The organism is Bacteroides caecimuris (genome assembly GCF_001688725.2).
In the GTDB taxonomy this organism is placed as follows: Bacteria; Bacteroidota; Bacteroidia; order Bacteroidales; family Bacteroidaceae; genus Bacteroides; species Bacteroides caecimuris.
On the sequence record NZ_CP015401.2, the window covers coordinates 1,903,156 to 2,018,498 of the forward strand.

Sequence of the window (115,343 nt, forward strand, 5' to 3'; positions counted from 1 at the left end):
ATCGGCGGTGCGGTCGGTTATGTGGGCTGGGAGAAGCTGACCACCGACAAAAGCGTGGTGCGTATCGTGAGCGATGCGGTCATCGGCGAACCGGCAACGAATACCCTCGCGGAGACGGCGGACGGAGTGCGTGAACTGACGGGCAAGGCCGGGGAAGCCGTCAGTTCGGTCAGCGGTGCGGTAACCGGCATCGACAACAAGCTGAACGGTGTGTCGAACTTTTTGCGCCAAGCCTCCGGTGGCGGAGGCCTTGATATGTTCGGCAACTTTTTCCGTAACCTCGGCAGCGGCAACGTGTCGGGGCTGAGTATTGCCGGGCTGGTTGCGGCGGCGTTCCTCATATTCGGACGCTTCGGCTGGCTGGGCAAGATTGCCGGCGCATTCCTCGGCATGATGCTCATCGGCAACAATGCGGGTGTCTTCCGAACGCCGGAGACAGAAAACGTGCAGCGCACCCGGACGCCCGAACTTCCGGCAGAGGAACAGACGCATGGCGGAGGGATGAGAAGATAGGGATATGAATCAATAGGTAAACAGCATGAAATATACAGAAGAAATGATCCTGCAATCCGATAGCGGTTATTGTATGCCTTTCGAGGAACAGCAGGGCAAAGACGTGGAGCTGTCGCTCGGCTACGGCGAACAGACCGACCCGGCGACGGGCGAGAAATTCTTTCATCACGGCATTGACTTCAACGTGCGGTGCTATATGCTTTCTGCCCTCGCCAGCGGCATTGTGTCGGGCGTGGGCAACGATTCCGGACACGGCATCTGCCAGACCATCCGCTACGGGGAGTATGAGGTGACATACGGAAATCTGTCCAATGTCTTCGCTCAATTCGGACAGCGTGTAAAGGCCGGACAGACGGTAGCTTTGAGCGGTGACAAACTGCACATGACCGTCCGCTTCAAGGGCGAGGAACTGAACCCGCTGGAGTTCCTGACGATGCTGTACGGGAACATACAGGCAATGCGTCAGGCCGGCGGACACGAGACAGACTATTTATCCGGCTTGGAGATGGAACTGAAAACCGATTATGAACGGGACAAAAGGGAGATAGAGGAACTGATGCTGCACTTCCTGCCGCACTATATGGAGGATTTGCGGCATGGAGCATACACCTTGCCCCGGAATACGGAGCAGTCGCTACGCCACATCTTCACGGTGGGCGCGATGAAGGAGTATTTCTACGAGAATATGCCGAGCATGGCCAATCCGCTCGGACTGGGACACAAGGCCATGCCGCTGGCCTGCAAGGTGCAGAACCTCCTTATTGCGGATTTCCTGCATTACCTCGCCCTGCGGCATGATGTGTACCTCTCCACTGCGAGCAGCGACATAAAAAAAAACTCCATGACGAAGCCCTGACCTATGGCGGCATCATAGACCCGTTGGCGGAACTGGACATCGACATACAGAGCTTCGACATACCGAGGCTTGTCACGGTCTATCCCGACCGGGCGGGTGTGCGCTGGTGGACCAAGGCATGGTTCAACAATCGGGAAGAGGGCGAGACATCCGTCGAAATCGAACGGGAGCAGGCGATACGGTTCATGCAGGACAACATCGAAAAGGACGCATGGCTGGAAGAGTTCTTTCCCCGGCAGATGGAGGTTTACCACAACGCCATCGAGCAGACGAAAGAACAGCTATTGAAACAGATAAATATATAATACACAACATGGATGGAATCAGACATAGCCGGCAATTCGCGGAAATAGAACGTCTTGTGAGCGATTATTTCCATTGCCATCTCGCTCCCGTCATGTCGAAAACGCAGGCTTTCCTCACGAAGAAGCAGGGCGAGGAAATGAGGGAGTATTCCACCTCATTGGGCGGCATACTCAGCGCAATGGCGTCTGCGGCACAGCCGATGGGCGACCCGTACCAGGTACTCAAGGTTACGGGCGAATGGAACTCGAAGACGACGGAGGACTACATCGGAATGTGCAAGGCGGAGATTACCGGCTCCAAGGAGATACAGCAAGACCTCGCATACATGGCCGGGCAATGGCGCGATACCGTCGTGCGGGAAATCGGGCGTGAACGGTACAACGAACTGTCGGAACAATTGGGCGGTGACCTTGCCTACGCCTATATGGACTACCGGGTAGAGGAACTGATGATCGACCGGCTGGTCAAGGAGCGAATGCCGAAATCGTCAGCCGACTACATCATCCGCAAAGCCGCAGAATCAAGCTTGCTCGGACTTTCGCAGACCTTGAACCGCTCGCCGCTTGCTGAGGAAATCGAGGCACGGGGCGAAGCGGCCTACCGTCCGAAAGGATGGGAAAAAGGTGCGGGTCGGGTATTGGGCGCAACGGCGGATGCCGTCATGATGGGTGGCGCAGGTTCGTGGGCGACATTGGCAAAGTTTGTCGGGGCGGACGTGGCTATCTCGGCAGTCGCCTCACGCTTCGAGCCTGAAAAGTCGCCCAAGCTCTCTGTGGAGCAATGTATCAGCAAAGGTGTGTTCGGTAGCGAACGGAACGTGTTTACGGACTTCCGTAAGGAGGCTGCAACAGTACAGACGGGTGATAGTGCGCTTATTGTGGCGGCCAACGAGCAGTTGAAGAAAAAAATACCTGTGATGAACTTTAATTTTTTGGAGTGGATGCAGACACCAAAGTTTACCCCTTTCCAAATGTCCGAAAAGCCCGGACACCCTGAAAAGAAAAATGAACGTGCCGAACGGTACAAGGATGTGCCGCTCATCGTCGCTCCCGGACAGGAAGAAGCCTATTTGAAGCATTTGGAGAAATATAAGAATGCAACGGCTGTAAAATCCACAAAGGAATCAACACAGCCGGAAATGGAACAGAGGGAAAAAGTGGAGAAAGAGGAACGGCAGGTGGTTATTCCACATGAGGAAGAAAAGCAAGAGAGAGAGGCTGTGCAGACCAACACGAACGGATGGAGCGGATTGCTCGGTACATTGGGATTAGAGGGATTGGGCGATATCACGGGCAACCTCGGATATGTCATGGCCATGCTGCCCGACATCCTGCTGGGAGCTTTTACCGGCAAGACGCAATCGTTGCGCTTTGGGGACAACCTGTTGCCGATAGCGAGTATTGTGGCCGGTCTGTTCGTGCGTAACCCGCTGCTGAAGATGCTCCTTGTCGGTCTGGGCGGCGCGAACTTGCTGAACAAGGCTGGACACGAGGCGTTGGGGCGTCCCATGCCGTCCGCCGACGTGCATACGGAAAACCAGTACCGCCGTTATCCCGACGAACCGCTCAATTCCCGTATCGTAAACCCTGTACTGCAAGGCAGCACGCTCATCGCCACGATAGACCGTGTGCCTTGTACCATCCAGCTCACGCCGACCGTCGCGGAGGCTTACCGTGCAGGGGCATTGCCGCTGAACACGCTGGCGAACGCCGTGCTTGCCAAGAGCGACCAGTTGCGCCATATTGCCTCGCAGAATTACGACGACGGACAGCGGGAGACGATTGTGCGCACACGGGGCATCCAATAAATCCATGAACAATAAAAGCATGATGATATGAAAGAAAAGTCGCAAATCGAAAAAAAAGCCGAAGAAAAGCAGACGGAACTGCTGTCTGCCGCACTGGGCGGGGCATCGAACGCCGGCGGCCATTGGCTCAACGTATCGGGCAAGGGATTTCCCCGGCTCTATCCGCAAGGGGTCTCGGCCAGCCCGTTCAATGCCCTCTTTATGGCCTTGCATTCGGACAATAACGGATGCAAGACCAACCTGTTCACGCTTTACAGTGAAACCAAGGCACGGGGGGCTGCGGTACGGGAGCATGAGCAGGGCGTACCGTTCCTGTTCTATAACTGGAACAAGTATGTCAACCGGAACAATCCGAATGAAACCATCGACCGTACCGCCTATCTCCAATTGGACGAAGAGCAGAAGGCACAGTTCAAGGGTGTCCACAACCGAGAAATCCGCACGCTTTTCAATATCGACCAGACGACGTTGCCCTACGTGGACAAGCCGGCTTACGAGGATGCGGTAAAGCAGGACGGCAGTGTTCAGGAAAGAGGATATGCCGAGGCGGACAACCGCAGGTTGCGCACTCGGTTCAACGACTTTCTATTGAAGATGCGGGACAACCTCGTTCCCGTGCGCTCGGACGGTAGCGGAGTTCCTCATTACGAGACGGACAAAGATGCGGTCTATATGCCGCGCCAAAAGGATTTTGAGCATTACCACGATTATGTGCAGGAAGCCTTGCGGCAGATCGTGAGTGCCACAGGACATCAACAACGACTTGCCCGTGAAGGCATGGTCATGAAGAATGGTGTGGCTCCGTCAGAGGATGCGGTAAAATATGAAAGGTTGGTTGTGGAACTGGCTTCGGGTATCAAGATGTTGGAACTGGGACTGCCCGCGCGTTTGTCCGATGCAAGCCTGAAGACGGTGGATTACTGGTGTCGGGAGTTCAAGGAAAACCCGTGTATAATGGACGCTCTCGAAAGCGACGTGAACAATGCGCTTGATGTTATCCGAAAAGCGGAACGGGGCGAGAAAATTGAGTACGCCACCCTGCGAAACAGACGGCAGACCACGACCATGCAGGAACAGATGCCCAAGCATTACTTTGTGGCGAATGAAATCCGCCAGCACCCGGACAAGGCGGCGAAAAGCATCGTCCTCGTCATCGACCGGGAGGCGAAATCGGCGGATGTCATTTTGCCGGCAGGAGCTTCGACCGAGGCGAACAACGAGATTCCCGGCATGAACAAGGGGCGTATCGAACGGGCATTGCAGAAAGAGGGTATCGAGCAGGTGCGTTTCTATAATACTGACGGTGCATTGGGTTACAGACCCGATGACAGCTATTTCAATGAAAAAATGGTGACACTGGCCCGGTTAAGGAACTACACGTTGGAAAAGCTCTCCACGCTGGACGTGTCGGAAGCTGTCAGACGGGCGAATGAGGTCGGGTTCGATGCCGTGCAGATGATTCAGGATGACAAGAACCGTTGGGCACTCTATATCAAGCCGGAAAACAAGGAGGGGTACAGCGTCTATCCCGACAAGGAGGATGTGAACCGTTTTTTCTCCACGCTCAAGCAGGCGATGGACAACATCGACAAGGTACGGATGGAGCTGGCGCACAAGTATTATGCACTGGCGGAGGTCAAACCCGACCTGAAAGTGGATTTGTTCGGCAGCGATACGCCGGAGATTGACCTGAACCGTATTCAGCGTGTTGCCATCTTCAAGACCAGGCAGGATGGAATCCAGTGTGTGGCAACCATCGACGGACAAAAGCTGCAGCCCCGCAGCGTCACTCCACAGCAGTGGCAACGGATGTGGGTGGCGGAAGACCGTGACGGCTACAAGCGGCATTTGGCGGCTACGCTGTTTGCCGATGTGCTGCAAAAGGGACAATCCGTCGGGGAACAGAAAGCGGAAGAGCAGGTACGGCAACAGAATGAGGTGGTGGCGGAAAATCGGTCGGAAGAGACGAATGATGAAAATATGTCTCCGAAACGGCAGTTTTGGGACAACCTCAAGGAAAAGCATCCCGATGCCCTGTATCTGATTCGTGCAGGAGAAGTCTATCGGCTTTATAATGAGGATGCGGCAAAGGGAGCTGATATATTGGGGATTACGATGAAGAAATATCCGGAACGTGGATTTTCGGCTTTCGCAGAGTTCCCAAGGACGCAACTGGACAGCTATCTGCCCAAACTTGTCCGTGCTGGTGAGCGTGTCGCCATCAGTGAGATAGAGCTACAGGATAAACGGCAGGACGAGCAGGAAACACATAGGGGTATTCATAGATAAGGAGTGACGATTATGACCAAGAATCAGGAATATGCACTGCAATACGCAGATTATGCGATGGCACAGATGCGAAGGTATGGCATCCCGGCTTCCGTCACATTGGCGCAAGGCATACTGGAAAGCAGCAACGGACAGAGCCGTCTGGCAAGGAACGAGAACAACCATTTCGGCATCAAGGCAACTTCCTCGTGGATTGCCGAAGGCGGCAAATACGGAATCTACACCGATGATAAGCCGAATGAAAAGTTCTGCAGCTATGACAGCGTGGGTGATTCATACGAGCATCATTCCCGCTTTTTGAAGGAGAACAGCCGCTATGCCGGTTGCTTCAAACTCTCCCCGGACGATTACAAGGGCTGGGCACAAAGCATTGAGAAAGCCGGTTACGCCACAGGCGGCAAGTATGCCGAGAACCTGCAGAAAATCATTGAGCAGAACGGCTTGCAGAAGTATGACAGACAGGTGATGCAGGAGATGACGGCACAAGGCCGGCAGTTCGGGGTGGAACACAATCCGCTCCAGACTTCCGAGAGTGCGGAACATGGAACGGGGTATTCGTTCCCGGTGGAACGGGAGGAATTTCTGTTCATTACCTCTCCGTTCGGAACACGGCAAGACCCGTTGGACAGCACAAAGCAACAGATGCACAAGGGCGTGGATATCCGTTGCAAAGCCGACGCGGTACTGGCTACGGAGAGCGGCGGCAAGGTCGTGGCGGTAAACCAGAACAAGAATACACCCGGCGGCAAGTCGCTGACGGTGGAATATGCTCGGACGGACGGCAGCAAGGTACAATGTACCTATATGCACCTCAAGGAGATTTCCGTCAAGGTCGGCGATACGGTACAGGCAGGCGGACGGCTTGGCACATCGGGCAATACGGGGACACGGACGACCGGGGAACATCTGCATTTCGGTGTGAAGAATATCTATGCCGACGGGACGAAACGGGATATAGACCCTGCGGCGTATCTGGCTGAAATCGCACAGAAAGGACATATCAAATTGCAAATGCTGCACAACGGAAATGACCTGCTCGTCAAATACAAGGCGGCGGAAGATACCGTGCCTGAAAAGAACCTTTCGCCAGACGGATGGATGAAAAAACTCCTTTCGTCGGAGGATAGCGGTGTGGGAATATCGGGATGCAACGACCCGATTGTGGAGATGGCGATGACCGCTTTCGCCTCCCTGATGCTTTTAGCCACACAGATTGATAACCGGGAGGAAGAGGAACAGAAGACGGCGATATCCGCCGCGATGGATCTTCGTACCATCGACCTGAAGCCGTTGTTGCCGAATATGAAGAACTGCGACCTGACTATCGGCGAGAACGGCAAGGCCATTCTGAAAGCGGACAACGGGGAACTGCATGTCTCGCGGGAGCTGACCGCTTCCGAGCTGAACCGGTTGTCTGCCACGTTGAACAACGGTACACTCACGGAAGAGGCCAAACAGATGCGTGTAACCGGTATGCTGAATACGGTTATCCTGTCGGAAGCGGCCTCACAGAATTTTGAGCAGGGGATGACCCGGCAACAGGGACAAACGGAAAACCTGCGAAGATAAAGGCATGGCGATATGATAAAATGCGTGATGATACAGCTATGCAAGTGTCTGGCGGGAGTTTCCCTCCTTGCGTTGCACCTCCGGTTCTGCTACCTGCTGTTGGGATGGATCGGGACGCTCGTTGTCGTGGGCGTGCAATTAGCCATCGCCGGATGGATGGTCTGGGCGATGATACGCGCACCCGACTGACCGCACTCTACAACAGTTCAACATCAATCAACCCATGTATCACTTGTCCGGATGATCCATGTATCATTAAAGACAAAAAACAGATGATTAAATGTAATGTTACGGTATGCGGCGTTATCGGCCGCGATGCGTCGGTTCGCAAGAATAAAGAAGAGAAAGAATTTCTGGTGTTTCCGCTCCGGGTACAGATTCCGGCGACGGGTGGCGGGCACACTATCGAGGTGGATGTCCGCAAGGAGGGCTGTCAGGAGGAAGCCGCCGGTTATCGGAACGGCTCCCGTGTAGAAGTGAGGGGTACGATGTATCTCAAACGCCGGGGCGACAAGCTATATTTCAACCTGTTCGCCGATGAAATCTGCAATGCCGCTACGGATGATGCGGATTGCGTCAAGGGCGAGCTGGTGTTTCGTGGTAAGGTCGGCCAGAACATCGAGGAAAAAAGGGATAAGAAAGACCAGCCTTATACGGTGTTCTCGGCGTTTAGCGCAGAGAAGGTCGATGACGGCTTCGAGTACCAGTGGGTGCGCTTCTTCTGTTTCGGTAAGGAGCGCGAAGCGTGGTTGCAGCCGGGTGTAAAGGTGGATGCCAAAGGTGAAATGAACCTGTCGGCACACAACGGGAAAATCAACCTTTCCTGCAAGATGGAGGAACTGACGCAATATGTGGCGGATTCGTCTAACTATAATCAATAAGGGTTATGGCCGGTTACAGAAAGAAGAATGCCGACGGACCGAACAGCGAGGACAAGGCTCTTGACCTGTTCGCCGAAATGATGATCGAGAAAATCGAGGGCATTCAAAAGGACTGGAAAAAGCCTTGGTTTACGGAGGGTACGCTACAGTGGCCCCGCAACCTTCACGGGCGCGAGTACAACGGGATGAATGCTTTTATGCTGCTTTTGCACTGCGAGAAAGAAGGGTACAAGATTCCCCGTTTCTGCACGTTCGATTGTGTTCAGAAGCTCAATAAGCCCGGAAAGGATGGAGAGGAACTGCCGCGTGTCTCCGTGCTTCGTGGTGAAAAATCCTTTCCGGTCATGCTCACCACGTTCACTTGTATCCATAAGGAGACTAAGGAGAAAATCAAGTATGACGATTACAAGAAACTCTCCGATGACGAAAAGGAACAATACAATGTCTATCCGAAGATGCAGGTGTTCCGGGTCTTCAATGTCGCGCAAACTAACTTGCAGGAAGCGAGACCGGAGCTGTGGCAAAAACTGGAGCGAGAAAATTCGCGTCCGGCAATCGAGGAGGGCGAGCATTTCAGTTTTGCCCCAGTCGATACGATGATAAGGGATAACCTGTGGATTTGTCCGATTACGCCGAAATATCAGAATGACGCCTACTATTCCATCACGAAGAACGAAATCATCGTACCCGAAAAGGAGCAGTTCAAATCGGGAGAATCGTTCTACGGGACACTGTTCCACGAGATGACGCACTCCACCGGAGCGGAAAACGTACTTGACAGGTTCAAGCCGACTACTTTCGGTTCTCCTGAATATGCCCGTGAGGAACTGGTGGCAGAGTTAGGCAGCGCACTGGTCGCACAGCGTTACGGCATGACCAAGCATATCAAGGAGGACAGTTGCGCGTATCTTAAAGGTTGGCTTGATGAGCTGAAGGAATCGCCACAGTTCATCAAGACAACGCTTCTGGACGTGAAAAGGGCAACCTCGATGATTACCCAGAAGGTGGATAAGATAGCGCAAGAACTGGAACAAAATGTCGGCGAGAAGCAGGAAAACGGAGCGGCAGCAAAGGAGAATACATTTTATTCTTCTGTTGCGTATCTCCAATTTTCGGATGACACGAGGCAGCTTGACGAACTTCGGGAGAAAGGCGATTACGAGGGATTGCTGACGCTTGCCAAGGAGTATTACGACGGCAATGGCATCAACGAACAGCATACTTATTTATCGGCCACGAACAACAAGGGTGACAGCCTTATTGCCGAGGATGAGAATTTCGCTGTCGTGTACAACGGGAGTGTCGGGGGAACCTACGAGGTGATGTTGAAATTCACGGAGCAGGAAATCCGAGACCATATCCGGCGTTACGGTGTCGATATCGCCGGAGATACAATAAAAGGGGTTGCCAGGGAGATGGCGGCGGAACAGTTCTCCGCTTTGGCGTATCAAAAGATTCCGGCCTTCGAGATGCCGAACGGTGAAGTGCTATATGTCGAATATAACAAGGAATCCGATACGCTTGATGTCGGGCAACCCACCAATGCCGGGCTGGTCGCGCAGCATCGTTTCCCTTACGACCACAATGTCGGGCTGGATGCCAATCTGCAAGCCGTGAACGAGAAGCTGAACGAGCTGGAAGAGTATCGGGCAGAACTACAAGAGGCAGAATACGGCAGCGGTATGCGCCGGTAAGGATGGAAAGAAAAAGATGCGGAACTGGTTGGCTCCGCATCTTTTTTGCAGTTTATTTCCCCAACAAACCGTCTATCATAGACTGTAAATTTGCTATGTCGCAATACTGGTTACATCCCCCTCGGTAGTCCTTTCCATTTTGAGCTGTCCGTATCAGAAACGAATCGAGTTCAATTCTTACGCCGCTGCCCATTCGTGACAGACCGGAAGAGTGGCTGATGTAAACGAACTTGCCGTTGCGCTCAATGAAGCAGGAGGTGTCATAATGCCCTTTTGAATTGGAAGCCACCTTTGCACCAACGGCTGCGGCATATTTGGAAATCTCACGCACCAATGCTGTCTGGAAACTGCGGTACTCTTTTGAAACATAGTCTCCTGCATCTGCAAGTATAGCGTCCTGCCATTTGGTATAAAAATTCTGTGCCATATTGATATTTATTATTATTCGTTCCGCAAATAACTTTTCCATTTCTCGCCGTCAATGGTCAGTTTGCCCATTTCCCAATCGTATTCCACTTCCGGTATATTGGTATAAGGGAAATGAACGGTGTAGCCTATCTGTCCGTAAGAGCAATGCAGAGGGGTAACGCAAATCTCCCAACCGAAGTAAGATTGCGGCGTGCAGTATTTTCGCCAGTTGAAACGACCTGCGGCAATATTGCCGCAAAGTCGTTTGAGTATGTCGTTTGTTGTCATTCTGTACCTCCTTTGCTGAGTATGGTGAGTTGTTCGGGACGGTCTGGAAACCAATAAGCATCACTGTCGATATATACGCATCTATAGCCATTCCAAGGTTTTCTGAAAGCTAATACTTCTTTGGGGCCAAATACCACCCCGTAGTCGTTTGTAAACGCCACCATATCGCCTACAGCCAAATCACTGTCTGTTTCCATGACTTCGGACAACCGGCTGAAAAACTCCATGCCCTCGGCTTCACGCTCTTTCTTCCAGCGCATAAACTCCTCTTTGTGGCTTCTTGATGAGCCAATAGGTAATAACTCCGATGCCAAAACCTCTGTCTCGGAAGAGCTTGTTGAGATTAAGATGATGCTGTCACTATCCACTTTTTCGGGAGTTGAGATAATTCGACATTCTATATCATTATCGGCAGTGTGCCAAAAAAGGAGGTTGCCTTGCTTGATGAAATCGTACTTGCTCATTGTCTTTTGATTTATTGTTTTTTTTATTTCCCTTTTCTTGAAGCCTTTTGACTTCGCCCAAAGGGGTTGTTTTCATGTGCGTCACAAACGGGGGGATGCAAGAACGATGAGCAAGGAACCTGCAACGAAATTTTATGAAATACCGTCATCTCCGATTACGGAAAGTTGTCGTCAAATTTTATTTCAGGTAGCGATAGCGGTACTTGGGCAATGTTCGTCCACCGTACCTTTGCACACGAAAACAGACCTGCGGCGTATGTCGGGGCTGTGAAGGGATTATACCCTTAAAACAGGAATATACCGGCTGTGAAACCGGTGGCGGAAGCTCTGCAGAGCATATTTATAAAAGTAACCGGGGAGCCTGTGCAAAAAAGAGAGCAACCACCCACTTTTGAGGCGGGTGGTTGCCAATGTTTCGGACAAACATCAGAAGTGGTAATCAACAACTCCTCCGATGTAGAGTATCGTTCCCGGTTCAAGCCTACAAACAAACTCCATAAACGTAAAGGACTGTTCGGCAAAAGACTGCAGCCATCGCCATCCAAATAGAAATGATAGGCGACATCCAACGGATTTTCCACTGCCTGTTTGAGATAATAGGTCGAACCCCATTCCAACATATTATCTGCCGTAAGAGCATTCGCTCTTTTTTTGATATTGGCGACATACTCCTCTTTCCATTGCTCTATTCCACCATTATAGCGCATGGTGTCATCGGATATAAGCTCGAACATTCCTTTGGGCAAGGCATGATTGACCAAATTGGCAATATCCTCTTTACGGTCTTCCTCGTCTATTTCTGAACAATAGTCATAGAAGCTCCCGTCTCCTTGCTGGAGTGTGTCCTCATTCAGATAGTTTTCTTTGTCTATCGGCTCCGTTGAAATTTGAAAAATCCTGCTGTGCATAATTGTAAATTTTAGATTGTCAAATATTTTCTTTTTTTCCTTTTCTTGAAACTCTTTTGGCTTCTCGTCGGGGAATGATTTTTATGCAGGACTGACAGCGGGAAAAGGACGGATAAGGCAAGTAAACAGTGTACGGGATGAAACGGAATACCCAACCGCCCAATGTAAGAGCACAGTCAGGCTCGTCCGACTATGCCCTGCAACGAGGTGGGGAGTGAAAGTCAATCTTCGATTTGTGGAAGGCTGCCGTGAAGAATATCCGGGAACCGTTAGTGAAAGCGATACTTGACGACCAGACGCACGCTGTACCTTTGCATATAAAATCTCTCCGAAGAGAATTGCCGACGTGAGATGAAAAGAGACCATAATTGAGAAACGCTATTATTCATAAGGGGAAAAGACTATTCGTGGTTGTTATAAATGCTTGATTAACATGAAAATACAATTCGCGCCATAAAATAATCCTTTCTTGAAATAAAAATCACAGAAAAAGAAACAAGATTAAAAAATAACCATTAACTTTGCACCAGTCAAGTTTCCAATCGAAGCGTCGAACGGAATTAAAAGGGAATCCCGGTGAAAATCCGGAGCTGTACTCGCAGCTGTAAGTCCTATTAAAGTTTATCGCACTCTTTGCCACTGGTGAAAGCTGGGAAGGCGCGATAAGCGGGATGAGCCAGAAGACCTGCTTGATGAGATAGATTTAGTGACCACGGGATAATTGGCATTAGATTAAAATGAACAGAGGCTCGTCCACAGGCACCTATATTCTTTTTGATAACCGATTTCTCATTCGTTGCAAATCTGTCGCAATAAAAACGAATGTGTGTTTAAACTTTTTGTTTAACTTTTAATAATTAAGTTATGAAAAAGAATTTTAGATTCTTGGCAATGGCTGTTGTAGCAATGGCCGCCGCAGTGTTCACGGGATGTTCATCCGACGATGACTTCCTTGCTCCGTATGAGGAGAGTGCGATTCAAACCCGCGCGATAAGTTCTACCAATGCGCTTATCGATTTTGATAACGTACCTTCCAGCGTAATGGCTTCTGACCAGTATGGAAACAATCTCTATTCTGCCACGGCCAACGGCAAGCAGGTAACGACCGGCTACATCACTCAAATCGGGCAAACCGGTACGTACATTCAGTTCCCGATTAACTATTTGGAACAAGAATGGGTAAGCGGACAGCCTTGGGAATATGAATTTTGGAATGGTGGTTTTGCCATCTCTAATTTCCATAATCTGACACAGGGGGATTATCAAAACCAATGTAGCGTGTACTGGCCCAACGGCGGTCATAGCGGTAAAAATTTTGCTGTAGCTTTCGGTTATAGCGATTCATACAATGATTCACAAGCAACCTATGACAAATGTGCGAAGATTTACCTGACCGATGCAACCGGCTACAGAGTCGTTACCACAAACACTCCTGTCAAGGGTACACCGAAATATGGTAAATTCAACAGCGTATGGGTTTGTAATACGACTTATACCTACTTAGTCATGAAGGATGGCAACTCGTTTACACAAGGCTCTTTGTCGGCACAAAAAGGATGGTTTAAGGTGGTATTTGTTGCGTTGGATGCGACGGGTAAACCTACAGGTAAGGAAGTAGAATACTATTTGGCAAACTTCGATTCCAGTAAAGATGCAGAATCAGGTTTGACCAATAAAATCCGTACCGGATGGAATCAAGTGGATTTAAGCGGTTTAGGTGACAGCGTATGTACTGTAGCTATCAATTTCGAAGGAAGCGATTCAAGCGCATACGGATTGAACACTCCTGCTTACGTTGCTATAGACGATATTGATGTAACCGTAAACGAATAACATGAATTTGGGGCAAATGCTTTTTAACGGCAAGTGCAAAGTATTTGCCCCTTTTTATTATATCCCAATGGAGATTGTAATCAAATACTTTCTTCAAGGGAATTTCAGCATTAAAATTATAAATATAATGAAGAAGTATTTGCTTTTATTCTCCTTGACGATATTTCTATTTGCATGCAACAAAGACGAAGAAATATCGCAGGACGTGATATTGCCTCCTGTCATTGAGTTGGATAGCGAGGACGGAATCTACGTTGTAAAGATAGGAAAAGAGGTCGTTATTGAGCCGACCTATCAGAATGTCGATTACGCCGTTTATTCATGGAAATGCAACGGTCGTATCATTTCCGACGAGCCTCAATTGAAATACATTTTCAACGAATGCGGTTCGTATTACGTTACCCTGCGTGTGGATACGAGGGATGCCAGCACAGAGGAAGAAATTCGTGTGGATGTCAATGAATTGGCTCCGCCCGTTATTTCATTGGTAACCCCCTCTATAGGGCTTAAAGTTGTCGCAGGACGCGAGTATATCCTTACACCCGACATTCAAAATGCAGAAGGAGCTACTTATTTGTGGACTCTTAACGGAAACGAAGTCGGAACGGAAAATACTTATACATTCAAGCAAGATGAGTTGGGAACTTATGAACTGACCTTAACCGTAACAAATGAAGACGGACAATCAAAGAAGACAGTTTCTATTGAGGTTGTCGATAAACTTCCGATTGAAATCGTAGTTCCGTCATCTTTATATTTTACCGAGAATAATACCAAATACGTAGAATTAGGACGTACTTTGTTTGTCCGCCCCTTTGTATCAATAAGTGCCGAGCCTTCTTATCAATGGAGTTTGGACGGGCAACCGATTGAGGGAGCCAATTCTTTGGTTTACGGTTTCAAACCCGCTAAAACCGGAGAACACACGCTTACCTTTACTGTGAAATACGACAATCAAGATACAAAAGCAGTGCTCACCCGTAATATTTCGGTCTCCGGTGTCGATGAAGTCAGTGTCAATATTCCGGTGAAATGTTGTGAAGCGGCCGGAAAAAGACCTTTTGCTGCCGGAAATTCCATTTACAGCAATAAAGTATATGAATTTGTTCCGGCTCCGGGACAATTTGTAAACGAAACGAATACAGCAGGTTTCAATGGGGAAAGCACGCACGAAGCAGCCTGTGCTTACGCACAAAAACGTCTTGATAATGAACAATATGTTTCTCTTGGAGGTTGGGGAGGATATATCGTAGTAGGATTCGACCACAGTATCGAAAACAAAGGCGGTTATGATTTTTCCATCAAAGGAAATGCCTTTGATTCGTCAAATGAACCGGGCATTGTATGGGTAATGCAAGATGTCAATGGAGACGGCTTGCCCAACGATGAATGGTATGAACTGAAGGGTTCTGAATATGGAAAACCCGAAACCATTCAGGACTATGCCGTAACTTATTTCCGTCCCGGTCCCAACATGGATACTCAATGGCAGGACAACAAGGGAAATAAAGGAGCGATTGACCGTCTCGGCAACTATCACCCGCAAGAGTTTTATTATCCTTTGTGGATTGAAGCGGATTCCTATACGTTATACGGCACATGCCTGAAAGCACGTACCGAACAAAGCCCGTCGACAGGCATGTGGTCCAATAATCCGTTCGGATGGGGATATGCCGATAATATTGGTGATGATATGCCCAATAAAGACAATCCTAACGCGGGAGCACTTGGAAACTATTTTAAGATTTCCGATGCAGTCAATATCGACGGTACACCTGCAAACCTTTCCCATATCGACTTTATCAAGGTGCAGACCGGAGTCAATGTAAAAGCCGGATGGTTAGGGGAAAATTCCACGGAAGTTTTCAAGTTCTGTGATGAAAACAACAATAACGACAAATAAAATTCATTATGAACAAAATATATCATTTCATCCTATTCTGTTTCGCTACGCTCTGCCTTGCTGCATGTAGTGATGACGACCCTGAAGTAAGCGGAATAGACGGCAAGGATCACTTCATCTCCGAGTTTGCTCTAACTGTAGATGGCATTACCTATCAAGCCATGATAGTCGGGGACAAGATTACAGTTGAGATACCTTATAATACCAGTCTGAAAGGGGCTACCGTAGAGTATGCCCTTTGCGAGGGAGCCTCTATTAACCCGAATCCATCAACCATAGAGGATTGGGAAAATGAATGGAAATTCGTAGTCACCTCCAGAATGCAGGAGAGCAAAGTATATTCCTATACTTATCAATATGCAGACATCGAACAGAGCGGCAGCGTGGTACTTGCCACGCAATCCGAGGTGGATAATTTTGCCAAGACAGGAATAAACAAAATCGAAGGCAGCCTGACCATCGGAACGGCAGACGGAGAAGAAATCACCAATCTGGACGGACTTGCCAACCTGAAACAAATCAGTAACTCTCTTGTTATCAATCCGTCTTACAAAGGAGCGGATTTGACGGGGTTGGATAATCTGGAACAACTCGGAAGTTTCAAATTAGGATCGACAACTTCTACCAGTAAAAACATAACGCTCAAAACGGTTAATCTGCCCTCTTTGCTTGGAGTGACCGGCGATTTTGTCGTTAACAGTTCTGTCATTGAAAAAATATCCATACCCAAAGTCGAGTTCATTGGTGAGGATATGTATATAACCTCCGATGCTTTGCTTGATTTGGATGCAAATGCCGTTGAATCTGTCGGAGCTTCCTTAATTGTCAAAGGTTCGGTAGCACAAAAAGAATCAGCGACAACCGAAGCCATTGTTTTCTCAGCGCTCAAACGGGTCGGGAATGAACTTACAGTCCAATATTTTCCCAAACTGCAAGGAATTTATCTACCGGCATTGGAAAGTGTGGCCGGTACTGCCTCATTCTCCGATATGTCCTCCATCGGAAGTCTTGCAATGACCGAATTACATTCGGTTGGAGGACTGACTATAAAAAATTGCAAAGAGATTTCCATTGTTGAACTTCCCGGTCTTATTTCCTGCGGAGAGACCAGTGTGGATGCGAATAAAGTCAATAAGTTTAATATATCTTCTTTGAAAGATGTACTCGGTGATATGACTTTAAGTAATCTGCTCATAGAAGAACTGGATTTGTCCCAGATAAATTTTAACGGGAATACACTTACCCTACAATGTAAGCAACTAAATAAAATCGTAGGTTCGGAAACATTTAACGGTAGCCTTCTTCTGCTTCCTAAAAATTGTCGATTGACCGAATTGACTCTTGAGGGAATCTCAAATATAGAGGGCGACTTCCAATGCAAAGATTATTTTTATGTAAAAGAATTTGTTATGCCATTTATTCGTGTGGCAGGAAATATGACTATTGCATTGAATTCGGGAAGTGTTGATACGGGTGCGGAAATTGAATTTCCTAAATTGCAGGAAATAGGAGGTACTTTAACATTAGAAAATAATACGAATGCAAATAATATTACCTTCCCGTCATTGAAAAAAATTCTCGGTTCATGTTCGGTTACGACTGATTTTCTTAAGAATGATATTGAGTTTACCAGTTTGGAAAGCATTGGGACGGATGGAGCAAATACACAAATTGAGTTTAAGATTGATGTTACTAATATTTTATGTCCCAAATTAAAAACGATAAACGGACTGTTTAATATTGTAACATCTACTGTTGTATGGGGTATGACGGCTGATGAGGTGTCTTATCCTACCGTTGAATCAATATCCGAAAATCTTTCAATAACATGCCCGTATTCTGATTTTGGTTCTAATGGTATTTTGTCCATTGATTTTTCAGGTCTCAAATCAGTAAAAGGGATTAGTATAAGCGGGCAAGGAGATGTTAGCGATTTCAGTTCTTTCAAATACCTGTTTGAAAACAATGTTCTAACAGGAGAATCTCAATGGTCTGTCAGAGAATGTGCTTATAACCCCACATACCAAGATATGAAAGACGGGAAGTACAAGCCTGCCGAATAGATAACCAAACAATAAGTTTTCTGCCAATCCTCGGTATGCTTACCGTAAGGTAAGACTACCGGGGATTAACTATAAAAATAACGGTATGACCTATCACCAATTGAAATATCTGCTATGGAGCGTAGTTGTCGGAGTGACACTATCCTTGACATCCTGCATGAAGTGGGACTACGGCGATGCCGTAGAAGACTTCAATGCCACGGGAGCCGGACTGTTCATCACCAACGAGGGCAACTTCCAGTACGGCAATGCTACCTTGTCCTATTACGACCCTGCGACCAAACAGGTACAGAACGAAATCTTCTTCCGTGCCAACGGCATGAAACTCGGCGACGTGGCGCAGTCGATGACCATCTACGACAACAAGGGCTGGGTCGTGGTGAACAACTCCCACGTGATTTTCGCCATCGACCTGAACACCTTCAAGGAGGTGGGACGCATCGAGAACCTGACCTCGCCGCGCTACATTCATTTCCTAAGCGACGAAAAAGCCTACGTCACCCAACTGTGGGACAACCGCATCTTCATCATCAACCCGAAGAAATATGAAATTACCGGCTACATTCAAGTGCCGGACATGACGATGGAAAGCGGCTCGACGGAGCAGATGGTGCAGTACGGCAAATACGTCTATTGCAACTGCTGGTCGTATCAGAACCGCATCATCAAAATCGACACCGAAACCGACCAAGTGGTCGATGAACTGAAGGTCGGCATACAACCGACATCGCTGGTCATGGACAAGTACAACAAGATGTGGACGGTGACCGACGGCGGTTACGAAGGCAGCCCCTACGGTTACGAAGCCCCGTCGCTCTACCGCATCGACGCCGAGACATTCACGGTGGAGAAGCAGTTCAAGTTCAAGTTGGGCGACTGGCCCTCGGAGGTACAGCTCAATGGCGACAGGGACAAACTCTACTGGATCAACAAGGCCATTTGGAGCATGGACGTGACAGCCAGCCATGTGCCGGTGCGTCCGTTCCTCGAATACAGCGGCACGATTTATTACGGACTGACGGTAAACCCCGCCAACGGGGAAGTATACATCGCCGATGCCATCGACTACCAGCAGCAGGGCATGATTTACCGCTACTCGCCCGAAGGGAAATTGATAGATGAATTTTATGTCGGGATTATCCCCGGTGCATTTTGTTGGAAATGAAGAATAAATTGCGGCATATATACCATATTATTTTCATCACGAAAAGACAGGAGATGACGATTCCAATGACAACCAAAGGAATGATTCTCGATCAGATGGTACAAATTTTCACAAGGAAAGGCTGTCATGTCTATGCCTGCAATGCTTTTCTCAATCATGTTCATATACTTGTAGAGATACCATCTCCCACGGACTTCGCAAAGATTATCAATAAAGTAAAAAGTTCTACAGGCGTTGTCTATCGAAAATATCCGGAATATGCGGATTTTTCAGGATGGGCAGCCGGATTTGATTCGTTTAGCGTGTCATTCAATGATCTGAATCGGGTAAAACACCACATTGAGAAACAAGAGACGGTTCATCAGGAACTTTCATTCGAGGACGAATACGACCAACTGCTTGAAGAAAACGGATTCAATGCCTATCAAGATTTTATGCGGGCATCATTCTCTGCATATGCTGCGGTAAATAACCATATTAAAAACAAAAGGAAATGACATATACAAAATATTTACTTTTCTCAATATTGGTTGTCTGTCCATCCGTGCTGTCTGCGCAGGGAATCACCCGGCGTATTCACCAGATAGACGAGGTGACCGTATGGGGCAAACGGCCGATGAAGGAAATCGGCGTGCAGAAGACGAAGTTCGATTCACTCGCACTGAAAGAAAATATCGCCCTCTCGATGGCGGACATCCTGACGTTCAACTCGTCCGTGTTTGTCAAGAGCTACGGCCGCGCCACGCTCTCGACCGTCGCCTTCCGAGGCACGTCGCCCAGCCATACGCAGGTGACGTGGAACGGGATGCGCATCAACAACCCCATGCTCGGCATGACCGACTTCTCCACCATTCCGTCCTACTTCATCGACCAGGCATCGCTGCTGCACGGTACTTCATCGGTGAACGAAACGGGCGGTGGACTGGGCGGTCTGGTCAAACTCGGCACGGCTCCTGAAGTCGCTGAAGGGTTCAACGCCCAGTACGTGCAGGGCATCGGCTCGTTCAAGACCTTCGATGAGTTCGCCCGCTTCACCTACGGAAGTGAGCGGTGGCACGTCTCCACCCGTGCGGTCTATTCTTCCTCGCCTAACGATTACAAGTACACCAACCACGACAAAAAGATAAACATCTACGACGAGGATAAGAACATCGTCGGACAGTATCACCCGAAAGAGCGCAACCGCTCCGGGGCGTTCAAGGACCTGCATTTGCTTCAGGAAGTGTATTACAATACCGGGAAAGGCGACCGTTTCGGGCTGAACGCCTGGTATATCAACTCCAACCGGGAACTTCCGATGTTGACGACCGACTATGGAGATGCAACCGACTTCGAGAACCGCCAGCGAGAACAGACGTTCCGCAGCGTCTTGTCCTGGGATCACATGAAAAGCAACTGGAAACTCGGCGTGAAAGGCGGTTACATACACACATGGATGGCCTACGACTACAAGCGTGAGGTCGCACCTGACAACTGGGCGTCGATGACCCGCTCCCGCAGCAAGGTAAACACGTTTTACGGTCAGGCGGAGGGAGAGTATTCTTTGGATAAAAAATGGTTTTTCACCGCCAATGTATCGGCACACCAGCATTTGGTACGGAGCGAGGACAAGAACATCATCTTGCAGGACGGTGGCAAGGCCATCGTGGGCTATGACAAGGGGCGCGTGGAACTCTCCGGCTCCGTATCCGCCAAGTGGCAGCCGATAGACCGCTTGGGTATGTCGGTGGTACTGCGGGAAGAGATGTATGGTTCCGATTGGATTCCACTCATTCCGGCTTTCTTCATTGACGGTATCATTTCCCCGAAAGGAAATGTGATGCTGAAAGCATCCATATCGCGTAACTACCGTTTCCCAACTCTGAACGACCTATACTTTTTGCCGGGAGGTAATCCCAACCTGAAAAACGAACAAGGTTTCAGTTATGATGCCGGGGTGAGTTTCGATGTCGGCAAGAAAGGCATTTACAAGTTGAGCGGCGGTGCGAACTGGTTCGACTCCTACATCGACGACTGGATTATCTGGCTGCCCACCACCAAGGGCTTCTTCTCGCCCCGCAACGTAAAGAAGGTCCACGCCTACGGCGTCGAGGTCAAAGCGAACTTCGCCGTGCAGCCGGCGAAAGATTGGCTCATCGACTTGAACGGGTCCTATTCGTGGACACCCTCCATCAATGAAGGTGAGAAGATGTCGCCTGCTGACCAGTCAGTGGGCAAGCAGTTACCCTACGTGCCGAAGCACTCCGCATCGCTGACCGGACGGTTGTCGTGGCGGACTTGGGCGTTCCTTTACAAATGGGCGTTCTACTCGGAACGTTACACCATGTCGAGCAACGACTATACGCTGACAGGACACCTGCCCGAATATTTCATGAGCAATGTCTCGTTGGAGAAAAACCTGTTTTTCAAACCGGTGGACATCCAGTTAAAATTCGCCGTCAACAACCTCTTCAACGAGGACTACCTTTCGGTACTCTCGCGCCCCATGCCCGGCATCAACTTCGAGTTCTTCATCGGCATTACCCCGAAGTTCGGGAAAAACAAGAAAAAGTCCGAAAATACAAATATGTAACGATATGAAAGCATTAAAGAATTTAAGCCTGCTGTTGCTACTTGTATTGGCATTCACAGGCTGCCACAATAAAAGTTCAAAACTCGCCGATTTCAACCGAACGGTCTATACACCTGAATACGCTTCGGGGTTTGACATAAAAGGTGCAGACGGCAAAAAGAGCGTATTGGTTACCGTCACGAACCCTTGGCAGGGCGCCGACAGCATCACTACGAACCTGTTCATTGCCCGTGATGACGAAGAGGTTCCGGCGGATTTCACCGGTCAGATGCTCAAGGGGGATGCCGAGCGCATCGTCTGCATGTCCTCGACCCATATCGCCATGCTCGACGCAATCGGCGAAACGGGACGCGTAGTCGGCGTGTCAGGCATCGACTACATCTCCAATCCCGACATTCAGGCACGGCGGGACAGCGTTGGAGATGTGGGCTACGAAGGGAACATCAATTACGAACTGCTGCTCTCGCTTGACCCCGACCTCGTGTTGCTTTACGGCGTGAACGGGGCAAGCTCGATGGAGGGTAAGCTCAAAGAGTTGGATATCCCGTTCATGTATGTCGGCGATTACCTCGAAGAGTCTCCGCTGGGCAAAGCCGAATGGCTGGTGGCACTTTCGGAGGTTATCGGAAAACGGGCGGAGGGCGAAAAAGTATTCGCGGAAATCCCCGTCAGATACAATGTCCTGAAAAAGAAAGTAGCGGACAATATCCTCGACGCTCCGTCAGTCATGCTCAACACGCCTTACGGCGACAGCTGGTTCATGCCCTCGACCGAAAGCTATGTCGCCCGGTTAATCAAAGATGCCGGAGGCGATTACATCTACAAGAAGAACACAGGAAACGCTTCCGCGCCCATCGACCTCGAAGAGGCGTATCTGCTGGCCTCGCAAGCCGATATGTGGCTGCATGTGGGGATGGCGAACACGCTTGATGAACTGAAAGCCGCATGCCCGAAGTTCATCGACACCCGCTGTTTCCGTGGTGGACAGGTCTATAACAACAACGCCCGCACCAATGCTGCTGGCGGCAACGACTACTATGAGTCGGCGGTCGTAAATCCCGACCTCGTGCTGCGAGACCTCGTGAAGATATTCCACCCCGAACTGGTCGAGGAAGATTTCGTCTATTACAAGCAACTGAAATAGATGCGCTCCCGTTCCGCCATATTGTTTGCCATGCTGGCCGCCCTCACCCTTTTCCTGTTTCTGCTGGATTTGGCGGTGGGGGCAGTCGCCGTACCGCTCGGCGATGTATGGGCGGCTTTGACGGGCGGCGACTGCCCGCGGGCGACGGCGAAAATTATACTGAATATCCGACTGATTAAGGCGGTGGTCGCGTTGCTGGCCGGAGCAGCTCTGTCGGTCAGCGGTCTTCAGATGCAAACCCTCTTCCGCAATCCTCTTGCCGGCCCCTACGTGCTCGGCATCAGTTCGGGCGCGAGCCTCGGCGTGGCACTCGTCGTGCTTGCAGGCTTCGGTTCGTCGATAGGCATTGCCGGGGCGGCTTGGCTCGGAGCGGCGCTCGTGCTGGTCGTCATCGCCGCCGTCGGCCACCGCATCAAGGACATCATGGTGATTCTGATTCTCGGCATGATGTTCTCGTCGGGAGTCGGCGCGATTGTACAGATATTGCAATATCTCAGCAAGGAAGAATCCCTGAAAGCCTTTGTCATTTGGACGATGGGGTCGCTCGGCGACGTGACCTTCGACCAGCTTGCGGTACTCGTCCCGTCGATTATCGCCGGACTGTTGTTGGCGGTGGTGACGATCAAGCCGCTCAACTTACTGCTGTTCGGCGAGGAGTATGCCGTGACGATGGGGCTGAACATCCGACGCTCGCGCGGGCTGCTGTTCCTCTCCACGACGCTGCTTGCTGGTACGGTGACCGCCTTTTGCGGTCCGATAGGCTTCATCGGACTGGCCATGCCCCACGTCACGAGAATGCTGTTCCGCAACAGCGACCATCGGGTACTCGTACCGGGAACCGTTCTTTCGGGTGCGGCGGTGCTGCTTCTTTGCGACCTCGTTTCTAAAATGTTCACCCTGCCGATCAACGCCATCACCGCATTGCTGGGAATCCCCATCGTGGTGTGGGTGGTCTTGCGCAATAAATCCGTCACCGCATGATAAAGTTACACGATTTTTCCATAGGCTACGGCGAGCGCACCTTGCTCTGCGAGGTGGAAACCACCATAGAAAAGGGCAGGCTGACTGCCCTTATCGGGCGCAACGGCACGGGCAAATCGACACTGCTTCGAGCCATCGCCGGACTGAACCGCCGTTATACCGGCCGAATCCTGCTCGACGGGCATAACGCCGCCGATATGCGAGCAGCAGAAATGGCCAGAACGCTGGCATTCGTCACGACCGAGCGCACACGCATCGCCAATCTCAAATGCAAGGATGTCGTGGCTATCGGCCGCGCACCCTATACCAACTGGATTGGAAAGATGCAGGAGGTCGACAAGGAGATCGTCATGCGGTCGCTCGCCTCGGTGGGCATGGAGGCTTATGCGGAGCGCACGATGGACAAGATGTCGGACGGCGAGTGCCAGCGCATCATGATCGCACGGGCGTTGGCGCAGGATACGCCGATTATCCTGCTCGACGAACCCACCTCGTTTCTCGATATGCCCAACCGCTACGAATTGTGTACACTGCTGGCACGGCTGGCGCATGAAGAAAACAAGTGCATCCTTTTTTCCACGCACGAGCTGGATATCGCCCTCTCGCTTGCCGATGCGATAGCCCTTATCGACCCACCCCAGTTGTCGTATATGCCGACCGAAGAGATGCGCCGGAGCGGCTGCATCGAGCGGCTGTTCCGAAATAATTGTGTGACGTTCGATGCCACGACAGGATTCATAAAAGTGGGACAATGACTAAGGAATATATCATAGAGAATTTCACAGCAAATATCAGCGTGGACGAATATATTTCACGCTTCCGGGACGAAAAACGTTTTGTCGAATTTTGCAAACAATGCCCCAACTACGGTAATAGTTGGGGATGCCCGCCGTTCGATTTCGATACCGGAGAATTTCTGCGCCAATATGAATATGCCCACCTGATGGCCACGAAAATAATTCCGGTCGAGAAAAATATTCCGATAGACAGAACGCAGGAATTGATTAAACCGGAACGGCTCAGGATAGAAAGGGAATTGCTGGAAATGGAGCACAGATACGGAGGTCGGGCATTCGCCTATGTAGGAAAATGCCTATACTGTCCCGATTCCGAATGCGCCCGCAAATGCAACCGTCCTTGCCTGCATCCGGACAAAGTACGTCCCTCGCTTGAAGCATTCGGGTTCGATATGACACGAACACTCTCGGAACTTTTCGGGATAGAGCTGCTTTGGGGAAAGGATGGTATTCTACCGGAATATCTTGTGATTGTAAGCGGATTATTTCATAATTCGGCAGAAAATATTATCAGTCATACGAAGCGTAATCAGGATTCAGGAAACCTATAATCTTATTACCCTCATTGATAACAAAAGTCCCTGCAATCCGAATTATAGATTGAGGGACTCGATGAAAGTGAATGTAAAAACTAAAAGAACAACTCTACTTTCGTATGCCTGTTGACTTCGACCGGTACATGGTCGGCTATGCCGCCTCTGCTTACCTTGACGATGCGTTCGATCGGTATGCCACGCTTTTTCAATTCTGCAACGATATAATCCGCTCTCGATGTACTTAATGAACCATTAAGCACAGGAGTTCCAGTCGAACTGTCGGCCGCACCGGTTACTCTCAAGGATAATCCGTATTTCTTGGCCACGCGAGCCAGTTCATCAAGGTTAAGCATTTGGGAAGCATCCGTCAGGTGCGCCGTATTGAGGTTAAAAAAGAAATAGACAGGCGACCCGATGCAATTCCCGGCTTGTATGAGTTCCGTCCTTTCAGAGACGATTATGCCCGGTTTCTCGGCATCATCTCCGTTGTTGCCATATCCAATACTTGCAGAATCAAGCGGCGAGATTCCATCCCAATGCCGGTTTTTCAATCTTGCCCGTAGTGAGTTCAATCCGCTGTAATTATTTCTGGGATAACCTTGACGGCGGTCGGTCTCATCGTCATTAACCAGATGACCGTACTTGTCAAGCAATCCTTCTATTTCCAGAATTTTCTTCAATTCTGCGACCGTCCGTCGGTTGCGGTCGTACCAGTCTTTATAACGCTTGTTTTCTCCGGATAAGATATTGGCATGATCCACGAGCCACTCATTCTGACGAATGTAAGATGTCGCATCAACCGCGCGTTTCCAACCGACCTTTCCGAGATGAAACGTGAAACCGGCGGTCAGCGATACCATGTGGTCGCCGAGGCGGTTCGGGCGTCCGTAACCATCGAAGTCCTGAAAGGTGGTCGTGCCGGAGAGTTCCAACATGGCACTTACTCGTTTGGAAATCCGATATTCTCCCTGTACGCCATACGAAACAGCAAAGGGATTATTCCCGTTAGAGGCATTGTGCAACAGGCCGACACCGGCAAAAGGAGCAAGATTCCAGCGTACCTGTTCTTGCCGGGCATATCTGCGGCCAAGGACATTCCACAGCAGATCCGCATGGATATGATGGTAGTCCTGATTGGACAATGTGCCATCTTTGAACTGCACACCGCTGTAATTGATACGTGCGCCGACGAACGGAGTGAACCATTTTCCGACTGCGAAACTGTACGAGGGTTTCAAGCGTCCGAAGAGGTCTTCGCAGCCGAGAGGTGTGCCGAGAAAGGCGGACGTACCCCCGGTAATGCTGACAAACCAGTTGCCAGTCCGAGTTGCCGGAAGTACCACTCCATCAAGATAGACGGGCTGTATCGGTTGTAGTTTCTCCGAGACATCATAGTACGGTGTATGTTGTACAGTATCCACCTGTATGGGTCGTACACTTGCCTGTGCCTGCAACGTGCAAAGCACGGCCAATATAAAAAAGATTTGTTTCGTCATATTCCAATGATATTATTCGTTATACTTTTTGATTTGTAGTAAGGCGTATGCCACTTACCGTTTAGGTTTTTTGCCAATGGCCGGACGCATCATGCGGCTCGCCATCCTCATGCAGCGGAGTGCCCATGCACGGTTGTCCTCGTCCTCGTCGCGCCCCCATTTCAGGTCGCTGCCGCCACCTCCGCCGCCACGAGTTTCGGCAAAAGTGGTGGCATCATCGACCATACCGAGAAACAGCATCGTCGCGCAGTGCATCACGTCTGTACCTTGTTCCGCTATGGACTGGACGAGCGAGCCGTCGAACAGTTGCCGTTCCGCCACGTCCATCTGTGCCGATACGTTCCTATACTCGCCGACCACATTTTCCAGCAGGACATCCTTGAGCAACGTGTCCACTTTGGAATGTATATCATGGGAGTATTTGTAGGCTTCCTCCTTGAGTTCCCCGGTACGTTCCTCAATGGCATCCATGTTCTCTTTCAGCTCGGCAAGCTGCCGGTCAGCCGTCTGTAACTTCTCCTGCTTGTCTGCCAGTTGCCTGTTGATGCCTGCCAGCTCTTTCTCCAGACTTTTAACTTGTGCGGCTAATTGTTCCGCATCGCCCTTGTTCGCTTTCAAATCCTGTTCGGCTGCCGATAGCAGAGCCTCTTTTTCGGCTTTCGACTTCTCAAGGTTATCGACCATTGTCGTAAGCCCCTTGACCCTGCGCTCTGCCAGACGGATGTCCGATTGAAGGGTTGCCAGCACCTTTTGGTGGCGGTCTATATTTTCCTCGATGGTCGTACATTCTTCCGATAGCATACGGCGGTATTCTTCGGTAGTCCTGTGCCGTGCGCCTGTTTCGGATATGCTTGTTCCTCTCGACATTCCCCACCTTGTATTGACTTCGGCGAAAAAGTCGGTATGAAGCTGTTTCATCCTTGCGCTGTATTCAAACTTGTCCTTTCCGGCGAATATTTCCTTGTACGCAAAGCGGCCGTCTTTGATTGGCAACAAAGTACAATGCACATGAGGGTTCAATTCGTCAAGGTGTACGATGAATGCGGCGATGTTCTGCTCGCCATATTTGCCACTCACGAATGAATAGACGTCTTTCGCCCAGCGTTCAATATCGCTCATTCTTTTGATACGGGTATTGTTCGCACCTTCATCAAAATCCACGTTCTGCGTGCCGAACGCGAGTTCGTGCATCCGCTTACGGGAACCGCCGAAAATGAAGTTCACCACCGTGCGGTACTTCGGTTCTGCCAGTCCTTCGTTGGGGTCTTTGATTCCACGCCTCTCCAATATGTCCGCCATCCGTTCGGGAATGTTGCGGCTCGTGTCAATGGGACGTACCTTGCCTCCGGGCGCAATCTCGAAGTTCAGGTGTTTGCGTGTGGGGTCGTAATTCCCCTTATTCATAGCGTACTTTTCCGCCCTTTCACTGCGGTCACGCAAATGTTCGTTGCTTTGGGCTGCGGTGATGCCTTTCGACACCTGCATATCAAGTACCTGTTTTTGATCTGCCATACTCTTTTCGTGTTGTTTGGACAATCCGTCCTGTCCCAGCTTGCTGCTTGCCCGGACAGCCTACCGACGGTCGGAGACCTATCGGGGTATTAGGCTCCCCCTTCCCTTTGTTTCGTGGCAGACGGGCAAGCCCGTGTGCCTCCTATAACCGGCAGGATAACCGTTAAGGGATGGAGGTGGATTGTTCGCGTTATACAATCTGTTTTCGACTCCCGGTTCAATCCACCATCGCCTGTGCCTTTGCCAGAAGCGATAAAAAAGGTTTGCGAAGCGATTTGAGGCGTTCTTGGTCTTCGTCCATGTCGAAGTCCGTCACTGATGCCTCGGTGTCGAGAATCAGCCCGGCGAGGTCTTTGGCGGACTCGATGAAAGCAGCCCATTCTTCACCGAGGTCAAACCGGAAGAAATCCACAAGCGGCGAACTGTCATCGAATCTCGACTTGTGCAGGATTTTTTGCAGGGCGGCGTGGGCGATGCAGCACAAGGCTGTTTCACGATGTTCCGTGACCAAAGTGCCGGAATGTGCGGAGGTCGTGTTGGAATGGGTGTCCAAACAGAGTCCGGTGTCACGGTCGGCAATTTCAGTCTTTGCCAGACTTACGAGTTGTCCACATATTACGCCAGTTTCGGCAGCGGTCGTTTTGCCGATTACCCAATCGGACAATACCTCACGGAGCTGTCTGGCAAAGTCCGGCTGCTCCTGTGCATTGCGGGGCTGTGCTGCCTGACCGGATTGTACGGTCATGGTAATGACCACGCTTTTGGGAAGCTGGATGCGGGTCAGCAAACCGAATGCCTCCATTGCACTCAAAAAAGAACGGACGGTAGCCCTGTGCCAATGCCACTCCGATGCGAGGTCGGAAACGGTCAGGTGGCACTGGTTGGGTTGCAGCACGTAGGCCTTCTTTCTTAAAAACGGAGAAACGAAACCTGCCAGTGATTTGTCCAACAGGTCACAGTACGCTTCGGTGCGTGTTTTGCGTTCATCCCCTTTCTCCTTGAGATATTCGAATACCTCCCTGTCTGCCAATATGGAAACAGGTATCTTTTGGTTATTTTTCATTTTCATTCGGTTTTAATGATTCATATTGTGCGGATATATCAGTGTTGCCGCTGTCCGCTTCATGCGGCAGATTTGCGTGATGATTCTCGTGATAGGATTCTGACAACATTCCGGGATGCTTTGCCCATCCGGAAAGTGTGTCCGTATCCTTGCATTCGGACATGACCCGAACGGAGGGATAGAACAGGGCTGCCAGAAGAAGATAGGCAATGGTTATCGCCAAGGTGTACAGATGCGGCACAAAGCCGATGACCAGTGCGCCCGATGCGAGTGTGACAAATGCACGGGGGCGGTCAAGCAACCTGCGTAACCAGTTGTCCGTCCGTCGGAACGAAAACATTGCGGCACAGACACCGGTAGAGAGTAGGATTCCAAACTCACCCATATGTCCACAGGCATATACATAATGGAAAAGAAGCAGGCATATCAGCCATACTTGCACATACAGTTTACGGGCGTTGCCGCTTCGTGCCATTGCCATGTAAAAGGGTGTCATGAACCGCTTGTTGTTCTTGTACAATGACATTGATACCCCGAAAGGTATCGCGCAGAAAATGAGTAGCAGGATATTCAGTAACATAAGTAATAGGGCTTTTCGGGTATGGGAGTGGGACGCACAATGAGTTCCAACTGGACAATACCGTATGTCGCCAGCCGGATAAGGGTTTCGGCATCCTTGGGCGAAAAGTACATGGCCGCTTTCTTGATGCGCTGCTTGAATGTAATGTCTTGCTTTCGGTAGATGGCCAAAGCCTTGTCCAGTTCGTGTTCGGGAATAGTCCATGTCGTACCCTCGGCGTGTATGCCGTTCGTCTTGAAGGCACGCAGTACCAATGTACGGGAAACGAGGTAGTCGGTGCGGTCGGTTCTTGAGATGATATGCTCCTTGTAGAGATTGTCATCGGCAACCTCTATCCACGTCCGGTAGGCATTGATGCAATAGACCATCTGTCGGTATAAGGTGTTTCTCATATAAAATTCATCAGCACGTCGGACTTGTCTTTCTTGTATTTCAGGAACCCGCTTTTGGAGTGTAGTTCCAAGTCGAGGCATAAGTCCCCGTACATCTGCTCCAAAGAATCATAGATGGTGACAAGGATGCTGTTTACATTGCCCTCCGTATCCGTCTTGGCGTTCATCTTGAACATCTGTCCGAAAGCGGGATTCGAGTATGCACAAGTGCTGTGACCGAATTTTTCCGTCCGCATCGGAATATGGTGGTAGAGCGTGATCAACTCCATGTCGTCCTCGAACATATCCATTACTTCGTCCAGTTCGTAAGGGGTGCGCAACGGAAACGTAAGCAGCACATAGTCGCCGTAGAACTGCGGTTCTTCCATCGTCGTCACATCGAGCAACTGCGGAAGTTGCAGGGGGACGAATGCCATGAAGTCATTATAAAAATGTCGTAACATATTCATATCTTTTTCTGTTGTTATATTTTACAGCGTGTGTATGAATGCCTCCATCAGCATTCCGGGCAGCTCGTCCAAGCGGTTGTCTCCGGGGTGCAGCATCCTGCCCAACTCCCTGAAAGCGTCGGGTGTCTGCGAGGCAAGCATATCGAGTTGCTCTCTTTCTTCGGCTGAAAGCAACGCCAGGCAGAAACCGTCCAACGACGAATAAGGCTGGAGAAGCATCCAGATGTAGGCTTGTGCCTGTGCCAGTGTCTTGACTTTTTTATTGCAGATGTCGTCGATACAGGTTCGGATATTCTGAATCAGCCTGCGGTTGGTGCGCATGGCCAGATAAATCATGGCATTGCGATAGGTGATGTCGTTCCGTTCGGCGGCAAGGAATATCTGTGCACAGCATCGTTCCGTGTCATGAGTGATGTCGGAAAGATTCTCGCCGTCGAAATCAGGCAGACGTGAAAGGAATGCCCGGTACACGGCATCCTCCTTTTCGATAAAGGTCGTCAGGTCTGCCATACAATGAATACCGTAATCAATCGTTTCAGCAAGGGTAGTTCGATAAGTGGCAAGAATGTGTTGTCGGTTTCTCTGACTGACGGGCCGGTTATCCAATGAGGCAAAGAACGGTCGGATTGTTTCAGCCGCACGATGCAACTCTTTGTCTTCAAGATGCGGTGAGATTTGTTCTTTTACCCACAGTATATCCTTATAAGTGCGTGTTTGAGACAGCACCATCCGTGAAAATTCCATGCGGATGGAATCATGTATCTGTTCACACTCTTCTCTTACAGTGGAATGAAGCCGGCCAAGCGTATCACATTCGAGATGCAGGAATACGGAATCCCTCAATGTTTGCCATTGCTTGAGGTGTCCGGCCAATTCTTTAATGGAGAGTTTTTTCTGCCTGCGTATGTCGGACAGGTATTCCCTGTATGTTCCGGCAGGGTCATTCTTGGCTTTCGCCAATCGTTTGCCATTGCCGTTGTCGCATGACGCGCATAGGAATATGGCAATCGAAACGGCAATTATTTTGGCAAAGATTATCGGCTGTTTTAAGTTCGATTTTAATGTTTTCATACTATATCATTTCGTACTATTTAGTGCAAAACTATATATTATTTTTGATACTTCGCATCCGAAAAACCGTATTTTGTGCATTTTTTAATATCGTACTTAATAGTATGATTACCAATGAAAACAAGTGAAGATAAAACACGTGGAAATGTACGATTTTCGTTTTTTAATATAGTATGATTCATATACTCGAATAAAACTTGTATATTTGCACTTGTTATCATGAATATTGTATATTGATATGGCAAAAGTCGGTTATATATTCGAGGCTAATTCCTACGATGCGTTTGATGCGGATAAGGAATGGATGCGCCAATATGGGTGTGTACAGGTGGTTGAAGAATCGGTCGGACACGAGACGCTTAGGCCGAGATGGAAACAACTGATGTCGAATCTTGAAAGAGGAGACGAATTGGTGATGTCAAAATTCAGCAATGCCGTTCGTGGTTTACGGGAACTATCGGCATTGATTGAGCTATGCCGCATCAAGGTCGTGCGTATTATCTCCATTCACGATAAAATTGACACCGACAACAAATTGTTTCCGGACACGACACCGGCGGAAGTATTGGCCATGTTCGGGGCATTACCGGAGGAAGTGGCTGTTTTGCGGAAGTCGTCGGATAAAATTATACGCCTGCAGCAGAGTATCAGTATTCCGATTTCCAAAAAAAGTATGAGTAAAACTGAACGGGACAAAAAAATCGTGGATATGTATAACAATGGGTATTCAATCCGTGATATTTGGAAAGAAAGCGGTGTCCAAAGTAAAAGCACCGTGTACAGCATTCTCAATAAATACAAGGTTCAGCTTAACCGAACACCGGGACGAGTGCCGGGCATCCGGAAATAGAACTTATAAATCAATATGGATATTGAAAATCAATAGATTGCTTGCGTAATTCATCGTTTTTTCGTATCTTTAAGTTGGATATAACTATATAAAAACAAGACCTATGGGAGATATTATAATTTTATTGCTGGTGTTCTTGGTAGTGGGCAGGCTTTTGAGGGGCGTGTTCGGAGGATTCAGCAAAAGCAGTTTTCGGGATGACAAATAACTCCGGATTGTTGTAACTGGCAGATATTTGTTAATTTTGCACCGTATTCATAAAAATCAAGAACAATATGACAAAAGCGGAAATTGTCGCTCAGATCTCACGGCAGAGCGGAATAGAGAAAACGGTGGTGATGACTGTGATAGAATCATTCATGGAAAATGTAAAAGAGTCGATGGTTGCGGGAAACGAGGTGTTCTTGCGCGGGTTCGGTAGCTTTATCATCAAACGGAGAGCTGAAAAGACGGCCCGGAACATTTCGAAGAATACGACAATTAAAATTCCCGCTCACAATATCCCTGCATTCAAACCTGCCAAAGCATTTCTGAATGCGGTAAAAGAGAACAAGTAGAGTATAAAAGTACAGATGGTGCAACAACACCGTAATGAGTAAAACAAAAGCGACCCGAAGGCCGCTTTTGTCGTGATAAGGCAAGGATTATTTCTTGCCTTTTTTCGCTGGTTTGGCCGGCTTTTCAGGAGTTTCCTCCTTCTCGACGGGCGGATAGAACTTGACGGCGACCATCACGATACGGTTGTGTTTCACACCGCTTTGGTCGCTCCATTCTTCGGGCTTGAAATACCCCTCGACGGTCAGCATCGTACCCTTGGTCAGTTGGTCGAACGACCCGGTGTTCTCGTTTTTACGCCACGCCTCAAAATTCATAAAGGCGGAAACGCGTTTGGATTCCTCGCCATTATTCTCCAATCGGCTTACTGCCAGAGGGAAACGTGCTACACTTGCGTTGGTGAACTGACGGATTTCTGCATCCTTTCCTACGAAACCGGTTACTACGAAATTGTTTTCAATCTTTTTCATAATGAATTGTTTTTAGAAGTTATTAAATCAATTTTACGCTGCCTCAAAAAGTAGGTGCAGTTAAGGGGATGCACCAAGGCCGGACGCATCAATACTCTTTATTTTTGTCCGTAGGCAAAACCGGAAGGCTCGATAAAGGAAGATTGTACGGCTGCGCCATTGGTCAAGACTTCCAAAGTCGTTCCCGTCTGCATACTATCTTTGCATCGGAAAATGATGATGACTTCGGCGGAAAACTATTCTGAAAATGAGCGGAAAACCGTAGTTGCAGGGGAAGTGAAAGTGCAATCCGTCCACCGGCACAATGGTGCGCGTTTCGGCTGTAAGTCCGCAGAATCGGCAGGTATTTTCGTGTAATTCGGTCGGACTGAATTGAGGTGGCTACAAACAGAACACTGAACTGACAACAGGTTGCGGTACCGCAGAAGGGAATATCAACGAAGTGGCGACAAAAGGCGGAACGGGATATCGGGGTACTGCCATGTTCCCGTCCGGCAGAAAGAAAAGGGGACAAAAGGGAAAAAGGAAAGAACCCTGCTTTTCGGAAAAGCGGACGGAGCTTTTCACGAATGGCTGTTTTTTACAAAAGGATATGGCGCAGCCAAAAGAGAGAGATAGATGTAAAAAAGGGAATGCGGCGTGGCAGGAATGGAAGATTATCCCGTTCCTGCCTGCCTGTATCATCAAAATTCTGCCATGATTACCCGATGCTCGAAAATCTTTTTTTGATTACTGGGACGTCTTTGGCAAACCCATAGGTGATGCTTGCCATAGCCGAAGACGAAATAATCATCAAGGCGTGTTTTTTCTTGTAGGCGTTCCATGCCGGTACGCAGTTCCGCTTCATCGGTTGAGAAAAGAATCGTGTTGATGATACGGAAGTAGAGTTCTGTTACCTCGTCACAATAAGGACAAAAGCTATGCTCAATCGTTGCTTTCATGTTTCTTTGATTTTAATTCTACTTCTACTATGTCTTCTATTCGACCATACAGGACAGAGCGCAACGCTGTTTTGTCAATGGCGTAATACTCGGCGATATGTCCGTGCTGTTTTACGAAATATCGTTTGAGAACATCGGAGAAATCAAAGAAGTAGCCCATCAATGCGATACCTCTTTTGAAATGGATGCACTCTTTCACGTTTCGGGTAATCCAGTTCTTGTCTTCACGGCTCAACTTGTCTCCGTTATCAAGTTGTTCCCGTAACTGGTAAACCCTGCTGTCTTTCAGCTTCTCTAATTCGGGTACGTCCCATTGGACGAATTTCATTGCTATCTGCTGCATCGCTCTTGTATTTAATCGTAAATAATCACTTCATCACGATACTCGACCACCTCTTTGCCACTACTAAGACGCACCACTATTTTATTGCCGAAGTCGCCGACAACTGTTCCCTCAGAGTAGCCTTTATAGGGGGTAAGCAAGGTGCAGTGCGCACCTATAATTTCGCTATTTTCTTCGTATTCGTACATAAGTCATGTCATTTTACGGTTACAACTTGATATCCCATTTCCCCTGTGAGAAGATTCTGAAGCTCACGTATTCGTCTGTAAATTCGTAGGACAGAATTTTGATATAAGTTTTGTCTTTGGCTTCCAACGAAGCTATCAGTCTGTCGATTTCTTCTTCCGGATAAACCCAACGAGAGGTAAACTCCGCATCCACGCTATCGCTGTGTCTATTGACAAAGCCGTCGAAAGTGTCATCCAAGAATGCCTCTATCTTGTCGAGGTCTGCTTTGTTTTCCGTCCTTGCGTAGAAAATGTTTGTTGCATAGTTTGCCATAATCCTAAGTTTTAAGTTTTTTATTTTCCCTCTTTTAGCATTTCAGCTACTTTCGGGCTTGATTGAAAATTATGTCGCCTCAAAAGGTGTTATGGCTCTTTATGCAGGGTTTCACGACCAAATACGACCTCTGCAAAGCGGAGCGTGGAGATTTTGTCGGGAACCGTCAGGCTGTGACCTTGAATACAAGAAAGACATGACAAGTACCTTTGCGACACAATTCTCATCAGGCAGACCGAAAGTTGGGATGCGAGGATAGAATGCCTATGGCAGAAGTTACGATAAAAGGAACTTCCGTAAAATTGGGATGCAGCGAAAAAAGAAAATATCGGTGCGATTATCTTCTCTTTTGACTGTGAATATAAAAGTAAGGGGGAGAACTTCGGTAAAGGTTTAGTTTAGTCTATTAGCTTATATATATGCTAAACTAAAGTAAACTAAATATAGGCAGATATATTGGACTGCCTGTATAGGTGTTTTGAGGGAAATGGTTACCTTTGCAAAAAACAATGTTCCTTGAAAGAAACAGAGATTTGTCCTTTTTTCTTTTGGCTGTAGTTATTCATCCATAGATGACTGCAACAATCACTCTTGGCGAGAGGATGAAAATCGTGTGAAAAGACTTGGAAAAATACTCAAAGTACGAACAAGTGAAGAGAAAGAAAGGTAGTGCAAACAAAAAAACAAGAAAATAAGATAATTCGTGTTTCTGTTCCTAATTTGTTTCTTGATAAAAACACATCACAATATAAACTATTAATTTACAAGATATTATGATGTGAAATTTTGAGATATAACTAAATTTCTCAGGTTTCTAACTTACAAGATAAGCATAACGCTTCTTTCTTTTCTAATATGTCTTGGAGAGAGTATTCTCTCAATTCGATGCAAAAATAGATAAAATAATCAAATAAACCGAAGTAAACATCGCCTTATTTTTTCTCATTTCTTGTGTTTTATAATCTCACTCCCCTTTGGCGTGTATATTCTTCCTTTTGGGTGTGGCTTACATCCAGCTTTTCTTTAAGTTCTTTAAATTTCATCTTGAACTATTCAAGTATAGGCATTCCGTCAATACACAGCCTGAATTTCCCTTTCTCCTGCGGATTTCTCTCTATAGTTGCCGTTGAGTGCTCCGTCCTGAACTTCTCCTTGTATTCCTTCGAATAGAGCCTGCCCTTGAACTCTACGGGCTGTAGGCTGACGATTTGCCTTGTCAGTTCCTTGGTGAACCCCACTTCCCGGCGTTGTTCGGCTATGGGCAGCAGTTCCGTTACGATAGGGAAATAGGTGTCTATCTGTTTCAGCCTATTGTCGTACCCTGCAATTTTCTGTTGGTAACTTCGGTCTATCTTAAATCTGCACTGTTCGTTTGCATCATCTCAACATAAAGAATAGGATATCCGGTGTAGGGGACGATTGGAATTCATTGGATGGTTGTTTTTTGTTATCTCACCGCAAAAATCGTGCACTTTCGAATATGAACGTACCATGTCCGCAGGGTTTTCGGACTACGCCTCTTTGGGACTCTGCCTGCCCCCCCCTGCTCAGTCTGAAAACTTGGGAGATTGCGTTAAAATTCTCTTTTCTCGTCATAGCCCCATTCAGCGGTTCTCGTCCGGACGTTAAATCTTGGTTAACGTACTGCTAAAAAAACAAAAAACAATCTCCTTCCAGAGCCTTCCCGAAGATGCTGTTTTTTTGTCTTTCCACTGCTTTTCCGCTGCTTTTTCGTCACTTCTCCGTATCACCTTCGTATCACCTTCGTTCCTTCTCCGTTCTAAAATTGAATAAATATTTACTTAATATCCGTGAAGAAACGAAAATGAATGCTTCATGAAGCGAGGATGAAGCGGAATTTGATCCTTTATTGTTAAAACATGTAAATCTATAGATAACTTGTTGCGCTTTTAAAAATGCGGACAAACGCCCTTTGGCTGCGTTTGCATTCGTTAACAGAACGGGGCGCCTGTAAGAAAACTTTCTCCCGTCGGTGATTGTTGACAGCATTGAAGCATGATTACAGTGCGATTGCACCCATTCGGCCAAGAACGGCATAGAATGGAAATACAACAAACGTCGGTCCGATATAAGCCTGCACTATTCTGATTCCAAAAATATCGCCCTATAGAGATTATATCATGAAAAACAAATGTTTTAGGAGCAAGAATGACGAATCTGATATTTTTTCCTTATTTTTGTGTGTCCATTCTTGAATGATATGATACAGATAATACGATTAAAAGGAAAAGACAAACAGTTATACCGGCTCCTGGCACCGATGGTTATGGATCCTGAAGTAATACGTGCCAACAACAATTACCCTTTCAAGACCGGCGAGGAGTATGTGTGGTTTATTGCGCTGAGAGATAAAGAAGTGGTAGGCTTCATTCCGGTGGAGCAAAAAAGCCGGAAGAAAGCCGTAATCAATAATTATTATATAAAGGCAGAAGAAGCCGGACGGGAGGAAATCCTGTCGCAGTTGTTACCTGCCATCACCAAGGAATTCGGCCCTGAGAACTGGTTGCTTAATTCGGTCACATTGATGCAAGACAAAGAGATATTCGAGAAGTTTGAATTTATATCCATGGATAAGAAGTGGACAAGATATGTTAAAATGTATAGATAATATATGGGCAAAAAGAAGGCTACGGGCACAAAAAATGTATATGAACTGGCACAAGAGCGACTAAAGGTTATATTTAATGAGTTTGATAATATCTATGTATCTTTCTCCGGTGGCAAGGATAGTGGAGTATTGTTGAACATGTGCATTGACTATATCCGGAAGAATAACTTGAAAAGACGTATCGGAGTCTTTCATATGGATTACGAAATTCAATATAAGATGACCATTGATTATGTAGACCGGATTCTGGAAGCTAATAAGGATATTCTGGATGTGTACCGTGTGTGTATTCCTTTCCGCGTATCTACATGTACATCTATGTACCAATCATTCTGGCGTCCTTGGGAAGACAGCAAGAAGAATATATGGGTGCGCTCCATGCCCCAAAAGGCAATGACCAAGGATGACTTTCCTTTTTATAACACAACAATGTGGGATTATGAGTTTCAGATGCGATTTGCGCAATGGATACATAATAAGAACGACGCAGTGCGGACTTGCTGCCTGATTGGGATTCGCACGCAGGAAAGTTTCAACCGGTGGCGGTGCATCTACATGAGCCGTAAGTTTCAAATGTATCATAAGTACAAGTGGACATCAAAAGTGGGGAACGACATTTATAATGCCTATCCTATCTACGACTGGAAAACAACGGATGTATGGACGGCCAACGGAAAGTTCCAATGGGATTATAATACGCTGTATGACCTTTATTATCGTGCGGGTGTCAATCTGGAACGGCAACGTGTGGCGAGTCCCTTTATTAACGAAGCTCAGGAGAGCCTTCAGCTCTATCGCGTGCTCGATCCCAATACATGGGGCAAGATGATAGGACGGGTGAACGGTGTCAACTTTACCGGAATGTATGGCGGCACTCATGCCATGGGATGGCAATCGGTGAAACTGCCTGAAGGGTATACATGGCGTGAGTTTATGTACTTCCTGTTGTCTACCCTGCCGGAACGGGCACGGAAGAATTATCTTCGGAAGTTGTCGGTGAGCGTAAATTTCTGGCGGACGAAAGGGGGCTGTCTGAGTGAAGCCACCATCAAGAAACTGATTGATGCCAAAGTGCCGATTATTGTCATGGACAACAGTAACTATAAGACGTTGAAGAAGCCGGTGCGCATGGAATACCAGGATGATATTGATATACCGGAGTTTAGGGAGATACCTACCTATAAGCGAATGTGCATCTGTATCATCAAGAACGACCATGCCTGCAAGTATATGGGATTCTCGCCGACGAAGGAAGAGATGAGTAAGAGAAGTCAAATAATGGAACAATATAGAATCATAGTATCATGAGTGTAGATAAAAGCCCTGTTTACGAGGTAAAAGCGGTGCCCGTAGAGAAAGTACATGCAAACGATTATAATCCGAATGTCGTAGCACCGCCTGAAATGAAGTTGCTCGAACTTTCCATTTGGGAAGATGGCTTTACGATGCCATGTGTGTGTTATTACAACAAAGAAGAAGATAACTATATTCTGGTGGACGGTTATCACCGTTATACTGTACTGAAAACGTCGCAACGTATCTATAAACGCGAGAACGGACTGCTTCCGGTTGTAGTGATAGATAAAGACTTGTCGAACCGTATGAGCTCGACGATACGGCACAATCGTGCCCGTGGGATGCACAACATTGAATTGATGTGTAATATTGTAGCGGAACTCGATAGGGCAGGTATGTCCGACCAGTGGATTATGAAAAATATCGGTATGGACCGTGACGAATTGTTACGTCTGAAACAAATTTCGGGTTTGGCGGATCTCTTTGCCAACCGGGAATTCAGCATTCCTGACGAAGTTGCGCCTACAGAAACAGAACGCAAGGTGTTATAATCTGATGGCTATATATACAGTATTCAGACATTTTGGCATTCAGGCACAGATTACACGAATTACACGGTTTATAAGATAATTGGAAAAACGTGAAATACGTGTAATCCGTGCCCAAATTGTATTCTGAAAATGATTTATCGTTTACAGATTGCCTTAAAGTCGCAGTACGAACATTTCTTTATATCTTTCGTTTGCGTAAAAGCTTCTTTCTCATCGAAAACCTCTTCTAATAGTGCTTGCAGGCGTTCGCGGAATTCGTCCTCAAAAAAGGCGAAGTTGTTTACCGGTATTTTCGGTTTGCGGGGTTCTCCCATTTCAATAACGGGCGAATAACTTTCCGATGCTGCGCGGTGGATATAGAGTAGGGCAGGAGCTACCATCAGCGATTGTTTCCGGCTCATAATGGCAGCATAGAGAAATGTCTGGAAGATATAATTCGGGCGTGTTTCCGAAGGGGTAAACAACTGCTCTATATTGGCTGGTGTTTTGGGGCTTCCGCCGGTTTTGTAATCAACGATTCTTAAAGTTCCTTCCTTAGCGTCCATGCGGTCTATTGTTCCACCCAGGCGGAGAGTGAACGGGCCTTGTCCGGTCTGTATGGTCATCTCTTCTGAAACCTTCTTTTCCATGGCAACCATCTCAAAAGGAGTATATTGAAGGTCGTTGCGGAGCAATTGTTTCAGATAGGAGAGAATGACTTTGGAGTTGATAAGTTGCACGCCATTGTATTCGGGTTTTTCTTCAGGAGCTACCTTGAATAGTTCTTTCTTGAATGCCCGGTCAACATAGCTTTGCAGTTTGACCTCATCACGGAGCAAGCGTTCCAAGTCTTCTTTCTGTATCATATTTCCGTTGGCTGTCAGCTCAGTATATACCAATTGGGCGGAGAGATGGAAAATCGTTCCGAACAGAGCGGAGTCGATTTCTGCGCTGACTTCATCAGGAGTCTTTAGTCCTGCCACATACCGGTAGTAAAATCTCAACCGGCAATCGAGGTATGCGTTAAGGGCGGAAGGGGAAAGAATGACGGATTTCGGGTTAGTACTGTCGTAAGCACAGTAAATTCGTCTTAATACTTCCGGTGTCTTCTCGATTTGTATCTCTTGATTGCTTTGCGGAGATTGTCCGGCTTCCAGATATTCGCGGGTGATTTCGTGAGGCCCTTCCACTAGCAATTGTAGCATGAAACGGGATTCTTCTCCACGATTCAAGCCATCTGAAGAGGTGTTGTAGAGTAAAGTGATATTCTCTGCCCGTTGTATCAGGCGGTAGAAGTAGTAGGCGTAAACCGCATTTTTGTGTTCGATGGTCGTCATGCCGAAAGCCTTTCGAAGATTGTATGGGATGAATGAGGATTCTCCGCCGGATTTGGGCAGTTGGCCTTCATTGAGAGATAGCATCACAAGGTTGCGGAAGTCAAGATTACGCGTTTCCAATACGCCCATCACTTGCATTCCGATGGCAGGCTCACCGTGGAAAGGGATATTAGAGGCAGTCAGTACTTTGCTAATCAGCCTTTTTAGTGTGTCGGTACGAACGTTCAGTTCTCCACTTTCAATCAAGCTATAGAGACGGTTGATTTTAAGATGGCTCTGGAATAGGGATTCTCTATAAAGTTGATTGAAAATGTCATTGTATTCTCCTTCTTTGCGGTACAGGATGGAGATATCTTTGATTAGTCCGACAAGGTAGTCGCATAAGTCCTTGATGCCGCTGCGGGGAGTGAAGAGATTGGCTAGGAAGTCATCTTGTTTTAATTCCGAAGGGAGCGGATAGAAGCGGTTTGTCTTTGTCAGTTCATTTTCCAGTGAATCGGCATGAGTGGACAGTTGTTGAGTGTAGGGATGTTTCAATATAGCCGATACTGCTTCGTAGGTAAATCGTCCGGTATCGCTACGATAACCATTGGTCTGCAATTCCATTGCTGCGTTGATAAAGCTGTATACGGGAGTTTGTGCCAATGGGAATCCCATAGTGATATTGACGTTCTTCACTTCTTGCGGAATGGAGTGGAGTACAGGAAGCAACAGTGCTTCGTTACAGAGTACTACTGCATTTTCTTTTTCTTCACATTCACTGTTAGAGAAGGTTGTACGTATCCATTCGGGAAGGAAGCGCGCTTGTGCATTTTCGGTAGAAGCGGAAATGTAGCGTATATTTTTGGGCGTTTTGAAAGAGTCGAAATAACTATCCGGAAGCTCGTTCGGGAAATCCTGTAAGTTACGTTTAAGGAATTCTCCGGCTTCATGCTTCTTGATTTGTTGGGTATAGAATATATCATAATCCCAATAGAACATGGCTTTATCTGCGTCTTGCAGCAGTTTGAAGAATTGGTGTTCTACTTTATTCAGTACATTAAAACCGACGAATATATATTTGTCATACTTGAGCCGTTCAGTATCAAGCTGCTCGATGACATTCCGGTAGAGCATACCTTCGTAGGCAATGCCTAGCTCTGTAAGGTTCTCCTGGTAGCGATGATAAATAGAGCCTAGTTTGTCCCAAAGGGAAATAAATTTCTCCTTAAGTTCCGTCCGGCGTTCGATAGAGAAATTCTGGAAGAATTGCCGGATAGCCTCTTCCTGCTCTTTGTCCAGAAAGTCATAGTTATCCATCAGGTTCTTCAAGCCTTGCAGATTGCTGAAGAGTTTGTCTGCATCTACCATGTTCTTATCTACATCATCGAAGTCGCTGATAAGCAGTTCTCCCCAAAAATAGAAATCATCCAATGTCTCCTGGCTTTGTGTTTCTTCCTTGAACACTTTATAAAGTTCGCAAACTAATCGGATAGGGTCACCGGTTTTCTGTACGGATAGTTTCTGAAACAGGTCGCTGATACTCATTGCAGCGGGAGCCCAAATTGGTTGGTCGGATTCTCCTGCCAAGTATCCGTTGAAAAACAGGTTGGCGCGCTTGTTCGGGAAAACGAGTACCGTACGTGACAGGTCGTTGCCTATTTTGGAATATAAATCGTGAGCGACTAGTTGGAGAAATGTTTGCATAACGTTATAATACTTAGAATCTAATATTTAATACTTTTGAGTTTTAGACTTTCTCTATTCTTTCCTCATCTACATACCACAAATATCCGGTAATATTCTTATATCCCATTTTTGTGAGCAGTTGCATATATCCTTTCACTTGCTTATTGTATTTGGGATTCTCTTTTCCGAATTTAAAATCAACGACAACTACCTGCCCGTCTTTCATCATTACACGGTCGGGACGGCGAGTTTGCAAGACTCCTTTTTCCTTGTATATGATGGCACATTCATTGAACAGTGTCCATTCTCCTGAATACCAGTCTTGTATCTCGGGGGATGAGAAAGCCTTTTGTGCGACTTCACGTGCCATTTCCTCTTTTTCTTCGTTTCTGATTACTCCTTCAAAGATAAGCCGGTCAATGGCAGGTTCAATATCCTCTGCCGTTTCGATAACGGAGAATAGGGTATGCAGCAAACGTCCACGATTGATAAAACGGTCGTCGGATTCCTCTTCTTCAATTCCTTGAATGAAGTCCGCTGAGCGGTTGGACTGGCGGAATTCAATATCATGGCGCATGGACTCCATTTGAACAGGTAGCTTTTCCGGTTTCTGAGTAAGCTTATTGGTAGAGGTCTTAGCTTTATCTTCTTCCGAAGGGCAGAGTCTACCTTGTTCATAACAGTCTTCTTCCCAATCTATCCCTTCTTTGAGCGCTACGACAGGGAGTGCGTTTGCCAGTAGTTCCGACATTGTACCTTTTTGGGCTTTTTTGCTCCAGATGATAAGATTCTTTCCTGCCCGGGTGAAAGCGACGTACAGCAAATTTAAGTTGTCTACCCATAGTTGCAAGCGTTCGTGCAGATAGTCGTTTCCATATATGGATTCCGCCATCTGCGTGGAGTAGTTGATAGGAAGAATATCCAAAGCGTTGAAGGGGGCTGTCTGAGGGGCGCACCATACTAATTGGTTATTCGTTTCATTCTCTAATTTCCAGTCACAGAAAGGAAGAAGCACTGTGTGGAATTCCAATCCTTTGGATTTGTGTATAGAGAAGATTCGGATACCTTCTACCTCTCCGCTTGGAATCGTTTTGCTGCATAATGTTTCATCCCAATAACGGATGAATGCGTCAAGCTCGGAAGAGTTGTTTTGCAGGTAATCCGTTACTGCATCAAAGAAGGCAAACAGGTAAGCATCCTGGGCCTTGATATTCTTCATCTCAAAGATGCTGAATAGTTCCTCTAACAATTCATAGAGAGGCATTAGCCTCAGCTCTTTTATCCTTTCAAGAAATGCGGATGGAAGATAGTTTTCGACAGGAAGAAGCAGGAGGGTATTCCAGTCCAGCCCTTTTTGTAAAACTTCGTTCTGATAGGCTACTGCCAGTTGGGCACGGGCTATCTTATTGTTTTCGTCCGAGAGATAGCGCAAAGCATCCATCATCATACAAATAGCCAAGGAGGCATTCAGGCGGAATGCTTCATCCGATACTATTTTGTAATGCAGCTCTTTGTCAAAATAATCAGCGATACGTGGGATGCTTTTGTTCTTTCGTACAAGGATAGCTATGTCATTTAGCCGTACCCCGTTGGCAAGCAGATGTTCTACTTCTGCTCCCAGGCTGATTAGTGTCTGTTCGGTATAGTCGTGCTCTTCGTCGGGTTCGAGAAAAGAGACTTTTACATATCCCTTCTCTGTACTTCGGGGAGATTCCTGCACGACGTCGGCATAGGCTTTTTGTAGGTCCTCGCAATCTTTGCCGAGCTGTTGTCGGTAAACTCCGTTCAGATAATCGGCAGCAGCTGTGAATATATGGTTGTTGAACCGGATGACAGTGGTCTCACTACGCCGGTTGGTAGCCAATGTCTTGACACGAATCGGGAAATGTTCGATATGGTCGTTCAGTCCGTTGAGAATTCCCCAATCCCCATTTCTCCAACGGTAGATAGATTGCTTCACGTCTCCGACAATCAGGCTGTTTGCCCCTTGGGATAATCCTTCGAGTAAAAGTAGTTTGAAGTTACCCCATTGCATTCGGCTGGTATCTTGAAACTCGTCTATCATGACATTGCGGATATTCGTCCCTATCTTTTCGAATACAAAAGAAGAATCGCCGTCTTTTACTAATTGATGGAGTAGGGCGTTGGTGTCTGACAGTAGGAACTGGTTGTTATCGTGGTTCAGTTGGCGTACTTCTTCATCGATATTGGCGAGAAGTTGTACTTTATTGAGATGTTGCAGGGACAGCCGGCAACTGTTCAGCAGCATATTGTTTCGTGGACGTAACTTTTCGGCATCTTCCAGAACTTGTATAAGGCTGGAATTAGCTAAGTTTATAATATCCGCATAGCGGGGTGAGGCCTTGGCTGCCCAGTTCTTGGCGTCTTCCAGACATTTTTCCACTGTGGCATTACGTATATCGTTACCTAAAACCCCATTGTTGAGTTTACGGAAGTAGCTGCCGATTCCTCGTGAGCCACCTTTCAGGTCATCGGCAGTCAATGCGTGTCCGTCCAGTTCTCCTTCGAATTGGTCGTAGAAGCCTTTCATTTGTTCCAAAACCTCAGTTTCTAGGGCTTTCAGGTGTTTACGGTATTCTTTGATGGTATCCGGGTTGCGCAGTCGTTCACGAAGTTTTTCTCCTTTCTCAATGTAGCCTTCATCAAATATATTGCGTCCGAAACTCTTGACTTCGTCCGATACGTTCCAACGTTTATCGTCGGCAATCCGTTCGTTGATATAGTCTAACAACCAGGCGAGGACGGGGGAGGCAGGTCCTAGCTTTTCTATCATGCTGTCCACTGCGTCACTAAGGACTTCTGTGTTGTTCAGTTCTATATTCAGGTTCGGACTGAGTTCCAGTTCCCGTGCCAGGTTACGCATGACGGATTGGAAGAAAGAGTCGATTGTCTCTACCCGAAAACGGCTGTAATCATGCAACATATAGCTTAGGGCAATACCTGCTGCTTCACGTATTTCCTGTTCCGTTTTACCGGTCTCTTCCTTGATACGGTTGAGATAGGCTTCAGAATCTTTATCACTTGTCTGGATACCATAAAGCTGGCTGAGAATGCGTTCTTTCATCTCTGCCGTGGCTTTGTTTGTAAAGGTTACAGCCAAAATCTGCCGATAGGCGCGTGGATTGAGAATAAGTAGCTTAATATATTCTACAGCCAGGGTAAATGTTTTCCCCGATCCTGCAGAGGCTTTATAAACAAGGAGTTCGCTCATTATCTAATAATAGGATGAATTAATAAAACTTTTTCTTCGTCTGCTTTTAGAGCATTGATGACAGATTTATTATTATTAATATACAGAAATATTAGAGATTGTGACATTCTCTTTTAATTCTACAGGACAAAAATAATGAAAGAAGTAGAGACAAAGAAATAAAAACAGGAAAAAAACTTTTTGAGTTAAGTGTATTAGTGTTGCCAACTGTATTGCTACAAAAGCCTTATTTTTTTTTAAATTCTTAATAAGCATTAAAAGAGTAGGGGGAGACGTTAGTAGTTTCTCCCTTTTAGTTGTATTATATATAGATGAGTTAGAAAAATGTTTTTTTAATCTATATACTATGATTTATGCAACAGAATAAAACTGCTTCTCAACAAAAGTCTATCAGCCCGGCTTGCTGGGTTCCTACCGCTTATTTTGCAATGGGACTTCCCTTTATTGCTATTAATCTGGTTTCCGTATTCATGTTTAAGGATCTGGGAATTTCCGACACACAAATCACCTTGTGGACTTCCCTTATTATGGCACCTTGGACATTTAAATTCTTATGGAGTCCTTTTCTTGAAATGTATCGAACAAAGAAATTCTTTGTATTGGTCACAGAATTGCTGAGTGGAGTCTTGTTTGGTATAGTAGCCTTTTCTTTATTCTTCGATTACTTTTTCGCCATAAGTATTTCTACAATGGCTATAATAGCTTTTAGTGGAGCAACACACGATATAGCTTGTGACGGTGTGTATATGGCCGAATTAAACAAAGAAGATCAAGCGAAATATATTGGAGTACAAGGTGCTTTTTATAATGTAGCCAAATTAGTTGCCAATGGTGGATTGGTTGCTATGGCAGGTGCATTGGCCGAACATTTTGGAGCCATAGAAGGCGCTTCTATAGAAGCTAATAAAGGAGCATATACATCTGCATGGATGATCATTTTTGCGGTTATTGCAGCGATTATGGTGCTGATTGGCATCTACCATATAAAAGTTTTGCCCTCTTCACAAGTTCCGTCAACAACAAAGAAAACCTCATCAGAGATCGGAAGGGAATTGATGGCAGTTATTGCAGACTTCTTTACGAAGAAACATATTTTCTATTATATCTGCTTTATTATTTTATATCGCCTGGCGGAAGGATTTATCATGAAGATTGCGCCGTTATTTCTGCGTGCTTCAAGAGATGTCGGTGGGTTAGGATTGTCCTTGACGGAGATTGGTACGTTAAATGGAGTTTTTGGTTCTGCAGCTTTTGTACTAGGCTCTTTGTTGGCAGGTATTTATGTCTCCAGGTTCGGATTGAAAAAGACGCTATTTACTCTCTGTTGTATTTTTAATCTTCCGTTTGTAGCCTATACATTTCTGGCAGTTACACAGCCTACCAATGTATATCTAATCGGAACTTGTATAACAATGGAATATTTTGGTTATGGCTTTGGTTTTGTCGGATTGACGTTGTTTATGATGCAACAGATTGCTCCAGGCAAACATCAAATGTCACATTACGCATTTGCTTCAGGAATCATGAATCTGGGCGTGATGCTTCCGGGAATGGTTAGTGGTTATTTTAGTGACTTATTAGGATATCGTAATTTCTTTATCTATGTGTTAATCGCAGCTATTCCAGCTTTTCTGATTACTTACTTCATACCTTTTACGTATGATGATTCAAAAAAATAAATAATATAAAAAACATTGATTATGAATAAGATTCAAATTCCTTGGAAAGATCGTCCTGTCGGATGTACGGACGTAATGTGGCGTTACTCACAAAATCCAGTTATCGGACGCTATCATATTCCTTCATCTAATAGTATTTTCAATAGTGCTGTTGTTCCTTTTGAGGATGGTTTTGCAGGCGTATTCCGTTGTGATAACAAAGCTGTACAGATGAATATCTTTGCAGGTTTTAGTAAGGACGGAATTCATTGGGATATTAATCATGAGCCTATTCAGTTCAAGGCCGGTAACACGGAGATGATTGAATCGGAATATAAATATGACCCTCGTGTTACATGGATTGAAGACCGTTATTGGGTAACTTGGTGTAATGGTTATCATGGTCCTACGATTGGTATTGCCTATACTTTTGACTTTAAGGAGTTTTTCCAGTGCGAGAATGCTTTCTTGCCTTTCAATCGTAACGGGGTACTTTTCCCGCAGAAGATCGATGGCAAGTATGCGATGTTGAGTCGTCCCAGTGATAATGGACATACTCCGTTTGGCGATATATACATCAGCTATAGCCCGGATATGAAATATTGGGGTGAACACCGTTGTGTGATGAAAGTGACTCCATTCCCGGAAAGCGCTTGGCAATGTACAAAGATTGGTGCAGGTTCAGTTCCTTTCCTTACAGATGAAGGCTGGTTGCTGTTTTATCACGGTGTAATCACTACTTGTAATGGTTTCCGTTATGCTATGGGATCTGCGATATTGGATAAAGATCATCCGGAAAAAGTCCTCTACCGTACACGTGAATATCTGCTTGGTCCGGCTGCTCCTTACGAACTTCAGGGTGACGTTCCTAATGTCGTATTCCCCTGTGCTGCTTTGCAAGATGGTGAACGTGTTGCTGTTTATTATGGTGCGGCAGATACTGTGGTAGGTATGGCCTTCGGATATATAAAAGAGATTATCGATTTCACGAAACGAACGAGTATCATTTAATAAAGATATGAAACGTATTATATTAACTTACACACTTGCTTTTTCCCTTCTTGCCGTTTATGCGGGGGAAGGGGGAAGCCCTCCCCTAAAAAATACGGATAAAAGTCTTTTGATAGATTATGTGGATCCTTTTATCGGAACTACAAATTTCGGAACGACCAACCCAGGGGCAATCTGTCCGAATGGCATGATGTCTGTGGTTCCTTTCAACGTGATGGGCTCTTCTGAGAATACGTATGACAAAGATGCCCGATGGTGGTCTACGCCTTATGAATATACCAACTGTTTCTTTACCGGATATGCTCATGTGAATTTGAGTGGAGTCGGTTGTCCGGAGTTAGGTTCTTTATTGTTGATGCCTACTACCGGAGAACTGAATGTGGATTATAAAGAATATGGTAGCAAGTATAAGGATGAACAGGCCTCACCGGGCTATTATTCTAATTATCTGACTAAATATAATGTAAAAACAGAAGTTTCGGCTACTCCGCGTAGCGGTATTGCCCGGTTTACTTTTCCGAAAGGGAAAAGCCATATCCTGCTGAATCTGGGGGAAGGATTAACGAATGAGAGTGGCGCCATGCTTCGTCGTGTAAGCGATTGTGAAGTGGAAGGAGTCAAACTACTTGGTACATTTTGTTATAATCCTCAAGCTGTATTCCCTATTTATTTTGTAATGCGGGTTAAAAAGACACCTGCTGCAACCGGATATTGGAAGAAGCAACGTCCGATGACGGGTGTGGAAGCCGAATGGGATCCTGATCAAGGGAAGTATAAATTGTATACCCGTTACGGAAAAGAAATAGCAGGAGATGATATTGGTACCTATTTCTCCTTCGATACAGAAGAAGGAGAACAGGTAGAAGTGCAAATGGGAGTTTCTTTTGTGAGCATAGAAAATGCCCGACTGAATTTAGACTGTGAACAATCGGGAAAGGATTTCGAGCAAATCCATGCTGACGCACGCTCCAAATGGAATGACGATTTGTCACGTATAACTGTAGAAGGCGGAACAGATGCCCAAAAGACTGTGTTTTATACAGCGCTTTATCATTTGCTGATTCATCCTAATATTTTGCAGGATGTAAACGGAGAATATCCGGCAATGGAGAGTGATAAGATTCTGACAACCAAAGGTGATCGCTATACCGTATTTTCTCTTTGGGATACTTACCGCAATGTTCATCAATTGCTGACCTTGGTTTATCCGGAACGCCAGATGGAAATGGTGCGTACAATGCTCGATATGTATCGTGAACACGGATGGTTGCCTAAATGGGAATTATATGGCAGAGAAACATTGACAATGGAAGGTGATCCGAGTATTCCGGTAATTGTAGATACCTGGATGAAAGGTTTGCGTGACTTTGATGTTGATTTGGCTTATGAGGCAATGTACAAATCTGCTACATTACCGGGAGCGGAAAACTTGATGCGCCCTGATAACGACGACTATATGTCTAAAGGATACGTACCTCTTCGTGAACAGTATGACAATTCCGTTTCTCATGCATTGGAATATTATATTGCCGATTTTGCACTGTCTCGTTTGGCAGCTGCTTTAGGTAAAAAGAAAGATGCGGAGATGTTCTACAAACGTTCTTTAGGATACAAACATTATTATAGTAAAGAATTTGGTACTTTCCGTCCGATTCTCCCCGATGGAACATTTTATAGCCCGTTCAATCCGAGACAAGGAGAGAATTTTGAACCGAATCCCGGTTTCCATGAAGGTAGTTCCTGGAATTATACGTTCTATGTGCCACATGATGTATATGGCTTGGCGAAATTAATGGGGGGAAAGAAGCCTTTTATCGATAAACTACAAATGGTTTTTGACAAAGGACTTTACGACCCGGCAAATGAACCGGATATTGCCTATGCTCATTTATTCTCATACTTTAAAGGTGAAGAATGGCGTACACAGAAAGAGACGCAGCGTTTATTAGATAAGTATTTTACAACAACCCCTGATGGTATTCCAGGGAATGATGATACGGGAACGATGTCTTCCTGGGCTATTTTCAATATGATCGGTTTTTATCCCGATTGTCCCGGACTGCCCGAATATACATTGACGACTCCAGTCTTTAATAAGGTAACAATCCGGTTAGATCCGAAATGGTATAAAGAGAACGAACTGGTGATTGAATCCAATCGTACTCAACCAGGAACTTTATATATTGATAAGATACTATTGAATGGCAAGAAGTTCAATAAATATCATATCACACACGATGAACTTGTTCACGGCAAATATTTAAAGTTTGATTTGAAATAACACACAGTGTTTCATAGGTATCGTTTTTGGGTTGACAGGGCTGTCGGACTTCTTATAGTCCCGCAGCCCATTTTTTTTACATTCGCTTCTGTGTTATTACTTCTTCGAAAATAGTGACGGTATATATGTCCGATATCCAGCAGTTATTTCGTGAAACCAATCGATTTATGCAAAATAAAAGAGACATTTTGCGTATATTTGTCGCATGAAAAAACAATGTATTCCTTTAACCTTCTACATACATGACAGAGGATGCCACATTCGACGGTTCAGTCCGGACGTGTTAAATCTGGGTTAACGAACGGATAAAAAAACAAAAAAAATCTCCTTCCGGAGCCTTCCCCACGATTCCGTTTTTTTGTCTTTTCCCCGCTTATCCGCTGCTTTTTCGTCACTTCTCCGTATCACCTCCGTATCACCTCCGTATCAAGTCCGTTTCACCTCCGTTCTAAAAAGGAATAAATATTTACTTAATATCTGTCAAGGAACGAAAATAAATGCTTTGTGAGGCGAGGGTGAAGCGGAATGGGATGTCTTTTTGTTAAAAAACGCAAATAAACAAACGGTTCGTTGCGCTTTTCGAAATGCTGACAAACTCTCTTTAGTTGCGTTTGCATCCGTTAACAGAACGGGGCGTCTGCCGGAAAACTTTCTCCCGCCGGCGATTGTTGATAGCATTGAAGCATGATTGCAGCATCGATTGTGAAGACAAGAGTGGAAGTTACCCGAAACGTGTTAAAAGACTCTCTTAGCGATGACTTTACTTCAAACTATCCTATATAAATCATCTTTTTCGTCATCCCCCCGTCAATCGTGATGTTTTCTCCATTGATGAAATCATTGTTCTCCTCGCAGAGATACAGACACATGCGGGCAATATCTTCCGGTTTGCCTACCCGCCGTGAAGGATGCTGTGAATGGTCTTCCGGTTGGAGTTGATCATAATCGTGAGTCTGTATCCATCCCGGAGCAATCGAGTTTACTGTGATATTCCATTCAGATAAAGACAAAGCCAATGCATGAGTCAAAGAATAGATACCACCTTTTGATGCAGCATAACCTTCACTTCCCGCTTCACTCATCAGATAACGCGTAGAGCAGATATTTATGATTCGGCCGTATGGGTTGGGAGAGGGCTGCCTTTTACGATGGATGGCAAGCAGACGGGAAGTGATGAATACAGGACGCAGGTTAATAGAAAGAATGTTGTCGAAATCTTCTACACTTGTCTCTGTGATGGAAGAAAATTTACTGATACCGACGTTGTTGACAATAACATCCATATCGTTCCATTCGGCAAGAATGGCTTGCATGCAACTTTCAAGCGCATTTTTATCACTTACGTCGACCTTACGGAATATAGCCCCGGTTGCCTTCGCAGTCTCCCGTCCCGATGTTTCGTTTATATCGCAAAAGGCAACTTGATTTCCAGCCAGGCAAAAAGCTTCTACTATTGCTTTGCCTATTCCTTCCGCTCCGCCTGTTACAAATACCCTTCTTTTTGAGTCCTCCGTTTTTGAAACCGTTGAAGAGTGAGACTTCGATTCGGCCGGACGCACCGTTGTTGGTTTCTTCTTACCATATTTTTGCGCCTGTTTCCAAGCAGCTTTCCGGGCTTCGTATTGTTCCTGTTGTCTCTCTATATAATTATCTGCCATCGTCATTTTTCATTTATTGGCAAATGTAAAGTATAAAATGGATAAATACAAGAATCGACTGTTCTTTTATCAGGCGGGATAACGGTTCATTTGGTCCACTTAGATTCGTTACTTCCCCGAAAGTCAGTGAATAAGGTATCGTATGGCGATATCTTATGCCGATTGGATGAACTCAAATAGAGTGGGCTGAAAATAAAACAAACAAGAATTATATAATAAATGTTTTTGTATTTACTTGTGGTTGTATTAACATCAAAATTATAATTATATGGCAACCGTAAAAGTAAAATTCCGTCCTTCTTCTGTCATAACAAAGGAAGGGACATTGTATTATCAGATAACTCACGATAGAGTAGTAAGACAAATAAATACAGGTTATAAACTCTATCCAACAGAATGGCACAGCTTTACCTCCCAAATTGTTGTACCGCCAAATGCAGAAGAAAGCAGATACCATTATTTGTTAGCACTACAGAACAACCTAAAGAAAGAGACCGCCCGACTGGCAGAAATAATCGTCAGACTGAATCGCACTGATAGTGCTTATACCGCCGATAGAATTGTAGAGTTATACAATCTACGGTCTGATAACGATAGTTTTTTATTATTTACCCGAAATCTCATAGTTCAATTAAAACAGATTGGTAAGATACGTACCGCCGAGACATACACATGCGCATTAAATAGTTTTATACGGTTTCAGGGAGAGACAGATCTTCTCTGGGAAGCGGTGGATTCTAATCTGATGATAGAATATGAAGTTTACTTGAAAGCAGAAGGGGTGTGTCCTAACACTTCCTCTTATTATATGCGTAGTCTGCGTGCGATATATAATCGTGCTGTAGAAAAGGAACTTACCATACAACGTTATCCTTTCAAGCACGTTTACACAGGAATAGATAAAACAGTAAAACGGGCTGTACCTGTAACAGTAATTCGCCAGATACGGAATCTAAAATTGGAGCACAATCCAATGTTGGATTACGCAAGAGATATTTTTATGTTTAGTTTTTATACACGTGGTATGTCATTCGTTGACATGGCTTATCTGAAGAAAAAAGATTTGCATAACGGAATATTATCATACCGTCGACAGAAGACCAATCAACAACTTTTTATCAAATGGGAAAAACCTATGCAAGAAATCATAGACAAGTATGACACAACGGGAACACCTTATCTGTTACCTATTATCAAGGATGTCGGAAAAGATGAAAGACGACAATATAAAAATGCGTCACATTTAGTAAACTGCAAACTGAAAAAAATAGGAATCCAGTTAGGACTGACGATTCCACTGACTACTTATGTGGCACGCCATGGATGGGCAAGTATTGCCAAAAGTAAGAATATACCGATTTCTACTATCAGCGAAGCGATGGGACACGATTCGGAAAATACCACAAGAATTTATCTGGCATCATTAAATACTTCGGTGATAGACAAAGCAAATAGCCTTATTATTAAGTCGATATAAGAAATATAGTTAACAAATAGGAACTGGCTAAGTTAACGGATAACTGTATCTACTAATATATCCAGTAGGTATTGACAAGTCATTTTACTGTAATACGTGATTCGTTCCACATATATGGAACTAAAAGAAAACAATTGTGGAACTAAAGGAAAACAATTGTGGAACTAAAGGGAAACAGATGTGGAACGCATTATTTCTTATGATTCAGTTTGTTAGTAATAGAAAGAAAAATGAAAAAGAAATGGATGGAAGTGAAAGCAACAGAAGGGAAAGGCTATCTGACCATCAAAAGCCGTCGTCCACCCAAAGCAAATATCGGAACACCGGGTTAATCAGGGACTTTTTTTTATTGGAATATGTGCCACCTTTTCTAAATTTTACTACTTTTGTTTTGCGAAAGATGCTTAATTGTACTACACCTTTTATTCTTTTTTGGAAAAACAATTAAACAAAATCCAAGGAATGTTAGATAAATCAGCGCAATACACGAATACAGATGACGAGAAGCTCTTTTCCTTCATAGAAAAAGGAGATAAAGGAGCTTTTACACAGGCTTATGACAGATATCATAAGCTGCTATATGTATTAGCTTACCGTTATTTAATGAATGCAGACATGGCAGAAGATGTAGTGCAACATGTCTTTGCCCGTTTATGGGAATTTAGGTCGGAACTACATGTAGGAATCAGCCTGAAGAACTATCTCTTCACGATGACGAAAAATCATGTCTTAAATCTGATTCGTAATGAGAATAGCGCAATCAGCAAGAACTATGAAATAGCACAATCGACACCTGTCTACGAAGATAATCTGATAGAAAATCTGGAGAAGAAAGAATTGATGGCCTCTTTTTATAAAGCGGTAGATATGCTTCCGCCGCAGAAACGCAGTATTTGTTTGATGAAAGTGAAAGAGGAACTAACGAATCAGGAAATAGCCGAACGGATGAATCTGTCTGTTAATACAGTCAAAACGCATTATACGGAAGCATTGAAAATGCTACGTATTCATTTAAGTAAAATGCTAATAATTGTTACTTTTTTCACACTAATGACATATGTAAGTGTCCACTATTTAAGATAAAAAGAGAATGAATCGACCCACTGATAAACAAATAGAAGAAGTGCTTGCCGGAATTGCTACGCCGGAAGATGCAAAGTTTGTGGCGGAATGGTTTGCCACAGAAGAAGGGAACACTTACCTGGATGCTGTGATGACCCGGGAGGCAGAATGTTTAAATGCCGAAACGGCAGAAATATATGTGGACCATACTATACCTTCTGAAAAGATGTACCATCAGATCCAAAAGAACATATCACGCAAACAGATCAAACGTATCTGCTTCCGTGTGGCTGCAATCTTAATTCCTGTTATTTTCCTGATAGGTCTTTATATACAGATCAATTCCCGGGTGGATTTATTCGGCACTACGGAGTATGAGGAAATTCGTGTTGCCAAAGGAGAGCGGATACAGATGATGTTTCAAGACGGGACACGAGTTTATATCAATTCAGATTCCTGGTTGAAGTATCCTAAAAAGTTCGGATTGAGTAAGCGGGAAGTTTTCCTGGTGGGAGAAGCCTATTTCGTGGTAGCCAAGAATAAAAAACGTCCGTTTATTGTTAATCTGAACGGTCCTTCCGTTCATGTACTGGGTACTTCTTTCGATGTACAAGCCTATCCGGAAAATAAAGATATTGTGATCTGTCTGGATGAAGGACATGTAAATCTGACTCTCTCCTCTGCAAAAGAATACCCGTTACTGCCGGGCGAGAAACTGATATATAATAAAGAAAGTGACCAGTGCCGGATAATCAAAAACGATCATTCAAAGCAAGTCTCAATGTGGAAAGACAATGTGATTTCTTTTAAAGATACTCCTCTGGCAGAAGTGGTCAAGGTTCTGAACCGCTGGTATAATGTAAACTTTAAGATAGAGGATGAGCAGGCATCGAAATATGTATATACGTTGACCTCGGATAATACGATACTGGAGAAGGTGCTTCAGGATTTGGAAAAGATTGCGCCGGTAAAATTTGAATATGATGAAGTCCGGAAAGAAGTGACAGTCCGAATGAAATAGGACGGAAAGAAGTAAGAATATACTGGATAGGATAATAGAATGAAGACAGGCTGTGTATATACGCAGCCTTTACTGTTTTAGAATAAGAATGTTATGAAATAAATTAGGCTTATGCAAAAAAACTCTTTTTTCTCTCACCCGCTTTTTTGACTTGTGTGTCTACTAAGCATAAATGAGATTTTAAATCTAAGTTTAACTTTAATCAAAGCAAGTAGTATGAAACACAAAGTTCTGCTCGTATTGTTGCTGGGGATAATCATAAGCGTGTCCGCTTCTGCCCAAAAGGTGACAATGAATCTTAAACAAGTAAAGCTGGAGAAAGTATTCTCTGCTATTACACAGCAAACTGGTCTTACGGTGGCTTATAGCCGTACGATCGTCAATCCGGATCGAATAGTGACGGTAGAAGCAAAGAATCAGGAATTATCTAAAGTTCTGAATGATTTGTTTCTCGGTACTAACGTAAACTATGAGATCGGAAAAACAAAAATTTATTTGAAGGAGAAAGTTACGGATTCCGAACAACAAACCAGTAATGCGAACAAAAGAAATATATCCGGCCGGGTGGTCGATGAGAAAGGAGAGCCTATTATTGGCGCCAGTGTGATGGTGCAAGGCAGTTCTTTGGGTACAATAACGAATGTAGACGGACGTTATACTTTGGCTAATGTTCCCGAAAACAGTACGATTACAGTATCATACATCGGATATATTACGGTTAATTACGCTGCTACCAGCAGAAATCTGTCCCAAGTAGTTCTCCGCGAAGATAGTAAGACACTGGAAGAAGTGGTAGTGGTGGGATATGGTACGCAAAAGAAAGTAAACCTGACTGGTGCCGTTGCTATCGTTTCGGGTGATGAACTGACGACCCGTTCTGCTGCCAACTTATCACAGCTTCTGCAAGGTTCCGTACCGAATATGAACGTAAACTTTAGTTCAGGACGTCCCGGACAGGGGGGAAACTTCAATATCCGTGGAGTCAACTCCATTAGTGCGGATGCAGCACCTCTGACTATCATTGATGGAATCGAGGGAGATATAAATAAGGTAAACCCCAATGACGTAGAATCCATCAGTGTTTTAAAGGATGCTTCGGCTGCTGCCGTATATGGTGCCCGTGCTGCTTATGGAGTGATTTTGGTTACAACAAAGAATGGAAAAGTAGGCAAGACTAATGTCAGTTATAACGGTCGTTTCAGTTTTGGTGACACGACTACTTCTACGGACTTTGAGACACGTGGTTATTATTCGGCCGGTATTAATGATATGTTCTACAAGACATACCAAGGCGTCCCTTATACACATTATACCCAAGAGGATTACCATGAATTATGGATTCGCCGTAATGATAAAGTAGAAGATCCTTCCCGACCATGGGTGGTAGAAAAAAACGGAGAGTATAAATATTATGGCAACTTTGACTGGTATAATTGTTTGTTTGATAATACTCGTCCCACTTGGGAGCATAACTTGACGGTTTCGGGAGGAACCGAAAAAGTGAAGTACATGCTATCAGGCAACTACTATAATCAGAAAGGAATTATCAGAATAGATCCGGACCGCTTTAAGAAATATACGTTCCGTTCAAAGATCATTGCCAATATCACTTCCTGGTTTGAATTAAGTAACAATACTTCTTATTATCATTCTGAATATACTTATCCGGGGCTATCGGGAGTAAATGACGTTTTCAGCAGAGCCGGACGGCATGCTTTGGCAAGTATTGTACCGATGCATCCGGATGGAACCCTGGTTTATAGAACAGGTCTGACAGATACAGGAGAAGTGGCAGATGGTGTTAGTGCCGTATTATTAAATGGCGGACATCACAATCGGAATCGTGAATATGAGTTTGTAACTACGTTTGAAGCCGTTTTAAAACCAATCAAGCATTTCGAGGTTCGTGCAAACTACAGCTGGGCACATTACAGCCAACAGAATTTGAATCGTTCCGTAGATGTGTTATACTCCAGAAATCCGGGAGAAACAATCACAATGGATAACGGACGTACCAAAGGCAATTATTTGTCGGAAACACAAAATAACCAGATACGTCAAACTTTCAACTTATATGGGACGTATGACAATACCTTCGCAAATGCACATTCTGTAAAGGTTATCGTAGGCGGTAACTATGATTATAAGTATTTCAAGAAATTGGGAATGAAACGTAACGGGTTACTCTCTGAATCTCTCGATGATTTTAACCTGGCAAAAGGTGATGATATATCCATAACCGGAGGACAAGAGGAATATGCGATTCTTGGCTTTTTCTATCGTTTGAATTATGGATATAAAGACCGCTATCTATTTGAAGCCAGCGGACGTTATGATGGTAGTTCCCGTTTTCGTCAAGGACATCGTTTCGGTTTCTTCCCGTCATTCTCTGCCGGATGGCGTGTCAGTGAAGAAGCCTTCTTTACACAAGCCAAAAACTATGTAAGCAATCTGAAACTAAGACTGTCTTACGGATCATTGGGAAATCAGAAAACAGTAGGCTATTATGACTATCTGCAACTGATTAATACCGGAGCGGTAATGAACTATGCTTTCGGAGATACTACGAAAGGCGATTATGCCTATGAGTCAGCTCCGAACTCTACCGATTTGACTTGGGAAACTGTAATCACAAAAAATATAGGTTTGGACTTGGGCTTTCTTAATAACCGTTTGAATGTATCTTTTGATGCATATATTCGTGATACTAAAGATATGTTGATGGCAGGAAAGACTTTGCCTGGCGTATATGGCGCCTCTTCTCCCAGAATGAATGTGGCAGACTTGCGTACGAAAGGGTGGGAAGCATCTATTACTTGGGGAGATAGTTTTACTTTGGCAAGCAAGCCTTTCAACTACCGGGTAATGGCTGGTATCGGAGATAACACCTCCAAAGTGACAAAATATGATAATCCCAACCGGACGCTGACCGATCCTTACGAAGGACAGCAGTTAGGCGAAATATGGGGATACGTAGTAGACGGTTATTTTAAAACGGATGAAGAAGCAAGGAATTATAAAGTAGACCAATCGTTCGTTAACCAAATGATTAATGCAAGCGCTTTGGATAATGGACTTCATGCCGGTGACCTTAAATTTGTCGATTTGGATGGTAACAACAAGATTGAACAGACAACATCTGCTAATGACCGGAAAGACATGAAAGTGATCGGTAACTCATTGCCTCGCTATAATTATAATTTCGGAATCTCTGCGGATTGGTATGGAATTGATTTTTCAGTTCTTTTTCAGGGCATCGGCAAACAAAATTGGTATCCTGGTGCTGAAACGTCCATGTTTTGGGGCCCTTATTCCCGACCATACGCTAGTTTTATTCCTTCCGACTTTATGAGCCAGGTATGGAGTGAAGAAAATACAGATGCTTATTTCCCACGTCCCAGAGGATATGTGGTTCTCGGAAGTAATCGTGAATTAGCAGTGGTTAATACTAAGTATTTGCAAAACCTCGCTTATTGCCGATTGAAAAATCTTTCTATTGGTTACACATTGCCGGATAAATGGCTTTCTAAAATAGGTTTCGAGAAAATACGTGTTTACTTTAGTGGTGAGAACTTGCTGACATTCACTAAGCTACATTCCGATTATATTGATCCGGAACAAGCATCGGCAAGTAACAGCTGGAAAACAAGTAAAAGTGACGCAAATATTTATCCCTGGGCAAAGACATACTCTTTTGGTGTAGATATAACATTCTGATAATAACGAATATAAAGGAATATAGTATGAAAATAATGAAATATACATTGTGGGCGACTGTTGGTCTGTCGTTGTTATTTGCTTCTTGTGAAAACATATTGGATATAAATCCGAAAGATCGCTTGACGACTAAGGATTATTTTACGAATGAAGAGCAATTACAGTTGTACAGTAATCAATTCTATTCGAATAACTTCCCGGGTGATGGCGATATTTACAAGGATAATGCTGATGTGTTGATCGTATCACCTTTGGACGATGAAGTGAGCGGACAACGTGTCATTCCGGAAACGGGTGGAGGATGGAGTTGGAGTGCACTGCGATCAATTAATTTTTTATTGGATAATCTGGGAAACTGTAAAGACCAGAAAGTGCGCGACAAATATGAAGCCCTAGCACGCTTCTTCCGTGCTTATTTCTATTTTGAAAAGGTGAAACGTTTTGGAGATGTACCTTGGTACGATAAAGTACTCGGCTCGGATGATGCCGATTTATACAAAGCCAGGGATTCACGCGAATTTGTGATGGGAAAGATAATGGAAGATCTTAATTTTGCTATAGAGGTTTTTAAAGAAACCAACCGGACAAAAGAACTTTATCGCGTAACCTGGTGGACTGCCCAAGCATTAAAGTCACGTGTAGGATTATTTGAAGGTACTTATCGTAAATATCATAGATTGGGTGATTATGAAAAATACTTGAATGACTGTGTAAGTGCCTCTAATGAAATCATGACTGCTTCCGGAGGATATTCATTATATCAATCCGGCTCACAGTCCTATCGTAATCTCTTTAAATCCGAGAATGCGATTGATGCGGAAATCATATTGGCTAGGGATTATAATAATGATTTGAGTTTGGTTCATAAAGTACAGGCTTTTGAGAATTCTCCGACATTGGGCCGTCCCGGACTTTCGAAAAAACTGGTCAATTATTATTTAATGAAGAACGGCAACCGTTTCACCGACCAACCCAATTATGCAACAATGGAGTTCAAGGATGAAATAGTCAATCGTGATCCGCGTTTAGCGCAAACAATCCGTACTTCAAATATAAATATGAATGTTACGATGACCGGATACCACCTGCTGAAATATGCAAATGATAATATGAGCTATACAGGTGATTCAAGCAATGACCTTCCTCTGTTCAGATTAGCGGAAGTCTATTTGAACTATGCCGAAGCAAAGGCAGAATTAGGAACACTGACGCAAACTGATATCGACAATACGGTAAACAAATTGCGGACACGTGCAGGAGTTACGGGAAAACTGAATATGAACGCAGCAAACCTTTCTCCGGACCCTTATATGTGTGCTCCGGAAACCGGTTATGTGAATGTCACAGGAGATAATAAAGGGGTGATTCTGGAAATTCGCCGGGAACGTGCGATAGAGCTAGTCATGGAAGGCTTCCGTTATTATGATTTGATGCGCTGGAAAGAGGGGCAATGTATGGCCCAATCTTTTAAAGGATTTTATCTTCCTGCTACAGCTATCAATAAAGCGTATGATATCGATGGAGACGGAACAAATGATGTCTGTTTCTACACCACATCTTCGCAACCCAGTGTTGGAAGTGTGACGTATGTAAAATTGGCTTCCGATGGAAGCGGCACCTCATTGTCAGAAGGTAATTATGGTAATTTATTGTGTTACAGTTGGATCGACCGTACCTGGAATGAGAACCGTGATTATCTATATCCGATACCAAGACAGGAAATAATCTTATCTAATGGTGTCGTAACCCAGAATCCGGGATGGAATGAATAACAAGTATAAAAGATATAAATAATAGATTTATGAAAAAGATAGTAATATACACATTGATTTCCTTCATATTCTCTGTTTTCGCCAGCAGTTGTGAAGATAATAAAGACAATTCATTGTACTATCCTGATTTCACGTGGGATACAGGAGATGGCGAGGAAGACGAAGACCCCGTGACTGAAACGTCCATGCGTGTAGCAACTTATAACTTACTGGTGGAAACTGGTACAGGATGGACTAACCGCCGAGAACGTGTGGCACAATTAATCAAAGACTACGATTTTGAGATTTGTGGATTCGAAGAAGCCAGTTGGGAACAACGTTCCTACTTAGGAACCCAACTTGCGAGTGATTATCAGATTCTCGCTTATGGTCGTGACACTGGAAATGACGATAACAAGGCAGGAGAGATGAGTGGCATTTTATATAAGAAGAGCCGCTACACATTACTGGATGCCGGACGTTTTTGGTTTTCCGAAACTCCGGAAATTCCTTCCAACGGATGGGATGAAACAAATTTCAAACGTTTCTGTGTATGGGGAAAATTCAAGGATAGCAAGACTCAAAAAGAATTTTATCTTTTTGAAACTCACATGCCTTTGGCTGATAATGCCAGAAAACATGCATGCCAAATGCTGGTGGATGCAGTTTCCGATAAAGCAAAAGACAATACTCCCGCATTTTGTACCGGCGACTTTAATGCGACTCCTGATGCTCCCGAAATAGCCACTACGATTTGCCAAAGTGGTATATTGAAAGATGCGTATCGGGAAGCGGCCGTTCAACACGGAGCTCTCTTTACATTTCCTTCTAAAAAGACCAGAATTGATTTTATTTTTGTGAAACATGCTACGGTGCTTTCTACCCGCACTATTGTCAGTTCTTTATCCGATCATTATCCTATGGTGATTGTAGTAGAAATCTAAAATAAAGATGAAGATTATGAAAAACAAATTTTATCATATAAGTACATATTCGGTAATGAGATATTGGACCATTTTATGGATGGCTGTTTTATCTTTCTCATGCTCTGATTTTAATCCGATGGATTCCTATAGCCGTATTCCGCCGGATAGAAACACAGACATAGATGACGGAGACGAGGGTGACGGAGCAGGCGGGCTTTTTGAAAAAGGTTATGGAACAATGAACAAACCCTATCTCGTTATGGATGTGATACAGATTCAGAATATGAGTGAAGCCTTGGTGAAAGGAAAGATGATTTATTTCCAGTTGGGGGCTGATATTGATATGAAGTCTGTATCTAATTGGGAACCATTGAACTCAAACGGTGACTATTATATCTATTTTGATGGAAATAACCATATTATAAAGAATTTCACCTGTACAGACAAAGCGTATGCCAGTTTTTTCGGTATTTTGGCCGGGACTTGTAAAAATGTAGGTTTCTATAATGCCCATGTAGAAGCAGCTACTAATAGTGGGGCAGGGGTTATCGGCGGTTATATCGGAGTGAAAGCTCCGAACGCTGTAGAGAAGACAGGGCAGGTGGAAAACTGTTACGTCTCCGGAAAAGTGAAAGGAAAGTATGCTGGTGGAATAGCTTCCCGTATGGGTAGACCGTATGGAGGACAGATTTGTTATATCAAAAACTGTTATTCTACAGCAGAGGTGATATCTACAGGAGATGAATGTGGAGGTATTGTAGGTTCTATGTATGAAAACAGTGAGGTGTCATATTGCTATTCTACAGGTGTATTAATTGGTGCCAATTCAGTGGGAGGTATTGCTGCCCTTCCTTCCGAAGGAGCTAAAATTACTTCCTGTGTTGCTTGGAACTGGAAAATGACAGGACCTGCTGCTAGATCTGGACGTATCTGTGGAGTTTTGTCTCAAGGTGAAAATGGACATCAGGCAGATCCTGTCGCATCTGAATGTTATGCATGGGAGGATATAGTTTGTACAGGATTTTCTCCGGAGGATAATGTAGGCTCCGTTTCGACTGGAAAATATGATGGAGTGGGCGAAAGTGTCCTGACTTTGCAGAATAGCATTGCCAATTGGGGGACTCCATGGCATAATGTTGGGAATATAGATATGGGATTCCCTATTTTAGAGTGGCAGTTGGATAGAGAAGATTATGCTAGTTATGGAGGACATGACAATGAACCAGAAGGTGATTTTGCTAGTGGAGACGGAACTCAAAATAATCCTTATGTGATTGCTAATGCTATCCATATTCAGAACATGAGCAAAGTCCTTATTGGAAAACAAACGACCTACTTTGTTTTGAGTGCGGATATTGATATGCAGGGGATCAAGTGGACGCCCTTAAATGGAGATGGTCCGTACGAGAAATGGATAATTTTTGATGGACGCAATCATGTAATTAGAAATCTGAATTGTGACTCCGGTTCTTATCCCAGTTTCTTTGGTGTATTGTGTGGAGAATGCAAGAATGTAGGATTTGTCGATGCAAATATCTCATCTACTAACCAAGGTATCGGTATTATAGCCGGTTATGTAGGATTGAATAGCGGTGCGGTAGGGTTCACAGGTAAGATCATTAACTGTTATACTACCGGAATACTGAAAGGGTCGGGAGCAGCAGGCGGAATTGGTGGTATCTTCGGCGGTAATGGACGTATTGAGAACTGCTATACCACTGCTACTATTATTGATCAGATAAATAATGATAACGGTAAAGCAGGTGGAATTATCGGAAGGTTCCATGCTGGCAACACGACTTCATATATTGAAAATTGTCATGTAAGTGGTGACATCAGTGCTACTAAAGGTGGCTGGGTTGGAGGTATAGTCGGTAATATGGATAGCGGAACACTAAATATCAAGAATTGTGTGGCATGGAGTAGTACCTTGTTAAACTATTCAAACCAGGCAAAAATAGGACGCATAGTGGGAGGACATAACAATAATGTTACTGCTGAAAACTGCTATGCTTATGACGGTATGATTTTGAAAGCAGGAGAGGCTACATTTACCGTTTCAGATGAGACATCACCGTCCGGTAGTAGTAGTTTCCAGGGAGTAGCTAAATCTGCTAACGAACTGAAAACTACTGTTATAAGCTGGGATTCTTCTCTTTGGAAAGAAGGAAGCAATGGCTATCCGGTATTTAAATGGAGTAAATAAACTGATATTTAATGATTTGTAATATGAAGTGTTTTATAAATAAGAAATATTATTTTCTGTTTTTGATTTTACTTTTTGCCGGAGAACTTCCGGCAAAATCTTTGAACTTAGACAAAACGAAACCGGAAGAAATTATTCGCCTTGCATCTTATAACATCCGCACCAAAGGAGACAAGGGGGATAAGGCTTGGGAAGTTCGTCTGAATGCATTGGTGGATGTTGTGCGACGGAATAAATTTGATATGTTTGCCATACAGGAAGGACGTACCTCTCAATTAAAAGATATGATGATCTTGAACGAGTTTTCTTATATCGGTCGTGATCGTGACGGGGATGATAAAGGAGAACATTGTGCCATTTATTATAAAAAGGATCGTTTTAAGGTGTTGAAACATGGTGATTTTTGGTATTCGGAGACTCCTGGCATACCTTCTTATGGTTGGGGAGCACGTTGTCGTCGGATTTGTACTTGGGGATATTTTAAGGATCTCAGGTCCGGGAAGAAGTTTTATGTATTTAATTCACATACGGATCATGAAGCAACAGAAGCAAGACGGCAATCCTCATTCATGTTGTTGGAACAGGTAAGGAAGATCGCTAAAGGTAAGCCGACCTTTTGCACTGGTGATTTTAACGCTACTCCGGACGAAGAGCCGATACAACTTCTCCTGAAAGATAATTTATTACTAGATTCATACGAATGTACTCTGACACCTCCCAAAGGACCGTCAGGTAGTTTTTATGCCTATAACAAAACAGGAAACACAGCTAAACGTATAGATTTTATTTTTGTGACTCCAAAAATAAAAGTGCTTTCTTATCACACCATTGATGATGATATAAAGTATAATAAATATTCTTCAGATCATTTTCCTGTAATGGTGGAAGTGCTACCGAAATGAGAAAAGGAGTAAACTTTGATCACACTGCAGAAAAAATGGGTTAATATAGTTAAGATAAAGTAGTTAAGTTAGTAAAGCTTAAAAGATTGACGCAGTCTTTCACTAGAGGTTTAGCTTTAAACACTGTGAAAGGCTGCGTTTTTTATTTTTAATCGCGGTAAAGATCCCTGTTTTTTTTGTACTTTTGCGCCCGATTTAAAAATATCATATTTATGAAGACAGGCGAATCTTTATTATCCATAGGTAAATTTATTGCAGAATATTCAGCTCATTTAATGGGGGCCGGAGTACACACCTCACGGGTGGTGCGCAACACAAAGCGTATGGGAGAGGCTTTCGGACTAGATGTCAAATTAAGCGTATTTCATAGAAACATCATTCTGACTATTATAGATAAAGAAACAAACGAGGCTTGTAATGAAGTTATAGACATTCCTGCACACCCGATCAGTTTTGAACATAATTCAGAGTTAAGCGCATTAAGCTGGGAAGCAGTAGACAATCATTTGTCATTGGAAGAATTGAAAGACAAATACAAAAAGATTATTTCTGCTCCGCGGATACACTCTCTTTTCGTGTTATTATTAGTAGGATTTGCCAATGCGTCTTTCTGCAAATTGTTCGGCGGTGATTTAATTTCGATGGGAATTGTGTTCTCGGCTACCATTACAGGATTCTACCTGAAACAACAAATGCAGGCGAAAAAGATCAATCATTATGTTGTATTTATTGTTTCGGCTTTTGTTGCTTCCCTGTGTGCTTCCACCGCGTTGATCTTCGATACAACTTCGGAGATTGCCATGGCAACCAGCGTGCTATATCTTGTGCCTGGGGTTCCCTTGATTAATGGCGTGATTGATATAGTAGAGGGATATGTATTAACAGGATTTGCTCGTCTGACAGAGGCTTCTTTGTTGATTGTAAGCATCGCTATCGGACTTTCCTTCACATTATTAATGGTAAAAAACAGTTTAATTTGATATGATAGCACTTGACATTCTTACGGATGGATTTTTTGCAGCAGTAGCAGGTATAGGATTTGGTGCAATTTCCGATCCTCCTTTGCGTGCATTTAAGATGATTGCCATACTGGCAGCATTGGGACATGCTTGTCGTTTTTGTTTGATGACTTATTTAGGCGTGGATATTGCCACAGGTTCGTTGTTTGCCGGATTAGTCATCGGCTTCGGCAGTTTGTGGTTAGGGAAAAAGGTATATTGCCCGATGACGGTATTGTACATTCCGGCGTTGCTTCCCATGGTTCCGGGAAAGTTTGCATACAACATGGTATTTTCACTTATCATGTGTCTGCAAAATGTGAATGATCCGGATAAGCTGGACAAGTTTATGTCGATGTTTTTCTCTAATACTCTGATAGCAAGCACAGTGATTTTCATGTTGGCGGTAGGAGCTACATTCCCAATGTTCCTGTTTCCACATAGAGCCTTTTCATTAACAAGACACTAAAACGAATTTTTATGGAGATTTTTTGGAGAACAATTGCATATTATAATTCAGCTACTTGGCTTTTACAGATAGTTATCATTCTGATTGGTATTGCATTGACCGGATTGCTTATCAGCAAACCACATCCGTGGGTGAAAATGGCGATGAAGTTCTATATGATAGGTCTGTATACTTGGATTTCTCTGGTCTACTATTATATCTATTGTGAAGAGCGTAGTTATAATGGAGTCATGGCTATGTTTTGGGGGGTGATGGCTATCATTTGGATATGGGATGTGATTACAGGATATACTACCTTCGAACGTACCCACAAATATGATCTACTGTCTTATGTGCTGTTAGCAATGCCTTTTATATATCCTTTGGTTTCATTGGCACGCGGTCTTTCATTCCCGGAAATGACTTCTCCAGTTATGCCTTGTTCGGTAGTGGTGTTTACCATCGGATTGTTATTGCTGTTTGCACAAAAAGTCAATATGTTTTTGGTGCTGTTCCTTTGCCATTGGTCATTGATCGGATTATCCAAAACTTATTTCTTTCAGATTCCGGAAGATTTCTTATTGGCAAGTGCCACGATACCAGGCTTGTATCTTTTCTTTAGGGAATATTTCCTGAATAATCTGCATGCCGACACCAAGCCGAAAGCCAAATATATTAATTGGCTGTTGATAAGCGTTTGCGTCGGACTGGCAGTGTTGCTGACTACTACCATGTTCTTGGAATTAGTTCCGAAAAGTTAATCCAGTGACATAGAAGGTATTCAAATCAAAAAGAGGTCGTTCAAAAATTATAAAATCGTTCTTACTACGATAGATTATAGTAAGGACGATTTTTCTTTTAGGAACTTTGGGAACGACCTCTTTTATATATCATATTATTTACTTAATTGCGTAGAATATCCGTAAGGCATATTGTATAACTGCATTAGGCAACCATTTTTTACTCTTCGCAAACAATACCTGTATCTAGGGACCTACTTTTATCCGAAAAGGAGGATTGGTACGTTCCACTATCCCATTACACCACCGATACCTATTCCAGCGTATAATATGCCTCAAGTATACGAAAAATAGTTCTTCACCCAATACAGTTAAACATTTCTTTTCTATGATCAGTAAAATTGGTAAAACATTCTGTAATCTATATAGTTGAAAAACAAATTTCCTTGATTAAATTTGCAACATTAAAATACATTGGGGTTGAATCCTGACTGTTTTGCACATTTAGAGATAACTACTATAATTTGAAAATTAAAAAAGCTTATGCTACGTACTATCAGACTTACAGCCGCCATTGTGTGCTTTACGCTTATTACCCTGCTTTTCCTCGACTTTACGGGTACATTGCACACTTGGTTCGGATGGTTGGCGAAAATTCAATTTCTGCCGGCTTTATTAGCCTTAAATATAGGTGTCGTATTGTTTTTAGTTGTGCTTACATTCCTGTTCGGGCGTATCTATTGCTCCGTTATCTGTCCGTTGGGAGTGTTTCAGGACATCGTTTCGTGGATATCCGGTAAGCAAAAGAAAAACCGATTCCGCTATTCACCAGCAATGAAATGGTTGCGGTATGGCGTTTTAGGAGTATTCATTATAATGATGGTTGCAGGGCTGAATTCTTGGGTCATCTTACTGGCTCCGTATAGTGCTTATGGACGGATAGCTTCCAATCTTTTCGCACCGATTTGGCAATGGGGAAACAACTTGCTGGCATACTTCGCCGAACGAATGGATAGTTATGCTTTTTATGAGGTAGATGTATGGATGAAGAGCCTTTCAACGCTGATTATTGCTGTTGTCACTCTTATTGTCCTTTTTATTCTGGCGTGGCGCACTGGACGGACGTATTGCAATACCATCTGTCCAGTGGGTACTGTATTGGGATTTATATCCAAATATGCGATATTCAAACCGGTGATTGATACTTCCAAATGTAATAGTTGCGGTTTATGTGCCCGTAATTGCAAAGCATCGTGTATCAATTCTAAAACTCATGAAATTGATTATAGTCGTTGTGTAGCTTGTATGGATTGCATCGGCAAATGTAAGCATGGAGCCATTAAATACACTCGACAGAAACCTAAAAACGAAACAGCTACAAGCGAAGATATGAAAGCAAAGGCTGCCACTGCCGAACAGATTGATAATAAACGTCGTAGTTTCATTTCGGCATCGGCTATCTTTGCAACAACTTCTGTCCTGAAAGCACAGGAAAAGAAAGTGGACGGCGGGTTAGCCACTATTGAGGATAAGAAGATCCCGAACAGAGAAAATCCGATTTATCCTCCCGGTGCATTAAGCGCGCGTAATTTCACTCAACATTGTACGGCCTGCCAATTATGCGTATCCGTTTGCCCCAATCAGGTGTTGCGTCCTTCGGACAATCTGATGACGTTGATGCAACCGGAAATGTCATACGAACGCGGGTATTGTCGCCCCGAATGTACCAAATGTTCGGAGGTCTGTCCGGCTGGCGCTATCCATCTGACTAGTCTTGCCGAAAAATCGGCTATTCAGATCGGACATGCCGTATGGATTAAAGAGAACTGTGTGCCTTTGACGGATGGAATGGAGTGTGGCAACTGTGCCCGCCATTGCCCGACAGGTGCCATACAAATGGTGGCTTCCGATCCTGACAAAGTGGATTCTCTAAAGATTCCAGTAGTGAATGTAGAAAAATGCATTGGTTGCGGAGCGTGTGAAAACCTTTGTCCTTCTCGTCCTTTCAGCGCCATTTACGTGAGCGGACATCAGATGCACAGAATTATTTGATCTAAACCAGTATAAGAATGGAAGAAAAAAATAAAAAAGATATAAATAGAAGAGATTTTATTAAGATTGTAGGTATCAGTGCAGCCACATCGACAGGTCTGCTATACGGATGCTCTTCAAAGGGGGCTACTTCTGCAAGTAGCGCAACAGGAGAAGGAGAGGTGCCTACCGATAAAATGACTTATCGCACATCTCCAACCACCGGTGACCGTGTTTCACTTTTGGGATATGGTTGTATGCGTTGGCCGCTCAAACCTGCTCCCGATGGTAATGGTGAGGTTATCGACCAGGATGCCGTCAATGGATTGATAGACTATGCAATCGCTCACGGAGTAAACTATTTCGATACATCTCCGGCATATGTACAAGGATTTTCCGAAAAAGCAACAGGTATTGCATTGAGTCGTCATCCCCGTGATAAATATTACATCGCTACCAAATTGTCTAATTTCTCTCCTGATACGTGGTCTCGCGAGGCCTCGCTCAAGATGTACCACAAATCCTTTGCGGAGCTACAAGTCGACTACATTGATTATATGTTGCTCCACGGCATCGGCATGGGAGGAATGGAAGCCCTTAAAGGACGATACCTGGATAATGGAATACTTGATTTTCTGGTTAAAGAGCGTGAAGCCGGACGTATCCGGAATCTCGGATTTTCTTACCATGGTGACATTGAAGTATATGATTATCTGCTCTCACGACACGATGAATTTAAATGGGATTTTGTACAAATACAACTCAATTATGTAGACTGGAAACATGCCAAAGAGACCAATACCCGAAATACGGATGCGGAATATCTATATGGCGAACTGGTCAAACGGGGGATTCCTGCCATCATTATGGAACCACTTTTGGGAGGACGTCTATCCAAGTTGAACGATAATCTGGTGGCACGGCTCAAACAACGTCGTCCGGAAAGCAGTGTCGCTTCCTGGGCTTTCCGTTTTGCCGGTTCATTCTCGGATATTCTGACTGTATTAAGCGGCATGACTTATATGGAGCATCTGCAGGATAATCTTCGTACTTATTCTCCTTTGGAACCATTGACAGATGAGGAAAAAGAATTCCTCGAGGAAACGGCACAATTAATGCTAAAATATCCTACTATCCCTTGTAACGACTGCAAATATTGTATGCCATGTCCGTATGGGCTGGATATACCTGCTGTATTGTTGCATTACAACCGTTGTGTCAATGAAGGTAATGTCGCCAAAAGCGGACAGGATGAAAATTATGCGAAAGCCCGACGCGCTTTTCTTGTCGGATATGACCGTAGCGTGCCCAAACTTCGACAGGCAAGTCATTGCATCGGTTGCAATCAGTGTGTGGCTCATTGCCCGCAAAACATTGATATTCCGAAAGAACTGCACCGGATAGACCGGTTTGTAGAACAATTGAAACAAGGTACTTTATAAAAGAAACGATGGAAGAATTAATCAAGCTATTACATACGGGAGGATATTCCTGTACCATTGCCAACGGAGGAAAAATCCGCACTTTCACTCAACGTGGCGTAGCCGATCTCTATGATTTGCTAACACAAGAACCGGAGTTTCTTAAAGGAGCTTTGATTGCCGACAAAGTGGTTGGCAAGGGAGCAGCCGCCCTGATGATTCTGGGTGGTATAGAAGAATTATATACGGATATTATCAGTACAAAGGCTTTGGAATTATTCCGAAAATCAGATGTGAAAGTTGATTTTGCGCAGGAAGTTGATTTTATCTGGAACCGCGACCGTACGGGAGGATGTCCTGTAGAAACCATGTGTAGCGAAGTGGGATCAGCTGAAGAAGTATTACCGCTGATCCGCGATTTCCAGGATAAAATCAGAAGTAGGAAGTAAGAAAGAGATAACTGAAACACGAAATAAAGTATGAGAAAAAATACAGCTTGTTAAGTCTTGAAAAAGAAAGTTCTCCTCTGCTAAAGATATTCATAGCAGGGGAGAACATGTTATAATAATAGGACTTATTCATCTTTTTTCTATTTATCAATCTTCGTCATCATCTTCCATATCAGCAGCGGGATTACCTCCTTCTTTAGCATACCTGCTCGGACTCATCTTATAGTATTTTTTGAATACTTCCCGGAAATATTTAGTTTCAGAGAATCCAACCATGTCTGAAATCTCATTAATGGCATATTCACCCTCTTTCAATAACTCGGTAGCACGTTTCAAACGCATCACCCGAATAAACTCTGTCGGAGACTGTCCCGTCAATGCTTTCAATTTACAATAGAAACTGGTACGGCTCATGCCACTTGATTCACAGAGCACACTAACGGAAAATTCAGGGTTGTTTATATTCTCATCCACGATTTTCTTTGCATTTGATATAAACTTCCAATCGAGGCTGTTAGTACCGTTTGCAGATGGAACCATTGATTTCGCTTCTATATCCAGATTGGCATATCTCATGCGCAACAGTTCCCGATTTGTCAACAGATTAGCGATACTCGCCCGTAATATTTTCACGCTGAAAGGTTTGATGAGATATTCGTCCGCACCAATCGACAGTCCATCCAGAATATTGTTTTCTTCTCCCAAAGCAGTAAGCAACAACACAGGAATATGTGAAATCTCAATATCACTTTTGATAGCCACACACAATTCATCTCCCCGCATCTCCGGCATCATGATATCAGAAAGAACTAGTTCCGGCCAATATTCTTTGATAATGATCAATGCTTCTTTTCCGTTAGCGCAAGCTTGTACATTATATATAGAAGACAATGAACTGACTAGATAGGAGCGTAGCTCATCATTGTCTTCTACAACAAGAATTCGTCGTAAATTTGGATTATCTATTGTAGTGGTTGTCTTTACTGGTACATTCGGAGCGGGCAGTACAGGAGCCAACGTCTCAAATTTAGAAGGTGCTTCGTCACTGATATTTTGAGAATTCTTATTCTTTTTCGGAAATACAATTTTGATTGTCGTACCTTGATGCTCAACACTATCTACACTAATTTTACCTCCATGAAGGCTGACCAGTTTTCCTACCAGCATTAGTCCGATACCACTACCCGTCACTTTAGAGTTAATAGCATTGCTGGCACGAAAATGAAGCTTGAACAACTTACTTTGTTCACTGGTAGGAATACCTATACCTGTATCCTTGATTATCACTTTCCATGAATCGTTCGTATCGGATACGGAAATGCTGACCTTTCCATTTTCAGGAGTATATTTTAGTGAGTTTGATATTATATTCTTCAAAATAGAATCCATCTTTTCTTTATCAAACGATACATTCATATAGCTGAAAGTACTCTCGTATGTATATTCAATGCGCCTGATGGCTGCATAAGAAGAGAATGTATCATATATCTCATTCATATAGGTATTCAATTCATACTCGGAAACTGTCATATTAGAGGAATATACATCCGTTCGTTCAAAATGGATCAGATTACTGACCAGTCGTAAAAGAACTTCTACATTCCTCAATGCAATATTCGTACGAGTGATTCCATTGTCGGTGAGCGTCCCTTCTTCCAATAATTCCTCCAAAGGTGCTTTTATCAAAGTTAATGGAGTGCGTATATCATGCGCCGTATTGATGAAGAACTGCGTTTTTTCATCAGATATATTCTTTTGCTTTCTTAGATTTATCATCCGCAGAACAAAATAAAATCCCCCGATTACCAACAGGATATAACACAAGATAGCCCACCAACTTGACCAAAATGGCTGTGTGATGATAATTTTCATAGTACGTTCCTGAAAAACGGTGTCATGTTCTTCTCTGGATACTGCACGCACATGAAGAGTATATTTACCCGGAGGCAAATTGGTGAAACGAATCAAATTACTTGCGCCCGGTTGGGTCCATTCTTCATAAAATCCTTCTAATTTCCATGAATATAGTACACTTCCGGGAGAATCATAATTGATTGTAGAAATTTCAAATGAAAACGTATTCTCATTATATGCCAGCTTTAATACATTTGTCTCATCAATACTCTTCTGTAAAGGAGAACCCTTGACACCCGGATAAACAGGTTGATAAGAAAGATGGAAGTCGCTGAATATCAATCTAGAAAACTTATAATCCGGAAATTTCACATTCATCGGAAATTCAACTGCTCCATCCGTACTACCGAATACAAAATTTTTATTTTTACGTACCGTTCCTGCTGCTGCATTAAAATATGAAGGTAGCAATCCTTCTCCTTTGGTCCAATTACGAAATATCTTTTCTTTAGTATGGAAACAGGTTATTCCATTCTCCGTACTCATCATTATACGTCCGTCTACTTCCGGCAATATTGTAAATATTCTGTTTGAAACTAATGCAGAGTTATTGGAAAAATAATGCTCAAAAGTTTTATCTTGAGGATCATAGATAAATACTCCCATACCATTTGTCCCGATATATAACAATCCATTATCTGCCTGATAAAGCGTATTGATATAAGTAATCCCTACCTCCATTTCAATATGCTGATATTCACCAGTATCTCGATTCAATAAATACAATCCGATAGCAGTCCCAATCCACATATTATCTTTGTCTTTTTCAACAATGGATGTAATGGAGTTCAATCCTGAATATAGACGTGTGCTGTTAGTCTTCAAATCAAAACATTTTAGATTATAATATCCTCCCGACCAGATATACCCTCTTGAATCTTTCACTATATCACGAATATATTTATCCGGACGCATATTGACGTGAGAAAGTAGGTAAGGAGAGAAGTATTCAACGGATAGAGTCTTTTTATTTATTTTATAAATCCCGGAAGTATATCCTCCTGCCCATATAATCCCGGGAGACACTTCACATAGAGTAATAAAAATATGATTCTTGTCTTTTAGTTGTTGATTAAAAGAACTTAGGAATGAATGCCACTGACCTGTTTTTGAATTATAAAGACTAATACCATTACTAGTTCCAAACCACAAGTCACCTTCATGATCTTCAATGATTGCTTGTACCTGATCATTGACTAATGATTGGCCATTGCCCATAGCGTGTTTCATCCAATGATAATTCTCATAGCGATTATCAATCACCGTAATCCCTGTGGGATAGTTAGCCAACCATATCCGCTTTTCTTCATCTACAAATACATCATTGATATTATTCCCATTCATTTTATTATAACTTTGATAATTAGCAACAATGTAATGTTCCAGTTCACAAGTATTTGCATTCACCTTATATACTCCCATTCCTTCTGTTGCAACCAGTAATTCTGTTTCATTCAACGGGCTGATACAAGCTATGTTTACATCACTAAGATCAGCTTTCGGTCGTATAATCTCCTGTGTATTCATATCGTACACAAAAACTCCTCTTTCAAATGAACCGATAAATAGTCTTTTTAATTGCTTATGAAAATACAATTCACTTACTTGCGCATGAAAATAATCCAGTGTTTTAACAGGAACAGTCTCCAAAATACCATTTTCCAGTTTAACATATCGAACGCCTACCTCTGTTGCTATATAGAAATGTTGTTCGTCTATTTGTTCTATCGCTGTGATATTACTATGTAATATATTGGGAAATTGAAGAATGTGAGTATCATTTATATTATATAGTAATATAGAATCTTTATAACATAGCCAAATGTTATTATTCCGATCCAAATAGCCACAACTAATGGTTTCAGAAATATCCGGTAGTTTATACACCATTCTGAAATCATCTTCGTTTGCTTCATATCGAAAAACTCGTCCCTGCTTACCGATCACCCATATACCGATTTGTGAATCTGTATACAACCATCCCAAACATACAGGAGCATCTAAAGTACTAGCTTCTTTGTTTAATTTATAGTGTTTTATATCTTTACCGTTATAACGATCCATTCCTTCATTGGTGAGAAACCACATATACCCTTGTGTATCTTTCTGAATATTGAATATCCGGTGATTGCTCAGACCATTTTCTATTCCTATATATTTGTATGTCTGTGCTGTAACCCAAATAGGGAAAAAGAGAAGAATATATATAATGTATTTCATATAAACAGTTGTTTTTTACTACTCCAGTTTCTTCTTGTAAACCCATATACTTATTATAAAATAAATACTGGTATCCAAAGGATTATATATTCCGGTCTGATATCCTCCATATTGGCTCCTATAGAATTCAATTTCACAATGATTGGATCATCCGGAATAATAGAATGTACAAAGTCTTTTGCCGCGATCAGTCAATTGTGATAGGGGCTGTTTTACTTTATCTTCTCTGACATGTGCACAAACGCTCCCGTAGACTGAAGGCTGGGATACCAGAAAGCATTCTGTTTGTCACGTTCAGCCTTTGCAATCTCAATACTCTTATCTGCAACTTTCAGACTTTGATTTCCCTGATTCAGCAAATACAGTGACTCCTCAAAACTATTCTAACAGATGAAAAGAGAGGTTTGTTCATTAGAAAAATATGGCGTTACAACAAAAGAGTTGAAAAGATTTTGATTTCACTTTCTTCTTGCATTAAAATTTTTACGATTTTATTTGAGATATAAAAATTATGTTTACCTTTGCATCACCGTTTCATAAGGCATTTTAAGTCGAGAAACACAGTAAATATGCGGTAATAGCTCAGTTGGTAGAGCACTAGCTTCCCAAGCTGGGGGTCGCGAGTTCGAACCTCGTTTACCGCTCATTTGGAAATCAGGTAGTTATATTAAACAAACTACCTGATTTTTTTATTTTCAGGTTCCTTTTCGCTTCAGTTGTAATTCTTTAGGATTTAATTCATGGCAATCCATTCCTAAAATCAGATTCATTCCGGTACTGTTTTGAACAAAATCATAATAGTTCCCACATTACATAGAGTTTAAAATGGTATAATTATGGCTCAGTCTGAAAATTTGGGGGATTGCGTTAAAATTCTTATTTTTGCATCATGAAAACATCCTCTTCCCAAACGATTGATCCTGTTGCTTCTTTAAGCTTGTTCTTGCCTTCAGGAATCCTTGATTACTTCACCCTAGTCAATCATGTATCTCAGGATACTTGCTTTATTCTTTATTTAGAGGAGAAAGCGACTATTCCTTCCGAGTACTCTGATCTCCATCTTCACTCAAAAGGTTTCCTCCCTGAGATTGAAGTTCAGGACTTCCCTATCCGTGGTAAAGCCGTTTATTTACGTATCAAGCGTCGTCGCTGGGAAGATCCATCCACCGGGCAGACGTATAGTCGTGACTGGAGTTTGGTAGCCACCGGTACTCGCATAACCGCTGAGTTCGGTGCTTTTTTAAAAGAATTACTTGGATAATCACGCTGTTAGCTGCCAAAGTGTAGCCGAGCATTACTGCATGGATGGCAAACAGCTTCAAAGCCAATATAAGGACCACCTGAGTGACTTCCAGAATTGGGATCAGAGAGCACATGCCCAAGAGTATATCCTTTATCCAAAGAATATGGGTTATCACCTATGTATTGACGAGACGGCTTTAAGCAAGGGAGATCTTTATACCATCTTAATAAATAGAGATAAGCGAGGCAGGAAAGGTTCTATTATAGCTGTAATTCAGGGCACTAAAACCGATGATATCATTGCGGTACTTACAAAGATGCCACAGGAGCTGCGGAATCAAGTCAAAGAAATCACACTGGATATGGCAGGGAGCATGCAAAAGATTGCGAAAACGTGCTTTCCACGTGCCATGCAGGTGATTGATAGGTTTCATGTACAAAAACTTGTATATGAAGCTGTACAAGAGTTGCGCATTACATATAGATGGCAAGTGATAAAAGAGGAGAATAAAGCCATGAAAGCGGCAAAAGAGAAGGGGGAAGTATATAAAGCGGAAGAACTCGAAAACGGAGATACACTCAGGCAATTATTGGCCAGAAGCAGATATTTATTATTTAAATCACCTGACAAATGGACCAAGAGTCAGAAAATCAGGGCAGAATTACTTTTCAAGCAGTTTGAAGATATTAAGCACGTATATTACTACTCATTGGAGTTGGGAAAGATATTTTCCACAAACTATGACAAGGATGTAGCAAGAGCAAAGCTGGCACTATGGTATAATAAGATTGAAGAATATGGATACGATACATTCACAACAGTAGCAAACTCTATTGAGAACCATTACGAAAGGATTTTAAACTTCTTTGTGAACAGGAGCACAAATGCAGCTGCAGAAGCATTTAATGCTAAAATCAAAGCATTTAGGGCATCATTTAGAGGAGTCGTGGATATGAGATTCTTCCTTTTTAGGCTAGCAAAGGTATATGCATAAATGGAAGTTACAAATATTAATCCCCCAAGAATTACAACTGAGCCATAATTATCTTGCACACACTTATACTCCTATGTATCAATCGAATAAATACAAATAGTGTAGGTGTGCAAGATAATTATATCATTTTAAATCTTAGTAAAGTTAAATACTTGGCTCATTTCCGAACGGTTTCATTCAAAACTGCACCGATTTTGAACATAATTTTGTGATGTGTAATCCTCCTAAATTTTCAAACTGCCCCCCTTTTCTATTGAAATACATATTATAAAGGAAAAAACAAAACATGACTTTAGAAAATTAATGCATGAAGAATAGGGCAGTTCATGCATTTTTCGTATTTTTGCTCCCTGTTTTAACACTCAAGAAAACTTTAAATAGAAAAATATAATGGCAAAAGAACTGAAAGACCTTACCAAACGTAGCGAAAACTACTCGCAATGGTATAACGATTTGGTGGTAAAAGCTGATTTGGCAGAACAGTCTGCCGTACGCGGATGTATGGTGATTAAGCCTTACGGATACGCAATCTGGGAGAAAATGCAACGTCAACTGGACGAAATGTTTAAAGAGACAGGACACGTGAATGCATACTTCCCATTATTAATCCCCAAATCATTCCTAAGCCGTGAAGCCGAACACGTAGAAGGCTTCGCAAAAGAATGTGCCGTAGTAACGCATTATCGTTTGAAAAATGCTGAAGACGGTTCGGGCGTAGTAGTAGACCCTGCCGCTAAATTGGAAGAAGAATTGATTATCCGTCCGACATCAGAGACTATTATCTGGAATACATACAAGAATTGGATTCAATCCTATCGTGACCTGCCTATCCTTTGCAATCAATGGGCAAACGTTTTCCGTTGGGAGATGCGTACCCGTTTGTTTCTGCGTACTGCTGAATTCTTGTGGCAGGAAGGGCATACCGCCCATGCTACTCGCGAAGAAGCTGAAGAAGAAGCTGTCAGAATGTTGAATGTATATGCCGATTTCGCTGAGAAATATATGGCTGTTCCGGTAGTAAAAGGTGTAAAATCAGCTAACGAACGTTTTGCCGGCGCACTTGACACTTACACCATCGAAGCTATGATGCAGGATGGCAAAGCATTGCAAAGTGGTACTTCTCACTTCTTGGGACAAAACTTTGCAAAAGCGTTCGATGTTCAGTTTGTGAACAAAGAAAACAAGTTGGAATACGTTTGGGCTACTTCATGGGGTGTTTCTACTCGTTTGATGGGTGCATTGATTATGACTCATTCTGACGACAACGGTTTAGTATTACCACCGCATCTGGCTCCTATTCAGGTAGTTATCGTTCCTATCTATAAGAATGATGAGCAACTGAAGCAAATCGATGCTAAGGTAGAAGGTATTGTTGCTAAATTGAAAGCACTGGGTATCTCAGTAAAATATGATAATGCGGACAACAAGCGTCCGGGCTTCAAATTCGCAGATTATGAGTTGAAGGGCGTTCCTGTCCGTTTGGTAATGGGTGGTCGCGACCTCGAGAACAATACGATGGAAGTGATGCGCCGCGATACGCTGGAAAAAGAAACTATTACGTGCGACGGTATCGAGACATACGTTCAGAACTTGCTTGAAGAAATACAAGCAAATATCTACAAGAAAGCATTAGACTATCGTAACTCCAAGATTACGACAGTAGATACCTATGACGAATTCAAAGAAAAAATCGAAGAAGGCGGATTTATTCTTGCTCACTGGGACGGAACTACCGAAACTGAGGAAAAGATTAAAGAAGATACAAAAGCTACCATCCGTTGTATCCCGTTCGATTCCTTTGTTCCGGATGACAAGAAACCTGGAAAATGTATGGTTACAGGCAAACCATCTGCCCGTCGTGTAATATTTGCACGTTCCTATTAAGCATTAGAAAGCAAATCTGATAGAATTAAAGGTCGGGAATGAATATATTTCCCGGCCTTTTTATGTCCATTTCAGTTTTATTTCAGAAATATCTCCTTTCTTTGTAATGCATTTATAAAGAAGAAAGGAAAAAGAACAATGAAGATATTGATTGTAGAAGACGAGCCGTCTTTAAGGGAACTGATCCAATGTTCGCTTGAAAAAGAACGTTATGTTGTGGAAACAGCGGATGACTTCAATTCAGCATTACGTAAAATCGAAGATTACGATTATGATTGTATCTTGTTGGATATTATGCTACCTGACGGAAGCGGGCTTGACCTTCTCGAACGATTGAAAGCCCTTCATAAACGGGAAAACGTAATTATCATTTCCGCAAAGGATTCTTTGGAAGATAAAGTTCTGGGACTTGAACTCGGGGCGGATGATTACTTACCGAAACCATTTCATTTGGTGGAACTGAATGCCCGAATAAAAAGCGTGATACGCCGTCGTCAACAGGATGGAGAGATAGATATCCGTCAGGGAAATGTCCGGATAGAACCGGACAAGTTCCGTGTATTCGTTAATGACCGCGAACTGGAACTGAACAGAAAGGAATATGATATTCTTCTATACTTCATTAACCGTCCCGGAAGATTAATCAATAAAAATACATTGGCCGAATCTGTGTGGGGAGATCATATTGACCAGGTAGATAATTTCGACTTCATATATGCCCAAATCAAGAATCTACGCAAAAAGCTCAAAGATTCGGGCGCAACCCTTGAAATAAAAGCTGTCTACGGATTCGGATATAAATTGATTGTTGAATAAAAAGAGACTATCATCCATGAAATTAATATATTACATCATTCTTCGCATCACCCTTGCTCTAACTCTTATCTTGACAGTTTGGGCTGTTTTCTTTTATGTCACGATGATTGACGAAGTGAATGATGAAGTGGATGATGCTTTGGAAGACTATTCGGAAACAATCATTATCCGCGCGTTGGCAGGAGAGGAACTACCCTCTGAGACTAACGGTTCCAACAATCAGTATTATATGACGGAAGTAAGTAAGGAATATGCGGAAAACCGGGAAGATATTCTGTACAAAGACTCTATGGTATATATTAAAGAAAAAGGAGAAACCGAACCGGCACGCATTCTTACCACGATCTTTCAGGATGACGAAGGACGATACCATGAACTGACAGTCTCTACTCCAAGTATCGAAAAAGATGATTTGAAAGATGCTATTCTGGTATGGATCATTTTTCTGTATGTGGCTTTACTATTATGTATTATTATAATTTCAGTGTGGGTATTCTATCGGAACATGCACCCGCTTTATGTCCTTCTCCACTGGTTGGACAATTATCAAACCGGGAAAAAGAACGAACCATTGAACAATAATACCCAAATTACGGAATTCAGGAAATTGAATGATGCCGCCATCCGTTATGCAGAACGCACCGAACAAATGTTTGAACAACAAAAACAGTTTATAGGAAATGCTTCGCATGAGATACAGACTCCGCTTGCCATCTGCCGCAATCGTCTGGAAATGCTGATGGAAGATGAGTTATTGTCAGAAAAGCAACTGGAAGAGCTGATGAAAACGCATCAGACCCTGGAGTACATTACCAAACTGAATAAATCCCTGTTATTACTTACCAAGATAGACAACAGGCAGTTTACCGATATCAAACAGTTGAAATTAAATATGCTTCTCAAACGGTATTTGCAAGACTATGAAGAAGTCTATCACTATCGCAATATAAAAACAAGCATTGAAGAACAGGATGTTTTCAATATTATGATGAATGAATCTCTGGCAGTAGCTTTGCTGACTAATCTTCTGAAGAATGCATTTGTGCATAATGTGGATAGGGGACATATCCGAATAGTTGTTAGTAAAAACAATATAACTTTCCGGAATACAGGAGTAGAGCATCCGTTGGATAAGGAACATATCTTCGAACGTTTCTATCAAGGTGCCAAGAAGGAAGGTTCTACCGGATTGGGATTGGCAATAGCCGCATCCATTTGTCGCTTGCAGCATCTAATTCTACGATATTACTACGAACAGGGAGAACACTGCTTCGAGATTTCCAGCATCTGATTTTGTGGTGAAATTATAGTGACGCTATCTGCATGGGATAGTGACGGTATCCCATACACATAGTGACGCTATGATGACGGTATAGCGTCACTATAATTTTCGATGAGTTTTTTGCGGAATTTCTCAAAATTCCCAAATCTTTTCAGATTCTGTTCTCATCTTTGCAGTATAAATTGAATGACAATAGTAAAACCAATTTAAAAAAACAATGATTATGAGAAAGTTAGTATTCTTATTAGTATGCTTGTTCACTTTGCAAACAGTGGCACATGCAGATGATGACAAGCCAATTCAAGTTACTCAAATGCCACAACCGGCACAACAGTTTATCAAACGACATTTTGCCAACAGCAAAGTAGCGTTAGCCAAAATGGAAAGTGATTTCTTCTATAAAAGTTATGAGGTGATTTTTACGAATGGCGATAAAGTGGAGTTTAATAACAAGGGAGAATGGACAGAAATCGATTGCAAACATACGGTCATCCCCGCAGCAACAATCCCCACAGCTATCCGACAATATGTAACGACCAACTATCCTGACGTGAAAGTCCAGAAAATAGAACGTGATAAAAAGGAATATGAAGTAAAACTTTCCAATCGTACGGAATTGAAATTTGACTTGAAATTCAACTTGATTGACATTGATAACTAAACCCTTAAAATTGAGACAATGATGAAACTGAAAATTTATATACTTATATTAGCGTTAGGCGCTGCATGGAGCTTGCAAAGCTGTGACAATGATGACCATGATTCCATCGCTGTTCCTGTTGAATTGCAAAATGCCTTTTCATCCAAATATCCGAACGCGGTCAATGTGAAATGGAAAGGCAAATCAGGATATTATGTAGCGGATTTCTATGATGGATACGAAACGTCTGCATGGTTCACTCAAGATGGGAAATGGCAGATGACAGAAACGGATATACCTTATATGGCACTGCCACAAGCTGTAAGAAAATCCTTTGAAGCAACAGAATACCATACTTCATGGAGAACAGATGATGTAGACAAACTGGAGCGGAAAGGTGTTGAAACGGTTTATGTGATCGAAGTAGAGAAGCAGAATCAGGAGTTGGACTTGTATTATTCCGGAGAAGGAGTGCTGATAAAGAAAGTTGTAGATACTGATGATAGAGATGATCAGTATTTGCCTGCCCCAAACGTAACATTGACAGATGAAATGCGCAGGTTCCTTGATACTAAATACCCCGGTCTCAAATTAATCGAAGTTGATGTTGAGGACGAAGGAAAATATGCTGGATACACAGAGGTTGATATTATCCATGAAAGATTTGGCAAAGAAGTTCTGTTCAACAAAAATGGCGAGTGGGTTCTGACCTCTTGGGAAGTGCATTTCAGCACGCTACCTGAACCTGTAAAAAATAGGATTAATGACACATATCCCGGCCAAGTTGATGATGATGACGTTGAATATGTGGAAGAAGCGACAGGTTGCACATATTACTTAATAGATATAGAAAACAGTAAACAAGATGTGAAAATATCGGCTGACGGACAGATACTGAATTAATGTTCTGTGATGATCAACTTTCTGAGATAATAATGATTACTGCTAAGAAGTTCTTTTCGGGAAAACATCTTTCCCATATCAAAACTGATTAGTACAGATTTAGATGTAACCGACAAAAAAGAGGCTTTTTTACAAAGCCTCTTTTTCATTCAACAAGAATCTGATTCTTATTTAACGTCTTTTTTCCAAACTTTCATACAAACTCAAAGAGAAATGAAAAAATCACTGCGCACGCAGCCTTTTTAATTCTGACTTTGCTGCATTATCATTTCCGATACTATCTGTCTGTTGTTTGTTCTTTTCTTCCAGTTTCCGTTTATTGCGTAGCTTCCATTTATTCCAAAAGAACAGTTCGCTCCATTTATTGAAATCTTTCTTATACATAATACCTACACCTTGTGTAGTCAAGTTCGTTTTCGTATAGTAACGATCATTCGTCTCATTATACGCTTTTAAACGAATATCTCCCGAGCGGTTAATCAGCCATTCCGCTTCAAAGTCCCCAACAAAATTCGTATTCGCCATAGGATTGTCCCGATAGCCGAAGTTTCCATTAATCAACAATCTGTTATTCAATAATTGACCGGACAAAATACCTTCCACTTCCATATCCGTCCAACCTTTATCCCCCGTACTCAAGTTTGTTCCAATATTCCAATTATTTGTTTCAAAAACCTGTGATAAGGCGTTGTTTAGCTGACCGGAAAGGGTAGAAGAGAGTACCGATGACATCACATTGGAATTTTGATTATTATTCCGGGCATCTTCTGTATAGAACTTACCGATACCTAACAAATAAAGAATCTGCATGTTCATCTGCTCTTCCGTACTGATATAATTGCGTACCAATGTCTGCACCTCATCTCTTTCATTCGGAAGTTCGATACCTAGTTTAATAGTCGGGCGTACCAATATTCCACTTAGATTCATAATACAATTTACCCGCACATTAGGTTGTTGTATAATGACCGAAGCATCGGGTATCAAATCATTCAAAGAAGCGGAGTTTACAGTATATGAGGCTTGTATATCCATATTGGCATCCAAAGGAGTACCATTGAAAGTTATCGTACTTCCATCTTTGATCACAAAATCCTTGCGAATGACTTCTTGCAAACTAAACTTATATATCCCTTGAGTAATTCTATAATTACCGAACATCTTCACATCGCCTTTATTATAGAATTCAGTCCGGATATTTCCTGTACCCCTTCCACTGATATAATCTCCGGCAACCGGATCCATGATAATTCGCATAGTAGCATCGGGTGTTGCATCCACCAGTATATTCAAACGGATATCGGTCTCTTGTTCCTCTGTCTCCGCCTGGCGTTTCTGCTGTATCTGGTCATAGTAAGAGATGATTTGAACAGAATCTTGAATTGTGCGACGGGGAGTTTTATCCACAAACTTAATAAACTGATTGCTGGTAGCCGATGCTACACTACCATTTATATAGGTGAAGATTGTATTCCGGTTGGTAGTCATGGCAGCATTTACTTCCAATCCTTGAACAGCATTTCCGGAAAGCAATACATTGCCCGTACCATATACCGTACCATAGAAAGGCATATCGGGAGACTCCTTCGTATTCATCACAAGCATATTATTAGCTTGTATCTCAAAACGATAATTCAAGTTCTTAAAATGTTGAAAATGCAAATATCCATTTATTCTCCCGGTATGCCCTTCCATATCAGAGATATACATATTATTAAATGTCAATCCGGTAGGAGCTAGGTGAATCGTATCCTTAACTGCAAAATGAGTATTCAATATATCAAATTTCATGGAAGCGTCCGTCATGACTGCACCATCCAAATTCAATCCCTTGAATTTTCCATAGAAATGTACCTTTCCAGTTCCCCGACCTTTTATATCGGTAGCAATAGACTTCATATAATATTCAAGAAACTTCAAGTTCAGTCCATTCGCTTCAATATTCAAGTCAAGTCCACTCTCAGGTTTTAACGGGTAAATAATACCGGTGACACGTGATGGGGCAGGAGTTATGTCTTGAATAGATGCATCCAGGCGAATACCTCTATTTTCATTATCCCATTCACCATATATATCCAGGTCGCCCAAACGTCCTTCGTTAAGAGAGAAATTCTTCACGAACAAGCGAGTATTCATTACAGGCTTTTTTAGCACACCGCTTGCGTAAGCTGTTCCCGTAGCGTCACCTTCAAAGTTTACATCATCAGAGATACTTGCAATATCAAATACATATCCCATATTAATGTCCTTCAAATCGACTTTAACCGTATCTTGGGGATTATCGGAGAGACGCCCGTTGATACGCACATAGCGATCCTGATGACTAAAATAGAAATTATTCACGTCAACCTTTCCTGAGTCTACTATGACTTGCGAGGGATGAACCTTCCAAAGGGTATCATTTAAAATAATATCTGTTGGCTTCACATCCACCATTGCTTTCAACAGCGGCTTTTCTCCTTCGGTACGCAAGAATTTGGCTACGGCAGCCAATTGTCCGCTATATGTTACTGCCGCACTGTTCCCCCAATTTAAAGTCGTACTGACATTATCGTCTTTCGCTTGCGCATCCAATGAAAGATTCACTGCTCCTTTCTTTTTCAAACTGGTTAAACGAACCCGCGCACAAATATGGTCTGCCGGATTTTCACATAGAATCATACCAGACTCTATATAGTTATTCTTATATTGCAAACGCGGAAAATATCCTTCCATGCGCAAACGCTGCATAGGATCATTAAAATACCCCTTCAAAGTAGAATGAGTATATACTGTTAGTGGAATATCAAAAATAGTAGATAAGATATCTGTATTATATATATGAATATCAAACAGAAAATTATTATGTGTTTCAATCGGCTTTTTGGGGGGCAATATCAGAGAAGGAGTATACTTCCTCATGATATTCAGAATACTGGTAGGCAACGTATGGTATTGGAATTTTCCTTCTACGCTTGCTGTCAGAAACTCGGAAGTCAGTCGTAGTTGATTCTCGTTATTTTGCCTTGTTGCCCGAATATTCATATTTTTCATGAAATACTTTTTATCCAGAGCTGTGAACCTCAAACTGTCTACATTAATTTCTCCAATCATCTCATCCACAGCCCCACCCGTAAAATTGGCTTTCAATTTCAAGGAAAATTCCGAATCCGGATACTTGGTAGTAAGATTCAGGTCATTTGGCCGCACCTTGTCAATTACCGCAAGAAAATTAAAGGTCGGAACTTTGGAAGCGACATTAACGTCTCCATTCAAATAAATGGAACCATTCGGGTCATCCAATGCGATCTTACCATTAAATCCGCCTCGTTTATATTCGCCATCCAGCGTTATATTCTCATATCTATATCTGCTATAATCTATAGAGGCAATCAATCCTTTTAATTCAACAACTGGAAGTCGGTCTGTAATGTGCCGGCTATGCACATCGAGATTGAACGTGATTTCTCCCAACTGCTCATTAGCCAATAGCTCCCCAAGTTTAAAATCTTCTGTTTTTACTGCACCGGAGTAAGCAAATAGTCCTTTACTCTTATCCGTACTTAACTTCAAGTCAGTCTTTACATTTCCCAAACTAGTACGCAATTGTCCATATGTGACCAGGTCTGTAAAATACCCGGAAATTTCCCCCCGGAAGTTAACATCACCCAATCGTTCAAGGACAGGAGGAACTCCATTATAATTGTGACTCAAATTACGCACTAAGAAGCCGACTCCACGAGTGTTGGCCGAAAGCTCGGAAAGTGTTCCATATACATACGCATCTTGTGGACGCGACAAGCCCTGAAGTGACACATCTCCTCGCAGACGAAACTGGCGGTCGTCGGCCGTAATTTCCAAATGCGAACAAGTCAACTGGTCCACAGTTCCCTGCACTTCCATATCCAATGTCACCGGTTCCTTGAAATGCGATAGGACAGGAACAAAAGGAGAAATATCTTTTAGAATAACTTGCGATGGCAAAGTACGGAAAGAAAAATGCACTTGTTCTGTAAAACGGTCAAAAGCTTTCAAACTATCATACTCTAAACGAATAGTATCCAGCTTGAGAAATGTTTCAGGCAACTCTATTGTAAAATTATCAATGTTTGTCTGCTTGTTATTGGCAACCAATTTCAAACTCATTTTCTTCAAAGAAAAGCCGGATGCCTTTTCATCAAGGCTCAATCGCTTGATTCCTAAATTCAAAGAGTCCTTATTTAAGGCTTTCAGCGATATATTGGCTATGATATTTTGAAGCTGAATATGCTTGGCATTAAATTTTCCCGGTGTTTCCTGTTCCGATAACACATGATAGGACATCCTTCCACGACGAATCAGGATGGAGTTAATTCGTAAATCAAGTGAATTTTCTTTCTTTACTGTATCTTTGGAAGCAAAAGCATCTAAAACAAATTTAAAATTAGGAGGAGACTCTGGAGTTTCTTTCCGGAGATCGATATTAAATCCGAAGAGTTGAACACTGCTAACGGATATCTTTCCTTTAAAAAAAGGCATAATATCAAACTTGGCAGATAAACGAGTGACTTTGAGCATTTCCTGACCACTTTGATCGTCAAGCAATACATCATCAATAATAATACGGTTCAATAGACCGATATTAATTCTACCAATCACTATCTTTGTGTTTAAAACTTCGGAAAGTTCTTTAGCCACAAATACACTCATTGTTTGCTGAATGCTTGGTATATTCAGCAAAACAATAGTCCCGATATATACTCCTAGTACAATACCAACTACCCAGCGTACAGTCTTTTTCAGCGTTCTGATATGCGATAACTTTTATTTTGCGAACAAAAATATAAAATAGTTCGTTACGAATCGTAGTTTTATGATTACTTTTGCACCGTTTAATAGTTTAAATACTTATGAGTGCAATAATTTTAGGAATTGAATCTTCCTGTGACGATACATCGGCAGCTGTAATTAAGGATGGTTATCTGCTGTCAAATGTGGTATCAAGTCAAGCCGTACATGAAGCATACGGCGGAGTAGTACCCGAGTTGGCTTCACGGGCACACCAACAAAACATCGTACCGGTAGTGCATGAAGCATTAAAACGTGCTGGTGTCACCAAAGAAGGATTGAGCGCAGTAGCTTTCACTCGTGGTCCAGGATTAATGGGTTCTTTGCTTGTCGGAGTCTCCTTTGCAAAAGGATTTGCCCGTTCTTTGAATATTCCAATGATTGATGTTAACCACTTGACTGGTCACGTTTTAGCTCATTTTATTAAAGCAGAAGGAGAAGAAGAGAGACAACCCGTTTTCCCATTTCTTTGCTTGCTGGTATCTGGAGGAAATTCACAAATCATACTGGTAAAAGCCTATAATGATATGGAGATCCTTGGACAAACTATTGATGATGCCGCAGGTGAAGCAATTGATAAATGTTCTAAAGTGATGGGACTTGGCTATCCGGGTGGACCAATTATTGACAAATTAGCACGCCAGGGAAATCCGAAAGCTTTTACATTTAGCAAACCGCATATTCCCGGTTTAGATTACAGTTTCAGCGGATTGAAAACTTCCTTTTTATATTCATTACGCGACTGGCTAAAAGATGATCCGGATTTTATAGAGCACCATAAAGTGGACCTTGCAGCATCATTGGAAGCTACTATAGTGGACATTCTGATGGGCAAATTACGGAAAGCTGCCAAAGAATATAGAATTAATGAAATAGCAGTAGCCGGAGGAGTATCCGCAAATAACGGACTACGCAATGCTTTCCGGGAACACGCCGAGAAATATGGTTGGAATATTTTCATCCCTAAATTCAGTTATACTACCGATAATGCAGCAATGATTGCCATTACCGGATATTTCAAATACCTGAATAAGGACTTTTGTTCTATTGATCTTCCGGCTTATTCCCGGGTGACATTATAATAATAAGCATACCTTATATATAATAATAGGATAAAACTAAGAAGTATGTTTGCCGAAATAATAACCATTGGCGATGAACTGCTGATAGGACAGGTTGTCGATACTAATTCTGCCTGGATGGGGCAGGAATTAAATAAAATAGGTATTGAAGTTCTTCGTATTGTTTCTATCCGTGACCGGGAAGAAGAGATCATGGAAGCGATTGATAATGCGATGGAAAGGGTGAATATTGTTTTAGTAACCGGAGGACTCGGACCTACCAAAGACGATATTACCAAACAGACTTTATGTAAATACTTCCATACGGAACTGGTTTTCAACGAAGAAGTATTCGAAAACGTAAAACGGGTACTGGCAGGAAAAATACCAATGAATGCACTCAATAAAAGCCAGGCAATGGTCCCAAAAGATTGCATGGTAATAAATAACCCTGTGGGAAGTGCTTCTGTCAGTTGGTTCGAAAGGGATGGCAAGGTACTTGTTTCCATGCCGGGCGTTCCACAAGAAATGATTGCTGTGATGACAGAAAGCGTGTTACCTAAGTTGCACGCTAGGTTTCAAACGGATGTTATTATGCATCAAACATTTCTTGTACAACACTATCCGGAATCTGTATTAGCCGAAAAGTTAGAATCGTGGGAGAACGCTTTACCGGAATGTATTAAATTGGCATATCTACCCAAATTTGGTATTATCCGTCTTAGACTGACAGGACGAGGACAAAACAGAGAAGAAGTAAAAGTTCTTCTTGAACGTGAGAAGTTAAAATTAGAGGAAATACTTGGCGAAGATATTTTCAGTGAAGAAGATACGCCATTAGAGGTTATAGTCGGTGAGCTTTTAAAAAAGAAGAAATTGACCGTTTCCACCGCAGAAAGTTGTACTGGAGGCAGTATTGCCACACGGTTGACTTCCATTGCCGGCAGTTCTGAATATTTTAATGGAAGTGTAGTGGCCTACTCTAATGAAGTGAAAATGGAGATTTTGCACGTTTCCTCCGAAACTTTGGAACGACATGGAGCTGTCAGTGAGGAAACTGTGATTGAAATGGTAAAAGGTGCGATGAAAACATTAAAAACAGATTGCGCTGTTGCTACTTCAGGGATAGCAGGCCCCGGAGGTGGTACTCCAAAAAAGCCGGTAGGAACTGTTTGGATAGCTGCTGGTTATAAAAACGAAATTCATACTTACAAGCAGGAAACAAACCGCGGAAGAAGCATGAACATTGAAAGAGCTGGCAATAACGCCCTATTAATGCTCCGTGATTTACTCAAATAAAGAAAAATAGGTGCCTGAAAGTGAATTATTTTAAGAAATTCTTGTTTTATACGGATAAAAGTGCTTACTTTGCGTCCTGTTTGAAATAAGTATAGATATAAAACTATAAAAATAAGATAGAAATGTCGAAGATTTGTCAAATTACCGGAAAGAAAGCCATGATTGGCAACAATGTTTCACACTCAAAGAGAAGAACTAAAAGAACCTTTGATTTGAACTTGTTTAACAAAAAGTTCTATTATGTAGAACAGGATTGTTGGATCAGCCTTAGCCTTTGCGCTAACGGGTTGCGTATTATCAACAAAAAAGGACTGGATGCTGCGCTGACTGAAGCTGTGGCTAAAGGTTATTGTGATTGGAAAAGCATTAAAGTAATCGGCTAAACGTAGAGGAGAAAACTTACAATGGCAAAGAAAGCAAAAGGTAACAGAGTACAAGTGATTCTGGAATGTACAGAACACAAAGACAGTGGAATGCCGGGAACATCTCGTTATATCACAACTAAGAACAGAAAGAATACTACAGAAAGACTTGAGTTGAAAAAATACAACCCAATTCTGAAGAGAGTAACAGTACACAAGGAAATTAAATAATAAAAGTAGTATAACCCATGGCAAAGAAAACAGTAGCAAGTTTGCACGAAGGTTCTAAAGAAGGTCGTGCTTATACCAAGGTTATCAAAATGGTAAAATCTCCGAAAACTGGAGCATACGTTTTTGATGAACAAATGGTTCCGAACGAAAAAGTACAAGACTTTTTCAAAAAATAATAGAAATAGCATATACGCTATAACTGCAAAATCCCCTCATTGGCGAACGATGAGGGGATTTTTTATTGCTTCTTTTTTTACTTTTCCAATCCTTTGTTATATCTTTGTAGCAAATGTATTATACAAACAAGTGTCAATATGGGATTTTTTAGTTTTTTTTCAAAGGAAAAGAAGGAAACTTTAGATAAAGGATTATCTAAAACCAAAGAGAGCGTATTCAGTAAAATTGCTCGTGCTGTGGCTGGTAAGTCAAAAGTAGACGATGAAGTATTAGATAATCTAGAAGAAGTGCTGATCACATCTGACGTAGGTGTAGAAACAACTTTAAATATTATCAAACGCATCGAGAAACGCGCTGCGGCAGATAAGTATGTAAATACCCAGGAGTTGAATCTTATATTACGTGACGAAATAGCAGCTTTGCTTACTGAAAACAACTCGGATGATGTAGCTGATTTTGACGTACCCACCACAAGGAAACCTTATGTAATTATGGTTGTGGGAGTGAATGGAGTAGGGAAGACTACAACTATCGGCAAGCTGGCTTATCAATTCAAAAAAGCAGGCAAATCGGTTTATCTGGGAGCTGCCGATACTTTCCGCGCTGCAGCCGTAGAACAATTAATGATTTGGGGAGAGCGGGTCGAGGTTCCTGTTGTCAAACAAAAAATGGGAGCGGATCCTGCATCTGTGGCTTACGACACTCTTAGTTCTGCCGTTGCCAATAACGCAGATGTGGTTATTATCGATACAGCTGGTCGCCTGCATAATAAGGTGGGCTTGATGAACGAGCTGACCAAAATCAAGAATGTAATGAAAAAGGTTGTACCCGATGCGCCAGATGAAGTTTTATTGGTATTGGACGGTTCCACCGGACAAAATGCATTTGAACAGGCCAAACAATTCACTTTGGCAACCGAAGTAACCGCTATGGCTATCACTAAACTTGACGGAACTGCTAAAGGCGGTGTTGTGATCGGCATTTCCGATCAATTCAAGATTCCTGTTAAATATATCGGGTTAGGTGAAGGTATGGAAGACCTGCAGGTATTCCGTAAAAATGAATTCGTTGATTCCTTGTTTGGAGAGAACGCATGAAAAGAAAGAGAATAGATATTATCACTTTAGGATGCTCTAAAAATTTGGTTGACTCTGAGCAGTTAATGCGCCAATTGGAAGAAGTCGGATACAGCGTAACCCATGATACCGAAAACCCGCAAGGAGAAATTGCAGTAATCAATACATGCGGCTTTATTGGTGATGCCAAAGAGGAGTCTATAAACATGATTCTGGAGTTTGCTGAAAGAAAGGAAGAAGGGGATTTAAAGAGACTTTTCGTAATGGGTTGTCTTTCCGAACGTTATCTGAAGGAATTGGCTGTTGAGATACCACAAGTAGATAAATTTTATGGCAAGTTCAACTGGAAGGAGCTTTTACAAGATTTAGGAAAGGTCTATCATGATGAGTTGTATATCGAACGGACATTGACAACTCCCCAGCATTATGCTTACCTGAAAATTTCAGAAGGGTGTGACCGCAAATGTTCTTATTGTGCCATTCCCATTATCACAGGACGCCATATCTCCAAACCGATAGAGGAAATTTTGGACGAAGTACGATATCTAGTATCGCAAGGCGTGAAAGAATTTCAGGTGATCGCCCAGGAATTGACTTATTATGGGATCGATCGGTACAAGAAACAAATGCTTCCGGAATTGATTGAACGTATTTCCGATATCCCTGGCGTGGAATGGATTCGGTTGCATTATGCCTATCCGGCACATTTTCCAACGGATTTATTCCGGGTTATGCGTGAACGCGATAATGTATGTAAATATATGGATATTGCTCTTCAGCATATCAGTGACAATATGTTGCAATTAATGCGTCGGCAAGTGAGCAAAGAGGATACTTACCGACTGATTGAGCAATTTCGTAAGGAAGTGCCTGGTATTCACCTGCGAACAACTTTAATGGTGGGGCATCCCGGAGAAACCGAAGAAGATTTCGAAGAGCTTAAAGAGTTTGTGCGCAAAGTACGTTTTGATCGGATGGGAGCTTTTACATATTCCGAAGAAGAGGGAACTTATGCTGCAGGAGCATACAAAGACTCTATTCCACAAGAGGTTAAACAAGCCAGACTTGATGAATTGATGGATATCCAACAAGGTATTTCGGCTGAATTGAGTGCAGCAAAAATTGGTAAACAGATAAAAATTATCATCGACCGTTTGGAAGGAGATTATTATATTGGACGAACAGAATTTGATTCACCGGAAGTAGATCCGGAAGTGCTGGTTAATCGTTCAGAGAGAGAACTTAAGATCGGAGAGTTTTATCAGGTAGAAGTGACGAATGCAGACGATTTTGATTTATATGCAAAGATTATAAATGACTATGAATAATAAGGAATTTACATCCGAGCTAGCGGAAAGATTGGGATACACAATCAAGGATACTTCCGAATTGATGAGTTCTTTGTTGTCCTGCATGACACAAGAATTAGAAGAAGGTAATGTGATTGCAGTTCAAGGATTCGGCTCTTTTGAAGTAAAAAAGAAAGCGGAACGAATTTCAATCAACCCAGCAAGCAAACAACGCATGTTGGTTCCACCCAAATTAGTACTATCTTATAGACCTAGCAATACATTGAAAGATAAGTTTAAATAAATAATCTCCCGTTATGAATGAAAGACTAACAATTCAAGACCTTACTGACTTATTGGCAGCCAAACATAGCATGACCAAGAAAGACGCCGAAGCGTTTGTTAAAGAGTTTTTTCTCTTGATAGAACAAGCTTTGGAGAATGAGAAGACTGTAAAAATCAAAGGATTGGGAACTTTCAAACTTATTGATGTAGATAGCCGGGAAAGTGTCAATGTCAACACAGGAGAACGTTTCCAGATAAAGGGGCATACGAAAGTCTCATTTTCTCCAGATACAAATCTAAGAGATACAATAAATAAACCTTTTGCACACTTTGAGACTGTTGTATTGAATGAAAATACAATTCTGGAAGATACTCCGATAGAAGATACAGAGGAAGAAGAAGTTGAAGAAGAAACGTCAGCACAAACTGTATTGAATGAGGTTGGTGAGGGTACAGCCCTCCTTGTAACAGAGGAATATGAAAGCACTGATGATGAACTTTCAGAAGAAGAGTTGATTCAGGAAGAGCAAATAACTGCTCAACCATCTGTGAAAGATTCCATTGAGGAATCTGTTATCATAGAGAATGTATCTACGGTAGAAGAATCTATTGAACCATCCTCTCATGTAGGGCTTAAAGAGACCAGCACAGAAACTGATATCGAAGAAAAAGTCGAACAGCTGAAAGATGAAGAAGTCCCGGAAGAGGAAGTCGCAATTGCAGAACAAGAACCAGCAGTACCTATAATACCTTCTGCTAAAAAAGAAACGATAAAACCGGTCAAATTAGAACAAGTATCCCAACCAACTTCTAAAAAAACAGCTTCAGTAAAGGAAAAATCTCCTATACCTTATTTAATAGCTGTTATTGTAATTGTTTTGTTATTATGTGGAGGTGTTATCCTGTTTATTTATTACCCAGATTTATTTTCTTCTTCACCTGACAAGAATGCACTGGATATGCCACCTATAACAACTCAACCAGTTCAACCGGAAACACAACTTTCCGATACAATTGAACAGAAGGATACCATAAAAGAAATAACACCTGATGCGCCTAAAGTTGTTACGCCCACATCACCTGTTGCTCAAAAAGAAGGAACTGTTCCTGCCAAAGCAGAACCTCAGCCAGCTCCACGGCAACCCGCTACATCTGTTTATTTGGATTCAGCATCTTATAAAATTACAGGAACCAAAACGAAATATACAATCAAAGAAGGAGAAACTTTGACTAAAGTTTCCTTGCGTTTTTATGGTACAAAAGCAATGTGGCCATACATCGTGAAGCACAATCCGAAGGCTATTAAGAACCCCAATAACGTACCATACGGCACAATAATCGAAATACCGGAACTTACAAAAGAATAAATAGCAATAATCCATTCACCCGATCATGCAAATCCTGTATTGATCGGGTGAAATGTTATGGATGTACAAAAGCGTATGAAAGTACCTTAATCTAAAGATTTCACATTGTTTTTTAATAAAAATTAGTTGCAATCGTTAATTATATGGCGTACTTTTGAAGGCAAAATAAGAAGCCTTGCAACATAGGAAAGGCTTACATAAAATAAAAGGGATTTAAATAATAAAATATTAAGTATTTATGGCTGAATCAATTGATATCCGCGAGCTAAATGAGCGGATTGAAAGACAAAGTGCTTTCGTTACCAATCTTACGACAGGGATGGACCAAATCATTGTTGGTCAGAAACATTTGGTTGAATCACTGCTTATCGGATTACTTTCCGATGGTCACGTTCTTTTGGAAGGTGTGCCTGGTTTGGCGAAGACTTTGGCTATTAAAACACTCGCTTCTCTGATTGATGCGAAGTATAGCCGTATCCAGTTTACGCCGGATTTATTGCCTGCCGACGTTATTGGTACAATGGTTTACAGTCAGAAAGATGAATCTTTTAAAGTGCAGCGAGGACCAATTTTCGCAAACTTTGTATTAGCAGATGAAATCAACCGTGCTCCTGCTAAAGTACAGAGTGCTTTACTGGAAGCAATGCAGGAACGTCAGGTTACTATTGGTAAAGAAACATTCACATTGCCGGAACCTTTCCTTGTACTGGCTACTCAGAACCCTATCGAACAAGAAGGTACTTACCCGCTTCCTGAAGCACAAGTTGACCGTTTCATGCTGAAAGTTGTCATTGATTATCCGAAGCTGGAAGAAGAAAAACTGATTATTCGCCAAAATATCAATGGTGAGAAGTTTAGTGTGAAGCCTATTCTCAAAGCGGACGAAATTATTGAAGCACGTAAAGTTGTTCGTCAAGTGTATTTGGATGAGAAGATTGAACGTTATATTGTAGATATTGTATTTGCAACCCGTTTTCCTGAAAAGTATGATCTCAAGGAACTGAAAGATATGATCGGATTCGGAGGTTCACCTCGTGCATCTATCAATCTGGCTTTGGCTGCTCGTACGTATGCATTTATCAAGCGTCGCGGTTACGTAATTCCGGAAGATGTACGCGCTGTAGCACATGATGTTCTCCGCCATCGTATTGGATTGACATACGAAGCTGAAGCTAATAATATGACTTCGGACGAAATCATCAGTAAGATTCTGAATAAGGTTGAAGTGCCCTAATTTGTAGTTATAATATAGTCAATAAGTAGTCATTAAATCTATACATGACTACTTAACTACTTACTACTTAACTACTGTATAAATGGAAACAAGTGAAATACTAAAAAAAGTTCGCCAAATTGAAATAAAGACACGAGGATTGTCTAACAATATCTTTGCAGGCCAATATCATTCGGCTTTCAAGGGTAGGGGTATGTCATTTTCGGAAGTTCGTGAATATCAATTCGGTGATGATATACGTGACATAGACTGGAATGTGACTGCGCGCTTTAATAAACCTTATGTGAAAGTGTTTGAAGAAGAACGCGAACTGACAGTTATGTTAATGGTCGATGTTTCCGGAAGTTTGGAATTTGGTACGATCAAGCAGTTGAAGAAAGATATGGTAACGGAAATCGCTGCCACGCTTGCTTTCTCTGCTATCCAGAACAATGATAAAATTGGTGTGATTTTCTTTTCAGACCGGATAGAAAAGTTTATTCCTCCCAAAAAAGGACGTAAGCATATCTTATATATTATCCGTGAATTGATTGATTTTCAGCCGGAAAGCCGTCGTACAAATATTCGTCTTGCCTTAGAATATTTGACAAACGTGATGAAAAGACGTTGCACCGCATTTATCTTATCAGACTTTATTGATCAGGACAGCTTTAAGAATGCACTGACCATTGCTAATAGAAAACATGATGTAGTAGCATTACAAGTGTACGACAGGAGGGTTAGTGAGCTTCCCCCAGTAGGACTGATGCGAATCAAAGATGCGGAAACTGGACATGAACAATGGATTGATACCTCTTCCAAAGCTGTACGCCGGGCACATCGTGACTGGTGGATACAAAAGCAGACTGAACTTAACGATACTTTTACTAAAAGTAACGTGGATGCTGTATCTGTCAGAACCGATCAGGATTACGTAAAGGCATTGTTGAATTTATTTGCCAAACGAAATTAATGGAATCAAAGATGAATAGAAATATTATTCTGATAGCATTATTAGCTCTATTGTCTGTAGGCAAAGCAGCAGCACAGTCTGTCACGGTAGAAGCAAAAATTGATTCATTGCAGATACTGATTGGCGAACAGGCGAAAGTGCAATTGCAAGTAGCCATGGATGCTAAACAGCGTGCTATTTTTCCTACTTACACTGATACATTGGTAAGAGGTGTGGAAATTATAGAAACAGTCAAACCGGATACTCAATTTTTGAATGATCGCCAACGAATGTTGATTACTCAAGAATACATTATCACTTCCTTTGATTCTGCTCTATATTATCTACCACCAATGCCAGTTACCGTAGATGATAAAGTATATAAATCCAAAGCTTTGGCATTGAAAGTATATTCGATGCCGGTTGATACATTACATCCGGACCAGTTTTTTGGGCAGAAACCTGTGATGAAAGCTCCTTTTGCGTGGGAAGATTGGTATGGATTGCTTGCTTGTTCATTCCTGGCTTTACCTTTGCTTGGTTTATTAATCTATCTCATTATTCGTATACGTGATAATAAACCTATTATCCGTAAAATAAAAGTTGAACCTAAATTGCCGCCACATCAGGCTGCAATGAAAGAGATAGAACGTATCAAAGCAGAGAAGGTTTGGCAGAAAGGGCAACCGAAGGAATATTATACCGAACTTACCGATACCATTCGTACATATATTAAGGATCGTTTCGGATTTAATGCATTGGAAATGACTTCTTCTGAAATAATCAATCAGTTACTGGAAATGAATGATAAAGAGGCCATATCAGACCTAAAACTATTGTTCCAGACTGCTGATTTAGTGAAGTTCGCCAAGCATAATCCTCAGATGAATGAAAATGATGCCAATTTGATTAATGCCATTGATTTTATCAATGAGACCAAACAACCAGAAGAGGAAAATCAGAAAACGCAGCCAACGGAAATCACTGTTATTGAGAAACGCTCTTTACGCGTTAAAGCTATGCTGATTTGTGGAATTGCATTGTTATCAGCAGCATTGATCGGTACCTTTATATATATAGGTCTACAGTTATACAATCTTTTTGTATAAAGGATGTATAGCTTAATACTAAATAGTAAACTGTTAAATCATAAATAAAATGGTTTTTGCCAATATTGAATATCTGTTTTTGCTATTATTGCTTATACCGTATATTGTATGGTATATCCTGAAGCAAAAGAAAAGTGAAGCAACTCTTCAAATTTCAGATGCCCGGGTATATGCGCATACACCTAAAAGTTATAAGAATTATTTGTTGCATGCTCCATTTCTATTACGCTGCCTTGCTTTAGTACTGGTTATTTTGGTTCTTGCACGCCCGCAAACTACTAATAAGTGGCAGAACAGTGAGATAGAAGGAATTGATATTATGCTGGCTATCGACGTTTCTACCAGTATGCTGGCTGAAGACTTGAAGCCGAACAGACTGGAAGCTGCTAAAGACGTAGCTGCAGAGTTTATCAATGGACGTCCCAATGATAATATCGGTATTACATTATTTGCAGGAGAAACTTTCACCCAATGTCCGTTGACTGTAGACCATGCTGTATTGTTGGATATGATACATAATATCAAATGTGGTCTTATCACTGACGGTACTGCTGTCGGTATGGGTATTGCAAATGCTGTAACCCGCTTAAAAGATAGCAAAGCGAAATCCAAAGTTATTATCTTATTGACGGATGGTACAAATAACAAAGGAGATATTTCTCCTATGACAGCAGCAGAAATAGCAAAAAGCTTTGGTATTCGTGTATATACTATCGGAGTAGGTACCAATGGAATGGCTCCTTATCCTTATCCAGTCGGAAATACGGTGCAATATGTAAGTATGCCGGTAGAAATTGATGAAAAAACATTGACAGAGATTGCCGGAACGACAGATGGTAACTATTTCCGGGCTACGAGCAACTCAAAGCTTAAAGAAGTATATGAAGAAATTGATAAACTGGAAAAGACGAAACTGAATGTAAAAGAGTATAGTAAGCGGGACGAAGAATATCATTTGTTTGCTTTAGCAGCTTTCCTCTGTGTCTTGTTGGAAGTACTATTACGCAATTCGGTACTCAAGAAAATTCCATAAGAATGTTTGTCAATCGTTATTTGTCAATCATAAAATAGTAAGAAGATGTTTCGATTTGGAGAACCTACATATTTATACTTATTGCTGTTATTACCTTTTTTAGCAGCTTTCTACTTGTATTCCAACTACAAGAGAAGAAAAAATATCCGACGCTTCGGGGACCCGACTTTATTGGCTCAATTGATGCCCGATGTATCCAAATATCGTCCGGATGTAAAATTCTGGATTATTTTTGTTGCTATTGGCTTGTTCTCCGTATTATTAGCACGCCCCCAATTCGGTTCTAAGCTGGAAACGGTTAAGCGTAAAGGAGTAGAGGTAATTATAGCTTTGGATATTTCAAACTCTATGTTAGCTCAAGATGTACAACCTAGCCGTCTGGAAAAAGCAAAAAGACTAATTTCCAGATTAGTGGATGAACTTGACAATGATAAGGTAGGTATGATTGTATTTGCAGGTGACGCTTTTACTCAGCTACCAATAACAAGCGACTATATTTCTGCTAAGATGTTTTTAGAGTCCATCAATCCTTCGTTGATTTCTAAACAGGGTACAGCTATCGGAGAAGCAATCAATTTAGCAGCTCGTAGTTTCACTCCACAAGAAGGGGTAGGACGTGCTATTATTGTTATTACTGACGGTGAAAATCATGAGGGTGGTGCAGTGGAAGCCGCTAAAGCTGCTGCAGAAAAAGGTATCCAAGTAAGTGTATTGGGAGTAGGTATGCCTGATGGTGCCCCCATTCTGGTAGAAGGAACGAATGATTATCGCCGCGACCGGGAAGGTAATGTGATTGTTACCCGTTTGAATGAGGCTATGTGTCAGGAAATTGCTAAGGAAGGAAAAGGTATATATGTACGAGTAGACAACTCTAATTCAGCCCAAAGAGCTATCAATCAAGAAGTGAACAAAATGGCGAAGTCTGATGTAGAGTCGAAAGTATATACAGAGTTTAACGAACAATTCCAAGCTATTGCATGGGTTATTCTACTATTGTTATTGGCAGAAATCTTAATTTTGGACCGCAAGAATCCTTTATTTAAGAACATTCACCTGTTTTCTAATAAGAAATAGTTATACGTATGTTAAAAAGTAAATATATTCTATTCGCTGTATTTCTGCTAGCGACAGCCGGTGTCTCGGCTCAGAAAGCAGAACGCGACTATATCCGTAAAGGAAACCGCCTGTTTAATGATAGTGTATTTGTTGACGCAGAGGTAAACTACCGGAAAGCTTTGGAAGCAAATCCCAAGTCTACAGTATCTATGTACAATTTGGGAAATACCCTTTCGCAACAGCAAAAGTTTCAGGATGCCATGGAACAATACGTATCAGCCAGCAAAATTGAAAAGGATAAAATGAAGCTCGCCCATATCTACCACAATATGGGAGTACTTTTCCAAGCTGGTAAAGATTATGAAAAGGCTGTAGATGCCTATAAAATGTCCCTGCGTAATAATCCTGCCGATCATGAAACCCGATACAATTTGGCTCTTGCACAGAAAATGTTGAAAGATCAACAAAATCAGCAGAATCAAGACCAAAATCAGGATCAGAATAAAGATCAACAAAAGCAAGATCAAAAACAAGACCAGAATAAAGACAAGCAGAAAGATCAGAAACAAGATGAAAAGAAAGATCAGCAGCAACCACCGAAGTCTGAAAAAAAACAAGATAACCAGATGTCAAAAGAGAATGCTGAACAATTGCTGAATTCTGTAATGCAGGATGAAAAAGATGTGCAAGACAAAGTGAAAAAGCAACAAAAAGTTATGCAAGGTGGTCGTTTAGAAAAAGATTGGTAATATAAAGTTGATGATATAAATTTCATAAGCAATGAAAAAACTGATTATTATATTGATGGCATTGATAGCATATAGCACTCAGGTGCTTGCTGATAAAGTGTCTTTTACTGCTTCTGCTCCTGATGTTGTGGTAGTGGGCGACCAATTCAGGCTGTCATATACTGTTACTACACAAAAAGTGAAAGATTTCCGGGCACCATCGATCAAAGGTTTTGATGTATTGATGGGACCAAGCCGTTCACAACAAAGTAATACTCAAATAGTGAATGGTAATGTTACATCTAGTAGTAGTATTACATTCACGTACATATTAATGGCAAATAATGCCGGAGAATACACAATACCCGGTGCCTCAATTGTTGCTGATGGTGATCAAATGATATCAAATTCAGTAAAAATTAAAGTATTGCCGCAAGATCAAGGTGGTAATAACGGGCAAAGTAACAGCAGTAGCTCTTCTACACATTCCTCATCTAGTACAGGGGTTTCTAACCAAGACTTATTTATTACAGCAAGTGCCAGTAAAACGAATGTGTACGAACAGGAAGCATTTGTCTTGACCTATAAAATATACACCAGAGAATCCAATTTACAACTAAATAATGCAAAGTTACCCGACTTTAAAGGCTTCCATTCTCAAGAAATTGAAATGACTACAAATGCGAGATGGACTCCAGAACATTATCAGGGACGTAATTACTATACGACAGTTTATCGCCAGTTCGTTCTCTTCCCGCAACAATCAGGAAAACTATATATTGATCCTGCTCAGTTCCAGATGACAGTCGGTAAACCTGTACAATCTGATGATCCTTTTGATGCTTTTTTTAATGGAGGAAGTAATGTCATTGAAATAAAAAAATCAATTTCCACCCCTAAAATAGCAATAAATGTAAATCCGCTTCCTGCAGGTAAACCGACAGATTTCTCCGGTGGAGTGGGAGAGTTCAATATTTCTTCATCTATCAACAACAAGGAACTGAAGACCAATGATGCTATTACTATTAAATTAGTAATATCCGGTACAGGTAACCTGAAGTTAATTTCTAATCCGGAAATTAAATTCCCAGATGATTTTGAAGTATACGATCCCAAAGTAGACAATCAAGTCAGATTAACCCGAGAAGGACTTACAGGTAATAAGGTTATCGAATATTTAGCAATTCCGAGACATGCTGGAACATATAAGATTCCAGGAGTATCTTTCAGCTATTTTGATATTCGCTCCAAATCTTATAAAACGCTGAAAACAGAAGAATATGTAATAAGCGTTGAGAAAGGTACGGGTAATGCAGATCAAGTAATTGCTAACTTCACTAATAAAGAGGATTTGAAAGTATTAGGTGAAGACATCCGTTACATCAAACAAAACGAAGTTACTCTCCAAACTAAAGGAAGTTTCTTTTATGGTTCAATGACATATTGGCTATTCTATATCATTCCGGCTCTTGCCTTCATTATTTTCTTTATAATTTATCGTAAACAAGCAGCTGAAAATGCAAACGTAGCTAAAATGCGTACGAAAAAAGCCAATAAAGTAGCAATAAAACGTATGAAGTTAGCTGGAAAATTACTCTCAGAAAATAAGAAAGATGCTTTCTATGATGAAGTTTTAAAGGCACTGTGGGGATATATAAGTGACAAACTGAATATTCCGGTATCTCGTTTATCTAAAGATAATATTGAAGAGAAGCTAAAAAATCATGGAGTAAATGAGGAACTGATTAAAGAATTCCTGAATGCATTGAATGATTGTGAATTTGCCCGCTTTGCTCCAGGTGATGAAAATCAAGCTATGGATAAAGTTTATTCTTCTTCAATAGAGGTAATAAGCAAAATGGAAAATTCAATAAAACATTAACCCAAAAGAGATTGTGTCATGAAAAAGATATTATTTTTTATATTACTATCAATGTCACTTACTTGTTTTGCACAAGATCCGTTAAGCATTGATTCTAAACAAACCAATGGTACTGATTCTATCCGCGCTTCACATACCACATTTTCCAGTAACACACTGGAAGATGCCACAAAAGCTGAAGGCGATTCCGCATATATAAAAGAAGATTATGCAGCAGCTATTCAAATATATGAAGCATTATTAAAAAATGGAGAAGCTGCTGCCGTTTATTACAATTTGGGAAATAGTTATTATAAAATAGGAGAGATAGCGAAAGCTGTTTTAAATTATGAGCGTGCCTTGTTGTTGCAACCAGGAAATGGCGATATACGTGCTAATCTTGAAGTGGCACGCGCAAAGACAATAGACAAAGTGGAGCCTGTTCCTGAAGTGTTCTTTGTTTCATGGATCAAGTCTCTGACAAATAGCATGAGTGTAGATGCATGGGCCACATGGGGTATTGTTTCCTTTATTCTATTAATTATAGCTCTTTACTTTTTTATATTCTCTAAACAGATTGTGTTAAAGAAAGTAGGCTTCATATCAGGAATCGTTTTTCTGATTGTCACCATTTGCTCTAATCTTTTCGCTTCACGACAAAAAGAACATTTAGTCAATCGAAATGAAGCTATAGTAATGAACCCAAGTGTAACAGTTAGAAGTACTCCAAGCGAAAGCGGTACCAGCTTGTTTATTCTCCATGAAGGGAGAAAGGTAAGTGTCAAAGATAATTCCATGAAAGAATGGAAAGAAATTCGGCTGGAAGATGGAAAAGTTGGATGGATACCAGCCTCCGCTATTGAGGTAATATAAAGGGCATTAATAGATTTTATAAATTCAAGAAAAAAAGATAAGCAAATAATTTGTTTTATCTTTTTTTTTTCTTAAGTTTATAGCGTGATAAAAAAATCACATAATATTAACCATTAAATTTATGAGACATGAGAACAATAACGTTTAATGAACTTCGTAAAATCAAAGATTCATTGCCTAGCGGTAGCATGCATAGAATAGCAGACGAACTTGGTTTACACGTAGATACAGTGCGAAACTTCTTCGGAGGACACAATTTCAAGGAGGGAAAAAGTGTCGGAATACATCTTGAGCCCGGTCCAGATGGGGGGCTTGTAATGTTGGATGATACGACTGTTCTTGATCGGGCTTTAAAAATCTTAGATGAATTGAATATGAGTATGCAAAAAGAACAGGCTACCGAATCTGTGCAAGTTTAAAATATAACAAACTGAATCCCAATTGAATCAAACAATTGGGATTTCTTATTTGTTTTCACCTTATAAAATGTACATTTATGGAAGACAAATTAGTAACTTTAGCCATTCTGACATACACCAAAGCGCAGATCTTAAAGAATATCTTGGAAAATGAAGGTGTAGAAACATACATTCATAACGTAAGCGTCTACATGGCTGTCTGAAAGTATAGTGGGAGAGAAGGAGCCTAAAACGTAACCATTCTATTTTCCGCCTTGACACGCATCGCAACCCAGCATATCTTTGCGCCATAACCAATTACTAACAAAGATTATGGCAAAAGAAAAAGTAAACTATCAGGAGGTGTACGACCTCTATCAGCTGTGCTGCGAAACCAAAGACCTTCGCGAGTTCTGTGCGGATTATGGAGTGAATTACGACAAGTTCATGAACTGGCAGCGCCACCAGCTATGGAGTGAGAAGTTAGGCAAGACAGTCCAGGTTGATCAACCCAAGGTTGCCAAGGTGCAGATAACCGGCAATCCCTGCAACAGTCCAACCGTGAAAATGGAAGTGAGACAGCCCGAAGGTGAAGCTCCGATAAGATGGGTAAAATTACAATTGGCATCAGGCGCAACGCTGTTCCTGAGAAACACCACAGTTCTTGATTTGAGCTTGTTGCTTAATAAAATGATAGGATGACATGCTGGGACTGAGTGCTAACCTGAACTATTACCTGTTCAACGGTAATGTTGATCTGCGGAAAGGTATTTTCCGATTATGTGAGAGTATAAGGGAAGAGATGTCACTTGACCCGAGCGATGCCTCCAACGTCTATATGTTCATGTCCCGTAACCGGAAGGTTGTGAAGATACTTCATTATGAACGCGGTTTTTATGTGCTTTACGAGAAACGTCCTGTCATGGGAAAGTTCAAGAAACCGGTATTTGATGAGGTCTCCAAATGCTACCGGATACAATGGTCAGACATGGCCTATCTTACGGAAAGTATTGTAGTTGACAAGATGTATGTTAGTTCAAAAGATTAATATTACCGTATTGATTATCAGTAAATAATATAAAAATAAACGATAAAAAGTTTGCGTAACTGCCTGATTTTTCGTACCTTTATATCATGATTGATGAAAGGGCATACGAGTTACTTTGCTGCCAGTTGGGTCTGGCGAATGAGGAAAAGGCAGGGCTTCGCAAACAGGTAAACGAACTGATTGCGAGGCTTAAGGCCATTGAAGAATCCAATAAAGAGAACTCCAAGGCTCTGGTTGATACAATCAATGACCTCAAAGATTCCCTCGAAAAGCAATCAACTACGGTTGAAAATTATAGGAAAGAAATGGAGCTTATGAGAAAGCAGCTTGAAGCGAAAGACGAGGTGAACCGGATGCTGGCAAACGAGATATCCAATCTCAGGCTTCAGCTGGAGGACAGCAGGAAACACCGTTTCGGCCGTACTTCCGAGCAAAGAAAACTGCTGAACAACCGTAACCTTGACAAGTCTGCACTGCATAAGTCCGAATATGACGGTTCTGACAGAAAGGATGATGACAACGATAAGGCTGACGGTAACGAAACCGGCAGCAGTACCATTTCTGGTAGCACACCTGCACAGGACAGCCAACCTTCAAGAAGAAAGGAAACTGCACCACGTGCCGTGAAAACCAAATTGAAAGTTGACAAAGTAGTAGTACATGAAGTGGACGAGTATTACACGCTTCCCGAAGGAGGACGGTTCATGAACCGCAACGGTATGCCTGATGTGTGGGAATACAGGGTTATAGAACATGTAAGGGCTCATAACGTGGAGCATGTGTATAAGGTGGCAAGGGTAAAGCTTGCAGACGGAACTTTTGTAAGCACAATGGAACATCCGCTGAAAAAACTTGGAGGTATTTTCTCCCCTGAACTGCTTGCCCGTCTGCTCTGTCTGAAATATGACTTCAGTATGCCTGAGAACAGACAGATAAGACTGCTTGCCAGAGAGGGCATCCACATAAGCAACACCACACTGAACAGCTATATCCATAACGGAATCGCCAAACTCAAGGATTTTATCGGAGAGGTCTTCAAGGGGTTTGTACAGCAGGCTGAATATCTTATGGTTGATGAGACGACCGAACTTGTAGGCATCGAAACAAAGGAAGGCAAGGCTTACAGGAGAAAGTACTTATGGGCATTCTTTGCAAAGCATATGAAGATGGTCTATTACCACTATAACAACGGCAGCAGGTCATCCGATGTGGCGAAGTCGTTCCTGGAACATTTTATGGGGACCCTTTCCACTGACGGATATACGGTTTACAGAATGTTTGATGGAGAAGACTCAAAGGTGCTTCATATAGGATGCCGGACGCACTGCAGAAGGTTGTGGGTTGACGCCTTGCCTTCGGACAGGACAGCGATGGAGATAATAGACTCCATCGGCGATATGTTCATGAATGAAGATCTGTTCCGCACCATGAAGCTCAGCGGTGAGCAGATAAGGGGGAAAAGACGGAAGCTTACAGGACCGATCCTTGAAAGTATCCATCATAAGGTGGTCATGATGATGCAGGATGCGAAGATTATGGCTAACGAACTGATGAGAAAGGCTGTCAATTATACGTTAAACCAGTGGAAGTCCCTGAGAAATATCCTCAAGGACGGTGCAGCGGAAATATCGAACAACCTCTGTGAACAAAGGATGAAACCGGTAAAGCTGTTGCTCAAGAACTGTATGAACATAGGCAGTGAGGATGCGGCAGAAAACTCGGCATTCATCTTCTCTCTGATAGAAAGCTGTAAGCTTAATGGCATAGACCCTCAGGATTACCTGAAGCACCTGTTCGAATGTATTCTTCATGGTAAGGACTGCGACAAGAAGACTCTTCTACCATGTTTTTATAAACCGGAATGTTAAAACAAAAATATTTTCTTGCGGGCATTTTTATTTTATCGGCTGAAAAACAGCCGATAAAATTGTCGTGGCGGAAAATAGAATGATTACGCCTAAAACAGAAAATAAGTCAAAAAAGATTTTAATTCCCATCGACTTCTCTAATTTCTGTATCTTTAATACATCTAACTGATTCCAAAGATACTTGGAATGAAATAAAACTAGCAGGTATAAAAGAATATTTTCATAAGCAGTATCCAGGGCTTGAAATTCATTATGATGTAGTAATGAACGATAATTTATTAAAAGGACTTGATCAGTATATCAAAGATAATCAAATAGATATAATCACTTTGACTTCTTACAAAAGGAATATATTTGCTCGGTTATTTAATCCAAGTATTGCTAGAAAAATGATTTTTCATTCTGATACGCCATTACTTGTTATTAACAGCTAGAGCCTTGTTCAAATCAAGCAAAAAATGGGCATTCACGATTAGGGAATAATAAGTATTATGTTTAATATAAAAAGGAGTAATATAATAACATTGCTCCTTTGAAAAATGCATATTCCCTCAAATGATTTCTTCTTTTTTTATAATCTAGATTATAAAAAAAGAAGGTTACTTATTTCTAGCAACCTTCTTCTATTTTTCAAGACTTATATTTTCCTAGAAACGATTACTTCATAAGTTTATCGATTTCCTCAAATTCAGGTCCCATATTCAAGTTATAATAAACTCTATAAAGCCCCTGCAACCATAAATCTTGTTGATCAGGTTTCAAAGCTCTAGCTTTTTCATAGAATGGTTTAGCTTCTTCATAGAATTTCTTAACCACAGCTTGTGCTTCAGCGTATTTAGGATCATTAATATCTGTTGTTGCTTTATCAGCATAATCCTGTGCTTTCATCAAATATACCAAACCCACATTTGAGTATGCTTCTGCATATTCCGGATCAGCAGCAATAGCTTTCTTGTAGTATTCAATTGCATTATCATATTCTTTCATATTATGATAAAGATATGCTTTCACATACAAATATAACTTATTATTCGGATCATTAGACAACATTCTATCAGCAAACTCCATAGCTTTTGAAGCTTGATTAGAACTATTATAATAATCAACCAAATTAGCAAAGAAATAATCATTTCCAGGGAACTTAAGGATACCCTCTTCCAAAGATTTAATCCAAGCAGCTGTATCACCTTTAGCTTTATAAGCATCGGCCATCAATTGCATTGCAAATTTACCTCCATCCTTATCAGATAAAGCCATTGGGGCATATTTAATAATTGCATCTTTATCACCTACCCTATCAGCAGCCAATGTAGCATAATATGCAATTTGTGGGATAAGAGTATCATTCTTAGCCAATTCTTTATCAGCTAGCATTGGATACGAAGCTGATTCAACATATGTTGCAAAGAATTTCAAAGCTTCTTTATTCTTATCCAAATTAAAATACTGAATACCACCATTAATCAAATTAGGACGTTCAGCCAACATACTTGACGCGTTTGCTTTCCGGTATTTGTTTTTAACTTTTCCCTTTTCATTAGGTATTTCCGCTAATTCATCACACTTAGTATAGTATTCATACATTTTCAGTATACTATTATATACTTTCAATGTATCATACGGTTTTTTCAAAAAAGCATTTTTCATTTGCTCTTCGTTGATACGTCTCTGAATAAATCCAGCAACGTCCCATGTGTCAGCAAGATCCTTCGTTTCAGGATTCTTCATAGCTTCTTTAATAAGCTGCTCAGCCTGCTTAAAATTAGGTTTTACGTCATTAGCCATACTCTTTGCTTCTTTCACATTTTTCATCTGTGCGAATGAGAAGCTAACAGCCATCAATAAAACCATCGAAAATAATACTCTTTTCATGATTGTTGTTTGATTAATTATTAATATTATGTCTATTCCTCGATTTCGTTGTTGCTTTCGTTTTCATTTACCCCTGCTGTATCATCCATATCAGGAGCATCAGCATTCTGATCACTCACGATTGTTCCTTCTGCTTCTTCTGCTGGAATTTCATCTTCAAGACTTTCTGTCATAACCTTACATACCGAACCAATCTGATCGTTACGTTTTTCTAGATTTATCAGACGAACACCTTGAGTAGCACGACCCATAATACGAACATCAGCCACTTTCAAACGAATAGTGATACCAGATTTATTGATAATCATCAAGTCATTTTCATCGGTTACCGACTTAATTGTTACTAACTTACCTGTTTTTTCGGTAATATTCATGGTCTTCACACCCTTACCGCCACGATTCGTCTTACGATAGTCTTCTATTTCAGAACGTTTGCCATATCCTTGTTCGGAAACTACCATCACAGATTCCGTCTCCAAATCTTTAATACAAATCATTCCTACTACTTCATCCTGACCATCATTATCTAATGTAATACCACGTACCCCTGTTGCTGTACGTCCCATCACACGAACTGCTGCTTCATGGAAACGAATTGCACGTCCATTACGGTTGGCAATGATGATTTCATTATTGCCATTCGTCATACGAACTTCAATAACGCTGTCATCTTCACGGATAGTTATGGCATTTACACCATTCTGACGAGGACGAGAATACTGTTCTAATAATGTTTTCTTTATTACCCCTTTCTTAGTACAGAATAATACATAATGACTATTAATGAACTCAGAATCCTCCAAACTCTTCACACGCAAGTATGCAGTTACATTATCGTCTGAATCAATATTCAACAAGTTCTGAATAGCACGTCCCTTAGAATTCTTCGTTCCTTCAGGTATTTCATATACTTTCAGCCAATAGCACTTGCCTTTTTGTGTAAAGAACATCATCGTATTGTGCATGGTAGCAGGATAGATATGTTCTACAAAGTCTTCATCACGGGTCTCCGTACCTTTCGAACCTACACCACCACGATTTTGTGCACGGAATTCAGTCAACGGAGTACGTTTGATATAACCCATGTGAGAAATTGTAATAATCATCTGATCATCTGCATAGAAGTCTTCCGGATTGAACTCTTCTGAAGAATAAACAATTTCAGAACGGCGTTCATCTCCATATTTCGTTTTAACTTCTAACAATTCATCTTTCATTACCTGACGGCATACTTCATCATCAGCCAAAATACTTTCCAAATAAGCTATCTGCTTCATTATTTCTTCATATTCTGCATGAAGCTGATCCTGCATCAGACCTGTCAATTGACGCAAACGCATTTCTACAATTGCGCGAGACTGAATTTCTGTCAGGTTAAATCGCTCAATCAAGCTTGCTATAGCGTCATTAGGAGTTTTTGCTGCACGAATGATACGAATTACTTCATCAATATTATCTGAAGCAATAATCAAACCTTCAAGAATATGTGCACGTTCTTTTGCTTTACGAAGATCGAACTGAGTACGACGAATAACAACTTCGTGTCTATGTTCGATGAAGTATTTAATTAAATCTCTCAGATTCAACGTTTTTGGACGTCCATGAACCAAAGCAACATTGTTTACGCCAAAAGATGTTTGCAAAGCTGTCATTTTATAGAGTTTGTTCAACACTACACTTGCATTTGCATCACGTTTTACATCAATAACAATGCGCATACCGTCACGGTCAGATTCATCGTTAGCATTTGAGATACCTTCTATTTTCTTATCATTTACAAGATCAGCTATATACTTAATCAATTCAGCTTTATTTACATTATAAGGAATCTCGGTTATGACGATCTTATCATGTGTCTGTCCGCTTTCAATCTCGGCTTTCGCACGCATAATTACACGTCCACGCCCAGTCAAATATGCCTCACGTACACCACTCACACCATATATGAACCCGCCAGTAGGAAAATCTGGTGCTTTGACAAATTCCATCAGTTCTTCTACCGTAATTTCCGGATTATCAATATATGCCTCACATGCTTCAATTACTTCCGAAAGATTATGAGGAGGCATATTGGTAGCCATACCTACAGCAATACCAGATGCTCCATTCACCAAAAGATTCGGGATACGTGTCGGCATAACTTTAGGTTCCACCAACGTATTATCAAAGTTAGGCTCAAAATCAACGGTTTCCTTATACAGGTCATCCATCATTGCTTCACCCAACTTATTAAGGCGAGCTTCTGTATAACGCATAGCAGCAGGACTATCACCATCTACAGAACCAAAGTTTCCCTGTCCATCTACCAAAGGATAACGCATTGCCCATTCTTGAGCCATACGCACCATTGCAAAATAAACAGAAGAATCTCCATGAGGATGGTACTTACCAAGTACCTCACCCACAATTCTGGCTGATTTCTTATAAGGTTTGTCTGAAGTATTGCCCAATTCCATCATTCCGTATAAAATTCTACGGTGAACAGGCTTAAATCCATCTCTAACATCCGGAAGGGCACGTGAAACGATGACCGACATGGAGTAGTCAATGTACGATGACTTCATTTCCTCCTCGATGTTAATCTTTATAATTCTGTCTTGTTCAAGCATTTAAAATGATTATTAATTATACATTCTACGGTTTGTAAAAAACCACGCTAAAGTACTACTTTTCCCCGATATACGAAAGTTTTTAGAAAGAAAGTTTTATCATAACCGGGATGACAATTCATTAAACTTTAAAATTCGAAAATGAAAAGATAAAAACGATAAATATAATATGGAAAGATAGATAACATTGGTAAAAAAGAGCTGAATATTTGTTATACCTTAATATATATAATGCAAATACACTGTTTTTATGGCACGCCATTTGTAGATATAAGAAATAAAGCAAATATTGCAATACAAACTTGATTAATGCGTATATTTGCCAGTAAATAACCCTTAGAAGAAAAGGAAAAGTATGAATAATCAATTCTCACAAAGAGTTTCCGACATTATCGTCTATAGTAAGGAAGAAGCGAATCGGCTGAGAAGTAGGTATATAGGCCCCGAGCACCTGCTTTTAGGAATCCTCCGTGACGGTGAAGGAAAAGCTATCGAGATATTGTCTAAACTCAACACCAATCTAGCTGCAATAAAGCAACAGATTGAAGTTCAATTGAAAACAGAAGCTGATGACATGTTATTGCCTGATGCAGAGGTACCGTTATCTAATGATGCGGCAAAGATATTAAAAATGTGTATTTTAGAGGCTCGTGGAATGAAAAGCAACATCGCTGATACAGAACATGTATTATTAGCTATTTTAAGAGAAAAAAACAATACGGCCGCTTCTGTACTTGAAGCAAATAGTATAAATTATGTGAAAGTGTTGGAGCAAGCTACATTGCAGCCAGATATAAATGCTGGCATGGGTTTTACGGAAGAAGACGATGATGATGACGAAGAAATGTCTTCTCCTCGTTCCGGCAAAGGTGGTTCAGACGAACGCCAACTGGCACAAACCGCTTCTAAGAAGCCATCTAATGACACGCCGGTACTTGACAATTTCGGCACTGACATGACAAAAGCGGCAGAAGAAGGACGCTTGGATCCTGTTGTCGGCAGAGAGAGAGAAATCGAACGTTTAGCGCAGATTTTAAGTCGCCGCAAAAAGAACAATCCGATTTTGATTGGTGAGCCTGGTGTAGGAAAATCAGCGATTGTTGAAGGTCTTGCATTAAGAATCATTCAGAAAAAGGTTTCGCGGATTCTCTTTGATAAACGAGTTGTTGCTCTTGATATGACCGCTGTTGTAGCAGGAACCAAATATCGTGGACAATTCGAAGAACGCATTCGTTCCATTCTCAATGAATTACAGAAAAATCCGAATGTAATATTATTCATTGATGAAATCCACACGATTGTAGGCGCAGGCTCTGCGGCAGGTTCTATGGATGCTGCCAATATGCTAAAACCGGCATTGGCAAGAGGTGAAATACAATGTATTGGCGCTACCACTCTTGATGAATATCGTAAGAACATTGAGAAAGATGGCGCTTTGGAACGTCGTTTCCAAAAAGTAATAGTAGAACCGACTACCGCTGCCGAAACTTTGCAGATTTTGCGTAATATCAAGGATAAATATGAAGATCACCACAATGTGTATTATACGGATGAAGCATTGGAAGCATGTGTCAAGCTGACAGACTGCTATATCACAGATCGTAATTTCCCTGATAAAGCTATTGACGCTTTAGACGAAGCCGGTTCACGTGTACATCTTACCAATGTCAATGTGCCCAAAGAGATAGAAGAACAAGAAAAACTGATCGAAGAAGCCAAAAGCAAGAAAAATGAAGCTGTGAAATCGCAGAATTTCGAACTTGCAGCCAGCTTCCGTGATAAAGAAAAAGAGCTTTCTATTCAATTGGATAAAATGAAAAAAGAATGGGAAGCCAACCTGAAAGAAAACAGACAAACTGTTGATGCAGAAGAAATTGCCAATGTTATCTCAATGATGTCAGGCATTCCAGTACAACGGATGGCACAGGCTGAAGGTATCAAACTCGCAGGTATGAAAGATGATTTGCAGGCTAAAGTTATCGCACAAGATACAGCAATAGAAAAACTGGTTAAAGCTATTTTGCGAAGCCGTGTAGGATTAAAAGACCCTAATAAACCAATTGGGACATTTATGTTCTTAGGTCCGACAGGAGTTGGTAAAACTCACTTAGCAAAAGAGTTAGCCAAATATATGTTTGGCTCTGCTGATGCACTAATTCGTATTGACATGAGTGAATACATGGAGAAATTCACCGTTTCACGCCTGGTTGGAGCACCTCCGGGATATGTAGGATATGAAGAAGGTGGTCAGCTGACAGAAAAAGTGCGCCGCAAACCATACTCAATTGTATTGCTTGATGAGATAGAAAAAGCACATCCGGACGTATTCAATATCTTACTTCAGGTAATGGATGAAGGTCGTTTGACTGACAGTTATGGCAGAATGGTAGATTTCAAAAATACCGTTATTATCATGACTTCCAATATAGGAACCCGCCAATTAAAAGAATTTGGACGTGGCGTTGGTTTTGCGACACAAAGCCGCCTGGATGATAAAGAATTCTCGCGAAGCGTAATACAAAAGGCTTTAAATAAATCATTTGCGCCCGAGTTTATCAATCGTATAGATGAAATAATCACGTTTGACCAACTTTCCCTAGAAGCAATAACAAAGATTATAAATATAGAGCTGAAAGGATTGTATGATAGAATAGAATCTATTGGTTACAAGCTTGTTATTGAAGATAAGGCGAAAGAATTTATCGCTGGTAAAGGATATGACGTACAATATGGCGCCCGCCCTTTGAAGCGAGCAATTCAAACTTATCTGGAGGACGGTTTATCCGAACTCATTATTTCCTCCTCTTTAAAAGAGGGAGATACTATTCAGGTATCTCTCAATGAAGAAAAAGGTGAATTGGAGATGAAAGTTGTTATTCCGGAATAAGATTATTTCCTGAATAAGAAAATAAAATAATATGCCATAATGTCAGGCCTTCGGGTCTGGCATTTTTTTTGTCTCTATCTGAACAAACATCAATTAAAATTAATCAATAGATAAACTAAAAAATATACGTATGATGCAAAAAGGTAATATTGGGGTTACAACAGAGAACATCTTCCCTATCATTAAAAAGTTTTTGTACAGTGACCATGAGATTTTTCTACGCGAGTTAGTATCCAATGCAGTAGACGCCACTCAGAAGCTGAATACGCTTGCTTCTATTGGCGAATTTAAGGGTGAACTGGGTGATTTAACCATTCACGTTGAATTGGGTAAAGATA

Annotated in this window: 94 protein-coding genes, 1 tRNA gene, 6 pseudogenes and 1 riboswitch (2 of these 102 only partly in view); of the genes and pseudogenes, 75 read left to right on the plus strand and 26 right to left on the minus strand. The window is 42.5% G+C overall.

Going from position 1 to position 115,343, the window contains the following annotated elements:
- The 8 genes from A4V03_RS08125 to A4V03_RS08160 all read left to right on the plus strand — a co-directional run.
- Nucleotides 1–513: the 3' portion of a hypothetical protein gene (locus A4V03_RS08125; RefSeq protein WP_004320541.1), read on the plus strand. The gene continues 153 nt to the left of window position 1, outside the view; the window shows 513 of its 666 coding nt (coding positions 154–666); its start codon lies off the left edge, out of view; it ends in the stop codon at nt 511–513.
- Between the two features lie 25 nt (nt 514–538).
- Nucleotides 539–1,369 (plus strand): M23 family metallopeptidase, encoded by an 831-nt coding sequence (locus A4V03_RS08130; protein ID WP_004320543.1) that lies wholly within the window; start codon nt 539–541, stop codon nt 1,367–1,369.
- Between the two features lie 23 nt (nt 1,370–1,392).
- The gene (locus A4V03_RS08135) at nt 1,393–1,674 is read left to right on the plus strand and encodes a hypothetical protein (RefSeq protein WP_004301295.1); all 282 of its coding nucleotides are present in this window, start codon (nt 1,393–1,395) and stop codon (nt 1,672–1,674) included.
- An 8-nt stretch (nt 1,675–1,682) separates the two neighbouring features.
- Nucleotides 1,683–3,482 (plus strand): hypothetical protein, encoded by a 1,800-nt coding sequence (locus A4V03_RS08140; protein WP_004320545.1) that lies wholly within the window; start codon nt 1,683–1,685, stop codon nt 3,480–3,482.
- A 27-nt stretch (nt 3,483–3,509) separates the two neighbouring features.
- Nucleotides 3,510–5,771 (plus strand): MutS N-terminal domain-containing protein, encoded by a 2,262-nt coding sequence (locus A4V03_RS08145; protein WP_004320548.1) that lies wholly within the window; start codon nt 3,510–3,512, stop codon nt 5,769–5,771.
- A 12-nt stretch (nt 5,772–5,783) separates the two neighbouring features.
- On the plus strand, nt 5,784–7,340 hold the full coding sequence (locus A4V03_RS08150) for a glucosaminidase domain-containing protein (protein ID WP_004320549.1): 1,557 nt from the start codon (nt 5,784–5,786) through the stop codon (nt 7,338–7,340).
- Between the two features lie 272 nt (nt 7,341–7,612).
- Complete coding sequence (locus A4V03_RS08155; RefSeq protein WP_004320554.1) at nt 7,613–8,221, plus strand: hypothetical protein; 609 nt, start codon at nt 7,613–7,615, stop codon at nt 8,219–8,221.
- A gap of 5 nt (nt 8,222–8,226) precedes the next feature.
- Nucleotides 8,227–9,915, plus strand: coding sequence for a zincin-like metallopeptidase domain-containing protein (locus tag A4V03_RS08160; protein WP_005680013.1), 1,689 nt, complete (start codon nt 8,227–8,229; stop codon nt 9,913–9,915).
- Nucleotides 9,916–9,967: 52 nt separating this feature from the next.
- Here the strand turns inward: A4V03_RS08160 and A4V03_RS08165 are convergent, their stop codons facing one another.
- The 4 genes and pseudogenes from A4V03_RS08165 to A4V03_RS08180 all read right to left on the minus strand — a co-directional run bounded on the left by A4V03_RS08165 (nt 9,968) and on the right by A4V03_RS08180 (nt 11,983).
- Nucleotides 9,968–10,342, minus strand: coding sequence for a hypothetical protein (locus tag A4V03_RS08165; protein WP_004320558.1), 375 nt, complete (start codon nt 10,340–10,342; stop codon nt 9,968–9,970).
- Nucleotides 10,343–10,356: 14 nt separating this feature from the next.
- Nucleotides 10,357–10,611 (minus strand): hypothetical protein, encoded by a 255-nt coding sequence (locus A4V03_RS08170; protein ID WP_004320560.1) that lies wholly within the window; start codon nt 10,609–10,611, stop codon nt 10,357–10,359.
- The gene (locus A4V03_RS08175; protein WP_004320562.1) at nt 10,608–11,075 is read right to left on the minus strand and encodes a hypothetical protein; all 468 of its coding nucleotides are present in this window, start codon (nt 11,073–11,075) and stop codon (nt 10,608–10,610) included. Before A4V03_RS08175 ends, A4V03_RS08170 begins: the two co-directional genes overlap by 4 nt.
- A 426-nt stretch (nt 11,076–11,501) precedes the next feature.
- Nucleotides 11,502–11,983, minus strand: a pseudogene (locus A4V03_RS08180) (hypothetical protein).
- 515 nt (nt 11,984–12,498) lie between these two features.
- Nucleotides 12,499–12,690, plus strand: a riboswitch (cobalamin riboswitch).
- A gap of 157 nt (nt 12,691–12,847) precedes the next feature.
- Here A4V03_RS08180 and A4V03_RS08185 point away from each other — a divergent pair.
- The 10 genes from A4V03_RS08185 (at nt 12,848) to A4V03_RS08230 (ending at nt 24,992) form a co-directional block, all read left to right on the plus strand.
- The gene (locus A4V03_RS08185) at nt 12,848–13,816 is read left to right on the plus strand and encodes a DUF4465 domain-containing protein (RefSeq protein WP_004320565.1); all 969 of its coding nucleotides are present in this window, start codon (nt 12,848–12,850) and stop codon (nt 13,814–13,816) included.
- Nucleotide 13,817: 1 nt separating this feature from the next.
- Complete coding sequence (locus tag A4V03_RS08190) at nt 13,818–15,719, plus strand: PKD-like domain-containing protein (RefSeq protein WP_084081129.1); 1,902 nt, start codon at nt 13,818–13,820, stop codon at nt 15,717–15,719.
- Between the two features lie 8 nt (nt 15,720–15,727).
- The gene (locus A4V03_RS08195; protein WP_016278620.1) at nt 15,728–17,782 is read left to right on the plus strand and encodes a DUF4971 domain-containing protein; all 2,055 of its coding nucleotides are present in this window, start codon (nt 15,728–15,730) and stop codon (nt 17,780–17,782) included.
- 85 nt (nt 17,783–17,867) lie between these two features.
- Nucleotides 17,868–18,947 carry a glutaminyl-peptide cyclotransferase gene (locus A4V03_RS08200; protein ID WP_004320571.1) on the plus strand — a complete coding sequence of 360 codons (1,080 nt, stop codon included), beginning with the start codon at nt 17,868–17,870 and terminating at the stop codon, nt 18,945–18,947.
- Nucleotides 18,944–19,444 (plus strand): transposase, encoded by a 501-nt coding sequence (locus A4V03_RS08205; RefSeq protein ID WP_004320573.1) that lies wholly within the window; start codon nt 18,944–18,946, stop codon nt 19,442–19,444. Before A4V03_RS08200 ends, A4V03_RS08205 begins: the two co-directional genes overlap by 4 nt.
- Nucleotides 19,441–21,519, plus strand: a complete 2,079-nt coding sequence (locus A4V03_RS08210; protein ID WP_004320575.1) for a TonB-dependent receptor — start codon at nt 19,441–19,443, stop codon at nt 21,517–21,519. Before A4V03_RS08205 ends, A4V03_RS08210 begins: the two co-directional genes overlap by 4 nt.
- A 4-nt stretch (nt 21,520–21,523) precedes the next feature.
- Complete coding sequence (locus tag A4V03_RS08215) at nt 21,524–22,663, plus strand: ABC transporter substrate-binding protein (RefSeq protein WP_004320576.1); 1,140 nt, start codon at nt 21,524–21,526, stop codon at nt 22,661–22,663.
- Complete coding sequence (locus A4V03_RS08220) at nt 22,664–23,644, plus strand: FecCD family ABC transporter permease (protein ID WP_004320577.1); 981 nt, start codon at nt 22,664–22,666, stop codon at nt 23,642–23,644. It begins immediately after the preceding gene.
- Entirely contained in the window at nt 23,641–24,399 is a 759-nt protein-coding gene (locus A4V03_RS08225) for an ABC transporter ATP-binding protein (RefSeq protein ID WP_004320578.1), read from the plus strand. Before A4V03_RS08220 ends, A4V03_RS08225 begins: the two co-directional genes overlap by 4 nt.
- Entirely contained in the window at nt 24,396–24,992 is a 597-nt protein-coding gene (locus A4V03_RS08230; RefSeq protein WP_004320579.1) for a DUF2284 domain-containing protein, read from the plus strand. The genes A4V03_RS08225 and A4V03_RS08230 overlap by 4 nt, the downstream gene beginning before the upstream one ends.
- Before the next feature lie 80 nt (nt 24,993–25,072).
- Here A4V03_RS08230 and A4V03_RS08235 read toward each other — a convergent pair whose 3' ends face one another.
- The 7 genes from A4V03_RS08235 to A4V03_RS08265 all read right to left on the minus strand — a co-directional run bounded on the left by A4V03_RS08235 (nt 25,073) and on the right by A4V03_RS08265 (nt 31,540).
- Entirely contained in the window at nt 25,073–26,473 is a 1,401-nt protein-coding gene (locus A4V03_RS08235) for an OmpA family protein (protein WP_065538533.1), read from the minus strand.
- Between the two features lie 54 nt (nt 26,474–26,527).
- Entirely contained in the window at nt 26,528–27,985 is a 1,458-nt protein-coding gene (gene mobV, locus A4V03_RS08240) for a MobV family relaxase (protein WP_065538534.1), read from the minus strand.
- A 217-nt stretch (nt 27,986–28,202) separates the two neighbouring features.
- Entirely contained in the window at nt 28,203–29,048 is an 846-nt protein-coding gene (locus tag A4V03_RS08245) for a helix-turn-helix domain-containing protein (RefSeq protein WP_005680022.1), read from the minus strand.
- The gene (locus tag A4V03_RS08250; protein WP_005680023.1) at nt 29,038–29,628 is read right to left on the minus strand and encodes a hypothetical protein; all 591 of its coding nucleotides are present in this window, start codon (nt 29,626–29,628) and stop codon (nt 29,038–29,040) included. The genes A4V03_RS08245 and A4V03_RS08250 overlap by 11 nt, the downstream gene beginning before the upstream one ends.
- The gene (locus A4V03_RS08255) at nt 29,619–30,020 is read right to left on the minus strand and encodes a hypothetical protein (RefSeq protein ID WP_005680024.1); all 402 of its coding nucleotides are present in this window, start codon (nt 30,018–30,020) and stop codon (nt 29,619–29,621) included. Before A4V03_RS08255 ends, A4V03_RS08250 begins: the two co-directional genes overlap by 10 nt.
- On the minus strand, nt 30,017–30,463 hold the full coding sequence (locus tag A4V03_RS08260) for a hypothetical protein (protein WP_005680025.1): 447 nt from the start codon (nt 30,461–30,463) through the stop codon (nt 30,017–30,019). The genes A4V03_RS08255 and A4V03_RS08260 overlap by 4 nt, the downstream gene beginning before the upstream one ends.
- Before the next feature lie 27 nt (nt 30,464–30,490).
- Nucleotides 30,491–31,540, minus strand: a complete 1,050-nt coding sequence (locus A4V03_RS08265) for a hypothetical protein (RefSeq protein ID WP_065538535.1) — start codon at nt 31,538–31,540, stop codon at nt 30,491–30,493.
- Nucleotides 31,541–31,778: 238 nt separating this feature from the next.
- On the opposite strand from A4V03_RS08265, the gene A4V03_RS08275 reads away from it, so the two are divergent.
- Nucleotides 31,779–32,390: a recombinase family protein gene (locus A4V03_RS08275; RefSeq protein ID WP_005680028.1), complete on the plus strand. Its 612-nt coding sequence runs from the start codon at nt 31,779–31,781 to the stop codon at nt 32,388–32,390.
- A 263-nt stretch (nt 32,391–32,653) separates the two neighbouring features.
- Nucleotides 32,654–32,947 (plus strand): HU family DNA-binding protein, encoded by a 294-nt coding sequence (locus A4V03_RS08280; protein WP_255204174.1) that lies wholly within the window; start codon nt 32,654–32,656, stop codon nt 32,945–32,947.
- An 87-nt stretch (nt 32,948–33,034) separates the two neighbouring features.
- Here A4V03_RS08280 and A4V03_RS08285 read toward each other — a convergent pair whose 3' ends face one another.
- The gene (locus tag A4V03_RS08285) at nt 33,035–33,415 is read right to left on the minus strand and encodes a single-stranded DNA-binding protein (protein WP_005680031.1); all 381 of its coding nucleotides are present in this window, start codon (nt 33,413–33,415) and stop codon (nt 33,035–33,037) included.
- A gap of 213 nt (nt 33,416–33,628) precedes the next feature.
- Here A4V03_RS08285 and A4V03_RS21010 point away from each other — a divergent pair, with 213 nt between their 5' ends.
- The gene (locus tag A4V03_RS21010) at nt 33,629–33,772 is read left to right on the plus strand and encodes a hypothetical protein (protein ID WP_018452196.1); all 144 of its coding nucleotides are present in this window, start codon (nt 33,629–33,631) and stop codon (nt 33,770–33,772) included.
- Between the two features lie 326 nt (nt 33,773–34,098).
- On the opposite strand, the gene A4V03_RS08295 is transcribed toward A4V03_RS21010, so the two are convergent.
- The 4 genes from A4V03_RS08295 to A4V03_RS08310 are packed head-to-tail and all read right to left on the minus strand — an operon-like array spanning nt 34,099 to nt 35,200.
- Entirely contained in the window at nt 34,099–34,356 is a 258-nt protein-coding gene (locus tag A4V03_RS08295) for a hypothetical protein (RefSeq protein ID WP_005680032.1), read from the minus strand.
- On the minus strand, nt 34,340–34,699 hold the full coding sequence (locus A4V03_RS08300; RefSeq protein ID WP_005680034.1) for a hypothetical protein: 360 nt from the start codon (nt 34,697–34,699) through the stop codon (nt 34,340–34,342). The genes A4V03_RS08295 and A4V03_RS08300 overlap by 17 nt, the downstream gene beginning before the upstream one ends.
- Before the next feature lie 11 nt (nt 34,700–34,710).
- Complete coding sequence (locus A4V03_RS08305) at nt 34,711–34,887, minus strand: hypothetical protein (protein WP_005680036.1); 177 nt, start codon at nt 34,885–34,887, stop codon at nt 34,711–34,713.
- A gap of 19 nt (nt 34,888–34,906) precedes the next feature.
- Complete coding sequence (locus tag A4V03_RS08310) at nt 34,907–35,200, minus strand: hypothetical protein (RefSeq protein WP_005680037.1); 294 nt, start codon at nt 35,198–35,200, stop codon at nt 34,907–34,909.
- 71 nt (nt 35,201–35,271) lie between these two features.
- Here A4V03_RS08310 and A4V03_RS21450 point away from each other — a divergent pair, with 71 nt between their 5' ends.
- A complete protein-coding gene (locus A4V03_RS21450; RefSeq protein ID WP_004301204.1) occupies nt 35,272–35,400 on the plus strand; it encodes a hypothetical protein in 129 nt (42 codons plus the stop codon).
- 756 nt (nt 35,401–36,156) lie between these two features.
- On the opposite strand, the pseudogene A4V03_RS21290 reads toward A4V03_RS21450, so the two are convergent.
- A pseudogene (locus A4V03_RS21290) lies at nt 36,157–36,555 on the minus strand (MobV family relaxase); the annotation flags it as partial.
- A gap of 866 nt (nt 36,556–37,421) precedes the next feature.
- On the opposite strand from A4V03_RS21290, the gene A4V03_RS08325 reads away from it, so the two are divergent.
- From A4V03_RS08325 to A4V03_RS08335, 3 genes are read left to right on the plus strand one after another with little or no spacing between them, the layout of a single operon-like run.
- Nucleotides 37,422–37,829 carry a hypothetical protein gene (locus A4V03_RS08325; protein WP_065538537.1) on the plus strand — a complete coding sequence of 136 codons (408 nt, stop codon included), beginning with the start codon at nt 37,422–37,424 and terminating at the stop codon, nt 37,827–37,829.
- Nucleotides 37,830–37,832: 3 nt separating this feature from the next.
- Nucleotides 37,833–39,137: a DUF3440 domain-containing protein gene (locus A4V03_RS08330; protein ID WP_065538538.1), complete on the plus strand. Its 1,305-nt coding sequence runs from the start codon at nt 37,833–37,835 to the stop codon at nt 39,135–39,137.
- A complete protein-coding gene (locus A4V03_RS08335; RefSeq protein WP_065538539.1) occupies nt 39,134–39,676 on the plus strand; it encodes an IbrB-like domain-containing protein in 543 nt (180 codons plus the stop codon). Before A4V03_RS08330 ends, A4V03_RS08335 begins: the two co-directional genes overlap by 4 nt.
- A 134-nt stretch (nt 39,677–39,810) precedes the next feature.
- On the opposite strand, the gene A4V03_RS08340 is transcribed toward A4V03_RS08335, so the two are convergent.
- Both A4V03_RS08340 and A4V03_RS08345 read right to left on the minus strand, forming a co-directional pair.
- Nucleotides 39,811–42,678, minus strand: coding sequence for a PD-(D/E)XK nuclease family protein (locus A4V03_RS08340; protein ID WP_065538540.1), 2,868 nt, complete (start codon nt 42,676–42,678; stop codon nt 39,811–39,813).
- 43 nt (nt 42,679–42,721) lie between these two features.
- A complete protein-coding gene (locus tag A4V03_RS08345) occupies nt 42,722–45,892 on the minus strand; it encodes a UvrD-helicase domain-containing protein (protein WP_065538541.1) in 3,171 nt (1,056 codons plus the stop codon).
- A 353-nt stretch (nt 45,893–46,245) separates the two neighbouring features.
- Between A4V03_RS08345 and A4V03_RS08350 the strand changes: the two genes are divergently transcribed.
- From A4V03_RS08350 to A4V03_RS08360, 3 genes are read left to right on the plus strand one after another with little or no spacing between them, the layout of a single operon-like run.
- Complete coding sequence (locus A4V03_RS08350) at nt 46,246–47,571, plus strand: MFS transporter (RefSeq protein WP_065538542.1); 1,326 nt, start codon at nt 46,246–46,248, stop codon at nt 47,569–47,571.
- Nucleotides 47,572–47,592: 21 nt separating this feature from the next.
- A complete protein-coding gene (locus A4V03_RS08355) occupies nt 47,593–48,561 on the plus strand; it encodes a 1,4-beta-mannosyl-N-acetylglucosamine phosphorylase (RefSeq protein WP_065538543.1) in 969 nt (322 codons plus the stop codon).
- Between the two features lie 7 nt (nt 48,562–48,568).
- The gene (locus tag A4V03_RS08360; protein ID WP_065538544.1) at nt 48,569–50,842 is read left to right on the plus strand and encodes a GH92 family glycosyl hydrolase; all 2,274 of its coding nucleotides are present in this window, start codon (nt 48,569–48,571) and stop codon (nt 50,840–50,842) included.
- Between the two features lie 770 nt (nt 50,843–51,612).
- Here the strand turns inward: A4V03_RS08360 and A4V03_RS08365 are convergent.
- Nucleotides 51,613–52,500: an SDR family NAD(P)-dependent oxidoreductase gene (locus A4V03_RS08365; RefSeq protein ID WP_065538545.1), complete on the minus strand. Its 888-nt coding sequence runs from the start codon at nt 52,498–52,500 to the stop codon at nt 51,613–51,615.
- A gap of 268 nt (nt 52,501–52,768) precedes the next feature.
- Here A4V03_RS08365 and A4V03_RS08370 point away from each other — a divergent pair, with 268 nt between their 5' ends.
- The 11 genes from A4V03_RS08370 (at nt 52,769) to A4V03_RS08420 (ending at nt 67,769) form a co-directional block, all read left to right on the plus strand.
- On the plus strand, nt 52,769–53,977 hold the full coding sequence (locus A4V03_RS08370) for a site-specific integrase (RefSeq protein ID WP_065538546.1): 1,209 nt from the start codon (nt 52,769–52,771) through the stop codon (nt 53,975–53,977).
- A 462-nt stretch (nt 53,978–54,439) separates the two neighbouring features.
- Nucleotides 54,440–55,060: an RNA polymerase sigma factor gene (locus A4V03_RS08375; RefSeq protein WP_065540350.1), complete on the plus strand. Its 621-nt coding sequence runs from the start codon at nt 54,440–54,442 to the stop codon at nt 55,058–55,060.
- A gap of 7 nt (nt 55,061–55,067) precedes the next feature.
- Nucleotides 55,068–56,060, plus strand: a complete 993-nt coding sequence (locus A4V03_RS08380; RefSeq protein ID WP_065538547.1) for a FecR family protein — start codon at nt 55,068–55,070, stop codon at nt 56,058–56,060.
- A 216-nt stretch (nt 56,061–56,276) separates the two neighbouring features.
- The gene (locus tag A4V03_RS08385) at nt 56,277–59,777 is read left to right on the plus strand and encodes a TonB-dependent receptor (protein ID WP_065538548.1); all 3,501 of its coding nucleotides are present in this window, start codon (nt 56,277–56,279) and stop codon (nt 59,775–59,777) included.
- Nucleotides 59,778–59,803: 26 nt separating this feature from the next.
- Nucleotides 59,804–61,549, plus strand: coding sequence for a RagB/SusD family nutrient uptake outer membrane protein (locus A4V03_RS08390; RefSeq protein WP_065538549.1), 1,746 nt, complete (start codon nt 59,804–59,806; stop codon nt 61,547–61,549).
- Between the two features lie 29 nt (nt 61,550–61,578).
- Nucleotides 61,579–62,472, plus strand: coding sequence for an endonuclease/exonuclease/phosphatase family protein (locus tag A4V03_RS08395; protein ID WP_065538550.1), 894 nt, complete (start codon nt 61,579–61,581; stop codon nt 62,470–62,472).
- Nucleotides 62,473–62,488: 16 nt separating this feature from the next.
- Complete coding sequence (locus tag A4V03_RS08400) at nt 62,489–64,660, plus strand: hypothetical protein (protein WP_065540351.1); 2,172 nt, start codon at nt 62,489–62,491, stop codon at nt 64,658–64,660.
- A 23-nt stretch (nt 64,661–64,683) separates the two neighbouring features.
- A complete protein-coding gene (locus tag A4V03_RS08405; protein WP_065538551.1) occupies nt 64,684–65,562 on the plus strand; it encodes an endonuclease/exonuclease/phosphatase family protein in 879 nt (292 codons plus the stop codon).
- Nucleotides 65,563–65,774: 212 nt separating this feature from the next.
- The gene (locus A4V03_RS08410; protein WP_065538552.1) at nt 65,775–66,542 is read left to right on the plus strand and encodes a threonine/serine exporter family protein; all 768 of its coding nucleotides are present in this window, start codon (nt 65,775–65,777) and stop codon (nt 66,540–66,542) included.
- Nucleotide 66,543: 1 nt separating this feature from the next.
- The gene (locus A4V03_RS08415; RefSeq protein WP_065538553.1) at nt 66,544–67,029 is read left to right on the plus strand and encodes a threonine/serine exporter family protein; all 486 of its coding nucleotides are present in this window, start codon (nt 66,544–66,546) and stop codon (nt 67,027–67,029) included.
- 11 nt (nt 67,030–67,040) lie between these two features.
- Entirely contained in the window at nt 67,041–67,769 is a 729-nt protein-coding gene (locus A4V03_RS08420) for a DUF6064 family protein (RefSeq protein WP_065538554.1), read from the plus strand.
- A 138-nt stretch (nt 67,770–67,907) separates the two neighbouring features.
- Here A4V03_RS08420 and A4V03_RS08425 read toward each other — a convergent pair.
- Nucleotides 67,908–68,042: pseudogene (locus A4V03_RS08425) on the minus strand (SDR family NAD(P)-dependent oxidoreductase); the annotation flags it as partial.
- A gap of 249 nt (nt 68,043–68,291) precedes the next feature.
- On the opposite strand from A4V03_RS08425, the gene A4V03_RS08430 reads away from it, so the two are divergent.
- The 3 genes from A4V03_RS08430 to A4V03_RS08440 are packed head-to-tail and all read left to right on the plus strand — an operon-like array spanning nt 68,292 to nt 71,649.
- Nucleotides 68,292–69,800, plus strand: coding sequence for a 4Fe-4S binding protein (locus A4V03_RS08430; RefSeq protein ID WP_065538555.1), 1,509 nt, complete (start codon nt 68,292–68,294; stop codon nt 69,798–69,800).
- A 17-nt stretch (nt 69,801–69,817) separates the two neighbouring features.
- Nucleotides 69,818–71,221 carry an aldo/keto reductase gene (locus tag A4V03_RS08435; RefSeq protein ID WP_065538556.1) on the plus strand — a complete coding sequence of 468 codons (1,404 nt, stop codon included), beginning with the start codon at nt 69,818–69,820 and terminating at the stop codon, nt 71,219–71,221.
- 8 nt (nt 71,222–71,229) lie between these two features.
- Nucleotides 71,230–71,649, plus strand: coding sequence for a DUF1893 domain-containing protein (locus A4V03_RS08440; RefSeq protein WP_065538557.1), 420 nt, complete (start codon nt 71,230–71,232; stop codon nt 71,647–71,649).
- Between the two features lie 147 nt (nt 71,650–71,796).
- Here the strand turns inward: A4V03_RS08440 and A4V03_RS08445 are convergent, their stop codons facing one another.
- Both A4V03_RS08445 and A4V03_RS08450 read right to left on the minus strand, forming a co-directional pair.
- The gene (locus tag A4V03_RS08445; RefSeq protein WP_065538558.1) at nt 71,797–75,783 is read right to left on the minus strand and encodes a hybrid sensor histidine kinase/response regulator transcription factor; all 3,987 of its coding nucleotides are present in this window, start codon (nt 75,781–75,783) and stop codon (nt 71,797–71,799) included.
- Between the two features lie 110 nt (nt 75,784–75,893).
- Nucleotides 75,894–76,148: pseudogene (locus tag A4V03_RS08450) on the minus strand (TolC family protein); the annotation flags it as partial.
- A 206-nt stretch (nt 76,149–76,354) separates the two neighbouring features.
- Between A4V03_RS08450 and A4V03_RS08455 the strand changes: the two are divergent.
- The 8 genes from A4V03_RS08455 to A4V03_RS08490 all read left to right on the plus strand — a co-directional run bounded on the left by A4V03_RS08455 (nt 76,355) and on the right by A4V03_RS08490 (nt 83,545).
- A tRNA-Gly gene (locus A4V03_RS08455) sits at nt 76,355–76,427 on the plus strand.
- A 245-nt stretch (nt 76,428–76,672) separates the two neighbouring features.
- Entirely contained in the window at nt 76,673–77,044 is a 372-nt protein-coding gene (locus tag A4V03_RS08460; RefSeq protein ID WP_065537581.1) for an ISAon1 family transposase N-terminal region protein, read from the plus strand.
- Nucleotides 77,037–78,020: an ISAon1 family transposase gene (locus A4V03_RS08465; protein ID WP_236588648.1), complete on the plus strand. Its 984-nt coding sequence runs from the start codon at nt 77,037–77,039 to the stop codon at nt 78,018–78,020. Before A4V03_RS08460 ends, A4V03_RS08465 begins: the two co-directional genes overlap by 8 nt.
- A gap of 390 nt (nt 78,021–78,410) precedes the next feature.
- A complete protein-coding gene (gene proS, locus A4V03_RS08470) occupies nt 78,411–79,904 on the plus strand; it encodes a proline--tRNA ligase (RefSeq protein ID WP_024988208.1) in 1,494 nt (497 codons plus the stop codon).
- A gap of 138 nt (nt 79,905–80,042) precedes the next feature.
- Nucleotides 80,043–80,720: a response regulator transcription factor gene (locus A4V03_RS08475; RefSeq protein ID WP_065538560.1), complete on the plus strand. Its 678-nt coding sequence runs from the start codon at nt 80,043–80,045 to the stop codon at nt 80,718–80,720.
- A gap of 16 nt (nt 80,721–80,736) precedes the next feature.
- The gene (locus A4V03_RS08480) at nt 80,737–82,011 is read left to right on the plus strand and encodes a sensor histidine kinase (RefSeq protein WP_065538561.1); all 1,275 of its coding nucleotides are present in this window, start codon (nt 80,737–80,739) and stop codon (nt 82,009–82,011) included.
- Nucleotides 82,012–82,225: 214 nt separating this feature from the next.
- Entirely contained in the window at nt 82,226–82,663 is a 438-nt protein-coding gene (locus A4V03_RS08485) for a PepSY-like domain-containing protein (RefSeq protein ID WP_024988206.1), read from the plus strand.
- Nucleotides 82,664–82,684: 21 nt separating this feature from the next.
- A complete protein-coding gene (locus A4V03_RS08490) occupies nt 82,685–83,545 on the plus strand; it encodes a PepSY-like domain-containing protein (RefSeq protein WP_024988205.1) in 861 nt (286 codons plus the stop codon).
- Between the two features lie 222 nt (nt 83,546–83,767).
- Here A4V03_RS08490 and A4V03_RS08495 read toward each other — a convergent pair whose 3' ends face one another.
- The gene (locus tag A4V03_RS08495; RefSeq protein WP_065538562.1) at nt 83,768–88,213 is read right to left on the minus strand and encodes a translocation/assembly module TamB domain-containing protein; all 4,446 of its coding nucleotides are present in this window, start codon (nt 88,211–88,213) and stop codon (nt 83,768–83,770) included.
- A 200-nt stretch (nt 88,214–88,413) separates the two neighbouring features.
- On the opposite strand from A4V03_RS08495, the gene tsaD reads away from it, so the two are divergent.
- From tsaD to A4V03_RS08610, 23 genes and pseudogenes are all read left to right on the plus strand, one after another.
- Nucleotides 88,414–89,433, plus strand: coding sequence for a tRNA (adenosine(37)-N6)-threonylcarbamoyltransferase complex transferase subunit TsaD (gene tsaD, locus A4V03_RS08500; RefSeq protein ID WP_065538563.1), 1,020 nt, complete (start codon nt 88,414–88,416; stop codon nt 89,431–89,433).
- A gap of 45 nt (nt 89,434–89,478) precedes the next feature.
- On the plus strand, nt 89,479–90,711 hold the full coding sequence (locus A4V03_RS08505; RefSeq protein WP_065538564.1) for a competence/damage-inducible protein A: 1,233 nt from the start codon (nt 89,479–89,481) through the stop codon (nt 90,709–90,711).
- 122 nt (nt 90,712–90,833) lie between these two features.
- On the plus strand, nt 90,834–91,094 hold the full coding sequence (rpmB, locus tag A4V03_RS08510; protein WP_004314359.1) for a 50S ribosomal protein L28: 261 nt from the start codon (nt 90,834–90,836) through the stop codon (nt 91,092–91,094).
- Nucleotides 91,095–91,115: 21 nt separating this feature from the next.
- Complete coding sequence (rpmG, locus tag A4V03_RS08515; RefSeq protein WP_002560155.1) at nt 91,116–91,304, plus strand: 50S ribosomal protein L33; 189 nt, start codon at nt 91,116–91,118, stop codon at nt 91,302–91,304.
- Between the two features lie 17 nt (nt 91,305–91,321).
- On the plus strand, nt 91,322–91,480 hold the full coding sequence (locus tag A4V03_RS08520) for a DUF4295 domain-containing protein (RefSeq protein ID WP_004295982.1): 159 nt from the start codon (nt 91,322–91,324) through the stop codon (nt 91,478–91,480).
- Nucleotides 91,481–91,618: 138 nt separating this feature from the next.
- Nucleotides 91,619–92,578 (plus strand): signal recognition particle-docking protein FtsY, encoded by a 960-nt coding sequence (gene ftsY / locus A4V03_RS08525; RefSeq protein ID WP_065538565.1) that lies wholly within the window; start codon nt 91,619–91,621, stop codon nt 92,576–92,578.
- A complete protein-coding gene (rimO, locus tag A4V03_RS08530) occupies nt 92,575–93,885 on the plus strand; it encodes a 30S ribosomal protein S12 methylthiotransferase RimO (RefSeq protein WP_065538566.1) in 1,311 nt (436 codons plus the stop codon). Before ftsY ends, rimO begins: the two co-directional genes overlap by 4 nt.
- Entirely contained in the window at nt 93,878–94,150 is a 273-nt protein-coding gene (locus A4V03_RS08535; protein ID WP_065538567.1) for an HU family DNA-binding protein, read from the plus strand. Before rimO ends, A4V03_RS08535 begins: the two co-directional genes overlap by 8 nt.
- Nucleotides 94,151–94,163: 13 nt before the next feature.
- Complete coding sequence (locus A4V03_RS08540) at nt 94,164–95,498, plus strand: HU family DNA-binding protein (RefSeq protein ID WP_065538568.1); 1,335 nt, start codon at nt 94,164–94,166, stop codon at nt 95,496–95,498.
- Nucleotides 95,499–95,736: 238 nt separating this feature from the next.
- Nucleotides 95,737–96,732 (plus strand): AAA family ATPase, encoded by a 996-nt coding sequence (locus A4V03_RS08545; RefSeq protein WP_065538569.1) that lies wholly within the window; start codon nt 95,737–95,739, stop codon nt 96,730–96,732.
- Between the two features lie 82 nt (nt 96,733–96,814).
- On the plus strand, nt 96,815–97,684 hold the full coding sequence (locus A4V03_RS08550; RefSeq protein ID WP_065538570.1) for a DUF58 domain-containing protein: 870 nt from the start codon (nt 96,815–96,817) through the stop codon (nt 97,682–97,684).
- Nucleotides 97,684–98,772 carry a hypothetical protein gene (locus tag A4V03_RS08555; protein ID WP_065538571.1) on the plus strand — a complete coding sequence of 363 codons (1,089 nt, stop codon included), beginning with the start codon at nt 97,684–97,686 and terminating at the stop codon, nt 98,770–98,772. Before A4V03_RS08550 ends, A4V03_RS08555 begins: the two co-directional genes overlap by 1 nt.
- 49 nt (nt 98,773–98,821) lie before the next feature.
- Nucleotides 98,822–99,805 carry a vWA domain-containing protein gene (locus A4V03_RS08560; protein ID WP_065538572.1) on the plus strand — a complete coding sequence of 328 codons (984 nt, stop codon included), beginning with the start codon at nt 98,822–98,824 and terminating at the stop codon, nt 99,803–99,805.
- A gap of 45 nt (nt 99,806–99,850) precedes the next feature.
- Nucleotides 99,851–100,879 carry a VWA domain-containing protein gene (locus A4V03_RS08565; RefSeq protein ID WP_065538573.1) on the plus strand — a complete coding sequence of 343 codons (1,029 nt, stop codon included), beginning with the start codon at nt 99,851–99,853 and terminating at the stop codon, nt 100,877–100,879.
- A gap of 8 nt (nt 100,880–100,887) precedes the next feature.
- The gene (locus A4V03_RS08570; protein ID WP_180323261.1) at nt 100,888–101,610 is read left to right on the plus strand and encodes a tetratricopeptide repeat protein; all 723 of its coding nucleotides are present in this window, start codon (nt 100,888–100,890) and stop codon (nt 101,608–101,610) included.
- Nucleotides 101,611–101,641: 31 nt separating this feature from the next.
- On the plus strand, nt 101,642–103,471 hold the full coding sequence (locus A4V03_RS08575; protein ID WP_065538575.1) for a BatD family protein: 1,830 nt from the start codon (nt 101,642–101,644) through the stop codon (nt 103,469–103,471).
- 18 nt (nt 103,472–103,489) lie between these two features.
- Nucleotides 103,490–104,323, plus strand: a complete 834-nt coding sequence (locus tag A4V03_RS08580; RefSeq protein WP_065538576.1) for a tetratricopeptide repeat protein — start codon at nt 103,490–103,492, stop codon at nt 104,321–104,323.
- A gap of 128 nt (nt 104,324–104,451) precedes the next feature.
- Nucleotides 104,452–104,742: a hypothetical protein gene (locus A4V03_RS08585; RefSeq protein ID WP_004295969.1), complete on the plus strand. Its 291-nt coding sequence runs from the start codon at nt 104,452–104,454 to the stop codon at nt 104,740–104,742.
- Nucleotides 104,743–104,819: 77 nt separating this feature from the next.
- Nucleotides 104,820–104,973, plus strand: a pseudogene (locus A4V03_RS08590) (universal stress protein); the annotation flags it as partial.
- An 81-nt stretch (nt 104,974–105,054) separates the two neighbouring features.
- Complete coding sequence (locus A4V03_RS08595) at nt 105,055–105,423, plus strand: hypothetical protein (protein WP_016272333.1); 369 nt, start codon at nt 105,055–105,057, stop codon at nt 105,421–105,423.
- Between the two features lies 1 nt (nt 105,424).
- Entirely contained in the window at nt 105,425–105,769 is a 345-nt protein-coding gene (gene tnpB / locus A4V03_RS08600; RefSeq protein WP_065538204.1) for an IS66 family insertion sequence element accessory protein TnpB, read from the plus strand.
- A gap of 86 nt (nt 105,770–105,855) precedes the next feature.
- Entirely contained in the window at nt 105,856–107,637 is a 1,782-nt protein-coding gene (tnpC, locus tag A4V03_RS08605) for an IS66 family transposase (protein WP_065538577.1), read from the plus strand.
- Nucleotides 107,638–107,780: 143 nt separating this feature from the next.
- Nucleotides 107,781–108,071: pseudogene (locus A4V03_RS08610) on the plus strand (universal stress protein); the annotation flags it as partial.
- Between the two features lie 223 nt (nt 108,072–108,294).
- Here A4V03_RS08610 and A4V03_RS08615 read toward each other — a convergent pair.
- Both A4V03_RS08615 and gyrA read right to left on the minus strand, forming a co-directional pair.
- Entirely contained in the window at nt 108,295–109,509 is a 1,215-nt protein-coding gene (locus A4V03_RS08615) for a tetratricopeptide repeat protein (RefSeq protein ID WP_008022355.1), read from the minus strand.
- A 32-nt stretch (nt 109,510–109,541) separates the two neighbouring features.
- A complete protein-coding gene (gene gyrA / locus A4V03_RS08620) occupies nt 109,542–112,118 on the minus strand; it encodes a DNA gyrase subunit A (RefSeq protein ID WP_065538578.1) in 2,577 nt (858 codons plus the stop codon).
- Nucleotides 112,119–112,473: 355 nt separating this feature from the next.
- Here gyrA and A4V03_RS08625 point away from each other — a divergent pair, with 355 nt between their 5' ends.
- Both A4V03_RS08625 and htpG read left to right on the plus strand, forming a co-directional pair.
- Nucleotides 112,474–115,005 (plus strand): ATP-dependent Clp protease ATP-binding subunit, encoded by a 2,532-nt coding sequence (locus tag A4V03_RS08625; protein WP_065538579.1) that lies wholly within the window; start codon nt 112,474–112,476, stop codon nt 115,003–115,005.
- Nucleotides 115,006–115,138: 133 nt separating this feature from the next.
- Nucleotides 115,139–115,343, plus strand: the beginning of a protein-coding gene (gene htpG, locus A4V03_RS08630) for a molecular chaperone HtpG (RefSeq protein WP_065540352.1). The gene runs 1,841 nt beyond the window's last position; only the first 205 of its 2,046 coding nucleotides appear in the window; its start codon is at nt 115,139–115,141; its stop codon lies off the right edge, out of view.

Coding starts and splice junctions, on each gene's coding strand:
- A4V03_RS08560 (WP_065538572.1), top strand. CDS start 98,822: ATGGTTTTTGCCAATATTGAATATCTGTTTTTGCTATTATTGCTTATA.
- A4V03_RS08220 (WP_004320577.1), top strand. CDS start 22,664: ATGCGCTCCCGTTCCGCCATATTGTTTGCCATGCTGGCCGCCCTCACC.
- A4V03_RS08205 (WP_004320573.1), top strand. CDS start 18,944: ATGAAGAATAAATTGCGGCATATATACCATATTATTTTCATCACGAAA.
- A4V03_RS08570 (WP_180323261.1), top strand. CDS start 100,888: ATGTTAAAAAGTAAATATATTCTATTCGCTGTATTTCTGCTAGCGACA.
- ftsY (WP_065538565.1), top strand. CDS start 91,619: ATGGGATTTTTTAGTTTTTTTTCAAAGGAAAAGAAGGAAACTTTAGAT.
- A4V03_RS08345 (WP_065538541.1), bottom strand. CDS start 45,892: ATGAGCGAACTCCTTGTTTATAAAGCCTCTGCAGGATCGGGGAAAACA.
- A4V03_RS08365 (WP_065538545.1), bottom strand. CDS start 52,500: ATGGCAGATAATTATATAGAGAGACAACAGGAACAATACGAAGCCCGG.
- A4V03_RS08445 (WP_065538558.1), bottom strand. CDS start 75,783: ATGAAATACATTATATATATTCTTCTCTTTTTCCCTATTTGGGTTACA.
- A4V03_RS08225 (WP_004320578.1), top strand. CDS start 23,641: ATGATAAAGTTACACGATTTTTCCATAGGCTACGGCGAGCGCACCTTG.
- A4V03_RS08565 (WP_065538573.1), top strand. CDS start 99,851: ATGTTTCGATTTGGAGAACCTACATATTTATACTTATTGCTGTTATTA.
- A4V03_RS08375 (WP_065540350.1), top strand. CDS start 54,440: ATGTTAGATAAATCAGCGCAATACACGAATACAGATGACGAGAAGCTC.
- A4V03_RS08460 (WP_065537581.1), top strand. CDS start 76,673: ATGAAAACATCCTCTTCCCAAACGATTGATCCTGTTGCTTCTTTAAGC.
- A4V03_RS08540 (WP_065538568.1), top strand. CDS start 94,164: ATGAATGAAAGACTAACAATTCAAGACCTTACTGACTTATTGGCAGCC.
- A4V03_RS08475 (WP_065538560.1), top strand. CDS start 80,043: ATGAAGATATTGATTGTAGAAGACGAGCCGTCTTTAAGGGAACTGATC.
- A4V03_RS08420 (WP_065538554.1), top strand. CDS start 67,041: ATGGAGATTTTTTGGAGAACAATTGCATATTATAATTCAGCTACTTGG.
- A4V03_RS08260 (WP_005680025.1), bottom strand. CDS start 30,463: ATGTTACGACATTTTTATAATGACTTCATGGCATTCGTCCCCCTGCAA.
- A4V03_RS08155 (WP_004320554.1), top strand. CDS start 7,613: ATGATTAAATGTAATGTTACGGTATGCGGCGTTATCGGCCGCGATGCG.
- A4V03_RS08160 (WP_005680013.1), top strand. CDS start 8,227: ATGGCCGGTTACAGAAAGAAGAATGCCGACGGACCGAACAGCGAGGAC.
- A4V03_RS08285 (WP_005680031.1), bottom strand. CDS start 33,415: ATGAAAAAGATTGAAAACAATTTCGTAGTAACCGGTTTCGTAGGAAAG.
- A4V03_RS08170 (WP_004320560.1), bottom strand. CDS start 10,611: ATGACAACAAACGACATACTCAAACGACTTTGCGGCAATATTGCCGCA.
- rpmG (WP_002560155.1), top strand. CDS start 91,116: ATGGCAAAGAAAGCAAAAGGTAACAGAGTACAAGTGATTCTGGAATGT.
- A4V03_RS08390 (WP_065538549.1), top strand. CDS start 59,804: ATGAAAATAATGAAATATACATTGTGGGCGACTGTTGGTCTGTCGTTG.
- A4V03_RS08245 (WP_005680022.1), bottom strand. CDS start 29,048: ATGAAAAATAACCAAAAGATACCTGTTTCCATATTGGCAGACAGGGAG.
- A4V03_RS08430 (WP_065538555.1), top strand. CDS start 68,292: ATGCTACGTACTATCAGACTTACAGCCGCCATTGTGTGCTTTACGCTT.
- gyrA (WP_065538578.1), bottom strand. CDS start 112,118: ATGCTTGAACAAGACAGAATTATAAAGATTAACATCGAGGAGGAAATG.
- A4V03_RS08575 (WP_065538575.1), top strand. CDS start 101,642: ATGAAAAAACTGATTATTATATTGATGGCATTGATAGCATATAGCACT.
- A4V03_RS08255 (WP_005680024.1), bottom strand. CDS start 30,020: ATGAGAAACACCTTATACCGACAGATGGTCTATTGCATCAATGCCTAC.
- A4V03_RS08300 (WP_005680034.1), bottom strand. CDS start 34,699: ATGCAGCAGATAGCAATGAAATTCGTCCAATGGGACGTACCCGAATTA.
- A4V03_RS08485 (WP_024988206.1), top strand. CDS start 82,226: ATGAGAAAGTTAGTATTCTTATTAGTATGCTTGTTCACTTTGCAAACA.
- A4V03_RS08490 (WP_024988205.1), top strand. CDS start 82,685: ATGAAACTGAAAATTTATATACTTATATTAGCGTTAGGCGCTGCATGG.
- A4V03_RS08250 (WP_005680023.1), bottom strand. CDS start 29,628: ATGTTACTGAATATCCTGCTACTCATTTTCTGCGCGATACCTTTCGGG.
- A4V03_RS08505 (WP_065538564.1), top strand. CDS start 89,479: ATGTTTGCCGAAATAATAACCATTGGCGATGAACTGCTGATAGGACAG.
- A4V03_RS21450 (WP_004301204.1), top strand. CDS start 35,272: ATGTCGCCTCAAAAGGTGTTATGGCTCTTTATGCAGGGTTTCACGACC.
- A4V03_RS08615 (WP_008022355.1), bottom strand. CDS start 109,509: ATGAAAAGAGTATTATTTTCGATGGTTTTATTGATGGCTGTTAGCTTC.
- A4V03_RS08275 (WP_005680028.1), top strand. CDS start 31,779: ATGGCAAAAGTCGGTTATATATTCGAGGCTAATTCCTACGATGCGTTT.
- A4V03_RS08295 (WP_005680032.1), bottom strand. CDS start 34,356: ATGAAAGCAACGATTGAGCATAGCTTTTGTCCTTATTGTGACGAGGTA.
- A4V03_RS08395 (WP_065538550.1), top strand. CDS start 61,579: ATGAAAAAGATAGTAATATACACATTGATTTCCTTCATATTCTCTGTT.
- A4V03_RS08175 (WP_004320562.1), bottom strand. CDS start 11,075: ATGAGCAAGTACGATTTCATCAAGCAAGGCAACCTCCTTTTTTGGCAC.
- A4V03_RS08550 (WP_065538570.1), top strand. CDS start 96,815: ATGGAAACAAGTGAAATACTAAAAAAAGTTCGCCAAATTGAAATAAAG.
- A4V03_RS08435 (WP_065538556.1), top strand. CDS start 69,818: ATGGAAGAAAAAAATAAAAAAGATATAAATAGAAGAGATTTTATTAAG.
- A4V03_RS08585 (WP_004295969.1), top strand. CDS start 104,452: ATGAGAACAATAACGTTTAATGAACTTCGTAAAATCAAAGATTCATTG.
- proS (WP_024988208.1), top strand. CDS start 78,411: ATGGCAAAAGAACTGAAAGACCTTACCAAACGTAGCGAAAACTACTCG.
- A4V03_RS08130 (WP_004320543.1), top strand. CDS start 539: ATGAAATATACAGAAGAAATGATCCTGCAATCCGATAGCGGTTATTGT.
- A4V03_RS08355 (WP_065538543.1), top strand. CDS start 47,593: ATGAATAAGATTCAAATTCCTTGGAAAGATCGTCCTGTCGGATGTACG.
- A4V03_RS08335 (WP_065538539.1), top strand. CDS start 39,134: ATGAGTGTAGATAAAAGCCCTGTTTACGAGGTAAAAGCGGTGCCCGTA.
- A4V03_RS08370 (WP_065538546.1), top strand. CDS start 52,769: ATGGCAACCGTAAAAGTAAAATTCCGTCCTTCTTCTGTCATAACAAAG.
- A4V03_RS08555 (WP_065538571.1), top strand. CDS start 97,684: ATGGAATCAAAGATGAATAGAAATATTATTCTGATAGCATTATTAGCT.
- rpmB (WP_004314359.1), top strand. CDS start 90,834: ATGTCGAAGATTTGTCAAATTACCGGAAAGAAAGCCATGATTGGCAAC.
- A4V03_RS08210 (WP_004320575.1), top strand. CDS start 19,441: ATGACATATACAAAATATTTACTTTTCTCAATATTGGTTGTCTGTCCA.
- A4V03_RS08185 (WP_004320565.1), top strand. CDS start 12,848: ATGAAAAAGAATTTTAGATTCTTGGCAATGGCTGTTGTAGCAATGGCC.
- A4V03_RS21010 (WP_018452196.1), top strand. CDS start 33,629: ATGATGATGACTTCGGCGGAAAACTATTCTGAAAATGAGCGGAAAACC.
- tnpB (WP_065538204.1), top strand. CDS start 105,425: ATGCTGGGACTGAGTGCTAACCTGAACTATTACCTGTTCAACGGTAAT.
- A4V03_RS08235 (WP_065538533.1), bottom strand. CDS start 26,473: ATGACGAAACAAATCTTTTTTATATTGGCCGTGCTTTGCACGTTGCAG.
- A4V03_RS08305 (WP_005680036.1), bottom strand. CDS start 34,887: ATGTACGAATACGAAGAAAATAGCGAAATTATAGGTGCGCACTGCACC.
- mobV (WP_065538534.1), bottom strand. CDS start 27,985: ATGGCAGATCAAAAACAGGTACTTGATATGCAGGTGTCGAAAGGCATC.
- A4V03_RS08325 (WP_065538537.1), top strand. CDS start 37,422: ATGATACAGATAATACGATTAAAAGGAAAAGACAAACAGTTATACCGG.
- A4V03_RS08200 (WP_004320571.1), top strand. CDS start 17,868: ATGACCTATCACCAATTGAAATATCTGCTATGGAGCGTAGTTGTCGGA.
- A4V03_RS08265 (WP_065538535.1), bottom strand. CDS start 31,540: ATGAAAACATTAAAATCGAACTTAAAACAGCCGATAATCTTTGCCAAA.
- A4V03_RS08330 (WP_065538538.1), top strand. CDS start 37,833: ATGGGCAAAAAGAAGGCTACGGGCACAAAAAATGTATATGAACTGGCA.
- tsaD (WP_065538563.1), top strand. CDS start 88,414: ATGAGTGCAATAATTTTAGGAATTGAATCTTCCTGTGACGATACATCG.
- A4V03_RS08520 (WP_004295982.1), top strand. CDS start 91,322: ATGGCAAAGAAAACAGTAGCAAGTTTGCACGAAGGTTCTAAAGAAGGT.
- A4V03_RS08190 (WP_084081129.1), top strand. CDS start 13,818: ATGAATTTGGGGCAAATGCTTTTTAACGGCAAGTGCAAAGTATTTGCC.
- A4V03_RS08195 (WP_016278620.1), top strand. CDS start 15,728: ATGAACAAAATATATCATTTCATCCTATTCTGTTTCGCTACGCTCTGC.
- A4V03_RS08410 (WP_065538552.1), top strand. CDS start 65,775: ATGAAGACAGGCGAATCTTTATTATCCATAGGTAAATTTATTGCAGAA.
- A4V03_RS08165 (WP_004320558.1), bottom strand. CDS start 10,342: ATGGCACAGAATTTTTATACCAAATGGCAGGACGCTATACTTGCAGAT.
- tnpC (WP_065538577.1), top strand. CDS start 105,856: ATGATTGATGAAAGGGCATACGAGTTACTTTGCTGCCAGTTGGGTCTG.
- A4V03_RS08405 (WP_065538551.1), top strand. CDS start 64,684: ATGAAGTGTTTTATAAATAAGAAATATTATTTTCTGTTTTTGATTTTA.
- A4V03_RS08215 (WP_004320576.1), top strand. CDS start 21,524: ATGAAAGCATTAAAGAATTTAAGCCTGCTGTTGCTACTTGTATTGGCA.
- A4V03_RS08360 (WP_065538544.1), top strand. CDS start 48,569: ATGAAACGTATTATATTAACTTACACACTTGCTTTTTCCCTTCTTGCC.
- A4V03_RS08415 (WP_065538553.1), top strand. CDS start 66,544: ATGATAGCACTTGACATTCTTACGGATGGATTTTTTGCAGCAGTAGCA.
- A4V03_RS08380 (WP_065538547.1), top strand. CDS start 55,068: ATGAATCGACCCACTGATAAACAAATAGAAGAAGTGCTTGCCGGAATT.
- A4V03_RS08545 (WP_065538569.1), top strand. CDS start 95,737: ATGGCTGAATCAATTGATATCCGCGAGCTAAATGAGCGGATTGAAAGA.
- A4V03_RS08340 (WP_065538540.1), bottom strand. CDS start 42,678: ATGCAAACATTTCTCCAACTAGTCGCTCACGATTTATATTCCAAAATA.
- A4V03_RS08230 (WP_004320579.1), top strand. CDS start 24,396: ATGACTAAGGAATATATCATAGAGAATTTCACAGCAAATATCAGCGTG.
- A4V03_RS08535 (WP_065538567.1), top strand. CDS start 93,878: ATGAATAATAAGGAATTTACATCCGAGCTAGCGGAAAGATTGGGATAC.
- A4V03_RS08140 (WP_004320545.1), top strand. CDS start 1,683: ATGGATGGAATCAGACATAGCCGGCAATTCGCGGAAATAGAACGTCTT.
- rimO (WP_065538566.1), top strand. CDS start 92,575: ATGAAAAGAAAGAGAATAGATATTATCACTTTAGGATGCTCTAAAAAT.
- A4V03_RS08400 (WP_065540351.1), top strand. CDS start 62,489: ATGAAAAACAAATTTTATCATATAAGTACATATTCGGTAATGAGATAT.
- A4V03_RS08625 (WP_065538579.1), top strand. CDS start 112,474: ATGAATAATCAATTCTCACAAAGAGTTTCCGACATTATCGTCTATAGT.
- A4V03_RS08350 (WP_065538542.1), top strand. CDS start 46,246: ATGCAACAGAATAAAACTGCTTCTCAACAAAAGTCTATCAGCCCGGCT.
- A4V03_RS08440 (WP_065538557.1), top strand. CDS start 71,230: ATGGAAGAATTAATCAAGCTATTACATACGGGAGGATATTCCTGTACC.
- A4V03_RS08310 (WP_005680037.1), bottom strand. CDS start 35,200: ATGGCAAACTATGCAACAAACATTTTCTACGCAAGGACGGAAAACAAA.
- A4V03_RS08495 (WP_065538562.1), bottom strand. CDS start 88,213: ATGAGTGTATTTGTGGCTAAAGAACTTTCCGAAGTTTTAAACACAAAG.
- A4V03_RS08480 (WP_065538561.1), top strand. CDS start 80,737: ATGAAATTAATATATTACATCATTCTTCGCATCACCCTTGCTCTAACT.
- A4V03_RS08145 (WP_004320548.1), top strand. CDS start 3,510: ATGAAAGAAAAGTCGCAAATCGAAAAAAAAGCCGAAGAAAAGCAGACG.
- A4V03_RS08580 (WP_065538576.1), top strand. CDS start 103,490: ATGAAAAAGATATTATTTTTTATATTACTATCAATGTCACTTACTTGT.
- A4V03_RS08595 (WP_016272333.1), top strand. CDS start 105,055: ATGGCAAAAGAAAAAGTAAACTATCAGGAGGTGTACGACCTCTATCAG.
- A4V03_RS08150 (WP_004320549.1), top strand. CDS start 5,784: ATGACCAAGAATCAGGAATATGCACTGCAATACGCAGATTATGCGATG.
- A4V03_RS08385 (WP_065538548.1), top strand. CDS start 56,277: ATGAAACACAAAGTTCTGCTCGTATTGTTGCTGGGGATAATCATAAGC.